General features: G+C 69.5%; 102 protein-coding genes and 10 pseudogenes (2 of these 112 running past the window's edge). 64 read left to right on the top strand and 48 right to left on the bottom strand.

All coding sequences use genetic code 11. The features are described 5' to 3' along the window. From OG609_RS21655 to OG609_RS21640, 4 genes and pseudogenes are all read right to left on the bottom strand, one after another. Nucleotides 1-3,873 carry the 5' portion of an NACHT domain-containing protein gene (locus OG609_RS21655; RefSeq protein WP_327274328.1) on the bottom strand. It extends 39 nt beyond the left edge of the window, so the window shows 3,873 of its 3,912 coding nt (coding positions 1-3,873); its start codon is at nt 3,871-3,873; the stop codon falls past the left edge of the window. A gap of 86 nt (nt 3,874-3,959) precedes the next feature. Beyond that, nucleotides 3,960-4,934 (bottom strand): annotated as a pseudogene (locus OG609_RS21650) (IS701 family transposase); the annotation flags it as partial. Nucleotides 4,935-5,283: 349 nt separating this feature from the next. Further along, nucleotides 5,284-5,703 carry an SRPBCC family protein gene (locus OG609_RS21645; protein ID WP_327274325.1) on the bottom strand — a complete coding sequence of 140 codons (420 nt, stop codon included), beginning with the start codon at nt 5,701-5,703 and terminating at the stop codon, nt 5,284-5,286. A gap of 26 nt (nt 5,704-5,729) precedes the next feature. Continuing rightward, nucleotides 5,730-6,092 (bottom strand): VOC family protein, encoded by a 363-nt coding sequence (locus tag OG609_RS21640; RefSeq protein ID WP_327274324.1) that lies wholly within the window; start codon nt 6,090-6,092, stop codon nt 5,730-5,732. A gap of 127 nt (nt 6,093-6,219) precedes the next feature. Here OG609_RS21640 and OG609_RS21635 point away from each other — a divergent pair, with 127 nt between their 5' ends. After that, nucleotides 6,220-7,059 (top strand): helix-turn-helix domain-containing protein, encoded by an 840-nt coding sequence (locus tag OG609_RS21635; protein ID WP_327274323.1) that lies wholly within the window; start codon nt 6,220-6,222, stop codon nt 7,057-7,059. A gap of 288 nt (nt 7,060-7,347) precedes the next feature. Here OG609_RS21635 and OG609_RS21630 read toward each other — a convergent pair whose 3' ends face one another. The 4 genes from OG609_RS21630 to OG609_RS21615 all read right to left on the bottom strand — a co-directional run bounded on the left by OG609_RS21630 (nt 7,348) and on the right by OG609_RS21615 (nt 11,676). Next, on the bottom strand, nt 7,348-7,923 hold the full coding sequence (locus OG609_RS21630; protein ID WP_327274322.1) for a PIN domain-containing protein: 576 nt from the start codon (nt 7,921-7,923) through the stop codon (nt 7,348-7,350). Nucleotides 7,924-7,968: 45 nt separating this feature from the next. Continuing rightward, the gene (locus OG609_RS21625; protein ID WP_327274321.1) at nt 7,969-8,418 is read right to left on the bottom strand and encodes a helix-turn-helix domain-containing protein; all 450 of its coding nucleotides are present in this window, start codon (nt 8,416-8,418) and stop codon (nt 7,969-7,971) included. A gap of 647 nt (nt 8,419-9,065) precedes the next feature. Further along, entirely contained in the window at nt 9,066-9,287 is a 222-nt protein-coding gene (locus tag OG609_RS21620) for a hypothetical protein (RefSeq protein ID WP_327274320.1), read from the bottom strand. Between the two features lie 73 nt (nt 9,288-9,360). Beyond that, nucleotides 9,361-11,676 carry a type I restriction-modification system subunit M/S gene (locus OG609_RS21615; RefSeq protein ID WP_327274319.1) on the bottom strand — a complete coding sequence of 772 codons (2,316 nt, stop codon included), beginning with the start codon at nt 11,674-11,676 and terminating at the stop codon, nt 9,361-9,363. Nucleotides 11,677-12,379: 703 nt separating this feature from the next. Between OG609_RS21615 and OG609_RS46250 the strand changes: the two are divergent. From OG609_RS46250 to OG609_RS21600, 3 genes and pseudogenes are all read left to right on the top strand, one after another. Then, a pseudogene (locus OG609_RS46250) lies at nt 12,380-12,761 on the top strand (hypothetical protein); the annotation flags it as partial. A gap of 7 nt (nt 12,762-12,768) precedes the next feature. Continuing rightward, nucleotides 12,769-13,116 (top strand): transcriptional regulator, encoded by a 348-nt coding sequence (locus tag OG609_RS21605; protein ID WP_327274318.1) that lies wholly within the window; start codon nt 12,769-12,771, stop codon nt 13,114-13,116. Beyond that, nucleotides 13,113-13,784, top strand: a complete 672-nt coding sequence (locus tag OG609_RS21600) for a nucleotidyl transferase AbiEii/AbiGii toxin family protein (RefSeq protein ID WP_327274317.1) — start codon at nt 13,113-13,115, stop codon at nt 13,782-13,784. The genes OG609_RS21605 and OG609_RS21600 overlap by 4 nt, the downstream gene beginning before the upstream one ends. A 256-nt stretch (nt 13,785-14,040) precedes the next feature. Here the strand turns inward: OG609_RS21600 and OG609_RS21595 are convergent, their stop codons facing one another. Further along, nucleotides 14,041-15,084 (bottom strand): helix-turn-helix transcriptional regulator, encoded by a 1,044-nt coding sequence (locus OG609_RS21595; protein WP_327274316.1) that lies wholly within the window; start codon nt 15,082-15,084, stop codon nt 14,041-14,043. A gap of 126 nt (nt 15,085-15,210) precedes the next feature. Here OG609_RS21595 and OG609_RS21590 point away from each other — a divergent pair, with 126 nt between their 5' ends. Beyond that, nucleotides 15,211-15,948, top strand: coding sequence for an NIPSNAP family protein (locus OG609_RS21590; RefSeq protein ID WP_327274315.1), 738 nt, complete (start codon nt 15,211-15,213; stop codon nt 15,946-15,948). Nucleotides 15,949-16,136: 188 nt separating this feature from the next. Here OG609_RS21590 and OG609_RS21585 read toward each other — a convergent pair whose 3' ends face one another. Next, nucleotides 16,137-16,325 carry a hypothetical protein gene (locus tag OG609_RS21585; RefSeq protein WP_327274314.1) on the bottom strand — a complete coding sequence of 63 codons (189 nt, stop codon included), beginning with the start codon at nt 16,323-16,325 and terminating at the stop codon, nt 16,137-16,139. 55 nt (nt 16,326-16,380) lie between these two features. Continuing rightward, on the bottom strand, nt 16,381-17,157 hold the full coding sequence (locus OG609_RS21580) for a polysaccharide deacetylase family protein (protein WP_327274313.1): 777 nt from the start codon (nt 17,155-17,157) through the stop codon (nt 16,381-16,383). 148 nt (nt 17,158-17,305) lie between these two features. Between OG609_RS21580 and OG609_RS46245 the strand changes: the two are divergent. Next, nucleotides 17,306-17,685, top strand: a pseudogene (locus OG609_RS46245) (transposase); the annotation flags it as partial. A gap of 177 nt (nt 17,686-17,862) precedes the next feature. Here OG609_RS46245 and OG609_RS21565 read toward each other — a convergent pair. After that, the gene (locus OG609_RS21565) at nt 17,863-18,462 is read right to left on the bottom strand and encodes a hypothetical protein (RefSeq protein ID WP_327274311.1); all 600 of its coding nucleotides are present in this window, start codon (nt 18,460-18,462) and stop codon (nt 17,863-17,865) included. A 460-nt stretch (nt 18,463-18,922) separates the two neighbouring features. On the opposite strand from OG609_RS21565, the pseudogene OG609_RS21560 reads away from it, so the two are divergent. Next, nucleotides 18,923-19,084 (top strand): annotated as a pseudogene (locus tag OG609_RS21560) (ATP-binding protein); the annotation flags it as partial. Nucleotides 19,085-19,206: 122 nt separating this feature from the next. Here the strand turns inward: OG609_RS21560 and OG609_RS21555 are convergent. Continuing rightward, nucleotides 19,207-19,842, bottom strand: coding sequence for a TetR/AcrR family transcriptional regulator (locus OG609_RS21555; RefSeq protein ID WP_327274310.1), 636 nt, complete (start codon nt 19,840-19,842; stop codon nt 19,207-19,209). A gap of 115 nt (nt 19,843-19,957) precedes the next feature. On the opposite strand from OG609_RS21555, the gene OG609_RS21550 reads away from it, so the two are divergent. Next, nucleotides 19,958-20,908: an alpha/beta fold hydrolase gene (locus OG609_RS21550; protein ID WP_327274309.1), complete on the top strand. Its 951-nt coding sequence runs from the start codon at nt 19,958-19,960 to the stop codon at nt 20,906-20,908. A 477-nt stretch (nt 20,909-21,385) separates the two neighbouring features. On the opposite strand, the gene OG609_RS21545 is transcribed toward OG609_RS21550, so the two are convergent. Continuing rightward, a complete protein-coding gene (locus OG609_RS21545) occupies nt 21,386-22,516 on the bottom strand; it encodes a site-2 protease family protein (protein WP_327274308.1) in 1,131 nt (376 codons plus the stop codon). 244 nt (nt 22,517-22,760) lie between these two features. Here OG609_RS21545 and OG609_RS21540 point away from each other — a divergent pair, with 244 nt between their 5' ends. Next, the gene (locus OG609_RS21540) at nt 22,761-23,999 is read left to right on the top strand and encodes a hypothetical protein (protein WP_327274307.1); all 1,239 of its coding nucleotides are present in this window, start codon (nt 22,761-22,763) and stop codon (nt 23,997-23,999) included. 161 nt (nt 24,000-24,160) lie between these two features. Here OG609_RS21540 and OG609_RS21535 read toward each other — a convergent pair whose 3' ends face one another. Then, nucleotides 24,161-24,514, bottom strand: a complete 354-nt coding sequence (locus OG609_RS21535) for a beta/gamma crystallin domain-containing protein (RefSeq protein WP_327274306.1) — start codon at nt 24,512-24,514, stop codon at nt 24,161-24,163. A gap of 598 nt (nt 24,515-25,112) precedes the next feature. Here OG609_RS21535 and OG609_RS21530 point away from each other — a divergent pair. The 3 genes from OG609_RS21530 (at nt 25,113) to OG609_RS21520 (ending at nt 31,520) form a co-directional block, all read left to right on the top strand. Then, nucleotides 25,113-27,809, top strand: a complete 2,697-nt coding sequence (locus OG609_RS21530) for a tetratricopeptide repeat protein (protein WP_327274305.1) — start codon at nt 25,113-25,115, stop codon at nt 27,807-27,809. A gap of 434 nt (nt 27,810-28,243) precedes the next feature. After that, nucleotides 28,244-28,555 (top strand): trypco2 family protein, encoded by a 312-nt coding sequence (locus tag OG609_RS21525; protein WP_327274304.1) that lies wholly within the window; start codon nt 28,244-28,246, stop codon nt 28,553-28,555. Next, on the top strand, nt 28,545-31,520 hold the full coding sequence (locus tag OG609_RS21520) for a trypsin-like peptidase domain-containing protein (RefSeq protein ID WP_327274303.1): 2,976 nt from the start codon (nt 28,545-28,547) through the stop codon (nt 31,518-31,520). The genes OG609_RS21525 and OG609_RS21520 overlap by 11 nt, the downstream gene beginning before the upstream one ends. Before the next feature lie 255 nt (nt 31,521-31,775). Here OG609_RS21520 and OG609_RS21515 read toward each other — a convergent pair whose 3' ends face one another. Both OG609_RS21515 and OG609_RS21510 read right to left on the bottom strand, forming a co-directional pair. Further along, the gene (locus tag OG609_RS21515; protein ID WP_327274302.1) at nt 31,776-33,035 is read right to left on the bottom strand and encodes an arginine deiminase; all 1,260 of its coding nucleotides are present in this window, start codon (nt 33,033-33,035) and stop codon (nt 31,776-31,778) included. Between the two features lie 54 nt (nt 33,036-33,089). Continuing rightward, nucleotides 33,090-34,550 (bottom strand): basic amino acid/polyamine antiporter, encoded by a 1,461-nt coding sequence (locus OG609_RS21510; RefSeq protein ID WP_327274301.1) that lies wholly within the window; start codon nt 34,548-34,550, stop codon nt 33,090-33,092. Between the two features lie 636 nt (nt 34,551-35,186). On the opposite strand from OG609_RS21510, the gene OG609_RS21505 reads away from it, so the two are divergent. Beyond that, nucleotides 35,187-35,480 carry a response regulator transcription factor gene (locus OG609_RS21505; protein ID WP_327274300.1) on the top strand — a complete coding sequence of 98 codons (294 nt, stop codon included), beginning with the start codon at nt 35,187-35,189 and terminating at the stop codon, nt 35,478-35,480. Between the two features lie 202 nt (nt 35,481-35,682). Further along, the gene (locus OG609_RS21500) at nt 35,683-35,913 is read left to right on the top strand and encodes a hypothetical protein (RefSeq protein WP_327274299.1); all 231 of its coding nucleotides are present in this window, start codon (nt 35,683-35,685) and stop codon (nt 35,911-35,913) included. A 37-nt stretch (nt 35,914-35,950) separates the two neighbouring features. Here the strand turns inward: OG609_RS21500 and OG609_RS21495 are convergent, their stop codons facing one another. From OG609_RS21495 to OG609_RS21475, 5 genes are all read right to left on the bottom strand, one after another. Then, nucleotides 35,951-36,412 carry a hypothetical protein gene (locus tag OG609_RS21495; RefSeq protein ID WP_327274298.1) on the bottom strand — a complete coding sequence of 154 codons (462 nt, stop codon included), beginning with the start codon at nt 36,410-36,412 and terminating at the stop codon, nt 35,951-35,953. Nucleotides 36,413-36,576: 164 nt separating this feature from the next. Then, entirely contained in the window at nt 36,577-37,638 is a 1,062-nt protein-coding gene (locus OG609_RS21490) for a helix-turn-helix transcriptional regulator (protein WP_327274297.1), read from the bottom strand. Nucleotides 37,639-37,829: 191 nt separating this feature from the next. Further along, a complete protein-coding gene (locus tag OG609_RS21485) occupies nt 37,830-38,708 on the bottom strand; it encodes a JmjC domain-containing protein (RefSeq protein ID WP_327274296.1) in 879 nt (292 codons plus the stop codon). Nucleotides 38,709-38,743: 35 nt separating this feature from the next. Continuing rightward, the gene (locus OG609_RS21480; protein WP_327274295.1) at nt 38,744-39,613 is read right to left on the bottom strand and encodes a JmjC domain-containing protein; all 870 of its coding nucleotides are present in this window, start codon (nt 39,611-39,613) and stop codon (nt 38,744-38,746) included. Nucleotides 39,614-39,888: 275 nt separating this feature from the next. Beyond that, complete coding sequence (locus tag OG609_RS21475) at nt 39,889-40,095, bottom strand: hypothetical protein (protein ID WP_266360070.1); 207 nt, start codon at nt 40,093-40,095, stop codon at nt 39,889-39,891. Nucleotides 40,096-41,121: 1,026 nt separating this feature from the next. Here OG609_RS21475 and OG609_RS21470 point away from each other — a divergent pair. From OG609_RS21470 to OG609_RS21435, 8 genes and pseudogenes are all read left to right on the top strand, one after another. Next, nucleotides 41,122-42,354 carry an ATP-binding protein gene (locus tag OG609_RS21470; RefSeq protein WP_327274294.1) on the top strand — a complete coding sequence of 411 codons (1,233 nt, stop codon included), beginning with the start codon at nt 41,122-41,124 and terminating at the stop codon, nt 42,352-42,354. Continuing rightward, on the top strand, nt 42,351-42,755 hold the full coding sequence (locus tag OG609_RS21465; protein WP_327274293.1) for a roadblock/LC7 domain-containing protein: 405 nt from the start codon (nt 42,351-42,353) through the stop codon (nt 42,753-42,755). Before OG609_RS21470 ends, OG609_RS21465 begins: the two co-directional genes overlap by 4 nt. Continuing rightward, nucleotides 42,752-43,126, top strand: coding sequence for a DUF742 domain-containing protein (locus OG609_RS21460; protein WP_327274292.1), 375 nt, complete (start codon nt 42,752-42,754; stop codon nt 43,124-43,126). Before OG609_RS21465 ends, OG609_RS21460 begins: the two co-directional genes overlap by 4 nt. Next, nucleotides 43,101-43,691: a GTP-binding protein gene (locus OG609_RS21455; protein ID WP_327274291.1), complete on the top strand. Its 591-nt coding sequence runs from the start codon at nt 43,101-43,103 to the stop codon at nt 43,689-43,691. The genes OG609_RS21460 and OG609_RS21455 overlap by 26 nt, the downstream gene beginning before the upstream one ends. Nucleotides 43,692-43,784: 93 nt before the next feature. Then, the gene (locus OG609_RS21450; protein WP_327274290.1) at nt 43,785-45,173 is read left to right on the top strand and encodes a cytochrome P450; all 1,389 of its coding nucleotides are present in this window, start codon (nt 43,785-43,787) and stop codon (nt 45,171-45,173) included. Between the two features lie 330 nt (nt 45,174-45,503). Further along, a complete protein-coding gene (locus OG609_RS21445) occupies nt 45,504-46,634 on the top strand; it encodes a cytochrome P450 (RefSeq protein WP_327274289.1) in 1,131 nt (376 codons plus the stop codon). After that, complete coding sequence (locus OG609_RS21440) at nt 46,631-47,440, top strand: enoyl-CoA hydratase/isomerase family protein (RefSeq protein ID WP_327274288.1); 810 nt, start codon at nt 46,631-46,633, stop codon at nt 47,438-47,440. Before OG609_RS21445 ends, OG609_RS21440 begins: the two co-directional genes overlap by 4 nt. Before the next feature lie 85 nt (nt 47,441-47,525). Beyond that, a pseudogene (locus tag OG609_RS21435) lies at nt 47,526-47,731 on the top strand (RNA polymerase sigma factor); the annotation flags it as partial. On the opposite strand, the gene OG609_RS21430 reads toward OG609_RS21435, so the two are convergent. Beyond that, nucleotides 47,720-47,947 (bottom strand): hypothetical protein, encoded by a 228-nt coding sequence (locus OG609_RS21430; RefSeq protein WP_327274287.1) that lies wholly within the window; start codon nt 47,945-47,947, stop codon nt 47,720-47,722. The pseudogene OG609_RS21435 and the gene OG609_RS21430 sit on opposite strands and share 12 nt — an antisense overlap. A gap of 450 nt (nt 47,948-48,397) precedes the next feature. Here OG609_RS21430 and OG609_RS21425 point away from each other — a divergent pair, with 450 nt between their 5' ends. The 5 genes and pseudogenes from OG609_RS21425 (at nt 48,398) to OG609_RS21405 (ending at nt 52,760) form a co-directional block, all read left to right on the top strand. Continuing rightward, a complete protein-coding gene (locus tag OG609_RS21425; RefSeq protein ID WP_327274286.1) occupies nt 48,398-49,024 on the top strand; it encodes a CAP domain-containing protein in 627 nt (208 codons plus the stop codon). 341 nt (nt 49,025-49,365) lie between these two features. After that, nucleotides 49,366-49,905: a CAP domain-containing protein gene (locus OG609_RS21420; RefSeq protein WP_382899416.1), complete on the top strand. Its 540-nt coding sequence runs from the start codon at nt 49,366-49,368 to the stop codon at nt 49,903-49,905. A gap of 436 nt (nt 49,906-50,341) precedes the next feature. Next, nucleotides 50,342-50,854: pseudogene (locus OG609_RS21415) on the top strand (LuxR C-terminal-related transcriptional regulator); the annotation flags it as partial. Between the two features lie 210 nt (nt 50,855-51,064). Further along, nucleotides 51,065-51,811, top strand: a complete 747-nt coding sequence (locus OG609_RS21410) for a DUF4118 domain-containing protein (RefSeq protein WP_327274285.1) — start codon at nt 51,065-51,067, stop codon at nt 51,809-51,811. A gap of 151 nt (nt 51,812-51,962) precedes the next feature. Continuing rightward, nucleotides 51,963-52,760: a VOC family protein gene (locus OG609_RS21405; RefSeq protein WP_327274284.1), complete on the top strand. Its 798-nt coding sequence runs from the start codon at nt 51,963-51,965 to the stop codon at nt 52,758-52,760. Nucleotides 52,761-52,791: 31 nt separating this feature from the next. Here the strand turns inward: OG609_RS21405 and OG609_RS21400 are convergent, their stop codons facing one another. Together OG609_RS21400 and OG609_RS21395 are read right to left on the bottom strand one after the other, a co-directional pair. Beyond that, nucleotides 52,792-53,478: a response regulator transcription factor gene (locus tag OG609_RS21400; RefSeq protein ID WP_327274283.1), complete on the bottom strand. Its 687-nt coding sequence runs from the start codon at nt 53,476-53,478 to the stop codon at nt 52,792-52,794. Beyond that, nucleotides 53,475-54,656, bottom strand: coding sequence for a sensor histidine kinase (locus OG609_RS21395; RefSeq protein WP_327274282.1), 1,182 nt, complete (start codon nt 54,654-54,656; stop codon nt 53,475-53,477). Before OG609_RS21395 ends, OG609_RS21400 begins: the two co-directional genes overlap by 4 nt. 170 nt (nt 54,657-54,826) lie before the next feature. On the opposite strand from OG609_RS21395, the gene OG609_RS21390 reads away from it, so the two are divergent. Genes OG609_RS21390 through OG609_RS21380 form a run of 3 tightly spaced genes read left to right on the top strand, consistent with a single transcriptional unit; the run spans nt 54,827 to nt 58,136 of the window. Beyond that, the gene (locus OG609_RS21390; protein WP_442817988.1) at nt 54,827-55,798 is read left to right on the top strand and encodes an ABC transporter ATP-binding protein; all 972 of its coding nucleotides are present in this window, start codon (nt 54,827-54,829) and stop codon (nt 55,796-55,798) included. After that, nucleotides 55,795-57,363: an ABC transporter permease gene (locus OG609_RS21385; protein WP_327274280.1), complete on the top strand. Its 1,569-nt coding sequence runs from the start codon at nt 55,795-55,797 to the stop codon at nt 57,361-57,363. The genes OG609_RS21390 and OG609_RS21385 overlap by 4 nt, the downstream gene beginning before the upstream one ends. Next, nucleotides 57,360-58,136, top strand: a complete 777-nt coding sequence (locus tag OG609_RS21380; RefSeq protein ID WP_327274279.1) for an ABC transporter permease — start codon at nt 57,360-57,362, stop codon at nt 58,134-58,136. Before OG609_RS21385 ends, OG609_RS21380 begins: the two co-directional genes overlap by 4 nt. 21 nt (nt 58,137-58,157) lie before the next feature. On the opposite strand, the gene OG609_RS21375 is transcribed toward OG609_RS21380, so the two are convergent. Further along, on the bottom strand, nt 58,158-58,976 hold the full coding sequence (locus tag OG609_RS21375) for an HAD-IIA family hydrolase (RefSeq protein ID WP_327274278.1): 819 nt from the start codon (nt 58,974-58,976) through the stop codon (nt 58,158-58,160). A 119-nt stretch (nt 58,977-59,095) separates the two neighbouring features. Between OG609_RS21375 and OG609_RS21370 the strand changes: the two are divergent. Continuing rightward, nucleotides 59,096-59,722: pseudogene (locus tag OG609_RS21370) on the top strand (phosphoribosyltransferase); the annotation flags it as partial. Between the two features lie 140 nt (nt 59,723-59,862). Here the strand turns inward: OG609_RS21370 and OG609_RS21365 are convergent. Both OG609_RS21365 and OG609_RS21360 read right to left on the bottom strand, forming a co-directional pair. Then, on the bottom strand, nt 59,863-61,395 hold the full coding sequence (locus OG609_RS21365; protein WP_327274277.1) for an alpha/beta hydrolase: 1,533 nt from the start codon (nt 61,393-61,395) through the stop codon (nt 59,863-59,865). A 90-nt stretch (nt 61,396-61,485) separates the two neighbouring features. Further along, the gene (locus OG609_RS21360) at nt 61,486-62,223 is read right to left on the bottom strand and encodes a polyprenol monophosphomannose synthase (protein WP_327274276.1); all 738 of its coding nucleotides are present in this window, start codon (nt 62,221-62,223) and stop codon (nt 61,486-61,488) included. Between the two features lie 171 nt (nt 62,224-62,394). Here OG609_RS21360 and OG609_RS21355 point away from each other — a divergent pair, with 171 nt between their 5' ends. From OG609_RS21355 to OG609_RS21325, 7 genes are all read left to right on the top strand, one after another. After that, complete coding sequence (locus tag OG609_RS21355) at nt 62,395-63,657, top strand: IS701 family transposase (protein WP_442817924.1); 1,263 nt, start codon at nt 62,395-62,397, stop codon at nt 63,655-63,657. 328 nt (nt 63,658-63,985) lie between these two features. Next, nucleotides 63,986-64,441, top strand: coding sequence for a carboxymuconolactone decarboxylase family protein (locus tag OG609_RS21350; protein ID WP_327274275.1), 456 nt, complete (start codon nt 63,986-63,988; stop codon nt 64,439-64,441). Nucleotides 64,442-64,618: 177 nt separating this feature from the next. Continuing rightward, complete coding sequence (gene crcB, locus OG609_RS21345) at nt 64,619-65,029, top strand: fluoride efflux transporter CrcB (RefSeq protein ID WP_327274274.1); 411 nt, start codon at nt 64,619-64,621, stop codon at nt 65,027-65,029. After that, nucleotides 65,026-65,382 (top strand): DUF190 domain-containing protein, encoded by a 357-nt coding sequence (locus OG609_RS21340; protein WP_327274273.1) that lies wholly within the window; start codon nt 65,026-65,028, stop codon nt 65,380-65,382. The genes crcB (OG609_RS21345) and OG609_RS21340 overlap by 4 nt, the downstream gene beginning before the upstream one ends. Beyond that, nucleotides 65,379-65,753 (top strand): fluoride efflux transporter CrcB, encoded by a 375-nt coding sequence (crcB, locus tag OG609_RS21335; protein ID WP_327274272.1) that lies wholly within the window; start codon nt 65,379-65,381, stop codon nt 65,751-65,753. The genes OG609_RS21340 and crcB (OG609_RS21335) overlap by 4 nt, the downstream gene beginning before the upstream one ends. Nucleotides 65,754-66,148: 395 nt before the next feature. After that, the gene (locus OG609_RS21330; protein ID WP_327274271.1) at nt 66,149-66,913 is read left to right on the top strand and encodes an SDR family oxidoreductase; all 765 of its coding nucleotides are present in this window, start codon (nt 66,149-66,151) and stop codon (nt 66,911-66,913) included. Nucleotides 66,914-67,102: 189 nt separating this feature from the next. Continuing rightward, nucleotides 67,103-69,001, top strand: a complete 1,899-nt coding sequence (locus OG609_RS21325; RefSeq protein ID WP_327274270.1) for a LamG-like jellyroll fold domain-containing protein — start codon at nt 67,103-67,105, stop codon at nt 68,999-69,001. Nucleotides 69,002-69,019: 18 nt separating this feature from the next. On the opposite strand, the gene OG609_RS21320 is transcribed toward OG609_RS21325, so the two are convergent. The 3 genes from OG609_RS21320 to OG609_RS21310 all read right to left on the bottom strand — a co-directional run bounded on the left by OG609_RS21320 (nt 69,020) and on the right by OG609_RS21310 (nt 71,735). Continuing rightward, complete coding sequence (locus OG609_RS21320; protein ID WP_327274269.1) at nt 69,020-70,582, bottom strand: DEAD/DEAH box helicase; 1,563 nt, start codon at nt 70,580-70,582, stop codon at nt 69,020-69,022. Between the two features lie 220 nt (nt 70,583-70,802). Continuing rightward, nucleotides 70,803-71,006, bottom strand: coding sequence for a cold-shock protein (locus OG609_RS21315; RefSeq protein WP_073727988.1), 204 nt, complete (start codon nt 71,004-71,006; stop codon nt 70,803-70,805). A 381-nt stretch (nt 71,007-71,387) separates the two neighbouring features. Continuing rightward, the gene (locus OG609_RS21310) at nt 71,388-71,735 is read right to left on the bottom strand and encodes a MerR family transcriptional regulator (RefSeq protein ID WP_327274268.1); all 348 of its coding nucleotides are present in this window, start codon (nt 71,733-71,735) and stop codon (nt 71,388-71,390) included. Nucleotides 71,736-72,337: 602 nt separating this feature from the next. Between OG609_RS21310 and OG609_RS21305 the strand changes: the two genes are divergently transcribed. From OG609_RS21305 to OG609_RS21285, 5 genes are all read left to right on the top strand, one after another. Next, complete coding sequence (locus OG609_RS21305; RefSeq protein ID WP_327274267.1) at nt 72,338-72,790, top strand: hypothetical protein; 453 nt, start codon at nt 72,338-72,340, stop codon at nt 72,788-72,790. Nucleotides 72,791-72,796: 6 nt separating this feature from the next. Further along, entirely contained in the window at nt 72,797-73,420 is a 624-nt protein-coding gene (locus OG609_RS21300; protein ID WP_327274266.1) for a toxin, read from the top strand. Between the two features lie 40 nt (nt 73,421-73,460). Beyond that, nucleotides 73,461-74,759, top strand: coding sequence for an MAB_1171c family putative transporter (locus OG609_RS21295; RefSeq protein WP_327274265.1), 1,299 nt, complete (start codon nt 73,461-73,463; stop codon nt 74,757-74,759). Then, on the top strand, nt 74,756-75,361 hold the full coding sequence (locus OG609_RS21290) for a hypothetical protein (RefSeq protein WP_327274264.1): 606 nt from the start codon (nt 74,756-74,758) through the stop codon (nt 75,359-75,361). Before OG609_RS21295 ends, OG609_RS21290 begins: the two co-directional genes overlap by 4 nt. Nucleotides 75,362-75,475: 114 nt before the next feature. Beyond that, on the top strand, nt 75,476-76,324 hold the full coding sequence (locus OG609_RS21285; protein ID WP_327274263.1) for a GNAT family N-acetyltransferase: 849 nt from the start codon (nt 75,476-75,478) through the stop codon (nt 76,322-76,324). A gap of 29 nt (nt 76,325-76,353) precedes the next feature. Here OG609_RS21285 and OG609_RS21280 read toward each other — a convergent pair whose 3' ends face one another. Further along, nucleotides 76,354-78,060, bottom strand: a complete 1,707-nt coding sequence (locus OG609_RS21280) for a SpoIIE family protein phosphatase (RefSeq protein WP_442817987.1) — start codon at nt 78,058-78,060, stop codon at nt 76,354-76,356. A 99-nt stretch (nt 78,061-78,159) separates the two neighbouring features. Beyond that, on the bottom strand, nt 78,160-78,366 hold the full coding sequence (locus OG609_RS21275) for a hypothetical protein (RefSeq protein WP_327278414.1): 207 nt from the start codon (nt 78,364-78,366) through the stop codon (nt 78,160-78,162). Here OG609_RS21275 and OG609_RS21270 point away from each other — a divergent pair. After that, complete coding sequence (locus tag OG609_RS21270; protein ID WP_327274262.1) at nt 78,284-78,553, top strand: TetR/AcrR family transcriptional regulator C-terminal domain-containing protein; 270 nt, start codon at nt 78,284-78,286, stop codon at nt 78,551-78,553. The genes OG609_RS21275 and OG609_RS21270 overlap by 83 nt on opposite strands. Here the strand turns inward: OG609_RS21270 and OG609_RS21265 are convergent. Then, nucleotides 78,546-78,818, bottom strand: a complete 273-nt coding sequence (locus OG609_RS21265) for a DUF1876 domain-containing protein (RefSeq protein ID WP_327274261.1) — start codon at nt 78,816-78,818, stop codon at nt 78,546-78,548. The two genes, OG609_RS21270 and OG609_RS21265, sit on opposite strands and share 8 nt — an antisense overlap. 86 nt (nt 78,819-78,904) lie before the next feature. On the opposite strand from OG609_RS21265, the gene OG609_RS21260 reads away from it, so the two are divergent. Further along, the gene (locus OG609_RS21260; RefSeq protein WP_327274260.1) at nt 78,905-79,366 is read left to right on the top strand and encodes a GNAT family N-acetyltransferase; all 462 of its coding nucleotides are present in this window, start codon (nt 78,905-78,907) and stop codon (nt 79,364-79,366) included. Here OG609_RS21260 and OG609_RS21255 read toward each other — a convergent pair. After that, a complete protein-coding gene (locus OG609_RS21255; RefSeq protein WP_327274259.1) occupies nt 79,318-80,100 on the bottom strand; it encodes an alpha/beta hydrolase in 783 nt (260 codons plus the stop codon). The genes OG609_RS21260 and OG609_RS21255 overlap by 49 nt on opposite strands. Nucleotides 80,101-80,197: 97 nt before the next feature. Between OG609_RS21255 and OG609_RS21250 the strand changes: the two genes are divergently transcribed. From OG609_RS21250 to OG609_RS21240, 3 genes are all read left to right on the top strand, one after another. Continuing rightward, a complete protein-coding gene (locus tag OG609_RS21250; protein WP_327274258.1) occupies nt 80,198-80,683 on the top strand; it encodes a peroxiredoxin in 486 nt (161 codons plus the stop codon). Between the two features lie 120 nt (nt 80,684-80,803). Continuing rightward, the gene (locus tag OG609_RS21245) at nt 80,804-81,313 is read left to right on the top strand and encodes a hypothetical protein (protein WP_327274257.1); all 510 of its coding nucleotides are present in this window, start codon (nt 80,804-80,806) and stop codon (nt 81,311-81,313) included. Between the two features lie 71 nt (nt 81,314-81,384). Continuing rightward, entirely contained in the window at nt 81,385-82,842 is a 1,458-nt protein-coding gene (locus OG609_RS21240) for a flotillin family protein (RefSeq protein ID WP_327274256.1), read from the top strand. A gap of 78 nt (nt 82,843-82,920) precedes the next feature. Here the strand turns inward: OG609_RS21240 and OG609_RS21235 are convergent, their stop codons facing one another. Next, on the bottom strand, nt 82,921-83,316 hold the full coding sequence (locus tag OG609_RS21235) for a nitroreductase/quinone reductase family protein (protein ID WP_189276765.1): 396 nt from the start codon (nt 83,314-83,316) through the stop codon (nt 82,921-82,923). A 194-nt stretch (nt 83,317-83,510) separates the two neighbouring features. On the opposite strand from OG609_RS21235, the gene OG609_RS21230 reads away from it, so the two are divergent. Together OG609_RS21230 and OG609_RS21225 are read left to right on the top strand one after the other, a co-directional pair. Next, nucleotides 83,511-83,981, top strand: a complete 471-nt coding sequence (locus OG609_RS21230; RefSeq protein WP_073789085.1) for a cation:proton antiporter regulatory subunit — start codon at nt 83,511-83,513, stop codon at nt 83,979-83,981. 2 nt (nt 83,982-83,983) lie between these two features. Beyond that, nucleotides 83,984-85,231 (top strand): cation:proton antiporter, encoded by a 1,248-nt coding sequence (locus OG609_RS21225; RefSeq protein WP_327274255.1) that lies wholly within the window; start codon nt 83,984-83,986, stop codon nt 85,229-85,231. 2 nt (nt 85,232-85,233) lie between these two features. On the opposite strand, the gene OG609_RS21220 is transcribed toward OG609_RS21225, so the two are convergent. The 3 genes from OG609_RS21220 to OG609_RS21210 form a co-directional block, all read right to left on the bottom strand. Continuing rightward, a complete protein-coding gene (locus OG609_RS21220) occupies nt 85,234-85,788 on the bottom strand; it encodes a MarR family winged helix-turn-helix transcriptional regulator (protein WP_327274254.1) in 555 nt (184 codons plus the stop codon). A gap of 96 nt (nt 85,789-85,884) precedes the next feature. Beyond that, on the bottom strand, nt 85,885-86,841 hold the full coding sequence (locus OG609_RS21215) for a M56 family metallopeptidase (protein ID WP_327274253.1): 957 nt from the start codon (nt 86,839-86,841) through the stop codon (nt 85,885-85,887). A 7-nt stretch (nt 86,842-86,848) separates the two neighbouring features. Beyond that, entirely contained in the window at nt 86,849-87,346 is a 498-nt protein-coding gene (locus tag OG609_RS21210; protein WP_327274252.1) for a BlaI/MecI/CopY family transcriptional regulator, read from the bottom strand. 163 nt (nt 87,347-87,509) lie between these two features. Between OG609_RS21210 and OG609_RS21205 the strand changes: the two genes are divergently transcribed. Both OG609_RS21205 and OG609_RS21200 read left to right on the top strand, forming a co-directional pair. After that, on the top strand, nt 87,510-87,965 hold the full coding sequence (locus OG609_RS21205; RefSeq protein WP_093899464.1) for a tellurite resistance TerB family protein: 456 nt from the start codon (nt 87,510-87,512) through the stop codon (nt 87,963-87,965). 298 nt (nt 87,966-88,263) lie between these two features. After that, nucleotides 88,264-88,653 carry an SAV_915 family protein gene (locus OG609_RS21200; RefSeq protein WP_327274251.1) on the top strand — a complete coding sequence of 130 codons (390 nt, stop codon included), beginning with the start codon at nt 88,264-88,266 and terminating at the stop codon, nt 88,651-88,653. Nucleotides 88,654-88,728: 75 nt separating this feature from the next. On the opposite strand, the gene OG609_RS21195 is transcribed toward OG609_RS21200, so the two are convergent. Further along, nucleotides 88,729-89,799: a PucR family transcriptional regulator gene (locus OG609_RS21195; protein WP_327274250.1), complete on the bottom strand. Its 1,071-nt coding sequence runs from the start codon at nt 89,797-89,799 to the stop codon at nt 88,729-88,731. Between the two features lie 260 nt (nt 89,800-90,059). On the opposite strand from OG609_RS21195, the gene OG609_RS21190 reads away from it, so the two are divergent. The 4 genes from OG609_RS21190 (at nt 90,060) to OG609_RS21175 (ending at nt 100,095) form a co-directional block, all read left to right on the top strand. Then, nucleotides 90,060-90,731 (top strand): hypothetical protein, encoded by a 672-nt coding sequence (locus OG609_RS21190; protein ID WP_327274249.1) that lies wholly within the window; start codon nt 90,060-90,062, stop codon nt 90,729-90,731. A gap of 114 nt (nt 90,732-90,845) precedes the next feature. Continuing rightward, nucleotides 90,846-92,960, top strand: coding sequence for a flotillin family protein (locus tag OG609_RS21185; RefSeq protein WP_327274248.1), 2,115 nt, complete (start codon nt 90,846-90,848; stop codon nt 92,958-92,960). A 145-nt stretch (nt 92,961-93,105) separates the two neighbouring features. Continuing rightward, nucleotides 93,106-98,073 (top strand): DNA repair ATPase, encoded by a 4,968-nt coding sequence (locus OG609_RS21180; RefSeq protein WP_327274247.1) that lies wholly within the window; start codon nt 93,106-93,108, stop codon nt 98,071-98,073. 30 nt (nt 98,074-98,103) lie between these two features. Continuing rightward, a complete protein-coding gene (locus OG609_RS21175) occupies nt 98,104-100,095 on the top strand; it encodes an NAD-binding protein (RefSeq protein ID WP_327274246.1) in 1,992 nt (663 codons plus the stop codon). A 136-nt stretch (nt 100,096-100,231) separates the two neighbouring features. Here OG609_RS21175 and OG609_RS46240 read toward each other — a convergent pair. Then, a pseudogene (locus OG609_RS46240) lies at nt 100,232-102,164 on the bottom strand (serine/threonine-protein kinase). A gap of 282 nt (nt 102,165-102,446) precedes the next feature. On the opposite strand from OG609_RS46240, the pseudogene OG609_RS21150 reads away from it, so the two are divergent. Beyond that, a pseudogene (locus tag OG609_RS21150) lies at nt 102,447-102,602 on the top strand (DNA polymerase III); the annotation flags it as partial. 22 nt (nt 102,603-102,624) lie between these two features. Here the strand turns inward: OG609_RS21150 and trpS are convergent. The 3 genes and pseudogenes from trpS to OG609_RS21135 form a co-directional block, all read right to left on the bottom strand. Continuing rightward, nucleotides 102,625-103,683: a tryptophan--tRNA ligase gene (gene trpS / locus OG609_RS21145; protein ID WP_327274245.1), complete on the bottom strand. Its 1,059-nt coding sequence runs from the start codon at nt 103,681-103,683 to the stop codon at nt 102,625-102,627. Between the two features lie 227 nt (nt 103,684-103,910). Beyond that, nucleotides 103,911-104,063: a hypothetical protein gene (locus OG609_RS21140; RefSeq protein WP_327274244.1), complete on the bottom strand. Its 153-nt coding sequence runs from the start codon at nt 104,061-104,063 to the stop codon at nt 103,911-103,913. A 205-nt stretch (nt 104,064-104,268) separates the two neighbouring features. Beyond that, a pseudogene (locus OG609_RS21135) lies at nt 104,269-104,364 on the bottom strand (VOC family protein); the annotation flags it as partial. Between the two features lie 94 nt (nt 104,365-104,458). On the opposite strand from OG609_RS21135, the gene OG609_RS21130 reads away from it, so the two are divergent. Further along, on the top strand, nt 104,459-104,989 hold the full coding sequence (locus OG609_RS21130; protein WP_327274243.1) for a SigE family RNA polymerase sigma factor: 531 nt from the start codon (nt 104,459-104,461) through the stop codon (nt 104,987-104,989). Further along, a complete protein-coding gene (locus OG609_RS21125; RefSeq protein ID WP_327274242.1) occupies nt 104,986-105,813 on the top strand; it encodes a hypothetical protein in 828 nt (275 codons plus the stop codon). The genes OG609_RS21130 and OG609_RS21125 overlap by 4 nt, the downstream gene beginning before the upstream one ends. 536 nt (nt 105,814-106,349) lie before the next feature. Here the strand turns inward: OG609_RS21125 and OG609_RS21120 are convergent. Then, complete coding sequence (locus OG609_RS21120; RefSeq protein ID WP_164495278.1) at nt 106,350-106,487, bottom strand: DUF6126 family protein; 138 nt, start codon at nt 106,485-106,487, stop codon at nt 106,350-106,352. 158 nt (nt 106,488-106,645) lie between these two features. Between OG609_RS21120 and OG609_RS21115 the strand changes: the two genes are divergently transcribed. The 3 genes from OG609_RS21115 (at nt 106,646) to OG609_RS21105 (ending at nt 108,944) form a co-directional block, all read left to right on the top strand. After that, nucleotides 106,646-107,734, top strand: coding sequence for an LLM class flavin-dependent oxidoreductase (locus tag OG609_RS21115; protein WP_327274240.1), 1,089 nt, complete (start codon nt 106,646-106,648; stop codon nt 107,732-107,734). Between the two features lie 14 nt (nt 107,735-107,748). After that, entirely contained in the window at nt 107,749-108,402 is a 654-nt protein-coding gene (locus tag OG609_RS21110; RefSeq protein ID WP_327278127.1) for an FMN reductase, read from the top strand. A gap of 119 nt (nt 108,403-108,521) precedes the next feature. Beyond that, entirely contained in the window at nt 108,522-108,944 is a 423-nt protein-coding gene (locus OG609_RS21105; RefSeq protein WP_327274239.1) for a universal stress protein, read from the top strand. A 251-nt stretch (nt 108,945-109,195) separates the two neighbouring features. Here OG609_RS21105 and OG609_RS21100 read toward each other — a convergent pair whose 3' ends face one another. Beyond that, nucleotides 109,196-109,606: a hypothetical protein gene (locus OG609_RS21100; RefSeq protein WP_327274238.1), complete on the bottom strand. Its 411-nt coding sequence runs from the start codon at nt 109,604-109,606 to the stop codon at nt 109,196-109,198. Between the two features lie 119 nt (nt 109,607-109,725). Between OG609_RS21100 and OG609_RS21095 the strand changes: the two genes are divergently transcribed. Then, nucleotides 109,726-110,613, top strand: coding sequence for a hypothetical protein (locus OG609_RS21095; protein ID WP_327274237.1), 888 nt, complete (start codon nt 109,726-109,728; stop codon nt 110,611-110,613). Between the two features lie 96 nt (nt 110,614-110,709). Continuing rightward, on the top strand, nt 110,710-111,657 hold the full coding sequence (locus OG609_RS21090) for an NADP-dependent oxidoreductase (protein WP_327274235.1): 948 nt from the start codon (nt 110,710-110,712) through the stop codon (nt 111,655-111,657). Nucleotides 111,658-111,854: 197 nt separating this feature from the next. Here OG609_RS21090 and OG609_RS21085 read toward each other — a convergent pair whose 3' ends face one another. Together OG609_RS21085 and OG609_RS21080 are read right to left on the bottom strand one after the other, a co-directional pair. After that, nucleotides 111,855-112,256 (bottom strand): RNA-binding S4 domain-containing protein, encoded by a 402-nt coding sequence (locus OG609_RS21085; protein ID WP_327274234.1) that lies wholly within the window; start codon nt 112,254-112,256, stop codon nt 111,855-111,857. Nucleotides 112,257-112,325: 69 nt separating this feature from the next. Further along, on the bottom strand, nt 112,326-112,737 hold the 3' portion of the coding sequence (locus OG609_RS21080) for a hypothetical protein (protein ID WP_327274233.1). The gene runs 71 nt beyond the window's last position; only the last 412 of its 483 coding nucleotides appear in the window; its start codon lies beyond the right edge, outside the window; it ends in the stop codon at nt 112,326-112,328.

The following is a 112,737-nucleotide window of genomic DNA, read 5'->3' as shown; positions in this document are numbered from 1 at the left end:
AGCGCTAGCCTGCGCCCTAACTAGACGCTCGTAGGTGAGTTGAATCGCGAACGGATCGAGCTCCTTCTTGAAACCCTCCAAAAGGCCCACTGCCACCTTCCGACTGGGAGTTAGATGATCAAGCTGCATGTTTCGCATCACATCATCGTAATCAACCTTTTCCCGCTTGATGATTTCCGAAATTGCCCCCAACAGCAGCTCGGCATCCTCCATGTCTGACGGGGTGCAGGAATACGCATAACCGATGGCAACAAACCCCTTCCGAATGGGTTCCGCAGTCGCATTTCTTTTAATCAATTCCCACTCTCTGTGCAACTTCCTACCACCCTCGCTCCGCAAGTCAAAACGATGACCTTGCAAACAAACAAGGGATCCCAGTCCAGTGAGGGAAAAGTCGTCCAACCACGCATCCACAAGGGCCCCAGGAAGCTCAGGAACCCAGCCTCTGGACCAGCAGGATTTCCCAAGCTCATCCAGGACTTGCAACCATTCATCATCTACTTCGATGCCGGCCAGCCAGGAAAGATTATAGAACGGAAGATTGTCCGGAGAAAAAATGTCCCGGACAAGTGATGGAGTGAGGGCTTCGCGCCTCTGCTCCCTGCTTGCCGAGTGTGCGACAAAATTAGAAAGAGCATAATTAAGGAACCTAACCCTGGGCCCTCGTTCGGGAATCCTCAAGCCAGCCTCAAGAATCTCTCCGTGGGACAACTGGGTCGCCCTCCCTGTCTTGCCTGCCGCACGGCGCCGGGGAAGCATGCGAGGAGTTGATGCTTGGAACGGAAGGAAAGCGGTCCGATCCAGGAGCCAGCCAGAAAAAGTATGGTCCATAATATCAATCGCATTCAATCCAACCCACTTACGCTCAAGATCTTTCCAGTCGTCTAGATTACCCAGCGACCCAGCCTTGATATCGGCAATAGTCTCGTCATCAACGACGGTGTACTTATCGAGGGCATACTGGAGTACCCACGGAAATCCTGACGCGACCACAGAGAAATCTGCACGATGCGGAGCGAGTGCGCGTACTGCGCCAGCGAGCGTTTCCGCGCTAGGGGATTCCTCAAAGAAGCGGACAGCCGTCAACCAGTGCTCTACTGGGAAGCCAACACTCCACGCCTCGGGCAGGATAGTCGTTGCTTTGGGGAAGCTGACTGAAGTGCAAGCCAGTCCCAGGCCGCCCGACCAAACGCCCCCTGAGGCCAGAGGGATATGGATTCCATTGGCGTCGAAACGAGCTCGCGAGGAAAAAATCGAAGCGATGTGACTGGCCCACTGCGGGACCAAAATAGAAGACGTCGAAGTCTCCCGTTCCAGGTGGGCAGAGAGAATGCTACTTTCCAGCGCCATTTGAATTGTCAAATCTGGCTCGATCATCGCTTGACTAGCCAGGGCAAGAAGGGCAGGCAATTCATTTCTCACTCCGATATCAAACATCTCCTCCTTTTCTCCTGACGAAGAGTTGTCATAGATTCTAGTCAATTTCTCTTTGGCCCAAGAGTCCCCGACAGCTGCTCTAGCTGCAAGGAAGCACAACACCCCCTCTGCCGGAACACCAGGCTCCGACAGATCGTCCGACAAGAAATCTCTAGCCACTTCCATCCCTCGTTCACTGATAGCGACAGCTAGGATTTTCAGATGACTACCTCCGGACAGCTTGATAAGTTTTAGCGCTTCCTCCAGGAGAGTCATTTCGTAACGAGGAGCACGTACCATACCGTCACCGATAATTTCAACAGCAAGCCTGGAGCCCGTAAGAATACGGCGCTGTAGAGTTCCGTATTGATCGGAATAGGCGTTCAGCTCCAGCACGAGCGTCGTCACACTGTCGCGCATAGTGCGGCGGTTCGCAAAAATGTTACCCAAAGCAAAAAGCAGGACATTTCGCCAATGGGAACTGATTGACATTGCTCGAAGCCGATCACCGATTTTATCTTCGCCGCAATTCATAAGGGCGTCCGCCGCCCAGAACTCTTGCAAGGACCTGATTTCGAAACTTACTTCGTGTCCTCTACTAGGGACCAGAAAAACAAGCCTGTCAGTAGCGGCTCGACTGATAGCTGAGGTCAAAGATGTAAGGTGCGATCCCTCATGTCCTTCATCGGTCAATCTATGCGTGATAATTGAGTTAAGCTCATCCAGAGTGAGTCGCGACTCGGTTTCTCCAGAGCGCTCGCTTCGTGTCTGAAGCATCAGCCCGACATCAGCATGAATCGAATTGATGTCCTCGTGATGGTCACGCAATAGATTACTGGCCGGCCCCTCTTTTTCCAATTCTCGCTCATAAATTACCCGATAATAATCAGCGAAGAGAGTGTACCTATCTTTTGGAGCCTTACCGACTCGGTCTAGCAAGACGGCCATGATTGTCACTTGCAGGGGCGTCGTCATCAGATGCGCGGTTGAAGACTCTGAGGTAGCTTGGTCCAGTCGAGACATCAGGCGGGTTACTCTGTCGTACGCGGTTCCGTAACGCGCTTCGGCCAACTTTCGCCCATACTTGAGGCCATTTTCTTTACTCAGAGGGGCGAGAGTGAAATGTTGAAAGTGTTGTGGAGAAAACTCGTCCGTGTATCCCTGGGGTCGCGTGGTGGCAACTACCACGAGGTCAGAGTTACCCTCATCTGCCGCAATCTGAAATTCGTTTATTCTTTCCAGAACTTGTGCTCTATTACTCGATCCAGGAACCTCATCCAAACCATCCAGAATGATCAGCCAAGGGAACACTCTCAGCCAATCTCGCATATGCGCGGTGGTCACGACAACTGAACCGGATTCGGTAATGCGTTGAGCAATATAATCCAAGACATTGATGCACTTACCCTGAGCAAGTTCGTCAGCAAAGCTGGTTAGCGAGATCTTTACTGGCCAACGTCGTGCACGGGGTCGCAATTCCTCCTTCTCTGCTTGTTCAAGAATTTGATTCACGGACGAGCGTACATCGATGTTACGCATGGACTTAGTATCTTTGACCAAAAGGGCTCGGTAAAGTTGGCAGACAAATTGGCTGACTGTGCTTTTTCCTTGTCCCGGGCCTCCAACCAGGACAAACCTGTTTTTAGATTGTGCGGCCTCCCCCTCTGCGAGATCGGTATCGCTTTCCGGCGAGTGACGCATGTCGCAAGCTGAGATAAGGGCGTCCAGGCAGCGCGCTTCGTGTTCGCCTGGACTGTCTTTCCCGCTGCCAATCGGTAGATCAATGAATACCTGGGCGAGTGGAATCATTCGATCATCGGCAGAGCCTGCCTGATCAAGGTTTGCGTACCTATCCTTGACGACCTCTCTTGCCAGGTACGACTTAATAGCGGCTGGTACTTCCTCGCGATCGCATGTTACGCTTTCGTAAAGGGCAGAAAGTACATCCCCAGGCAGGATCCACGCAGAATATGAATTTCGAATTCCATGGTGAATTTCAAGAAAACGCCCAATAACATCACTATGCCAGACCAGCCAGTCCTTTACGCCCAGCTTGACACACTCTTCCTTCATGGCTTTAGCGACACGGTCGATCCCGCCCGTTCTCGGCGTAGGCGACAGTGTCACGTTAGTGGCAAAGATGATGTATTCAGGCTTCTCGGTCCGCTTAGTCGAAGTGTGCCATTCTTGGAACTCTTTTCGAATCTCGTTGATCAGCCATGAAGCCTCCTCTCGGGCGCTAGCAGGCTTTTCCTTGTGTTTCGCTTGCAGGACGACGTATCCATCCCAGTTCTTCTCGCCACTCGATAGCTGAATGGCCCCATCAAACGTCGCTTCCCTCCCGCCGTCAGGACCCGAACCAAACACATTGACAAACGGCCCAATCTCGGCAACGGCGATAGATTGCGTGAGATTTTCGAACTCGCGAGGACCGAGTTTATAAAGATCAAAATTCATAACGCCCATGATGCAGGATCACTCTCTTGGACCGCAGGCGAATGAGGGAAGTCGGTCATTAGTACTCCAGCTGTAGATCGCGACCTTCATGCCTGGGCGGCTTGTCGCTGGTAGTGGCTGGTCTGGGATCGGGCCTGGTGGCGGCGTCGCCAGTGGGACCAGCTGAGCTGGTGGGCCGCTTCACGTGTGGGCCGGACGGTGAGCGCGGTGAACAGGTGCTGGATCTCACTGCAGGTCAGCGGTGTCAACCCGTCCGTCTTCGGCTCGCGGGCGTGTTCGTCGGCGCGGACGACGGTGAGGAAGGCATGGGCGAGCATCGCGAGGGTGACCCAGCGGTGCCAGGACGCCCAGCGCCGGACCTGGTGTTCGTCCAGTTCGGCCAGGCCCTTGCCGGACTGGAAGGTTTCCTCGACCGTCCATCTGCGTCCGGCGACCCGCACCAGGGTAAACAGCGGCACCTGGGTGGCTGAGTAGCGGCGGTAAAAGGCGAGTTCACGGGTGCGCCGGTTGCGGCGGACGAGCAGCTGATGATGGCCGGGCCGGTCGTCGGCGCTATCGGCCAGGGCCCGGTCGTAGAAGCGGTGCCCCTTGGCGCCTGCGCCGGCGGAGAGCTTCTGCCAGGCCGGCGCGGGGAGCTTCTTGACCAGGGCGTCGGCACGGAGCTTGCCCGCGGGGGTGGTGACCTGGTGGTCGCAGGCCACGGCGAGCACGTAGCCGATCTCGCGTCTTTCCAGCTCGCTTCGCAGGTGCGGGTTACCTCCGTAGACTTCATCACCGGTCACCCAGAATGCGGCGACGCCGGCATCCAGGGCGCGGCCGACCATGCGGGCGGCGAGGGCGGGTTTCGTGGTGAAGCCGACGGCGTCGGGTATCCCGGCGGCTCGGCAGCGGGCCGTGTCCTCGGTCCAGGAACGCGGAACATACAGCTCCCGGTCGATCGCTGCGTGCCCGAGCGGGGTGGAGTAGTCGAGGTAGACGGCGACCTGGCTGTTCTCGATGCGTCCGACGGTTCCGGCTCCGGATCGATGACGGTCGACCGGATTGCCCTGCGCCAGATCGCCAGGGATGAGATCGCGCGACGGCAAGCGCCTGATCCAGCGCGGTGACACTTCCCCACCCATGGCACGGCGGCATCGATCACCCCCGTGCCCCATCCGTGCCCTTCGGAGCGGATAGCAGCGGACAAATACGGTAGCCAGAGACCACACCAGCCTCGACCGCTCCACCCAAACATGCAGGTCAGCGCCACTGCAGCCGTTCAAGAACCGTTGATTCCCAAGCTCAGAGCGCGAGTTCGATTCTCGTCACCCGCTCCATGACGAAGGCCCAGGTCAGCGACCTGGGCCTTGTTTGTTGTCTAGACCTGTCTAGGCGCCTTGCACCGCCTCTGCACCACCTGTCCCGAGGTTCCTACCTGCCCGCCGGGCCCGGGGTGGCCTTCAGCGTCTCCCGCATGATGCGCGAGCCTTGCTCAGCCATCTCACCGATGGGGACGGCGAGTTCATCCGGCGTCACGTCGATCGCCCAGACGAAACGGCTGCGCCCTTCGGTGTCGGCGAGGACCTGCATCGAGGCGTGATGGTGCTTCGGCGCCATCGAGCCGCCGACCACCGCGTAGGCCACCCGGCGGGACGCCTCGTCGATGTCGACGATCAGCTCGTGCACGACCACACCGTTCGCGAAGGTCACGATCCTGGTGTCCGCCTCCATGCGGGTGTCCGTGACGAAGCCCGGCACCAGGCGCTGGTGCACGGCTCCGACCTCGCGCAGGGCCGCCCAGACGTTTTCCGGGGAGTTGTCGATCAGGAATTCCTTGTTGATGTGAGCCATGTGCCCTTCTCCTGTCGGGGGACGTGTCAGGCGCCGGTGGTGAGGCAGAACGGATGCCCCTCGGGATCGGTGAGGACGACCCACTGGTCCTTGCCGGGCTGGAACTCGGGCCTCAACGCTCCGAGGGCGACGATCCGGCCGGCCGCCTCCTCCAGGTCGGTGACCGTGAAGTCGAGGTGGGCGTGCTTGGCATCGTCGGGCCAGCCCGGGGCCTGGTAGCCCTCGATGCGTACGAACGCCAGGCCGGGCTGCTCCCCGCCGGCCAGGGAGGCGTAGTCCTCGCCGCTGTAGGTGATCTCCCAGCCGGTGACCTCCCTGTAGAACTCGGCGAGCCGAACCGGGTCTCCACAATCGATGACTACGGTGCTGATCTGCGCGAGAACGGACATGACGGTGACTCCTTGAGCGCGGTACGGGATGACGTGCGACGCCGCTCAGCTTGCTCGCCACGCCCCATCCCGGTCTTGAAAATCCTTGCGGGGGGCCGATGTCAGACCCCCGGCGTAGCGTCGAAGAGTGCTCACCGCCACCGTCCTCGCCGCCCGGCCCGACTTCCGTATCACTGCGGTGAGCTGCCGGGACGACCACACCAACTGGTCGCAGACGGAGGTGCGCGAGGACTACCGGGTGGTGCTCGTGCAGCGCGGCCGGTTCCGCAGGCAGGTGGCCGGCGCCCCGGCCGAGGTCGACCCGACGACGGGCTATCTCGGTGTGCCGGGTGAGGAAGAGCGTTTCGCGCACCCGGCCGCCGGGGGCGACGAGTGCACCTCGATCAGCCTGACGCCCACGCTGTGGCGGGCCGTGGCCGGTGAGGACGCCCGCCCGGCTCGGCAGAGCGTGTACGTGGACGCCCGCCTCGACCTGGCCCGCCGCCGCGTCCTCGCGTCCGCCCGCACCGGCGACGTGGACCACGCGGTGACCGAAGAACTCCTCGGGCTGCTCTCCGCCACCGTCGGACAGGCCGTCGACAGAGCCGTCCCGACCGGCACGCGCCCCGGCCGGGACGAGGGGCCGCTCGTCGCCGCGGCCCGGCAGGCGATCGGCGAGGCCCACCCCGCCTCCGAGGGACTGCTGCCGCTCGCGGAGCTCCTCGGCGTCTCGCCCTACCGTCTGAGCCGCGCCTTCACCCGCGTGCTGGGAGTCTCCCTGACCCGCTACCGCAACCGGGTCCGCGTCGGCCGCGCCCTCGACCGTCTGGACGCGGGCGAGGAAAGCCTCGCCACCCTCGCCGCCGACCTGGGCTTCTCCGACCAGGCCCACCTCACCCGGACCATGCGCCACTACCTCGGTCACACACCGACGGCACTGCGGCGGCTCCTCGCCCCGGAGCACCATGAGGGGGACATAGTCGAGTAGAGGGCCCTCGACCAGGGTCCGGCACATGCCACTACGTGCCAGTAGGGACGGTGAACAGCGGTCAAGAAGGGGGTGGCGAACCACCTCGCCGCAAGGCCCACAGCAAACGTTTTACCAGCTCAGACCCTATGTGGCCCCTCAAGGGCCGGGTGATTCCCAAGCTCAGAGCGCGAGTTCGATTCTCGTCACCCGCTCCATGAAAAAGCCCCAGGCCAACGGCCAGGGGCTTCTTTTCCGTCTGGTCCGCATCAGGGGTTCGGCACCACCTTCGCACCACCAGCCCTCGCGTCACCTCATTCGGTGCCCGAGGTGTCCTGTCAGCAGGTCAGCGAAGACGGGTAGGCCGGCCTTCGCGAGACGGGCGACGGCATCAGCGAGGGTGACTGGCGGGTTGCGCTTCTCTCCGACAAGTCTGACTACCGTCTCCGCGACCTCGTGCGGCAACTCCTTGTACAGCCCGCACAGGTACGAATCCGGGTCGATCACTCGCACTCCGCGCTCGGCCAAATCACCGGCAGGGAAGTCGGCAACGTTCCACGTGATCAGGGCGTCGGCACCGGCCGCCACCGCTGCCGCCGAGTGATGCCGGTCGTCGGGGTCATCACCCGGCATTTCATCCACGAGGTGCCCGTATACCGCGGTCTCGATCTCGCAGTCGGGGAAGAAACGCCGGACGGCTTGGGCAACTGCGGCAGCCGACTTCGGCGAACGCTTTCCCTCCCGGACGATGACCCGCTCCCACTCCGCGAGCAGCCGTTCGGACCACACGATCTCGTGGATAGCATCCTCGGTGAGGGCCAGCATCACGTCCATGACCGAGAACGGAAACAGGACGTCGGTGTCCACAAAGACCCGCGCTGCCACGCTCCCCCTCTTTCTTCACTTCGACGGCTACCCGTGACGCCCGGATCAAGAGGCCGGATCGACACCCTCCAAGACATCTGCGATCTGGCGCCGGCCCTCTCGGCGTCGTTCACGCTGCCGCTGGAACACCAGCACGTCCGCAAGGCGGACCACCCGGTGGCTACTGCCCGGCAGGTTCGTCGAAGGGATGTCGCCGGCATCAAGCAAGCGTGCGACGAACGGCCGAGACAGACCCAGAAGCTCAGCAGCCTCAGCGGGCGACAGCTGCGTCTCGGACGCCAGGACCGTCACCGCATGCCCACGGGCAAGCTCACCGGCCGAGGTCAGAAGCAGGCGGACCAGCTCCCCAGGCAGCACGAGCTCGCTGCCATCCCGGGTACGCACCAACACCTCGACCGCCTCCGGCGCCATCCGAGCAGTCGCCGCGAGCGCACCCTGGTGCGAGGGATTCGGCTCCACCTTCTCGGCACGGGCAAGAACGCTGGAACGAGCCATGGTCGCCTCCAATCACTGACCCCGCCTACGTATCATCTGAAATAACTGTAACCTGGGGGTCCGGCGCGGGCACCCCAGGGCAGACGGGATCTGCCGCGTCCCGCCCGAGCGACTTGCCCTGCTCACCGATCTGCGGGCCAACGGCCCGTGGAGGCCCTCCGAACGGATACGTGAACAGCACAGGCAAAGCTGACGCCCACGCCACCGGGCATCCCGGCGAACCACGCCAGCGCGCTGGGCAACGCACACCCCCTGCCAACACCTCCCCCTGTCACCGCGCAAGAGGCCGTGCCACAACGTGCCAGCAGGAACGGTAAACAGCGGTCACCAAAGGAACCGACGTAGCGGTCAGGGCCTGACCATCGGGACGCATTTCAGCAGGTCAGAGCCCATATGTAAGGTCAAGGGCCGGGTGATTCCCAAGCTCAGAGCGCGAGTTCGATTCTCGTCGCCCGCTCCATGCATTCCATGCGAAAGCCCCAGGTCAGCAACCTGAGGCTTTCGTGTTGCCCAGAACCTGCAGGAGCACCTGAGGCGGTACGGGGGCGGCGGCGGAACCGTTGCGGAAGGCTGTCGCCGACTTCGCCGCATCTGTGGCCTGAGGATCCCCGTTGACCGGGCTCAGCCGCGCGGACAGCCGGTCCGGGTCAGCTCTGTCGTTTGAGTTCGCGCACGGCCGCGGGCAGTGCGAGGCACAGGGCGAAGGAGGTCGCGAAGCCGCCTCCCCCTGCCAGAACGACATCAGTGGTGCCAACGCCTGACCGGAGTACCAACAGGCTCACGACGAGGCCGACCACCATGGAGCAGGCAACGTACAGCGCCAGCCACAGCTGCCACGTACGTCCGGAACGGGCTGTCGATTCGGGCATGGACTCGATCCTTTCGAGGGTCACGGGCGAGAAGGAGGAAGGACGGGCAGGGGAGATCAGCGGTGGCAGGCCGTCACAGCGGCTCGACCGAGCCGTGCAGCAGGTGTTCGGCGAGTTCGGCCCGCAGCCGACCAAGTGCCGAGACGTACGAGGCGTACGCATCAGCGCGTCGGCCGAGCTCACCGAGAAGAACCACGCTCCGCCGCTGCTGCCCGATCGGCGGAAAGCGCACGGGAAGGTGGCCCAGAGCCGCAGAGCTCAGCGAGGGGGCTGCAGTGGCCGCGGCGCGGTGGGACATCCACTCGCGCGCGTACCGGAGGCCCAGGTAGGCGTGGAGGTACAGGGGGTCGATCTCGGCATTCGGGCATACGCGCAGACGCATCACGTTCGAGCTGAGCAGCCATCCGGCCTGCGGGCCGGAGACCAGCGCGGGTTGTTGCTGCGCCCCCGTACGCACGCAGACGATGTCGTTCGGGAGTAACTCGAACTTCTTGAACCGCTCGGCCGTCTGCCACGGCACGCGGTTCTTGGGTTCCTCCGCGATCTTCCCTCCGACGAGATCCTGCGGGAAGACAAGAGGAATACCGGCGTCCGCCGTGCGTGCCTCCGCTGGAAGGCGGGTGTATGACGGACCGGGCCGGATCTCGCACAGGTCCTTGAGAACTGCCTCGTTCCAGCCGCCGGATCCCGAGCCCGTGCGGTAGCCGTCGCCCGTTTCCACCCATCGCTGCTCCAGCAGGCGGAGCATGTCCGTATGCCCTGCCGCCTCCTCACCGGCTTCGCGCAGCTGGGCCGCAACGGGAGCAGCGCCGTAATTTCCGCCCCCCAAGTAATCGGCGGGGCGCAGCGAACACTCCTCGTCGGCGATGACCGCGCGGGCCACGACGACAGCCGACAAGCCCCGGTCGGCAGCGTGCGCCGCGTACTCCTCACCGTCCGGGCACTGCTCTCCGTCGAGCCATGGGCGGACCACGGCCGTGATCGCATCTCGATCTGCGTCGCGCAGCACTCGTCGGCGCCGGACCTTTGTCCCCAGCTCCTGGGCATCGACGAACAAGACGTCTTCTCTCACCGGATGCTCCACACGTCGCAGCAACCACAGGGAAACCGGCACGGGCGTCGCGGAGAACAGATGGGACGGCAGCGTGATGACGCACTCCACAGCCCCACTGCGGACAAGGGCGCGGCGAATCTCGCGCTCGGCAACGTTCACCGAGTTGCCTGCCTTCACCGGCATGACCACCACGGCTCGGCCGTCGAGTACCAACGCACCGAGGACGTACTGCACCCAGGCGAAATTGTCATTGCCCTGTGGTGGTGGTCCGTACGGCCAGTTTCCCGTCCGGCGCCCGGGGCCGGGTGCGTCGCTCATGTTGAACGGAGGGTTCGTCAGCACCACGTCGGCGCCGTGTTCGCGGTTCGGTGGCCATCGGTCGGACCGGGTGCTGGTCAGTTTCGGTCGTACGCCGAGGTGGAGAAGGTACAGACTCGCGACCGCTTGCAGCCGGCTGTCGAGGGTCTCGCCATACACGGTCCCCCGCGCGCCTCCGATGTGCCGGTACGCAGCCGCCAGCATCTCTCCGCCCCTCGTGTAGGGGTCCAGCACTGTGGCCTTCTGTCCTGGAGTCAGTACGAGTGCCGCAGACAGCGAGGCCAGGCCCACCGGGCTGCAGAACTCCGAGCTCTGCAGCCCTTCCCGGGCGCTGAACGACTCCCACACGAGCTGGAACGCGCCAACGCCTGTGCCTGCCGCCGTCCGTACTGCCGTAGTGAGGTCGTCCCAGCTCCGCGGTTCCAGTTGCAGCAAGCTGCTGCGCATGTCGGTTCGGTCGCCGTTCCGGCGCAGCGTGTCCTGGGCCATGTCGCCGAGGGAACGGAGCAGCGATTGCACGTCCCTGGCCCCTTGACCTGCCGACATGGCGTCCTCGATCCGGCGCCACTGCTCCGGTTCCGCATGTCGTACGTACATCACGATGAGACAGAGATTCACGAAGTCCGCCATCGCCGCCGGGCCTCGGACCCGGTCCGCGAGTCGGCCCATCAGCTGATCGACGGCCTTCTTGTCCTCGGTCCCGATGCGCTGAGCGCCGCTCCCCACGGCTTTCGGTTCCGCGGACGGTCGATCACCGCTGGTCCGGCGGAATCGGTCGGCGTAGGTGGTTCCCGCCTGCTCCCCGTCGAGCAACTGTGATTGAGGAATGGTGCGGTTCATCAGCCACCGCGTGATCTCGGCCTCGTGGAAGAGCTCCGTATCGCCGGAGCGCACAGGGGTGGGAAAGTCTTTGTGCCGCCGGGCCCAGTTCGACACCGCCGGGCGCCTCACGCCCGCGCGCTCCGCGATCTGGGTTCGGGTGACAAGACCGGTTTGTTCATCGTGTGCCAACTGCATGGTGTCTCCTGGCGGTTGGGCCGGTTGAGTTTCCGATGTGAGGACCGTACGAGGAAGAAGACACACGAGCCAAACGCGCATTCACAGTGCTCACTCTGTTTGCCTTGGCGGAGTGGTAGGCAACCCACCCCGCCACGACCACGGCAGAGACGAAAAAGCACATGGATACGGGCCCAGCAACGTTCCTGCGACCGGACCCTCCATCCAGGTTCATCGATTACATGGGTTAACAGAATTCTCAGGTCGGCCTCCTCGCACGTCAGTTGCGTGCAGGGTTCCGAGGAGGGCTACAGCCACTTCGGCATCGAGCAGGACACCTTCGAGGCCACTTCCGATGGCCGGGTACAGGTGATTCCTCCGTACCGCGCATCGCGGTAGCGAGAGGCGGAGACGGCTGCGCGGCTGGTTCCTTCTTGTTCCGTATACCCCTCGGGGCGGTGGGTGTTGAAGGCATCGGCGGTGACTCAGCACTGTCGGGGGCCGACAGGGAGTCAGGGGAGATTCTTGTGACAACACGCCGCAATCGCGCAGGGGGGCCAGGCGCCCGGATCTCAGCGCGGGCGACGCTCGCAGGTCTGGTCGGTGCGGTGGCCGGTATCGTCGCGCACTCCATCAGCCAGACCGGTGGCCAGGCGCTCTCGATCGTCGTGGGCGGTCTGGTGGGCATCACGCTGGTGCTGGGGGCCGAGTTCTACCGCCGGTCCCCGAGCGCGAAGCGGAACTCCTCCGCGCGCTGCGCGCGGAGGGGAAACGTGTCGCGGTCGTCGGGGGACGGCGTCAACGAAGCGGCGGCGCTCGCCGGGGCCGACCTCGGCACCGCGACAGGCACCAGCACCGTTGTCGCCATCGGCGCCGCCGACGTCACCCTCGTCCGCGACGACATCGAAGCCCTCGCCCGCCGCGCCCTCGCCACCATCCGCGGCAACCTGTTGTGGGCCTTCGGCTACAACGTCGTGATCACCCCACTCGCCGTGGTGGGCCTGCTCAACCCGATGCTCGCCGCCGGCGGGGCAGCGGGCCGGTCTCCTGCTCGCAGGAGTGGTGTCTGCGGCCCGAGCGGCTCGTCGTCGGCTCTTCCTGGATAATCGATGTATGGCATCACAGCCTCGTCTTTCCGATCTCCGTCGTGCCAAGTTCGCCCGGCGCCTGCCCGCAGCGCTCTCCGAGCTTGCCGGTCCCAAGCACGGCCCGGTACGCCTGCCGCTCCACCTTGCGTGGTCAGGGCTGACCACGTTCGACCTCGACCGGCCCCGGCTGCGGATGAGCTACTACCGCATCGTCCTGGCCGAGGGCCAGCACGACGACCTGGTCCAATACCTCAACCGGGACCTTCTCGTCGGCCTTTGGCCCACACTGCGCACACTGGTCAGCCGTGATGTCCGTGAGGTCTGGGAGAGCGCCTTCGGCGAGCTGGCTCACAGCGCCCAGGCCGCTGCGTGAATCTCACGGACCTGCACCGCCGCTTGCTTGCAGACGTGCTCGCTGTGGGCGGCGCTTACCCCCTCGCGCTCACCGGCGGCTATGCGGTCCAGGCGCACGGTTTGGTCGACCGGCTCAGCCAGGACCTCGATGTCGCAACCGAGAACCCAGATCGTATGGAGGACATCGCTACCGTCGTACGTACCGGGCTGGAGCAGCGCGGATGGCGCGTAAGAACCCTGGAAACAGACCCGCTGTCCGCACGTCTGATCGTCACCGATCCTGCCAGCCATGAAGAGTGCGAGGTCGACATCCTCAAGGAGGCACTCTGGCGACCACCCGTACACACCGAGCACGGCTTGGTGCTGTCCCTCGAAGATGTCGTCGGCACCAAGGTCCGGGCCTTGGCCGACCGTGGACTCGCCAGGGACCTGATCGATGTACAGGCCGCCACGGACCGCTGGAACCCCGTCGAACTCGAAGAGCTCGGGCGGCGCCATGCCCGCGACTCCTTCGACCTCAGCGAGCTTCAAGCTCGGCTGAGCGGAGCCGACTGGATCGACGACACGGAATTCGCCGCCTACGGACTCGGCGAGCGGGCAATCGCCGGGCTGCGGCAGTGGGCACAGGCCTGGGCCGACGACATCGGGGAACGGCTCCACGAGCTTGAGGCTCCGCACGAGGACTGATGGCCTCACGGATGCCGACCGCTCGACAGGAATGCGGTTCGCAAGAGAGGCTGCCAGCCCCTCGGTCGCCGTGCCCCATCCATGCCCTTCGGGGCGGACAACAGCGGTCAAGCTCGGCGCCCTGAGACCACGCCGGCCTCGCATCTCAGGGTCAAACATGCAGGCCAGAGGCACTTCGAGTGTACAAGCACCGGTGATTCCCAAGCTCAGAGCGCGAGTTCGATTCTCGCCACCCGCTCTTCCACGAGGCCCCAGGTCAGCGACCTGGGGCCTCGTCGTTGCCCAGACTTCTCCAGGCATCGCGGACCAGCGCACCACCTGGCTCCTTGTTCTCGTAGGCTCGGGCGAGTATCCCTACGGTGGCGGCCATGGCCTGGCGGAGTTCGGCCGGTGCAACGACCTCGACATCCCCACCGAGCCTCAGCAGCTCGCCGCAGGCGTGCTCGGTGCCCTCGACCGGGATGACCGCCTCGACCCATCCGTCGTCGCCGACAGCGGTCGCGGTGGAGTCGACTGCCCGCACCACCTCCGGGGGGACGTTGTCGGGCAGGCGCCGGCGTCCCCGGGGAGACAGGCGGACGGTGGCTGTGCCGGTGTAGCGGCGAGCCTGGAAGTCATCGAGGTAGGAGACCCAGTACGCGCCCAGGTCGAAGTCCTGCGGCCGGTCGAACCGCTCGTCGCCCAGCGCCGCGTCGAGGACTTGGGCGACGCGGTAGGTCGCGGTCCCCTTGTCGGTGGCGGCCACGAGGTACCAGGTACCGGACTTGAGTACCAGGCCGTAGGGGTGGAGGTGGCGATCCACCTCCTGCGGGGCGCGCCAGCGGCGGTAGCGCACATCCACCGCACGCCGGGTGAGAACCGCGTCGACGAACAAGGGGAGATGCGGGGTCTGTTCGGGTTCCCGGTACCAGCCGGGGGCGTCCAGGTGGAACACCGCCGCGGCCCGTGCCGCCTCCTCGCGCAGTCCTGCCGGCAGCGCGGCAAGAAGCTTCAGCCGGGCCGCCGACATCTCGGCCGTGAATCCCAGGTCGGCGGCGGGCCCGGGCAGTCCGGCAAAGAACAGTGTCCGCGCCTCGCCCTCGCTCATCCCGGTGAGGCGGGTGCGGTAGCCGTCGAGCAGCTGGTAGCCGCCCCCGCGGCCCGGCTCCGCGTAGACCGGGACCCCTGCGGACTGCAGACGTGCCACGTCACGGTAGGCGGTGCGCACGGACACGTTCAGCTCGTCGGCGATTCCCCGCGCGGACATACGCCCCCGCGATTGCAGCAACAGCAGCACCGAGAGCAGTCGACTGGCAGACATGCGCGCATTCTCCTCGGAAACCCTGACAGCACCTGTCACACAGCTCCCCTACCGTCGAACCACCTCCCGGCTACGACCGAACAGGCCGGGAGCCCTGCCCGGAGAACATCGAACAGGAGTCTTGCTGTGCCACCCACCGAACTCGTCGGCCCACCGGCCGTGATCGAGCTTCGCCAGTACACGCTGCGTCCCGGTCGGCGCGACGAACTCATCGAGCTGTTCGACCGGGAGTTCGTCGAATCCCAGGAAGACGTGGGGATGAGTGTGCTCGGCCAGTTCCGGGACCTCGACGATCCGGACCGCTTCGTCTGGCTGCGCGGATTCCGGGACATGGAGGCGCGCCATCGCGCGCTCACGAACTTCTACGGCGGACCCGTCTGGGCCGAGCACGGTCCGCAGGCGAACGACACCATGCTCGACTCCGACGATGTCCTCCTCCTGCGCCCCGTGTCGGCCGGGGGCGGCTTCACCGGCTCCCTGTCCGGGCGGCCCCCGGTCAGCGCTACGGCGCCTGACCGGTTCATGTCCGCCACCGTGTGGTCCTTCCCTCCCGGACGGCAGAACGGCATCGCGCTGATCCGGGACGGCCTCCTCCCCGCGCTCCAGGAGACAGGACCCGCACCGCTCGCCTTCCTGACCACCGAGCACGCGCACAACACATTCGCCGGGCTACCGGTCCGCGCCGGCGAGAACGTCGCCGCGATCTTCACCTCGTACCCCGACGAGAGTGCGCACTGTCGGCACCTCGCCGACATGCAAGCCCACTCCCTGGCACGGGACGAGATCCTGCCAGGTGTCGAGCGGGAACAGACAGCAGCACCTCAGGTACTCCGGCTCGGGCCGACCGGTCGCTCGCTGATCTGACTCCGAACCGGCACCTCAGGAGAGGCGGTCGAGGGCGCCTGCGGCAAGGACGTGCCACAAAGTGCCAGTAAGGGCGGTGAACAGCGGACGACACAGGGTTCGCCAGGGCAGCCAGAATAGGGCCAGGAGTCATCATTCCCGCAGGTCAGATAAGACTCACCGGCCGAAGCGCCAGGTGATTCCCAAGCTCAGAGCGCGAGTTCGATTCTCGTCGCCCGCTCCATGAAAAAGCCCCAGGCCAGTGGCCGGGGGCTTCTTTTGTACTCGCCCGAAATGGAGACTTGCTTACCGTCGGCCTGCGGTGTGTAGAACGTGGCCGCCTGGCCACTCTTGATCACCTGAGACTGGTCGGAGGTTGCGACGACCAACTTGTTCATGTCTGTCTGCCGGTGCCGGGGGTCCGGGTCCGATGTCAGTGCGGGCGAGCCTCACTCACCGCACGGGGAAGCCGAAGGAGTACCCCTGCTGCTTCAGCCAGGGCAGCACCTCGCGCAGAGCGGCCAAGGTCTGGGAGCGATCCCCTCCCGCGTCGTGGAAGAGGACGGTCGGCCCGTTGGAGATCTCGCTCTTGACGGTGGCGACCATGGTGTCCACACCGGGACGCTCGAAGTCTTTGGAGTCGACGTTCCAGCCCAGCGGCCGCATCCCCCGGGACGCGGCGAGCTGCCGGCTGTACGGGGTGAAAGCACCGCCCGGGGCCCGGTAATACTGCGGTCGGACGCCCCCGGACGCCTTGGTGATCATGCGTTCGGCATCCAGGATCTGCTGGGACTGGTATGCCTCGGACTTGGTGTCCATGGTGGTGTCGTGCGAGATCGTGTGGTCGCACAGCCGGTGCCCGGCCGCCACGACCTCTTTGACCAGGTCCGGGTGTGCCTGGGCCTGCGTGCCCACCATGCAGAACGTAGCCTTCACACCGCTGTCCTTCAGCAGTTGCAGTACCTGCGGCGTCCAGACCGGGTCCGGTCCGTCATCGATGGTGATGTTGACGCCCCGGGCGCCGCGGTCCGAGGCATGCGCGATGTCCGCCGACACCTTGGCCACCTGGTCCTGGCGCTGGGCGTCCGGCGCAGAGACACGCGCTTGAGGACCCCCTCCGACGGGGCCGGCCTGTGCGGTCCACACCGAGGTGGCAGCGGCCACCGCTGTCACCCCGAGCGCCGCCGCGAGAAGCCGGCCGTGCCATGTCCTTCCCTTATGCCTCGCCATGTCCGCCCGCCCCTTTGTTGTCTCCGCCGATGCCGTGCCCTCATGAAGACATACGAACGCCCGTGCAAGATCCCTCTGTTACCGATCGCTGACGAATTCGCAGGGGGCCGGCAACAAACGCAGGAGCTCCGCGACAGACGAGGCCCGCTTCGCCACCGACACCAAGGACACCCCGATCGCGCAGCCGGCACTGCGGCACCGACAGCGCCGTGCCGAGGACCGCATCAGCAATGCGCGCGCCACCGGCTCACGCAACCTCCCGTGCACGGCACGGCCCAGAACCAGACCTGGCTGGAGATCGTCCAGCTCGCACTGCCGGCCTGAATGCCGATGCTCGCCCCGACCGGCCTGCCCGGCCCGGCCCGGCTCCGGGAACCCCGCCGTCTACGACTCCGCCTCTTCTCAGCCGCCACCCAGCTGATCACCACCGCCCGCCGCCGGCACCTGCGATTCACCCACCACTGGGACTGGACCGACGTCATCACCAGCGCGATCGAGCGACTCGGCGCCCTTCCGAACCCCGGTTGATCAGCAGATCCACCTGTCCCGACGAGCCTGAACCATCCCACCGGAAACATGGACCCCGGCGCCTGCCCAACGCGACAATCGGGCCAGCGGCCTGCCCACACGCCCCAGCAAACGAAGAAGAGCCCGTCAGCAAGCTGACGGGCTCCCGCAAAGTATCGAGGCTAACCTGCCATCAGGTCAGATCGTCGGTGTGTCATCGACGATCTCCTTGTGCGGTTCGACAATGAACCTCCAGCCATCGCTGGGCTCCAGGAACCGCACTCGGGTCGGGTAGATGTCCAGGGCACGGCGGTCGCGGTTCTGGCCGTTCGTGTTCTTCCGCCCCCGGGCCGGCTCCTCGTACAGGTCGACCTTGACGTCCGGCACCGCGACGGTTTCCTCGCTCCAGCGCTGAACGATCCCCGCGCCGAACGCGTCCCGTGCGGCGGAGTAGAGCGACTCCAGGGATTCCTTGCTCCCGTCGGGCACGAAGAGGGCGAGGTTCAGGAGGACGCCGGCACTCCGGAGAACCTCGATTTCTTCCCCTGCCTTGTCGGCAATCCAGATCCCGCGCTCTTCGACATTGTCCGGGAGAACATGAATTTCCTCACCGAAGATCGTCCTCGCGGTGAAGGACCCTCCCTCGAAATTCTTACCCGGCCCCGTAAGGAAAGCCGGGGCATAGCAGTCGAGAGGAAGGCCATCCATCTCCGCCGAGACGAAGATTCCGTCCTGGAGGCCCAATTCCGAAACCTCTGCGGCCGTAAGACGTCGAGCCGTGACCTTCTCGATATTCACGCCATTCCCCTTTTTTCGTGGCGTCCTGTAAATTCATTAGGACTATATCATGAAAATGAACAGCCAGTCCCTTTACGCACACCTTCGCGCTCACGAAAGTACAGTCAACCCTCCGAGTAATTTCTTCCGACAGGACAGCAGACAAAACCTCTCGAATCGCCGACGAAACGCAGCCCCCGTAGAGAAATAGGGTGAGGCCCAAGAGGTGACTCACCGCTTCGGCGGGGTTTTCGGAACTAAGTCAGCCGCCAAGTGAAATGCGAGCGGCCTCGGTCGAATGGAAACCCGGCGACCCAATCGAGCGAACCACGGCGGTCGCCCCTCCGATCGGGCACTTCACGCCTCGCCCCTACGGCCGCCTCCGCGGGGCCGCCGTCTCTTCACCCACGGCCCAGGCGGAGTCGAAGGAGCAGCACCGGTGCTCCCACTCCAATCGATCCGCACCAGTAGGACGTCCTGACGCGGCCGCGCCGTCGAGCCGGTGATCCGCGAGGCTCTGCGGCGCCTGACCGACGACCGACTGCCCGAGGACACCAACGCGATCGGCGGCTACTGGACCCGTGCCAATGCCCCCGAGATCGACCTCGCCGGCGCCGACCGCTCCCCCATCGCCAAGAAGATCACCCCTGCCACGCACCTCGCTTTCGAGAGAAGGCCCAGGTCAGAGACCTGGGCCTTCTTCGCTGTCCAGGCCTCTCGGAGCCCACGCGCCATTCGCGCCACCACGAGCACCCTGATGGCGCGTCAGATCGAGCCCGCCGCATGCACCGACGTCTCGGTGATCGAGAAGATCCGGTCCAGATGGTGACGTAGTACCGCGACGGCCGACTCCGGACTTCGCTGGCCCACGAGGATGCTGGTGCCCATGGTCGCCGTCATGGCGAGCAGGCTGATCGCCTCCGTGCGCGCGGCGATACCGGGATCGGCCAGGCCTGACGCCTGGGCCTGTTCGAGCAGCCCGGTCAGGGCATTCTCCGCGGCGTCGGGGTTGTCGATGAAGGGCTGGGCGGCCAGCGCCTCGTCGGTCACGGACAGGATCGAGTAGGAGGTGTAGAGAAGGTGGAAGGTGCGCCCCTCCTCGTCGGTCGGAAGGGAGGCCAGCAGCAGCGCCTCGATCGTCGCGCGCGGGCCCGGGTTCGTACCGGCGGCGCGGAGACGGGCAGCCACCCGTGCGGTGAAGCGGTCGGTCAGGTGCTGGAGCCCGTAGAAGAGCAGTTTCTCCTTGGTCTCGAAGTAGTACTGCACGAGCCGGAGTGACACGCCGGCCTCAGCAGCCACGTCCCGCATGCCGACAGCGTGCAGTCCGCGCCGTCCGGCGACCCGAATGAGCGCCTCGGCGATCTGGTTGCGCCGTTCCTCGTGGTCCACGCGCTTCGGCATGTTCTCGCGTCTCCGCCCGTCGGTGATGGGTCAGCAGCCTCTTTTCATGGTACCGCCGTATCAACATCATGGTACGGTCGTATCACGAAGAACGGATCTTCCAGGAGGTGCCACCGTGCCCGACAACACGACCCGTGTACGCCGCGACGTCGGCCACTACGTCAACGACACCCTGCGCGACCGGTACTTCGCCGCCTGCGACGCGCTCTACGCGATGGGCGCGCCCGCCCGCTCCGAGACGGACGTGGAGACGAGCTTCGGCACCACGCACGTCTACCGGTACGGCCCTGCGGACCCCGCCGCCGAGTCCCGTACACCGGTGGTACTGATCCACGGTTCGGGCGGCTGCTCGGCCCAGTGGTACCCCAACACCCCCGCGCTCAGCGCCGAACGCCCCGTCTACGCGCTCGACACCCCCGGTGACCCCGGCCGCAGCGTCCAGCGCGAACCCATGTGGCAGCCCGAGCGCGCGGCCCGGTGGATGGACGAGGCCCTCGACGCGCTCGGCCTCGACCGGGTCCACCTCGTCGGCTCCTCCTACGGAGGCTGGCTGGTCATCAACCAGGCGCACCTCCGCCCCGGCCGGCTCGCCTCCGTCACCGCCCTCGACCCCGGCGGCCTGGAGAAGGTGGGCCTGCGCTTCTTCGTGTGGATCTTCGCCAGCCTGTTCGCGACCTTCGCCCCCAAGGCGCTGCGCCCGCGCCTGGCCGCCTGGCTGGAGCAGCCGGTACTCGTCGTTCCCGAACTGCGCAAGTGGATCCAGGCGGGCGTCCGCGCCTTCCGGATACGCCGCCCCGCCCCACTGCCCCTGTCGGACGAAGAGCTGGGCTCCATCCGGACGCCGTTCTACCTCATCATGGGCAAGCGCAGCCTGCTCGTGCACCCGAAGCGGCAGCTGGAGCGCGTACCGCGTGTCATCCCCGGCGCCCGCGCCGAAATCGTCGCGGCAACCGGCCACGGACCGCAGATCGACCACCCCGACCTGGTCAACGCCCGGATGCTGAGCTTCATGGAGGACGTCGACTCCCTCGGCCCGGCCGCCGTTGACGGAGCAGTCGACGCGTAGTACCTGCAGTTGGGAACACTGTTCGTCGGCGTGGCGGCTATGAACCACCGGCCTCGAAGGAACCCCGCACACGCCGGTCGCCCGCCTCAGGACCGGTGAACGACAGCGGAAGCCACCACTGCGCACCGTGCCCCATCCGTTCCCCTCAGAGCGGTGACCAGCGATGAATACCGGACCTTCGCCCACCTCGGGAGTGAGCCATCGAGGCCGCTGTTTCCGCAGGTCAGGGGCAGGTCAGGGGCTACTTCTCACGAAGCACTCGCCGACTCACCGGCGTCCTTCGCGAAAATGCGCCTCGGCGCCTCCTCATCGGAATGATCTCTGGTGTGCAACCGGGGTTCTCGAACTGCTCGTCGAGATGGAAGGCGCCGTCTCCACAGGCCTCCGTCTGAATCCAACGGTTGCCCCGCCTCGGCGAAGACGACGGGTCTCCTGGCCGAGGGGTGAACATCGCCGACGACGCTGCGGAACCCGGGCTCATTCGGGCTCTTGGCCCCCCAGTGTGTGCCGCTGGATCAGCCGTGAAATGTCCTTTGCGGTGACGATCCCCACCAGATGGTTCCCGTCCACGACGAGAATGCGCATGCCGGCACCCGGGCGGAGCCTGTCGAGAGCCTCACTCAGAAGATCACTCGGGGCGGAAACCGCACACTGTGACAGCGGGATCGCCACCTCGCGCACGCGCAGCGCCTCCCGGCGCGCTCCCGGTATCCGGGCAAGCTTGCGTATCTGAACGATCCCGCTGGGACGGCCTTCGAAATCGAGCAGCGGCACGGTGGAATGGCGGGAGTTCACTGCCACCTCATCGATGAAATGCCGGATGGTCAGCCAGTCGGCGCCGGTGGTCACCGGGCTGGACATGGCGTCGGCGACCTTGATGCCCCGCAGTGCTGTGTGGATCACGGCGCGCTGCCGCTCGGCGCCGGCGACGACCGTGATGAAGAGACCGACGACGATGAGCCACAGCCCGCCCGGCGCCCCTCGCAGGAAGGAGATCCAGCCGAAGGCCATCAGCAGCCCGCCCACGACCTGACCGCTTCGGGAGGCCGCCCGATCCGCACGTTCCCGGTCTCCGGTACGCCACCACAACAGCGCCTGCACCACCCTTCCGCCGTCGAGCGGCGCAGCGGGAAGGAGGTTGAATGCGCCCAGGAACAGGTTCGCCCAGCCGAGCCACACCAGAACGGCGGCGGGCACCGCCCAGCCGGACAGCGTGTGCAGCCCGATTCCCGCTCCGAGCGCGACGCTTCCGATGGCCAGGCTGGTGAGCGGCCCGCTGATCGCCACTGCGAAAGCCACCGCGGCCGTCGGCGGTCGCCCCATCCGGGTCATCCCGCCCAGCGCCCACAGCGTCACATCCTGTACCGCGATCTTCTTCCTGCGGGCAGTCGCAGCGTGTGCCGTCTCGTGGAGCAGGAGGCTGCCCATGAGCAGCACGGCTCCCACGGCACTGGCGAAGGTGTACACCGCATTCGAGCGCCCTGGAGTCCATGCGGGGAGGGTCTGGCGGCCAAGACCGTACGCGAGCAGGACCACCAGCAGCGGCACGCTCCAGTGCATCCGCAGTGGTACCCCGACAACTTGTCCGACACGGACCGAGCCGTTCATCGTCGTCTCCCGCCGGCTCGGCACCCGGTCCACCGGGCAGGACCTCGCGACCTGACTCCGTGAACCGACCAGTACCGCACCCACCCACAATTGTCGCTCTCGGAATCTCCCGCAGTCGGCCAGGGCCCAGGACGCGTTCCTTCCTCAGTTCCGTGGACTCCGTTCAGCGCGTCGCTGCGCAGATACGGTCAAAGGGGGCGCCGGGTCCGGGCTGGACCTGCCGACAGCACCGTGGAGGTGCGTCATGGGGCACAGCCATCACCTCCACCTGGATCAGGGTGACCACTCGATCACCGTGAACGTCGGGCCCGGAAGAAACGGAGAGATCGAGCTCCTGGTCCATGGCAAAGTGGTCGCGTGCCAGAAGCAGCACGACCCCGGGACGAGCTTGCTGACCGCCGACCTGCCCGAAGAGCCCGCCCGCCCATTCCGGGTCCGGGTACGCCGGCTGGCACGTGAGGCGTGCGGGGGCAAGCTGCCAGGCAGCGATCTGGAGACGGTACGGACGGACGCGCGGCTCGGGACGGAGCAGGAGTCCTTCGACGAGGACCTCGGCCAATACCACTGCGTGCTGAAGAACGACAAGGACAAGGTCGTGGTCGCCGTAAACGCCTATCTGGACGGGGCGGACCGGGAAGAGGAGATGCGGTACATAGGCAGCTCCTATCCGCCGCACGCCGTGCTGCCGGGCGGGCTGCCCGGCTTCGAGGCCGAGAACAGCCTCGTCTATCTCATGCCCGAGTGCCCGCGCGGCGGCAAGGGCCCCACTGCGGAACACCGCAGGCTGCTGGTGGGCACCTGGACGTACTTCGCCAAGAGCCGCGAGGAGAAGGCGGCCATGCTGCGGCTCGCGGTGCGGATGACGAACGAGGTGACAGAGAAGCTCGGCTGCGGTGGCGAGCCGCTGCCCGCGCCGAAGGACGGGGCGGTACCGGACACGGGCAGGTATGTGCCCCGCGCGGAAGCGAAGGGCACCGCCTGCGACGCTCTCGCCACCACCCGCGTCCCGGCGCAAGGACGCGACGGGGAGGTCCGCATCGCCATCGCTGACGGCGGGGTCGTCGGACGTTGCACCCTGAACGCGCCGAAGACGGCTGGCGACGACGCGTACGGGAGTAACAGCACGAGGCCGGGCAATCCGCTCGTCGAACTCACCAGCTGGCGTGGTGACTGGGGCAGGAAGCTGCGCGAGATGGGCTCGGGCCCCGCCCCGCTGCCGATGGGCGAAGGCGCCGACTGGAAGCCCGCGCTGACCGAGGACAGGGCGTGGGCCGTCGCCAAGTGCGGAGGCGAGAATGCCGGCTTCGCCGCGCACTGGGGCTACGAATCCCTCTACGGGGAGGCAGGCAAGAAGCACGAGCCTCTGACGGCAGCCGAGCGGAATCAGCGGAGCGTGCTGTTGCGCGAGTACGTAGCCGCCTTCGCGAAGGACCAGGTGCGGCGCGGGAACTGCACGGGGCTGCAGCTGCCGGCAAACCCGTGAGGCGTACCGCCCGCCGGCAATGCCCAGGACGTGTGGACCGGCCTGACGGGCCGACGGGGTCCGACCTCCATCAAAGAAACGATCAGTAAGCCATCGCGTCCCGGCCACGCCCGGAAGAGCGTGGCCGAGACAGTCATTCCCCGCAACCGGACGTCAACTCGTCACACAATCTGGATGGCGACGACCCTCGGCGGATGGTTCGGGAAGGTGATGTCGTGCCAGCGCTCGATCTTCACCGAGTCACCGTTGGCGTCGTAGTAGATCAGGTCGTTGTTGCCCGTGGAGATCCGGTCGATCCACCACCCGCCGAAGTCGGTCTTCCCGCCGTTCGCGTAGCAGTCGACGCTCTCACGGCCATCGAGGTGCGACCAGATCTTCAAGAAGTTCTCCCCGCCCACACATTGGACGTGGTCGATGGCGAAGGCGTTACCGCTCGGCATGCCGATGGTGAGCGCGGCAGTTGTGGCGAGCGCCACGGCCACGGAACGCGCAGCCCTCTTACTTTTCGAGATCACAGATTCTCCTTCACGAGAAGGCCGGCGCACGGGCCGACCCTGTCGGCGATGTTGCGTCATGACGGAACGGTGCTTCGTCGAGCCCGAAACCGGATACGACCCGCCAGGCAGCCATGAGACCCCATCGGGCAGCTCGAACGATGCTGCCTCCACGCTACAAACGGAATGAGGCTATACCGGCTGTAGCCAGGGAAAACACATCAAAAAGGTGATAACTCGAGGTAATGCCGTGGCGTACGGTCGAGCAAGCAACAGCCCGAACCCCCGCCGCTCCGGCAGCATGCTGATGGGCGCGGCAGACGGTGGAGCCGACGTGCACGTCCCACTTGAGACGACTCCGAACCTCATTCTGAAACGATCAGTGAGTGGCACTACGCCGGCCGAGGCCGGTCGCGCTGCTGACGTCCGACACCGACGACCCCCATCTCACGCATCTGGTCAAGGCTCCGCCCGTACACCGGGGCGCCGCCCGCGCCGAGTTCAGATGCAGCAGGGCGGCGGTCGGGATGCCGCAGCCGTACGTTTCGCGTCGCTCCACTGGTCGATGCCCTCGCCGTCGTGGCATCATTCGGGCCACGCCGACCTCGGGGGGATGTCCATGGCGGGGGAGATCAGTTCACGTCGCAACACGATTCTCCTGGCCGGGACGGCTTTCAGCGCTACTGCTCTGAGCACGACCGGTGACCTCATTTTCAATGTATTCGGCGGGACGACGGCCAAGGTGGTGTCCGTCGGTGCCACTGTCGTGACAGGCGGAATCGTCGCCTACCAGGCAGTGAAAGCCCGACGGGAGGAGTCCGTACGTACGGCGGTGTCGGACCGGACCCGGCGGCACCAACTCCCCAGGGTGGAGCCCTTGGTGGGGCGCGGGTCCTTGCTGGACGTACTACTGACGTTACTCAGGGATGTGCCCGCTCCGTCCCGTGCGTCTCTGCCGGTGGACGCCACTGAGAGCCAGGCGAGGATCGTCGTGGTGCACGGCGCGGCGGGCGTAGGGAAGACCACTCTCGCCCTCACCGCGGCACACCGGGTCAAGGGTGCCTATCCCGACGGCCAGCTCTACGTCAACCTCCAGGGCGACGGCGACACGCCCAGGACGAGTAGCGAGGCGCTGGAGCACCTCCTGTTCAGCCTCGATGTCGCTCGCGACGATCTCCCGGCCGATGTCGACGGCCGGTCTGCCCTTCTCCGCAGCCTCACCAACGACCAGCGGTTACTGATCGTGCTGGACAACGCCCACCGCACCGAACAGGTGCGTCCGCTCCTGCCGGTGGGCGCGGGATGCTCAGTCCTGGTCACCAGCCGGAAGCCGCTCTCCGGTGTCACCCTGCGTCGGGCCGTGCCCGTCTCACTGCCGGACGAGAGCGAGGCGTTGGACGTGCTGGCCCACTACGCCGGCCGCGACCGCATCACCAGTGACCCTGCAGCCGCCCTGCAGATCACCCGCTTCTGCGGAAAGCTCCCGCTCGCTCTGCGCATCGTCGGTTCGAAGCTGGCGCAACGGCCCGACCTGAGCCTGAGCCGCATGCAGGCGCGGCTGGAGGACGAGAAGCTCCGCCTGAGGGAACTCGTCTTCGAGGACCACAGTCTGAACGCATGCCTGACGCTCACCTACCGGGACCTCGAGGGGGCCACCCGGGCGGCGTTCGGACTGATCGCCTCGCTCCCGGCCGGAAGGTTCACCGACTGGCACTTCGAGTACGTCGGCACCACCCGCGGGTCGGCGTTCGCGACGTGCGACGAGCTGATCGAGGTCAGCCTGATGGAGACACAGGGGGGCGAGGAGGCCAGTACCAGCTATCGCGTCCACGATCTGATCCGTGTCTTCGCAGCCGAGCAGTACGAGCAACTGCCGCCTGAGGAGCGGCGCCGGCACGAGGCCCGATTGGTCCAGGCATACCGTGATGCCGCGGTCGGCCTGGCTGCCCAGCGTGCGCCGGAACTCGGTGCGGACGTGTCCGCCGAAAGGATCTGCGATCTGGGCCGGGAGCCGGCCGCCGGCTGGGTGTCCGCTGAGCAGGAGCGGCTTCACTGGGCCATCGGCCGTGCCAGAAGCCTCGGCATGAACGCCGAGGCGGCCGAGATCGGGGAGGCGCTGTCCTACTTCCTCGATGACATCAACCTTCCTACTGGTTCTGCGGACTGGGTGTTCGATGCGCCACCGTCCGAGACCCGGCCTCGCGTGCTCGCCAGCCTGCGGCGTGCCCGCGCTTCGGCAGCCGTGGCCGAAGGTGTACCGGACACCGCGCTGACGCTTCTTCTCCGTAACGAACCGGACGACAGCACCGACCCGGTCGGGAGGGCCCGGGACGAGATGGTCGTCGCCCGCGCGTACGCGGTGAAGAAGGACTTCAGGGAAGCACTGGACCACATGACCACGGCCGCGGACCGGTTGCGTGCCGCCGACGACGCATGGCACGTCCTCAACTCACTTGAAAAACTCGGCGAGTTCCAGAGGTGGCGGGGCGTTCCCGAGTTGGCGGAGCAGAGCCAGCGGGAGGCGTTGCGCCTTGCCGAACGTGCCGAGGACCTGAGGGCCCAGGCGCGTCTGCGGCGGACCCTTGCGGAAACCCTCGGATATCTGCGCCGCCCGCAAGAGGCGGCGCCCCTCCTGGAGTCCGCCGTCCACGACTTCCGAGTGCTCAACGACCGCAGGTGGGAGGGCGCCAGCCTCTACGCTCTCGGCAAGATCTATCGCCTCCTCGGCCGCCGCCAGGACGCCCGCGAGCGCTACGACCGGGCGGAGGAGATCTTCGGCCCGATGGGCGAGCGGCACTGGGTCGGGCGCGTCACCAACGCCCGGATCCGCGTCCTGGCGGGCATGGGACGCCTCGACGAGGCCGCGGCCACGGCCAGGACCGCGCTGAGCATCTTCGAGCAGGTCGGCGACGAGATCTGGCAGGCCCACACGCAGCGGGACATCGGCTGGCTCCACCTCAAGGCCGGTCAGTCAGAGGCAGCCCTCGAACCGCTCACCCACGCCATCGAAGTGACGGGGCGAGCGGGGGACGCCTATGCCGGCTCCATGGCCCGGCATCTCCGCGGCGTCGCCTATCGGGAACTCGGCCGGTACCCGGAGGCACACGCCGACTTCGAAGCGGCACTCGACATCTACCGGTCCGGCTCCTACGAGTGGAACGAGGCGGCTGTCACCCACGACGTAGTCCGCGCGCTCCGTGCCGAGGGGAGGATGGCGGAGGCCGACAGCCTGGATGAGACCTCCGCTGCCACCAACCCGATCTACGTCCGCATGCGCGGACGCGACGGGGCCGAGGCAGTACCTGACGAGGACTGACGGAAGCAGCCGGGCAGCCGGTCGTCGCAAGCAAAGGCCACCCGGCGCCGTAATCGCTGACCGCACTGACATTTATGCAGGTCAGACACACTTTCGAACTTGTAAGCGCCGTTGATTCCCAAACTCGGAGCGCGAGTACGATTCTCGTCATCCGCTCCACGCCGAAGGCCCAGGTCATAGACCCGGGCCTTTCCTGTTGTCTGCACCAATCAGAGAACTCGCACCACTCGTACACCACATCCGCCGGCCAACTGGCGGCCCCGCGCGCCCCTGTCCGGCCCCGATTCGTCGTGCAGTCCGTCGGGGCACAGGTCTCACGGCCGCGCCCTCGGCGCCGGGGCTGCCGGGGGTGGACGGGCCGGGGGGCTGATGCGTGATGATGTGGCTCTGGTCAGTTGGTAGTTGGTCACAAGAGCCGGTTGGGGGCCCTGCTTGTGAATGATGCGGTGGAGTTGGCGGACATGATCGCGCAGCTGCGCCAGGAGCTGAGCCGGGCGATGTCGGCCGGTGAGGACGCCGACCTGCGGTTCAAGGCTGAGCGGGTGGAGCTCGAGCTGACCGTGGGGGTGGAACGGACCCACGAGCCGGGAGTGAAGGTGAGGTTCTGGGTTTTCGACGCCAGTGCGACGACGAAGCGGTCGGCCACGGTCACTCAGAAGCTCACATTGACCTTGCAGCCGGTGCGGGCGGACGCGCCGGACCAGACGGCGTTGATCGCCGGGGACGAGCTGCTCGGTGAGGACTGACAGGGCGGCTGTGAGCGGCGGTCTGGACCCGCACCGCATCGCGGAGGTCATCGTCACCACCACCGCCGGTGGCGGGCGGCGCGGGTCGGGCTACCGGGTCGGCGACACGGCGGTGCTGACCGCGCTCCATGTGGTGTCCGAGGCCGCGGGCGTGCGGGTGCGATTCGATGCCGACCGGCCGGGGCAGTGGATCGCGGCCGCGGAGGTGGCCTGGTCGGACAGTGACACCGATGTGGCTGTACTGACCTTCGCGCCTCCGCCGGGTACCGCCCCCGTCGTGCCCGCAACGTTCGGGCGTATCGGCGACGACCGTCATGCCGTCATCGACGTGCATGCGGCGGGATTCCCGCTGTGGAAGCGCCGCCGCAGCGCCGATGGGAGGCAGTTCCGGGAACTGCACCAGGCGGACGGGACCGTGGCTGCGCTGTCCAACCTGAGGACCGGCACCCTGGAGATCACCGTTCCGGTGGCGGCGGCCGACCCCGACCCCAAGGTGTCGCCATGGTCGGGGATGTCGGGCTCCGCCGTATGGGCCGGGTCCCACATAGTCGGGGTGGTCGCCGAGCACCACCGATGGGAAGGGCTGGGCCGGCTCACAGCGGCACGCATCGACCACACCCTGAGCCGGGTCGGCGAGCCGCGCCGGGCAGAGCTGGCCGGGCTGTTGGCGATCGCCGACCCCCAGGCGCTGCCCGACGTGGGCCCCGCGCCGGCCCTTGCGGATTCCGCGCCTCCGCAGGCGGGTTCCAAGGTCATCGGGCTGCCGGTCACGCATGGGCTCGAGCTGTTCAAGGACCGTGCTGAAGAACGCGAGATGATCGGCCGTCACCTCGCCGATCCGGCCATTCGCATGGTGACCGTCACCGGTCGACGGGGCATGGGCAAGAGCGCGGTCGCGGCCAAGGTCATGGAGATGCTGGAGCAGGGTGAGTGGCCGGGGCACGCCCGGGCTCCGGTTCCGTCGGGGCTGGTCAATCTGAGCACCCGTACGTCGGGGATCTCCCTGGAACGCCTCTACTTCGACTGTGCCCGCGTGCTCGGCTCCGATCGCGAGACCCGTCTGCTGGACATCTGGGCCACGAACCGCCCCGTGCAGGACAAGCTCGGCGAGCTGTTCGCCGCGATGGGCGACCAGCTCTTCATCATCCTGATGGACAACCTCGAGGACCGGCTCCAGGACGACGGCCGGCTCGACGACGAGGACGAACTGGCGGTCTTCCTCGACTGCCTCTTCCGGGCCAGATCCACGCCACGGCTGCTGGTCACCTCGCAGATACCGTTGCTGCTCGCGCCCGAGTTGCGCCGTTTCGCCGCGGAGGTCGAGCTGTCCGCCGGGCTGCCGCCCACCGAGTCCGTGGCGCTGCTGCGCGAACTCGACCAGGACGGCAGCCTCGGCGTGGCGCAGCTGTCCGACGATCAGCTGCTGCAGGCGTCGGTCCACGTTCACGGGGTTCCGCGCGCACTGGAGCTGTTGGTGGGCGCCATGGCCGACGACATGCTGACTCTGCCGACGCTGCAGGACGTACTGGAGGACTTCACCCTGCGGGGCGACGTGGTCGCCGGGCTCGCCCAGGACCGATACCAGCGGCTCGGCCCCGACGGCCGAACCGTGCTGAACGTCCTCGCGGTGCTGCGCACGCCCGTGCCACGGGAGGCGATCGAGTGGATCGTGGCCGGCCTCGATCCCGGGCTCGCCGTCGCGCCGGTCCTGTCCCGCTTGCTGCAGATGCGCATGCTGTCGGTGGACCGGGCCAGCCGCACCTTCGCGCTGCATCCGATGGACGCCGACCTCGCGTACGGCGCCATGTCACGGGACGGCGCGCTGGGACGGCACTCTGTGGAGCGGCGGGCGGCCGACTGGTACGCGCGTATCGAACCGCCCCGCGCAAACTGGCGCACCCTGGACGACATACAGCCGTACCGGCGTGAATTCGACCACCGGGTGCGCGCCGGGGACATGGACGGCGCCGCACTGGTCCTGGGTGCGATCAGCGAATGGATGGTCTGGCACGGCTCGGTGCTTGCGGCCATCTCGATGCACCTGACACTGGAGGAACAGTTGACCGACGACCGGGCGCGTCTTGTCCATCTCATCAGCTTCGGGTACGCCCGGTTGAGCGCGGGCCCGTTGGCGGAAGCGGCGGACCTGTTCGCCGAGGCGGCCGACATGGCCGAGCGCCTCGATGACCGCCGTGCGCTGCAGAACGCCATGTTCGGCCTGGGCGACGCCTACCGTCAGCTGGGACGCCTCGACGCCGCCATGGGACCGCTCGCCCGGGCCGGTGACCTGGCACATGAGAACGGCGACGCCGAAGCCGAGGTGCATGCCGTCCTGGATCTCAGCCTCGCCCACAGCACTCTGGGCGACGGGGCGGCGGCCCTTGCCGGTGCCGACCGGCTGAGCGAACTCGCCGTTGCGTCGGGGGACCTGTTCACCGAGGCCCGTTCATGGAACGCCCGCTTCACGGCCCTGCTGGCCATGGGCCGCTGGGAGGAGACCATCGCAGCGGGCGACAGGGCCGTGCGTGCCTACCGGGACGCGGGCATCCAGGAAGCAACGGACTACGCGCTCAACGCCAAGGGCGTGGCCATGCTCGCACTGGGGCGGGTCGCGGAAGCTCTGACATCGCTGGAGGCGGCGCTCCGAGCGGCGTCGACGATGGAGAATCCGCGCACCGAGGGAGTCTGCCTCTACAACATGGCGTGGGCGTACTGGACCGACGGCCGGTACGGGCAGGCGGCCGAGACAGCCGAGCGGGCGGCCACCTCGCTGCAGCTCGCCGGGGCGGCGGAAGCCGCGGCGGCACAGGCGCTCGCCGAGGCGGCCCACGCCCGGACGGTGCCCGACCCGCAGGCGGCCGCCGACGCGCTGGACCGGGCCGCCGACGGCGTCGGACGCAATGTCGAAATGGTCCGCCCGGCCTGGCTCACCGAGGAGGCGGAGCGGTTGCGCGGCGAGGTCTGACGCGCGGGGTCGCGCAGACAAGCCCCGGGCCGGTGGCCCAGGGCTTGTCTGTTGTCCGGACCGCGCCGGAAGGCCCCTGAGGCATGCGCGGGCGCGCCCGGCAGGTCCGCGCCGTCCGGCCCGAGCCGCGCCGCTCGGCCGTCGGGCAGCGGCGGTGGCAGCGTCCGCGTCCGGCGCCGCCGGCCGCAGTCCGACTGGGCCATCACCTGGACGCCGGTACCGGAAGGGTGAGGAACGGTCGCGGGCGGTGGGGTGTCAGAAGGCGACTGCGTCCCGGACCAGGGGGCAGGTCATGCAGTGGCCGCCGCCTCGGCCGCGGCCGAGTTCGGCGCCGACGATGGTGATGACCTCGACGCCGGCCTTGCGCAGGAGGGTGTTGGTCTGGGTGTTGCGGTCGTAGGTGAAGACGACGCCCGGTTCCAGGGCCACGGCGTTGTTGCCGCTGTCCCATTGCTGGCGCTCCGAGGCATACACATCACCGCCGGTCTCGATCACCCTGAGCCCGGGCAGGCCGAGCCCCTTGGTGACCACGTCGACGAACGGGGTCGTGCCCTCGTCGGTGATCTCGACTCCCGGGGCCTTGTCGCTGGGCCGCAGGGAGAAGGCATGGACATCATCCATGATCTTCGGATAGAGGGTGACGAGGTCCCGGTCGGCGAAGGTGAAGACGGTGTCGAGGTGCATGGCGGCGCGCAGTTTGGGCATGCCCGCCACGATCACGTGCTCGGCGGCGCCGTTCTTGAACAAGGCGTCCGTGACCTGGGTGATGGCCTGGCGCGAGGTGCGTTCGCTCATGCCCATGAGCACCACGCCCTTGCCGACAGGCATGATGTCGCCGCCTTCGAAGGTGGCCCGGCCCCAGTCCCGTTCCGGATCTCCCCACCACACCGTGGAGCCCTTGAAGTCGGGGTGAAAGGTGTAGATCGCCTTCATCAGCAGGGTTTCGTCGTGGCGGGCGGGCCAGTACAGGGGGTTCATCGTCAGTCCGCCGTAGAGCCAGCAGGTGGTGTCACGGGTGTAGAGGGTGTTGGGCAGCGGGGGCATCAGATACTCGCGGGCGCCGGTGGACTCGCGAGCCAGGGCCACGTGCGGGGAGCGGAAGTCGTCGGGGAGGTCGGCGACGGCCAGGCCACCGATCAGGAACTCGGCGAGCGGGCCGGGCCGGAGCGTCTCCAGGAAGGCTCTCGTGTCGTCCAGGAGCCCGATGCCGACCTCGTTCGCGGTGATCTTGCGGTCGAGGAGCCACGTCCTGGCTTCCGTGACGGCCATCGTCTCGGCGAGCAGGTCGTGCAGTTCGACGACCTCGACACCGCGTCGGCGGAGTTTGTTGACGAAGTCGGCGTGGTCGCGCTGGGCGTTCTCCACCCACATCACGTCGTCGAAGAGCAGGTCGTCGGAGTTGGTGGGGGTGAGCCTGCGATGTGCGAGGCCGGGAGCGCAGACCAGCACCTTGCGCAGCTTTCCGACCTCGGAGTGGACGCCGAGGGCCGGCTCGGTGGTGTCGGTGCTCGTCACGGTGTGCCTTTCGGTCGGATGGGTGTGCGTTTGCGGATGGAGGGTGCGTAGTGGTCAGAGTTCGATCCAGCCGGCCGCCAGGGCGGTCACACCCACGATGGCGCCGACGACCGAGACGGCGCAGATCACGGCTTCCGCGGGCGAGAACAGCCGACGCTTCTGCTCGCGCCGGGCCTTGATGAACAGGAGGGTCGCGGGGGCGTAGAGGATGAAGGAGATCAGGACGAACTTCAGCCCCGCCGCGTAGAGAAGGAACGCGGTGTAGAGCGTGGCGATCGCGGCGGTCACGAGTTCACGCCGGGTGCTGTCGCCCACCGTGCCTTCACGGCCCGGCCGGAACGCGATCTTCACCGCGAACGCGGCGGCGAGGAGGAACAGGATCAGGCTCAGCGCGCTGGTCAGATCGAGCGCGAAGTTGAAGGCGTCGTCGGAGAACATCGTCACGACGAGGACGATCTGACTCAGCAACGTGGTCATCAGCAGTGCCGGGACGGGTACGTCGGCGGTGGTGGAGCGGCCGAGGAACCGGGGCATGTCGTTGTCCTTGGCCGCGACGAAGAGGACCTCGGCGGCCATCAGGGTCCAGGCCAGATAGGCGCCGAGGACGGAGACGATGAGCCCGACGCTGACGAAGACCTTTCCCCAGGTGCCGACCGCGTGCTCCAGGACCCCTGCCATGGAGGGCTGGCGCAGCTCGGCGATCTCGCTCATCGGCATCAGCCCGTACGACACGATGGTGACGGAGGCGAAGATGGCGAAGACGCTCAGGAACCCGAGGATCGTGGCCCGGCCGACGTCCTCGCGGCGCTTGGCGTGCCGGGAGTACACGCTGGCGCCCTCGACTCCGAGGAAGACGAACACGGTGGCGAGCATCGTGCCGCGGACCTGGTTGAACAGCGATCCTGCGTAGTCGGCGCCGCCGAAGTTGTCGGCGAAGACGGACGGTTGGAAGTAGAACAGCGCCAGGATGACGAAGACCAGGATCGGTACGACCTTGGCCACGGTGACGATCTTGTTGATGGCCGTCGCTTCCTTGACGCCGCGCCGGATCAGGAAGAAGAACGCCCACAGGCCCAGCGTCGACAGGACCACTGCGAGAAGGGTGTCCCCGTCTCCGAGGCTCGGCCAGACGGCGCCGATGGTCGACATGATCAGCACCCAGTAGGTGACGTTGCCGACGCAGGCGCTGGCCCAGTATCCGAAGGCGGAGAAGAAGCCGAGGTACTCGCCGAATCCGGCCTTCGCGTACGCGTAGACACCGGCATCCAGGTCCGGCCTGCGGACGGCGAGGGCCTGGAACACGAAGGCGAGCATGAGCATGCCGACGCCCGCGATCGCCCAGGCGATCAGTGCGCCGGCCACGCCGGTCTCCTCGGCGAAACGCCGCGGCAGGGAGAACACTCCGGCGCCCACCATCGAGCCGACGACCATCGCCGTCAGCGTCAGCAGGGTGAGCTTGACGGCCGCCGGCGGTTCGACGGCGGCCGTCTTGGCGTTGCTGCCCGTGTCAGTCATGTCTTCCCTCGTCGACGCGCCCCGGTGTCGTGGACCCGGGGGCTGCTGGTGGGCCGGTGTCCAGGGACCGGCCTCGACCGGGTCCGCTTTCTCGATCTCGAAGCCCGGGACTTCACAGAGGACGCTCAAGGCCGGGCAGGGCTGCCGCATCGCCTGGTTCAGTGAGAGGAAATCTAACGCCATTTGACACGTTTTGCCCGATAAAACACTTCACGGCTCCCCCCCGGAGTGGGGTCCCCGTGGCGGTTCCGGCGTCCCCACGGGCGCGCCGAGGCCGGTGACGGCTGCCGCACAGCACCACTCCCCGGGCCGCAGCGGCGGCCGGGATCCGGCGATGTCAGTGATGGCTGTTAGCTTCCTGTGCGTCACCGAGGAGCTTTACGGCCACCCCCCTTGGGTCCATTTTGACCGGTACCTGCCACGTGACCCATGTGTGACCCATCCCGGCCCACCAGGACGGGAATCGCTGGGCCCGCCCGCGACGCCCCGCGTCGGTCCGGCACCGGCCCTGCGCCCGCCCCCGCAACGACGCAGAGCGCTTCGTCCCTCTTTGTCGCCACCTCGCCTTGCTGTCAGGCAGGTTGATGAGGCGTCCGGCCTCTCGCGGGTGGGTTCGCAGGTGTCGCAGTGTGGTGGATGCCCGGACGGGACCAGCCCCTGCAGGGCGCCCGCCGGTCACCCGTCGACGAGGAGGAGCCCGCCATGCCGGACGCCCTGAACACCGTTGTCTGCGAGCCCACACTGACCCCCCGCGAACGTCAGGTCCTGACGCTGCTCGCAGGAGGCGAGACCTACTGGGGAATCGGCCGTCGGCTGGGCATCAGCCCGCACACGGTCGACACGCATCTGCGCCGACTCCGCGACAAGACGGGCACGAGCAACCGGACCCAGCTCGTGGTGCTGGCCATCCAGCGGGGCTACTTGACCTGAGGGTGCGTGCGCGAACCTGAACTTCGCCGGAATTCCACCGGCTTGAGGGCATTCGAGCCCCCTTCACTTAGCGGTCACGCACCTTGGTGAGGGGCTCGCTCCCGTACATACGCGACGGGCCTGGGCCAGTGTGGTCACACGCCGCACGAACGGAGCGGGCCCGCCGGAAGGGCGGGCCCCACACCATGTCCCTGGGGGAATCATGCCGAAGCGCCTTGCCCTGCTCCTCACCGCCACCGCCGCCCTGTTGGCCCTCCAGTCCGGCTCCCCCGCGTGCGCCGCCGACATCGATTGCGGCGGCATCGAGCTCTCGTCGGTGCACGTCTCCGCCGAGGGGACCACGGGCGACCCCGCCACCGGATGGAACGTCGCGGACGGGGAACTGCAGGGCCAGGGAGTGGTGCACACGTGCGACACCTCATGGGGCGGCTGATCCCACGGGCGCCCGGCGTCCAAGGGGCCGGCAGGGCCTAACTGCCGGGCGGCGTCAGATCTGTGATCACATACTGTGCTCCCGGCGTCAGTTCCACCGTCCAGGACCAGCGTGCCGGAATGTAGAGGACTTCGCCCGACCGCAGCCGGTGCCGGAAGGCCCCCGCGCCGCCATCGGCCCGGTCGCCGCGCAGTCGCCACAACCCCGCACCCTCGGTCTGATGGATCACCAGATGCGCGGCAGGGTTCCGTGCCCCCTCGCATGTGCGGCTTCCCCGGCTGCTCGCGACCAGGCCGGTACGCAGGCCGAGTTCGGCGGCCAGGCCGTCGAGTGCATCCGGCCGTTGCGGGCTACCGAGGGCCGGATGTTCGTACTCGGGCCACATCACGCCGGGCGCCCGGTCCAGGTGCACGGAGAGAAACAGCAGCAACTCCCGCAGATGGAGCGTGCCTTCACTCTCCGCCCGGGGTGCCGGAGGTGCCAGGGGCCGGCCGTCCATGTCCCTCCTCGTACTCGCCGCCGAAGCGCCGCGCGGGAAGCGTCCCGCGCGGTCTCTGCTGACAGCATCCGACACCGGACGGGCCCCGGGCCAGTCGCGTGAGTTCGCTACCGGGAGCACGGTCCGGACACCGACGGATACGGCCGTCCGTCGGCCGGCGGACGTCAGGCGACCGGGCTGTCAGGCGATTCCGCTTCGGGAGCGGTGCTCGCCAGGAGCCCCCGGGCCGCGGCATGGGCGCCTGCCTGGAAGCGGCTCGTGGCGTCCAGCTCCTCCATGATGTCGGCGATGTGCCGACGGGCGGTACGCAGCGACATACCGAGTCTGCGTGCGATGGCCTCGTCCTTCAGACCTGCTGCGAGCAGCCGGACGATCGTCTCGTGGATCTCCCGGGACACCTCTTCCAGACCCTGGCTGACGGCATCGGCGAACGGGGTGGCGCGGTCCCAGGTCTGCTCGAAGATCTCGCAGAGGTACCTGACCGTGGACGGATCCCGTATGACGACAGCGCCCCAGCTGTCGTCCTGCACGGGGATGAAGGCGAGCTCGCGGTCGAAGACGATGAGCCGGCCGAACAGTTCGTGCGCGGTGCGGTACTTGCCGCCCAGCGCCGACGCGGCGGCAACGTAGGCTTGACTGGGGCCGTTGAAACGGGCCGTGTGGTGGTAGAGCGTACGCAGCTGGATGCCGCGCTCCAGCATCGACTGGTCCCGCACCAGCGCCTCCCGCATCGCTTCGGGATCCCGCGCCCCGCCGCCGGGCTGGCTGGTCAGCACCTCTTTGCGACAGCGGTTCGACGCCTGGTTGAGGGTGTTGCGGACGTCCTGCACGTTCTCCAGCAGCTCCAACGACTCGCTGCGGGAATGCCGCTGGTGATAGCACGCGACGAAGGGACCGAGGTCCTGGCGCATACCTGCGAGCCTGTCCTGCTGTTCGCGTATCTTCGCCTCCACGGGCGCGGCCAACTGCGCCAGCGCGGTCTCGGGCGCTACCGCGAACAGCTCCCGGGAGCTCCCGGGAACGTCCTGCTCGTGCAACAACCGGGCCCGCCGCAGCCGTTCCAGGCTCAGTCCGGCCTCCTCGGGGCCGATCCCGGTGGCCTCGGATACGGACTCCGGGTCGCCCGTACGGTGTTCGAGGACCCAGCCGTATACGGCGAGGTCGTTCTCGCCCAGCCCCCGGGCCGCCTCGAACGGCCCGGTGCGTACCTGCTCCTGCCCTTCCACGTACCCCCCTCGTCGCCGTCTGACGGGTGGTGCCGACCGGCGCATCGGATGCCCCGGGCAAGGATAGGCAGAAGGGACAGGCAGAAAAGATCTTGTCGCGTCAGGACTGCGCAAAGGCCCCCGAACGCAGCTTCGGGGGCTGTGCGCTGTGGGCTGCGCGGCGGTTCAGGGACCGGCACCGGCCGGACGGGTCACGCGGCGGCCGGCATCGTCGCGCGCATGGCGGCGCGCGCGTGGGCCACCAGTGCCTCGGGGGTCAGGGTCGCCAGGGTGCGGCGGGTGTGGCCGATCAGGGCCTCGGCGGCATCGGTGAGCGCCTCCTCGTCGAGCGGCCGGCCGGGGATCGCGGCTCCGTCCGCGAGGAGAGCCTGCAGCAGGGCGTACAGGTTCGCGGTGCCCGCCTCGCGTACGGTCAACGAGAGATGCACGGACGGAGCGTCGCCCACGGCGTCCGCATGGTGCGCGAACCCCCTCGGTACGTACAGGACTTCGCCGGGTCGCAGGACGGTCTCCAGCAGCACCTCGCCCGGGTCGCCGTCCTCCCTGGCCGGTTCCCAGTTCCCGTCGGCCGGTCCGGCGTGGACGCGCCAGCGCTTCTCCCCGCTGATCTGGATCGCGAGGACGTCGGCGTCGTCGCGGTGGAGGGGGCGGCCCCGGGTGCCCGCGGGGGTGCGGAAGCAGAACGCCTCGACCTGACGGCCGAGTTGCTCGGCAAGGCCCGTGGTGAGCGCCCGTACGCCCTGGTGCCACTGGTCCACGTACCGCAGCAGTACGGTGGCCCGCTCCTCGTCGACCAGCCGGCGCACGAGTTCCGCGTCCGCGTAGTCCTCGACCACCTCACCGAGCACCACCCGGGGCGTGCAGAACCGCTCGGCGGGTACGTGGCTGTCCTCGTGAACGAGACCGATGTAGGGCACCTTGAGCAGCCCGGCGTCGAGCAGGCCGTCCAGTTCGGCGGTGTCCAGGAGGTCCACCGGGGGGTCGTCGGGGCGCAGCACGGCCGGTGCGCGACGCCAGTGCCTGGCGAAGAACTCCTGCTCGTCCCGGACACATCGCTTCAGCCAGTCCATCGTTGGTCTCACTCTCCGTCGGGTGCTCCGGCCGGTCAGGCCGTGGGGCGGCTGCTGTACGCGTGCAGGCGGGCGCTGTGCACGAGGGACTCGGCGCTCGCGCTGTCGAGCCTGTCGCGGAAGTGGTCGAGGAGGGCGGCGGCCGTCCCGGTCAGATCCGCGTCGTCGAGGGGGCGGGCGGGCAGGGCGAGGCCGGAGGCGAGCAGGGACTGCAGCTCCGCGCGCAGATGACCAGCGCCGGCCTCGCGCAGCGCGATCGTGAGGTGCAGCGAGGGGCCGTCCTCGGTGGCCTGCGCGGTGTGGGCGTAGCCGTTCGGGACGTACAGGACCTCGCCGGCCCGTACGACGGTGTCGAGCAGGACCGGGCCCGGGTCGTCCTCCCGTACGGGCTGCCAGCCCGCGTCGGTGGGGCCGCCGAACACCTGCCAGTGCTTGGCTCCGCTGAGCTGGAGCACGAGGATGTCGCCGTCGTCGCGGTGTACGGCGCCGAAGCGTCCGGGCTGCGAGTAGAAGCAGAACGCCTCGGCCAGCCGCCCGAGTTGCTCGGAGAGACCGGCGGTGAGCTGCCGGACCGGCGGGTACCAGTGGTTGACGTAGCGCAGTTGCAGGGTGGCCCGTTCCTCCCGGATCAGCGTCCGTACGCGCTCCGGGTCGAGCCAGCCTTCGAGATACCGCCCGGCCACCACGCGTGGCGGGCAGAAGGCCGCCTCCGGCACGGCGCCCGCCATCGTGAACAGTCCGGCGTAGGGCACTCTCAGGGCGCCCGAGTCGATGAGGTCGTCGAGGGCGGCGGGGGTGAGGATCTCGGTGGGCGGATCGTCCGGCCGCAGCACGACGGGCCCTTGGCGCCACTGCGTACTGAGGAACCGTTCCGCGTCGGAAACACAGCGTTCGAGCCAGTTCACGGCTCACTCTCCTTGCTCACGCTCCGGCTGCGGGGCCCGCCGGCCGGGTGGCCGGCGGGCCCCGTCAGGGCGCTGTCGGGGGTCGGATCCGAAGAGGACTACGGGAGTCGGACAGCTCCGGGGCCGGCCGGCCGCCCGGTCAGGTCACTGCCGGGGTCGGCCGGCTGCCGGGGTCGGGTGACTTCCGGAGTCGGATCGCTGCCGTTGTCGGACGGCTTCCGGAGTCGGATGACTGCCGTTGTCGGACGACTTCCGGAGTCGGATGACTCCCGGGATCAGATGACATCCGGGTAGCAGTCCCCGCAGCCCGCCTCGACGGAGTGGCTGGGCGCGGAGTCCGACGCGGCGAAGGCGCTCGGGGCGAACATCGAGCCGCCGATGACCGCGGCCGCGGCGACGCCGAGGGCGGCCTTGCGGGACAGGGTCAGGCCGGCCTTGGGCTGGGCGTCGGTCGGCTGCGCGGTGTTCTGCGAGAGGTTCATGAGATCTCCTGTGTCATCGGGCCGGCCCTGTGAGGCCGGCGTTCGTGCCCCGGGGGCGCTTCCCCTTGGCTGAGCTCCATCCTGGTTTCCGCGCGCCGTCGCCGACAGTGACGAGAGCCCGCTCCCGCATGCACGTGACCCGGGGTCCCGGGAGGGGCGGGCGCGCCGTGACACCACTGCCGGGCCCCTCGCCGGGAGCCCCCTCGTCAGGGCTCGACCCCGTCCGCCCCCGCCTGTGGTCCGTCGAGGCGGTCCAGGCCGCCCGGGAGGGGCGGGACAGCCGGATCGACAGCAGCACGAGGTCGCCCAAGCCCACGTCCCGGCGGAGCCGGCCGGCCTCGTGCGCGGCGTCGATCAGGGTTTCGACGGTGCTCGCGGTGCGGATGCGCACGCCGCACGGTGACCGAGGGCCGAGACGGCCAGGGGCGGCCGGCCGGGCCCGCCTCCCGTCCCCCTCCATCACGTACGCGGCCTGCGCACTCTCATCAGCGGCGACGGGGGGTCGGTCCGCGTCGGAGGTCTCGCGGCCGCCGATCCCGGAAGATCTCGTTCTCGTACCGATCGCTCCCCGCCGCAGCAACAGGCTCGTGCCGCTCGCGCCGCACGAGCGGCCCCGGTCTCCGCCCGTACGCGCGCTCGCGGACTCCGCGAACGAGCTCACAGCCCTCTCTCAGCTCCGTAAAGCCCCTGTACGGCCCTGAATATCCGTCATATGAAGTGGTCGGAGACCCTGGTGACGGTGGCGGGTGGGAGTGGCGACTCCGCCCGCGGATGTGAACATTCCGCGTCAAGAGTGCAACTGGCGTGTTGGTCTTGACATTTACCCAAGAGGCCGATGCTAAGATCATCTTACTTCCAGTGGGCTGACGGCATATGGGGGCATTCCGGGAGGGATGAATTCCTCGGCCCCACTTTCGGAGGGACCTTCCCTGCGCGGCGCAACCCGTGGCTCAACGAGTCCGGGCTGTACCGCGCATGAGGGAGCGTCAAGCCGTTTCCATAGCCATGGCACTTGAAGTGAGTCTCATGACATTTGCACAGGGCCCTCTCTTCTGGGCACTGGTTGTCGTAGCACTGGTCGCTGTGGGTGCCGTCCTGCGGGCTCGCAAGACCAACATCGGACTGCGCAGACAGAACGCCGACCTCCGGAGGGAACGCGACACGCTGCAACGGCAGCGGGATGAACTCCACCTCACCCACAGCGGCCTGCTGCACCGTCAGTCCGTCGAGCTGGCCGAGGTCCGCAAGGACGCCGAGGAGGAGACCAAGGCCGTCCTCAAGGCGGCCGTGCGCACCCTTCAGGGGCTCGCGGACGAGCAGCAGGTGGTCATCGAGAACGCCCAGAAGAAGTACGGCGACGACCCCAACATGCTCGCCGACCTGATGGCCATCGACCACGCCAACAGCCAGTTCGGGCGCCGCGCGCAGGGCATCGCGGTGCTGTGCGGCGGCTGGCTCGGGCGCAGGGAGACGGTCGCCTCCGTCTTCGACGTGGCCCGCAGCGCCCAGGGCCGTATCCGGCAGTTCGACCGGGTCCGGGTCAACGGCCAGGTCAACTTCTCCGTCGTCAGCAAGGCCGTGGAACCGGTGGCGGTGGTCCTCGCCGAGCTGCTGGCCAACGCCACCAACTACTCCGCGCCCGGCGCTCCGGTGGAGATCAACATCCAGGCCGTCCCGAAGGGCGTCTGCCTCATCGTCGACGACGCCGGTCTCGGCATGGGCCAGGAGGAGAAGGACCGCGCGGCGGCTCTCCTCGCGCCTCAGGCCGCGATCAGCGTCTCCAGTCTGGGCATTCCCCCACAGTTCGGGTTCGCCGTTTCCGGCGTGCTGGCCGCTCGCTACGGGTTCAAGGTCTCGGTGGACTCCGTATCCCCCTATGGAGGCGTACGCGCGGTGGTTCTCCTGCCCGACGAGCTTCTCACCGGCGATGCGCCAGCCCCCCCGGCGCCCCTTGCGGCCCCCGGTGGCCACGATGCGGATGTGTCGGCGCTCCCCCGCCGCCAGGCACCCACGCCGCCTCCGACTCCCCTGTTCCCCCCGGCCGCACAGCCGGCCCCCGCCCCGCAGCCGACGGGGTCTTTCACCACCGCAGGTGGCCTGCCCAAGCGTCGTCGCAAGAGCCCGGTGTCAGTAGTGCCGTCGGCCGAGCCCGGACCGGCGCGCAGCAACGAGGAGACCGCTTCCCGCCTGGGCGCGTTCCAGCGCGGAACACGGTCCGGGCGTGACACGACGACGATGGAAGGACCCGAGTTCCAGTGAACCCCGATCTGTCCTGGGTACTCAACGATGTGCTCCAGGTACCCGGCGCACGGCACGCGATCCTCGTCTCCGCCGACGGTCTGCTGCTGGCCAACTCCAGTGAGATCGGCCGGGACGACGCGGAGACCGTGGCGGCGGCGATGAGCTCCATGCAGTCGCTGAGCCGGGCCGTCGCCCCCTTCATCGGGGCCCGGACCCCCGGCCGCTGGCACCAGACGCTCCTCGAGTACGACCACGGCTGGATCTTCCTGATCGCTGCCGGTACCGGCGCCTATCTGGCGGCGGCCGCCGCGGCCGACGTGGACATGGAGGCCATGTCCTTCCGTATGCAGCAACAGGTCGCCGCGCTGGGGAAGGCGATGACCACACCTCCCCGCCAGAGCGCCGGAAGCGAAGCATGACGTCGCCGGGCGAGGAGCAGGCAGTCAGCAGCGGGTTCGTCCGGTCCTACGTCATCACCGGCGGGCGCGGCCTGCCCGATGCGCAGGGCCTCTCCCTCGTCACTCTGGTCACCATCGCACCCGAGCGGCAGCAGCCCCCGAACCCGAGCCCCGAGGTCCGGGCGATCTGGGAGCTGTGCTCCGGCGGCTATCTGTCGGTGGCCGAGGTCGCGGGCCATCTGGAGCTGCCCGTCGGAGTGGCACGGCTGCTGCTGAACGACTTAGCTGATCAGGGTCATCTGATGCGCCGCAAGGCGCCACCGCCGGCTCAGCTCGTTGACAGGAAGATCCTCGAAGAGGTGTTGCATGGACTACACGTCCGGTTCGGCTGAGAACATCTATGTGTCGGACGCGGTACAGCGTGCGGCGAAGATCCTCGTCGTCGGACACTTCGCCGTGGGCAAGACGACGCTCATCGGCACCCTCTCCGAGATCACTCCGCTGCGCACCGAGGAGAGGATGACGCAGGCCAGTGCCCACATCGACGATCTGCGGGGCGCGCCCGACAAGGTGACGACAACGGTCGCGCTGGACTTCGGCCGTCTGACGCTCAGCGACGAGCTGGTGCTGTACCTGTTCGGTACGCCGGGCCAGCAGCGCTTCGTCGAGCTGTGGGAGGACATGGCGCGGGGCTCGCTCGGCGCGCTGCTCCTCGTCGACCCGGCCCGTCTCGCCGACACCTTCCCGGTGATCGACCTCGTCGAGACGTACGGGCTGGAGTACGCGGTCGCGGTCAACAGCTTCGACCCGTACTCCCGGCATGCCGAGGAGGAGTTGCGCGAGGCTCTCGATCTGCTGCCGGACACCCCGGTCGTCTACTGCGACGCCCGGGACGAGAAGTCGTCCGCGCAGGCCCTGATCACTCTGGTCCAGCACCTTCTCGTGCGGGTGGCCTGACCTCTGCTCCATACGTCGGCACGGGGCCCGAGCCCCGCTTTCCGTCCACCGTCCGGGCCCTGCGAGGCCCGCGATCACACCGAGGAATCACACATGGACTCTCAGCCGGGAGCCACCCCGTACAGCGCCCCCACCGGGTGCCCGATGCACGGTGAGCGGCAGACATCGCTCTACGGGCCGGAGTTCGCGTCCGATCCGCAGCGTGTGTACGACGAGTTCCGGGCGCACGGGCTCGCTGCTCCGATCGAGCTGGCTCCCGGGGTGGAGGCCACCCTGATCGTGCAGCACGAGGCCGCGCTCCGGGTCCTGCAGAACCCCTCCTTCTTCGCCCGTGACTCACGGCGGTGGGCGGCGCTGCGGGAGGGCCGCGTACCGCTCGACAGTCCGGTGCTGCCCATGATGGCGTACCGGCCCAACTGCCTGTTCACGGACGGCACCGAGCATCTTCGCCTGCGCAAGGCGGTCACCGAGAGCCTCGGCCGCCTCAACACCACCCGGCTCAGCCGGGATGTCGAGCGCATCGCCGACTACCTCATCGACCAGTTCATCGAACGCGGCAGCGCCGACCTGCTGGGCGACTACGCCAAGCTTCTGCCGCTGCTGCTGTTCAACCAGCTCTTCGGCTGCCCCGGTGACATCGGCGACCGGCTGACCCGTGGCATGTCCGCGATCTTCGATGGCGAGGACGTACTGCGGGCCAACGCCGAGCTGACGGAGTGCCTGATGGAGCTCGTCGCCCTCAAGCGGCGGCAGCCCGGCGAGGACATCACGTCCTGGCTCATCCAGCACCCGGCGGGCCTGCGGGACGAGGAGCTCAAGGACCAGCTCGTCATGCTGATGGGCGCGGGCATCGAGCCGGAACGCAATCTCATCGCCAACGCACTGCTCCTCATGCTGTCCGACGACACCGGGGGTCCGCAGCGGCGAGGGACGGGGATGCTGGTCGAGGACGCCCTCGACGACGTGCTGTGGAACAACCCGCCGATCGCCAACTACGCGACGCACTACCCGGTCCAGGACGTCGACCTCGGCGGAGTGACGCTGAAGGCGAACACCCCCGTACTGATCAGTTTCGCCGCCGCGAACAGCGACCCCGCGCTCACCGATGCCCGCCAGACCCTGAGCAAGGGCGCCCATCTGGCCTGGGGGGCGGGCCCCCACGTCTGCCCGGCGAAGTCCCCCGCACAGCTCATCGCCCTCACCGCGATCGAGAAGATCCTCAACACGGTGCCGGACCTCACCCTCGCCGTGCCGGCCTCGGCGGTCGAATGGCGGCCGGGTCCGTTCCACCGGGCGCTGGTCTCCCTGCCGGTCCGGTTCAGCCCGAGTGCCGCGCGCCATGCGGCGACGGCCGCACCGTCGCCCGTTTCGTCCCGGATCGCCGCCTCCGAGGAGGCTCCCGCCGCGCGCTACGACCACGTGGAGCCGCAGAAGAAGACGAAGGGCTGGTGGAGTTCCTTCCTGGACGTCTTCCGCGTGTGACGGAGGGGCGGCACACGCGTTCTGGCGACTTGTACGTGTATCAGAGCGTCATGCGGGTCTGGCTCAGGGACTGTTCAGCATATGGCAAGGGGTCAACAAGGCATTTGCCTGTGACACGGGCAACAGAGAACGACGCATGGCACATATATGCGGAGGGGTAGGTTCTGGCCGTAACCATGGGCCCAGGACAAGGAACTCTGCGTGAGCGCAATATGTGGCACAGACAGGCCTACCACCGTCGACCGCCGTGCCCTCATTTCCCTCCTACGGCGCCTCAAATCGCCGGAGGGGCAGGCTGATCCCTACGCCCTCCTGGGCGAGCTGAGATCCATGGGTGATGTCGTACGCGCTCCCTGGAACGCGTACTTCGTCACCGGCTTCGACACATGCAGCGAGGTGCTGCGCGGCCGCAACTGGCTGGCACCGGACTTCGCCTGGCAGGAACGCCAGGCGGACACCGAGCGCTGGGACGCGGTCGCCACCCAGGAGATGACCAAGACGCTCTCGCGCCTCAACGCGCCGGAGCACACATGCCAGCGGCGGAGCCTCGGCAACCTCTTCGACCGCTCCACCATCCAGCGGCTGACCCCTCAGGTCGAGGAGGACGTCACCCGGCTTCTCGACGAGCTGGACGACAAACTGCGCTGGGGCGAGACCGACTTCGTCAGTACGGTCAGCGAGCAGCTCCCGATCAGCACCATCGGCTCCTGGCTGGGGATCCCGCCCGAGGACTACCCCCACATCCTGGAGATCACCCACAACCAGGTGCACGCCCAGGAGCTGCTGCCCACCAAGAGCGAGCTCGCCGTGTCCGCCGAGGCGACCGTTCATCTGCGCGCGTACTTCACCGACCTGGTGAAACAGCGCCGCGCGAACCCCGGCAACGATGTCCTGACCGGCTGGATACACACCTGGGACGCCATGGAACCCGACCGCGAGGCGGCGGACGAGATCCTCTACCGTCTCACCATGTTCGTCACCATCGCCTCTCTGGAGACCACCGCGACGCTGCTGTCGACCATGGTGGGACTGCTGCTGAGGGAGCCCGGCCGGTGGGCGTGGCTCGCGGAGCACCCCGGATACATCGACGCCGCCGTCGACGAGGCCCTCCGGTACGACCCGCCCATCCACATCAACACCCGGATCGCCGCCGACGACACGATCCTGGCGGGCGTGCCGATCGCGAAGGACAGCATGGTCCACGTCATGTACGGGGCCGCCAACCACGACCCCCGGCGCAACGAGGACCCGGATTCCTTCGACATCGAGCGCACCGGCACCCACCTCACCTTCGGGGGCGGTGTGCACTACTGCCTCGGCGCGGCCCTCGCCCGCCTTGAGGCACGTACGCTCCTGACCCAGCTCCTGAAACGTTTCCCCACCCTGCGCGCCGTCACGGGGCCCAGTTACGCGTCCCGTCTGGTCTTCAGGCGTGTGACCTCGCTGGGCGTGGCGATATGAAGCTCTCTCTCCCCGACTACCTGTCCCCGTACCGGCGGCCGAGCACGGTGCGCACCGTGCGCGAGGGCCCCGTCCTGCGCGTGGAGCTGAACCGCCCCGACACCGGCAACGCGGTCACCGAGGCGATGCTGGACGATCTGCTGACGGTCCTGGCCGTACCGGACCCCGACGTCCGGGTGCTGGTGCTCAGCGGTGCCGGGGACGACTTCTGCCTGGGCGGGGATCGGAACGAGTTCGCCGACTGGCTGGACCAGGATCCCACCGGGCGGGGCATCCGGATCGCGGGCGACAAGGCCCGCCGCGTCTGCGAGGCGATCTCCACCAGCCAGGCGGTCACCATCGCCAGGATCCAGGGCAAGGCGATCGGCGCGGGACTGGCGCTGGCCCTCGCCTGCGATCTGCGCGTCGGCGCCGACACCGCCGGTTTCCGGCTGCCGGAGCTGGCGCTCGGGCTGCCCACCGCCTGGGGCGGCGTGCTGCCCCGACTGATCCATGAGGTCGGCGCCGCTCGTGCGCGCGAACTCATCCTGACCGGACGCGCCTTCGACGCCGCCGAGGCGTACGAACTGTCGGTCCTCCAGCGCATCGTGCCCGCGGACGCCCTCGACGAGGCGGTCACCGCGTGGACCAAGCCCATCGTGCGCCGCCCCGAGGCCGCCCTGCGCGTCACGAAGGCACTGCTCAACTCGTACGCCGCCCCGACGCGGCTGGCCGATCCGTCCGTCCTGGACGCGGAGCTGATGGCCACCGTCGCGGCCGCGACCCGCCGGACCCGCGACGCCGGGGGGACCGGAGCGATGCGCTAGGCCCGGTACTCACGAGCCCCGACCGCACCCCTTCCATGACGCGGGTCACAGGAACCCTCCCCGGGGTGCCGGACAGCTGAGGGGGTTGAGCACAGATACGCGTACCCGGGACGGGCCGGGGAGCCGAGCGCGTTCGCGGAGCTTTTCGACAGCTACGCCCGCACGGTCTACAACCATGCGTTCCGGCTGACCGCCGACCGGGCGACGGCGCAGGACGTGATGGCCGCGACGTTCATGGAGGCCTGGCGGCTGCGCGCCAGGGTCGACCCCGCGGGCGGTTCACTGCGGCTCTGACTGCTGGGCATCGCCACCAACACCGCGCGCGGTGTGGTTGCCGAGGTCCGACGCGGGAGCCGGCAACGCCATACGGGGTGCGAGTGCGACTCCCGCACGCCGGGCGCCCAGGGCGCACAGCACGGCGAAGTCGCTCGCCACAGCCACCGGCCGGGGCACGGAGCCGCGGCCCCGGCCCGTGCCGCCACCGACGCCACCGCCCGCCACGGTCACGCGCCGTCATTCACGACCGCGGGAGTGGACCGGTGCGGATGGTTGCACAGCCTGCCAGTGACATCGGACACAGGGCTTTTCGTGGCTCAGGGCACTGGTTAGTAGATGCCGCCTCGCTGGCATGGTGCCGTTTGTCCGTCTTGGCGCAGATATGCGCGCGCGAGCTCCGTCAGCATGCGGCCCGCTCCTCGTTCTCGCCCGTTCGACGGGCGAGGGAGGGCTTCTGACGGCACAACAGCGCCTTTCCGAAGCGCGACGGCCGTCGCCAGCACGCTCATGCGCCCGTTTCAAGCGCCGTCCGGATCTACGGGCGGCGGTAGTACTTCCGCTTGTTGCCCCGCCCCGAATGCCGTTCCAAGAATGACGACCGCAAGGCGCCTGCGAGCCAGGGCGCGGGAGCGCGCGGAGCCGGCCGGAGCTGCTCCGCGACTATCGAGCGAGGTCACACGCATGAGGAAGCACCGCAGGAAGACGTCCTACCGGAAGATCACCGTTGCTGTCGTCGCCGTGGGAGCCGTGGGTGTGCCCTCCGCCGCCATGGCCTGTTTCGCCCCCCACGAGAAGCCGGCTGCGGAGGCGTGGCGGACCCACACCGCACACCGCACCGCACAGGGGGGCGCGCCGAAGCCCGCCGCACCCGCGAACGCACCGAAGCCCGCCGCATCCACAAGCACACCGAAACCCGCCGCTCCGGCGGCGTCCGGTGCCGCCGCCCGCATATTGACGCTCGTCAACGGCGAGCGCTCCAAGGCCGGTTGCTCGCCGCTGACCATGAACACGAAGCTGACGAAGGCCGCCCAGGACCACAGCGCGGACATGGCGTCCCACCGGAACATGTCCCACACCGGCTCCGACGGCTCGGCCCCGGGCGACCGGATCACGCGCGCCGGTTACCAGTGGAGTGCGTACGGCGAGAACGTCGCCTACGGCTACACCACCCCCGAGAGCGTCATGGCGGGCTGGATGGACAGTCCCGGCCACAAGCGCAACATCCTCGACTGCTCGTTCAAGGAGATCGGCGTGGGCCTCGCGCAGCCCGGCAACTACTGGACGCAGGACTTCGGAACGGCCCGATAGAGCTCCGGAAACGGTCCGATAATCAGCCCACTTCACCGCGACCGCGGTGAAGTGGGCCCAGACGCGTACGGAATTCTCGACCTCACTCCTGCGAGTCTGCAATGCACCAAGCGATCAAAAGTCTTCACTTATAGGGAAATGTCTGACACCCGTCATTGACAACAGGGAACGTTCCGATGCGGGTTTGCTCGTCGAAGCGTGGACCAGGTGCGGACCGCCGGAGGCGGCAAGAACATCGGAGGCCGGGCTACGTGCAGGTCGTTCACGAGTCAGACGCTTCCCGCAGCACCCTCTTGAAGCCGTTGGCACGCGAACATCGAGTATCGAGTGAGGTCACACACATGAGGAAGCACCACGCGAAGAGGTCCCGCCGACGGACGGCCATTGCTGTCGTCGCCTTGGGAGCCGTGGGAACCCTGGGCTTCGGGGAAACCGCAGAAGCCGCGGGTGCGCCCTCCACCGCCGCCTCGGCCGTCTTCGGCGCTCATGCGAAGGAATCCGCCCGCCTGCTGAAGCTCGTCAACAGCGCGCGCAGCGCGGTCGGTTGCTCGCCGCTGACGTTGAACGCGAAACTCACGAAGGCCGCCCGGAAGCACAGCGCGGACATGGCATCCCACCGGAACATGTCCCACACCGGCTCCGACGGCTCGGACCCGGGCGACCGGATCACGCACGCCGGATACGACCGGAGCGCGTACGGCGAGAACGTCGCCTACGGCTACACCACCCCCGAGAGCGTCATGGCGGGCTGGATGAACAGCCCCGGCCACAAGCGCAACATCCTCGACTGCTCGTTCAAGGAGATCGGCGTGGGCCTCGCGCAGCCCGGCAACTACTGGACGCAGGACTTCGGACAGCCCGACAGGCAATCGGCCGGGTAGGCGCCCCGCTCGGCAACCACCCCTCTCAGTCGCAGCCGGCCGACGCGATGGTCCCGGCCGGACAACCCGTACGCCGTCGTCGCGGGAGGCTGCATCGGCTCCGACCGGGCGGCGAACTCCTCGCTGCGTGTGCAGGCAACGGCCATGGCACGGCGTGCCCATGGCCGTGGTCTGCATCAGGCACTCGTACGCTACGGGGCGATCATGCCCGCACTTCCCGCGAGCGCCGGGGTCCGACCACGGCAAAGGGGGTGGGCCCCCGGGGTGGTGCGACACACCCGGAACATCCTGTTCAAGAGGTACGGCGCACACCCCGCGTACTGCATCGACAGTACGTACGACTGCATGCAGGCGGACGACGACGATGACGCCCCTGTTCACGAAGGATTGAGGCATTCCTCCGGCCCCGCCGTGCCCCGGCGCGGCCCAGGCACGGCCGGGCCTCGACGGGCTGGCGGCGACCGAGGAGATCTGCCGCGACGAGGCACTGCGGGAGACCCGCGTCCTCATCCTCACCACGTTCGAGATCGACGAGTACGTGGCCCGGGCCCTGCGCGCGGGCGCCAGCGGCTTCCTCGGCAAGGGCGTCGGCCCCGAGGAACTCCTGGAAGCGATTCGCGCGGTGGCCGCGGGCGACACCCTCCTGTCTCCCACCGCGACCCGGGCCCTCGTCACCCGCTACCTCGCCCGTCCGGAGGGCAGGATCTCCGCGCCGGCGTCCCTGGACGTCCTGACCGCCCGCGAGCGCGAGGTCATGGCGCAGGCCGCCGAAGGCCTGTCGAACGACGAGATCGCCGAGCGGATGCACGTCAGCCCGCTGACCGTGCGCACCCATGTCGGGCGGGCGATGACCAAGCTGGGAGCCAGGCACCGGGCCCAACTGGTCGCCATGGCCTACCAGTCGGGCCTGGTGCGCGTGGACCCGCCGCAGCCGGGGGACGGGCGCTGAGGGGGCGGGGGTCGGTTCAAGGGCATCGTCCCGCCCGGATCCCGCCCCCGCCCTCCGTCAAGCCCGCGTCAATACCTGTCCGGTCCACGCCAGGAACGCGTCAAGACATCCGGCACGGACGGCCGGGCGGGGCGGGCCGGACACATGCTGGAGTGGCCGGCCGGAGTGGCCGGCGTACCGGAGAAGCTATGAACCACAGCGAGGTGGATCATGGGATTCCCGCTTCGTGACCGCTTCGCACTGGCCGCGGCCCTGATCGGGCCCTTCCTGGCCGCACTGATGCTGTCGCTCTTCCGTACGAGTGTGTCGGGCACCGATCCGGCCCTGATCCTGGTCGTCGTCGTGGTGGCGGTCTCAGCCATCGGGAACCGCTGGGCCGGGGCCGTCGCGGCGCTGTCGTCCGCCGCATGGTTCGACTTCTTCCTCACCCCGCCGTACCAGCGGTTCAGCATCGCGAGCACCGACAACGTGGAGACGGCGGTCCTGCTCCTGGCCGTGGGCCTCGTGGTGTCGCAGCTGGCTGCCCGCGCCCGTCGCCTGCGGGTGATCACCGTGACCGATGCGGGCCACCTCGCCCGGATCCACGACACCGCCCTGCTCGTCCAGTCCGCGACCTCCCCCGACCTGGTGGTGGAGCAGGTCCGCCGGCAGCTCGTGGACGTACTGCGATTGCAGGGATGCCGTTTCGAGTACGGAAGCCTGCTGGGGCAGCCGCCGCGACTGGAGCAGGACGGCAGTGTCGTCGTGGGGCACCGTCGCTGGGACGTCGACCGCGACGGCTGGCCGGAGGGCGAGATGGAGCTCCGCGCCTCGGCGAGCGGCCACTACTCCGGCCGGTTCATGCTCCGGCCCCTTCCCGGAACCGTCCCGTCGTTGCAGGCGCGTCTCGTGGCGGTGACCCTCGCCGATCACGCCGGTGCGGCGCTCGACACCGCGGGTCCGGTCCTGGACCGCTGACATCACGGTCATGGCCCCGACCGGCATGCGCACACGTACGTACCGTGTACGCCACCGGGGTCGGCGGCCCCGATTCCAGCGCGCGGGCAGGCGGTCGGCTGGCTAGCGTGAAAAGCCGGACAACCCCACCGAGCACGAAGGAGTCGAAGTCATGGCTGTACACCCGGAGGGCACGCCGTGCTGGGCCGACGCGATGTTCCCCGACCTCGACAGAGCGAAGACCTTCTACGGTGATGTGCTCGGCTGGACGTTCGGCGAGTCCTCGTCCGAGTTCGGCGACTACACACAGGCGTACGCCGACGGCAAGGCGGTCGCCGCCGTCGTGCCCCCGATGCCCGGCCAGGAGGGACAGTCGGCCTGGTGTCTGTACCTCGCCTCGCCGGACGCCGCCGCCACCGCCGCGAAGATCCGCGAGAACGGCGGCGAGACGCTGATGGACCCCATGGAGGTGGGCGGGTTCGGCACGATGCTGCTGGCCCGCGACCCCAGCGGTGTCGTCTTCGGCGTGTGGCAGGCGGGCAGCCATGAGGGCTTCGAGTCCCAGGGCGTGCCCGGTGCGTTCTGCTGGGCCGAGGTCTTCACCCGGGAGCCCGAGAAGTCGGACGCCTTCTTCTCCGCCGTCTTCCCGTACAGCATGGTGAAGATGGAGGACGACGCCGTCGACTTCAGGATGTTCAACCTCGGCGACAGGACGGTCATGGGGCGGATGAAGATGGGCGACGAATTCCCGCCCGAGGTGCCGCCGCACATGAATGTGTACTTCACCGTCGCGGACTGCGACACGGCCGTGGCGAAGGCGACCGAGCGCGGTGCGATCCTGCGGTTCGGCCCGATGACCATGCCCTTCGGCCGCTTCGCCGCGCTGACGGACCCGCAGGGTGCGGCGTTCTCCGTGATCGACGTCAACACGACCGAGGGCGAGGTGCCCAAGACGTCCCCGGTGTCCTGACCGTTCCGGGACCATGCGTCCGTGCCCCGGCTCACCCCCCGGCGCGCGGCACCACCAGACCGGATTCGTACGCCGCGACCACCGCCTGGGTGCGGTCGCGCAGACCGAGTTTGTTCAGGATGCGGCTGACGTGGGTCTTGACCGTCTCCTCGCTGACGCTCAGCCGGGCGGCGATCTCCGGGTTGGACAGTCCCTCGGCGATCAGGCGCAGTACCTCCGTCTCACGCGGGGTGAGCGCGGTGACCGGGGCGGTGGGTACGGCAGGGGGCCTGCGACGCAGGCGGGCGAATTCGCCGATGAGGCGGCGGGTGACGGTGGGCGCGAGCAGGGCCTCGCCCGCGGCGACCACGCGTACCGCGTCGAACAGGCGCTCCGCGGTGACGTCCTTCAGCAGGAAGCCGCCCGCCCCGGCGGCCAGCGCGTCGTAGACGTGCTCGTCGAGGTCGAACGTGGTGAGGATGAGGATGCGCGGGCCGCCGCCGTCCGGGGCCGCGGCCCGGATCTGCGCGGTGGCATCGATGCCGTCCGTGCCCGGCATCCGGACGTCCATCAGCACGACGTCGGGGCGCTGTTCGGCGCAGACGCGTACGGCCTCCGCGCCGTCGGAGGCGGTACCGACCACCGTGAAGTCCGCCTGGGTGTCCAGGAGTCCGGCGAAACCGGCCCGTACCACCTCGTGGTCGTCCACGACGACGATCCGTGTGGTCGTCGCGGTCATCGCAGAGCCTCCTTCGTATCGGCGGGGAGTCGCACTTCGACGAGGAAGCCGCCGCCCGGCGCCGGGCCCGCACGCAGTTCGCCGCCCACCGCCGCGACGCGCTCGCGCATGCCGAGCAGGCCGTGACCGGAGGCCCGGGTGCCGGACCGGTCCGGTCCCGGGCCGTTGTCCCTGATGCGCAGGTCGAGGGTCTGCGGGGCGTAGCGCAGCTCGACGTCCACGGCCGCGCCGGGAGCGTGTCTGCGGGCGTTGGTGAGAGCTTCCTGGACGATCCGGTACGAGGTGAGTTCGATGCCCGGGTCGAGCGGGGCCACGGGGCCGCTGACGATCAGCCGGGTACTCGCGCCGCCGGCCGCGCGGGCCTCGTCCAGCAGCTCGTTGAGCTGGGTGAGGCCTGGCTGGGGCTTGCGGGTGACCGGTGGTGCGCCCGCGTCCTCGCGCAGTACGCCGAGCAGCCGGCGCATCTCCGTCAGCGCGGCGCGTGCCGTGTCGCCGATGTCCAGCAGCCGTTTCGCCCCGGTCTCCGGCATGCCCGGGGTGGTGAGGCGGGCGGTCTCCGCCTGGACGGAGATCATCGAGATGTGGTGGGCGACGACGTCGTGGAGCTCGCGGGCGATGCGGGCCCGTTCGCCGCGCGCCGCGTGTTCGAGGAGCGTGTTCGCGATGGCCCGTTCGGTGGCGTCGCGGGCCACCGCCTCGGCACGGGTGCGACGGCCGTTGCCGTCCGCGACCGCCGCCGCCGCGAGTACGGCGGCCGACACGGCGTACACGCGCAGTCCCCTGTCGTCGGGGTCGGCGAGTGCCACCGCGACGTACGGCAGCACGAGCAGCACGGCCAGGCGGCGGGAGCCGCGGCTGCCGAGGTGGTGCAGTACCAGCAGCTGGGCGACGAGCCCGGCGAGGGTCAGGTCCCGGTAGCCCGCAAGTGCCAGGAGACTGGCCGCGGTGACGGCGGTGGCCGCGGCGGCCGGGTGGACGCGCAGGAGCGCCAGCGGCACCGTGGTGCACAGGCCGAGCAGTATGGCGAGCGGCAGCGTGAGCGGAAGGTCCGACGGCCCGGCCGCGGCGCGGACGGCGCTCTCCACGGCCGCGAGCAGCCCGAGCGCCGCCGCGGCCACCGCCGGGCCGTCGGGCGAGGCGGCGATCCTCCGCGTCCTCCGCATGATTCCTTCGCTCATGCACGCCATTGTCACGGCGTCGGCGCCCATTGGCGTCCCCCTGCCCAGCCGTCCTCGCCATCCCCCACGCGGGGGATGCCGACAAGCCGCCGTCCCCCGCGCAAGGGGCGTTGAAGAGCGCTCCGTCGCGTGACGACCGCGGGCCTGCCGTCTCCCTAGCCTTCTGCACCATGGAAGCAACCGTGGCAGCAACCATCCAAGTCCGGGGACTGCGCAAACAATTCGGACAGACCGTCGCCGTCGACGACCTGTCCTTCACCGTGCACCCCGGCCAGGTCACCGGCTTCGTCGGACCCAACGGCGCGGGCAAGTCCACCACCATGCGCATGCTCCTCGGTCTGGACGCGCCCGACGCGGGCAGCGCCCTGATCGGCGGGCGGCCCTACGCGTCGCTGCGCCGACCGCTGACCGAGGTCGGGGCCCTGCTGGACGCGGCGGCCGTGCACCCGAGCCGGCGCGGCCGCGACCATCTGCTGTGGCTGGCGCACACGCACGGGCTGCCGGGCCGACGGGTGGACGAGGTGCTGGAGCAGGTCGGCCTCGCGACGGCCGCGCGGCGGCGGGCGGGCGCCTACTCGCTGGGCATGCGGCAGCGGCTGGGGATCGCGGCGGCGCTGCTCGGCGACCCGCCGGTGCTGCTGCTCGACGAACCGGTCAACGGGCTCGACCCGGAAGGCATCCGGTGGATCCGCGGCTTTCTGCGGGCGCTGGCCCGCGAGGGCCGCGCGGTGCTGGTCTCCAGTCATCTGATGAGCGAACTCCAGGACTCCGCCGACCATCTGGTGGTCATCGGCCGCGGCCGGCTCATCGCCGACACCCCCGTGGCCGAACTCCTGGCCGCCGCCTCCGGCGACCGGGTCGCGCTGCGCACCTCCGCACGTACGGACGCCATGTCGTTGCTGGCCCGGGAGGGCGGGACCGTCGCCGCCAACGGGCCGGACTCGCTGACCGTCACCGGCCTGCCCGCGGAACGGATCACCGCGCTGCTCGGCGCGGCCGGGGTGCCGTTCTCCGAAGTCGGCTCGGACCGGGCGACGCTGGAGGAGGCATACATGGAACTGACCCGGAACGCGGCGGAGTTCCGGGCCACGGAGGAGTTCCCGGCCGCCACCGCCCGCGACGGCGAGGAGTTGACCTCATGACCGCACCCACCGTCACCCCCTACCGATCCCCACTGCCGCCCGCCCGCGACGGATTCCCGCAGTTGCTGCACTCCGAGTGGACCAAGGCCCGCAGCGTGCGCCGGTGGAGCGTCACCCTGCTCGCCGCCGTCGTGATCACCGTCTTCGTCTCACTGCTCTCCGCCCTCAGCGGCAGCTTCGACGTCAACGGCAGTCCGCCGCCACCGCCGAAGGGCCCTGACGGCACCCCCGTCACCGACAGCTTCCCCTTCGTCCACCAGCAGCTGACCGGCGACGGCAGCATCACGGCCCGGGTGTCACCGCTCACCGGTCGCGAAGGGCTCATCGCACCCTGGGCCAAGGCCGGGGTCATCATCAAGGCGAGCACCGACGCGGGAGCGCCGTACGCGGCCGTCATGCTCACACCGGCCCACGGGGTCCGGCTCCAGTCGGACTTCACCCACGACACGCCAGGCAGCAGCGCCTCCGGCACCGAGCCGCGCTGGCTGCGGCTCACTCGCTCCGGCAGCGTACTCACCGCGTCCGAGTCGGCCGACGGCAAGAAGTGGACCGAGGTCGGCAGGGCCACCCCTGCCGGACTGCCAAAAACCGTCCAGGCGGGCCTTTTCACAGCCACGCCCGAACTCGTCACGGTGCAGAGGCACTTCGGCTCCGCATCCGTCGGCGGCGGTCCGTCCGAGGTCACCGCCTCCTTCGACCGGATCACGGTCGAGGGCGACCGGGGCACGGCCGACGACGGCAACCAGGGCGCGGTGGTCGACGGCGACCAGGGCACCGGCACCTGGCGCCAGGACCGGGTCGGTGCCGATCCCACCAGGGCCGCCGGGAGCCCGGACCGCTCGACGCAGACGTCCGGCGCCTGGACCCTGACCGGCTCCGGCGACATCGGCCCCCTGACCCCGGACGTCGATCTCACCCAACGGTCCCTCAGCGGGGCCCAGATCGGGCTGATCCCGCTTGCTGCGCTGGGGGTGCTGTTCATCACCACCGAATACCGGCGGGGCCTGATCCGCACGACGCTGACGGCGGGCCCGCGCCGGGGCCGGATGCTCGCCGCCAAGGCCCTCGTACTCGCGGGAATCGCCTTCCTGACCGGGCTGCTCGCCGCCGTGCTCTCCTTCCTGCTCGCCGAACCGGCACTGCGGAACAACAGACCCAACCCCGGGTCGTACCCCGAAGCGGCGCTCACCGACGGCCCGGTGCTGCGTGCCGTCCTCGGCACCGCCCTGCTGCTGGCCGCCGTCGCCGTGCTGGCCCTGGCCGTGGGCGCACTGCTGCGGAACACGGCCGCCGCGGTGACACTGATCGTGGTGGTGTTCGTACTGCCGATGGTCCTGCTCGCCGGGCTGCCCGTCGGCACGGCGCACTGGGTGATGAAGGTGACGCCGCTCGCCGGGTTCGCCGTGCAGCAGACGACACCGCGATACGACTTCGTGAGCACCGTCTGCCTGCCCGAGAACAGCTGCTACCCGCAGGGCCCATGGACCGGACTCGCGGTGCCGTGCGCGTACGCGGCTGTCGCCCTGGGCCTCGCCATGTGGCGGCTGCGCAGGCGGGACGTATGAGGGGCGCCCTGCACGCGGAGTGGACGAAGCTCCGTACTCTGCCCAGCACGTGGTGGCTGCTGCTCGCCGTCGCCGCACTCACGGTGGCGCTCGGCGCGGCGGCCACCGGCTCCGTCTCGACCGACCAGTGCCCGTCCCCGGCCGAGTGCCACGAGGACACGGTCAAGCTCTGCCTGACCGGTGTCTGGCTCGGCCAGGCGGCGGTCGCCGTTCTCGCGGTGCTGGCGATGAGCAGCGAGTACGGCACGGGCACCATACGCGTCACGCTGACGGCGGTGCCCGGCCGCGCCCGGGTCCTCGCCTCGAAGGCGACGGTCGTCACCGGGGCCGCCGTGGCGGCGGGCACACTCGCGGTCCTCGGCTCACTGCTGGCCGGCCGTCTCCTCCTCCCCGGCAACGGCTTCGGCACGGCCGCACTCTCCTTCACCGAGCCCCCGACCCTGCGTGCCGCCGCGGGCTCGGTGCTCTACCTGGCCCTGATCGCCCTGCTCTCCCTGGGGACGGCGACAGTTGTACGGGACACGGCCGGCGCGATCACGGCCGTGCTGGGCCTGCTGTACGCCTTTCCCGTGGTGGCGCTGATGGTCGCCGACGAGACCTGGCGGGAGCGCCTGCAGGAGTTCGCCCCCTCGTCGGCGGGCCTGGCGGTCCAGGCCACCCAGAACCTGGACGCCCTGCCGATCGCCCCCTGGCCGGGCCTCGGCGTTCTTGCGGCCTGGGCGGGAGCGGCGCTGCTGGCGGGGGCGGCGATGTTCCGGCTGCGGGACGGGTGAGGGGCGGGTGCCCCGGCTTCCTCACACCCCCAGCCGCTCCAGCAGAGCGGGAAGACCGGCGAAGGAGTCGATCACATGGTCCGGGGCGCCGTCGGCCGCCCGGTGTGTCTCGGGGAGGTACTTGCCGGTCCTGACGAGTACGCCGGTGAGCCCGGCGCGCTGGGCGGCCAGGACGTCGGACTCGATGTCGTCGCCGACCATCAGGGCGTGGGGCGCGGTGGCGCCGAGGTGTGCCAGGGCCGTGGCGAAGAACGACCCGGCGGGTTTGCCGGTGATCTCCGCCTCGACGCGGGCGGCTCGCTCCAGTCCCAGGAGGAAGGCGCCGGTGTCGAGGTCGAGCCCGGCGGCCGTGCGCCAGTACATGTTCCGGTGCATGGCGACGAGCCGGGCGCCGCGCTGCACATGGCGGAAGGCGCGGTTGAGCGCCGCGTAGGTGAAGGCGTCCCCGGCCCCGCCGAGGACGACGACATCCGGCGCCCCGCCATGAGCCGAACCGGACTCCTCCTCCTTGTCCTCGTCGACGAGTGTCACGCCCGTCAGATCGTCCCGGACGTCGCCGGTATTGATCAGCAGGCAGCGGGCTCCGGGATGGTGTTCCCGCAGATGAGCGGCGGTGACGGCGGGGGCGGTGAGAATGTCGTCGGCGGAGACGGGGAAGCCCTGGCCCACCAGTTTCTCGGCGATCGAAGCGCGGGTGCGGGAGGTGGTGTTGGTGACCAGCGCCAGCGGGAGACCCGCCTCGCGCAGCCGCTCCATGGCCGCCACGGTGCCGGGCAGCGCCTTCCAGGACACCGTGAGCACACCGTCGATGTCGATCAGGACCGCTCCGATTCGTCCCATGCAACCGACCCTGCCCGAGTTGCGCGGCCGCCGCACATGGAGTTGTTTCGAAGTAGGGAGCCAGGTGGGCTACGTGCCCACGTGGTCCCTCACTCTCCCCTGGTTGGGGGTGGACAACCGTGCTGTTCGCCGATCGCGAGGATGCGGGACAGCAGCTGGCCGAGGCGCTCCGGCATCTGGAGCGGGAGAACCCCGTCGTGCTGGGTCTGCCCCGCGGCGGAGTCCCGGTGGCCTTCCAGGTGGCGCAGATGCTCGGCGCCCAGCTCGATGTGATCGTGGTCCGCAAACTCGGCGTGCCGCACCACGAGGAAGTGGCGTTCGGCGCTATCGGCGAGGGCGGGGTGCGGGTCATCAACGAGGACGTCGTCAGCCACCTCTGGGCCGGGAAGCAGGATCTCGCGGCGGTCGAGCGGGTCGAGGCGGCGGAGCTCGTACGCCGGGCGCAGACCTACCGCGCGGGCAGGCCGCGGACGCCGCTCGAAGGCCGGACCGTCATCGTCGTGGACGACGGCGTCGCGACCGGCGCCACGGCCGAGGCCGCCTGCCAGGTGGTACGGGCGCAGAACCCGGCACGACTGCTGGCGGCCGTACCGGTGGCGCCGCCGGACGCGGTCGCCCGACTGCGGCAGTGCGCGGACGAGGTGGTGTGTCTGTCCACGCCGCGCCTGTTCTACGCCGTCGGCGAGTGGTACCGGGACTTCTCGCAGACCTCCGACGAGGAGGTCATCTCCCTGCTGACACAGGCCCGGTACACCGGACAGGTGCCGCCCGGCAGCGACTGAGCGGCCGACGGCCGGGCCGCCCCCGTCCGTGAAGCGGGCGGAGCGAAGGACGTCCGCGACTGCGCGGAGCCGCCCCGCACCGGGCGCCGCCCCGCGCAGTCCATTCAGTCCGCGCAGTACGTGTCCTGCTCCGGCCGCGTCCCCGTCGTCAGGAACGTGGTGACCGCGCGGTCGCCGCAGGCATTGCCGTTGCCCAGGTAGAGGCCGTGCCCGCCGTGGCCGACCGCGACCAGGCGGGCCCGGTCGCCGAGGGCCTCGCGCATCTTCAGGGCGCCGGAGTACGGGGTCGCCGGGTCACGGAGGCCCTGGATCATCAGGATGTTGGACGGTCCCTCGTCCGTGATCCTGGTCGGCCGCTCCACGGGGGCGTCCTTCCAGAAGGCGCACGGTGTGATGTTCGCCGGCATTCCGGCGGTGAGCGGGTGCTTCACGCGGTCGGCGGCGACGGCGCGCCGGTACGACGGGATGCTGCCCGGCCAGCGCACGTCGTTGCAGATCACACCGATCACGACCGCCGCGTCCTGGTCCGGCATCGGCCCGGCCAGTTCGGCGGGCAGGACGGGCTTCACCGACGCGTCCCGGGCCTCCTGAACGAGCCCAGCCAACCGGGCGAAGGCACTGTCCCTGTACAGGGCGAGCTGGATCGCCTGCCGCAGCCGGTTGCCGGTCAGCGGGACGCCCGCCGTGGTGGACTCCTTCGGCTCACGGTCCAGTCGCGCCGCCAGCTCCAGGACCAACGGCCTTACGTCCTCGGCGCGTTCGGCCAGCCGCAGCCCCTCCGCCTCCCGGGCCGGATCCGCGGCCCATCGTGCGAAGTCGGGGAAGCGGTCGTCCGCGCCCACCGCCATGTTCGCCAGCCAGCCCTGCTCGACGCGCGACGGGTCGGGGTCGCCGCTGCTGTCCAGCACCAGGCGGTCCGTGTGCTGCGGGTACTTCTGGGCGTACACGGCGCCCACATAGGTGCCGTACGAGCTCCCCCAGACCGACAGTTTCTTCTCGCCCAGCGCCTGCCGGAAGCGGTCGATGTCCCGTACCTCGTTGGCCGTGGTAAAGCTCCGCAGCAGCGCTCCCCCGTTGCGGGCACACGCTTCGGCGATCCGCCGCGACCGCTCCACGTTCTCGGTGATCGAACCGTCGGCGGCGGGCCAGGACCGCAGATTCACCAGCTCCCGGTCCTCCGGGGCGAGCCCGCAGCTCGCCTTCGTGCTTCCGCCGATGCCACGCGGGTCGAGGCTGACGATGTCGTACTGCCCCGCCGTCTCCCGCTGCAGCTGCGCCCCCTTCTGTGTCACCCGCTGCACCCCTGACGAGCCGGGGCCACCGGGGATCACCAGCAGCGTCCCGCGACGGGCCGAGGGGCGGTCGCTGCGCACCCGGGTCACCGCGAGGCCGAGCTGCGGACCGTCCGGTCTCCGGTAGTCGAGCGGTACGGGCAGCTCGGCGCACTCCTGCGCGGCGGGGCCGCCGTCCTCGGCACACGGCTGCCAGTCGAGCGCGGGGACGGAGGCGGTGGCGGGAGCGGCGGTCCCCGCGGCACCGTCGGCGTGGGCCGACGGGGTGACGGCTCCGGTCAGAGCGGTGGCGGCGGCTGTGACGGACACGGCGATGAACGCGGCGGATCTGCGGTAAGTCGTCATGCTGCAAGCCTTGTTGAGCCGAGGCTCCCGGCCCATCCGGGAGGCATGACGACATCGGGTGGGGTTAGCCCCCGAACTCCCCACCCGAAATCAGTGGGTGTCCCTGCCGAACAGCAGCTTCCAGGGTGCGAGGGCGGACTCGATCTGCACGCTCAGGCCGAGCTTCGATTCGCCCTCGACCCGCTCCTCGAACCGGATCGGTACCTCGACGATCCTCAAATGGCGTTTGACCGTGCGGTAGTTCATCTCCACCTGGAACGAATAGCCGTTGCTGCGGACCGAGGACACATCGATCGCCTTCAGTGCCGATGCCCGCCAGGCCTTGAAACCGGCGGTGGCGTCCTTCACCCGCAGCCGCAGGATCGCGTTCACATAGAAATTCGCCCATACGGAGAGCGCCTTGCGGTGCCAGGGCCACTCCGTGGCGAGCGAACCGCCCGCCACATAGCGGGAGCCGATCACCACGGCGGCATCCTCGGCGAGCAGTGTCTCGATCATGACCGGGAGTCTCGACGCCGGGTGGGAGAGGTCGGCGTCCATCTGGACCACCACGTCCGCGCCCTCGGCGAGTGCGCGGGTCATGCCGGCCACGTAGGCGCGTCCCAGCCCGTCCTTCTCCTTGCGGTGCAGCACGCCGACCGTCTTGGCGGTGTCGGCCGAGAGTTTGTCCGCGACCTCGCCCGTGCCGTCCGGCGAATTGTCGTCCACCACAAGAATATGCAGGTCGGGCAGGCCCAGATCCATCAGGAGATTCACGAGGACGGGCAGGTTCGTCCGCTCGTTGTAGGTGGGCACGACCACCACAATCTTCGGCGAGGTCTTCTCCATGGCCATTTCCTCGTGCCCCCTTGAGGTGCTCTTGCATCCCCCTGCGTCATCCCCGGATGTTCTCCGGTTCGTTTCCCGGTTCGTCCCCGCGCAGGATCGCGCGAGCCTAGTAGGGCTTTGTTAGGTACCCCAAGTGATCCTCGTTGGATAGATTGTGATCTTCTTTCAGTTGTGACTCCTGAGGAGATGGAAGAGGTCCGTCCGCGTCTGGAGGCGTTCGCGGCCGAGATGCTGGGCTCGTTGGCGCGTCGGGACCAGCGGGCCAAGGGTGAGTTGTACCTGCGCGGGCTGATGCTGGACGGCAAGCGCAAGTCGATGCAGCCGATGGCCGAGCGCCTGGGCGTGGACCACCAGCAGCTCCAGCAGTTCGTGTCCTCCTCCACCTGGGACTACGCCAAGGTCCGTGAGCGGCTGGCCCGTTGGGCCGCGGCGCACATCTCGCCCGAGGCGTACGCGATTGACGATGTCGGCTTCCCCAAGGACGGCTACGACTCGCCAGGGGTGGCGCGGATGTACTGCGGCGCGCTGGGCAAGCGGGGCAACTGCCAGATCGGGGTCAGTGTGAACCTGGTCAGCGACCGCGCCTCCTCGGCCGTCGACTGGCGTCTGTTCCTGCCCGAGGGCTGGGACGACACCAAACATACCGAGGACGCGCTGCTGGCTTCGGCGATCCGCCGGCGCCGCGCCAAGGCCGGCATCCCCGAGACTGCTCGCCACCGGGAGAAGTGGCGCCTGGCCCTGGACATGCTCGACGAGGTTCGCGGGGACTGGGAGTTGCCGGGCCTGCCGGTCGTCGCCGATGCCGGATACGGCGACGCCACGGGCTTTCGAGAGGGTCTGACCGAACGAGGCCTGACCTACGCGGTCGCGGTCAAGGCCACCACGACCGCGCACCCGGGCGACGCCACGCCCGAGCGTCCGCCGTACTCCGGGCAGGGCCGCCCTCCCGTGTCCGCCTACCCCCAGCCGCACACCACCCTGCGCGTGCTGGCCCTGGCCGCCGGGCAAGCGGCCACCCGCACCGTTACCTGGCGTCAGGGCAGCAAGGCCACCAAGCACAACCCACGGGCCGAGATGCGCTCGCAATTCCTGGCCCTACGGGTCCGCCCGGCCAACCGGTCCATCCGCCGCGCCGCCGACGGCTCCCTGCCCGAATGCTGGCTGCTCGTCGAGTGGCCTCCCGACTCTGCCGAGCCCACCGACTACTGGCTCTCGACGCTGCCCGCCGACATTCCACTGCGCGAGCTGGTGCGAATCGCCAAGATCCGCTGGAGAGTTGAACACGACTACCGCGAGCTCAAGGACGGCCTCGGCCTGGACCACTTCGAGGGCCGCAACTACCTCGGCTGGCACCGCCACGTCACCCTCGCCTCCCTCGCCCAGGCCTTCTGCACCCTGCTCAGACTCGACCCAAAAGCCCCTGCGCCGGCCTGACCCTCTACGCGGTCCTCCGCGAACTCCAGGCCCTCCTGGCCACCTGGACCGGCGCCTGCTCGATATGCGGCCAACCCGCACCAACCCCCGAACCCCACCACAGGACCTAACAAAGCCCTACTAGCATCCGGGCATCCTGACCCGACGGAAAGCGGAATGCTTCATTCTGCTCTGCGTCCGCCGAACAAAGCACCTCGAATTCACCACGAGAACTGCAGGTGGCGCCGGATTCCCCGGCCGCTCGTCACACTTTCTCTCCGGCATCCGTCAGTGCAATGAAGACGCGGCGGGAACGCGGCCGCGACGGATATCGAAGGAGAGTCATCACATGCAGGCACGTATACAGAACCCGGCCGAGATCATTCCCGAGGCGTTGCCGCCCCTGCTGGGCCTCGTCAAGGCCATCAACAAGGGCGGCCTGGCGGAGACGACACTCGAACTCGTCGGTCTGCGGGTGAGCCAGATCAACGGCTGCACCTTCTGCGTCGAAGGACACGTACGCAACGCCAGGAAGGCAGGTGAGAGCGACGAGCGGCTCTTCGCGGTGTCGGCCTGGCGGGAGGCGCCCTACTTCACGGACGCGGAGCGGGCCGCGCTCGCGCTCGCGGAGGCCTCCACCCGGCTCAGCGACCGCTCCGACCCGGTGCCGGACGACATCTGGAACGCGGCCGCCGATCACTTCACCGAGAAGGAGCTCTCGGCCCTGGTCCTCTCCATCGGTCTGACGAACCTCTTCAACCGCATCAACGTCACCACCAAGCAGCCCCCGGGCAAGACCTGGTAGGCCTTCGTCCGGGCCCTCGGGTCCCGGACCGGGAAGCCGCGCCGCCCGGCGCCGTCAGCCCGACGGCTTCCGGGCGGTCTCCCTTTTCGGTACTGAGTGGCGGGTGACGGGCCCGACACGCTCCTTCGGGGCGGCGGCGATAGCCTGGTGCGTGTAGCAGGCAGGAGACACGTGCGCATGGGAGCCCGGAATCCCCAAGGTTCCGTCGTCGCGGTGGTCGCGCTCGGCGGTGCACTCGGAGCGTGCGCCCGCTACGGGGCCGCGCTGATCTGGCCGACCGCCCCCGGCGGCTTCCCCTGGACGACGCTGGTCGTGAATGTCGTCGGCTGCGCGGTGATCGGTGTGTTCATGGTGGTGATCAGCGAGGTGTGGGCGGCGCACCGGCTGGTGCGGCCGTTCTTCGGTACGGGGGTGCTGGGCGGGTTCACCACGTTCTCCACATACGCGGTGGACATCGAGCGCCTCGTCGACGCCGACCGGGCCCGTACCGGCCTGGCGTATCTGGGACTGACACTGTGCGCGGCCCTCGCGGCGGTGTGGAGTGCGGTGTGGGCGACCCGCCGCGTGCTGGCGTGGAGGCAGTCATGACGACGCCGAACACGGAACGGGCATTGCGCCTGACGGTCTTCGTCGGCGAGTCCGACGGGTGGCACCACAGGCCGGTGTACACGGAGATCGTGCACCGGGCGCACAAGGCGGGGCTGTCGGGCGCGAGTGTGTTCCGCGGGATCGAGGGGTTCGGCGCCTCGTCGATGATCCACACCCAGCGGCTGCTCTCACTGAGCGAGGACCTGCCGGTGGCGGTCGTGATCGTGGACGCGGAAGAGCGGATCCGTGCGTTCCTGCCGCTCATCGAAGAGCTGGTCATGGACGGCGGTCTGGTCGTCCTGGACAGCTGCGAGGTCGTCCACTACGGCGACGACCGGGAGCGGAACCGGTGAACTGGCTGTTGGTGATCGTCGGTGCGGCGGTCGGGGCACCCCTGCGGTATCTGACCGACCGGGCGGTGCAGTCCCGGCACGACACCGTCTTCCCGTGGGGCACCTTCGCGGTGAACGTGACCGGATCGCTGATCCTCGGCCTGCTGACCGGTGCGGTCGCGGCAGGCGCCGCCTCCTCCCACCTGCAACTGCTGCTCGGTACGGGACTGTGCGGGGCGCTCACCACGTACTCGACCTTCAGTTACGAGACGCTGCGGCTGGCCGAGGACGGGGCGAAGTTCTACGCGGCGGCCAATGTGGTGGCGAGCGTGGTGGCGGGGCTGGGCGCGGCGTTCGCCGGTGTCTCGGCCGCCGAGGCGCTGTGGTCGTAGGTATCGGCGAAGGTCGCGAGGCAGCCGTTTTGCGCAGATCGTCGTAGAGACGGTCGGCGTCCCCTGCCACCGCAATGCGAGGCGATGGCAGGGGAACGCCGTTGAGGAGGAGCCGTCACCGACGCCGGGCGATTCAACCCGATCCACGCCGACAGCGGTCCGTCAGCCGCCGACCCTAGGCACCCGGCCCCTCCCGGACCGCACACCACGCCAACGGACAGCCCGGCGCCACTCCAACAGCAGGCGCCCGGGATGATCGCGGGGGCCCGGACGTCACCCGACCGGGGGCCTCGATCCACCCGTGGCCTTGATCCAAAGGGCGACCGGGGGAGGTGGTCTCCGTACAATCCGAGAACGACGTGACCGGCACGGCCAGAGAGCGCGGGGTTCCTCCAGTGGCAATCAGCAGCACCACTTTGTCGTCGCGCCCCGTCACCGTCGTCACCGGCGGCAGTCGCGGGATCGGTGCCGCGACCTGTGTCCGTCTGGCATCCGAAGGGCATGACCTCGCCCTGGGCTTCGTGAGCAACGCCGAGGCCGCCGAGCGGACCGCGGCGGCTGTGCGGGCCGCGGGAGCACGCTGTGTCACGGTGCGGGTGGACACCGCCGTGGAGGCCGATGTGGAACGGCTCTTCGACACGGCTGCCGCGCAGCTCGGTCCCGTCACCGGACTGGTCAACAACGCGGGAGTGACAGGCCCTCTCGGCCGTCTCGTGGACACCTCCACCGAGACGCTGCGCCGGGTCCTGGACGTGAATCTCCTCGGCTGTCTGCTGTGCTGCCGCCGGGCCGCGAAGGACATGGCGGCCAGTGGGTCCGGCGCGATCGTCAATGTCTCCTCGGCCGCTGCCACCCTCGGCAGCCCCGGGGACTTCGTCCACTACGCCGCCACGAAGGCAGCGACGGACGCCCTGACGATCGGGCTGTCCAAGGAACTGGGGCCCGACGGAATCCGGGTCAACGCGGTCGCCCCCGGCATGATCGACACCGAGATGCACGCCACCGCGGGTGACCCCGACCGCGCGGCCGCGGCCGCGGCCGGCATCCCGCTCGGCCGCCCGGGAGCTGCCCCGGAGATCGCGTCCGCCATCGCGTGGCTGCTGTCGGGCGAGGCGTCGTATGTGACCGGGGCGGTGCTACGGGTCGCGGGCGGACGATAGGCCGGGGCGCGACGGGGCAGGACCGTGGACCGGTGGGGGCCATGGACCGCCCCCACCGTCCCGCGCGCCCGGCGCTGTGCAATTCATGGAGTCTTCTCCCGGCTGTCGCCCTTACGGACCGGTTCCTCCCCCGCCCCGCGGCTAGCTTGCAGACGATCACCCCGACGTTCGTCCCCCGCGGAGACATCCATGTGCAGCCCCCTCCACCAGCCCGACGGACCACTCCTGCCCGGCGCGAGCCGTCGTACGTTCCTGCGGGCAACCGCGCTCACCGGTGCCGCCACCGCAGCCACGGGGCTCGCGTCAGCCACGCCCGCCGCGGCTCTTCCCCAGCAGAACACCGGTGCCGTCACGGCCGGTTGGCGGCCCGACCCCGAGAACCCGAGGTTCACGCTCGTCGTCATGCCGGACACCCAGTACCTCTTCGACGGGGCGAGCATCGACAAGGCGCCCGTCGAGGCGTCGTTGCGTTACGTACTCGATCACGGGCGCGACGAGAACATCGTCTTCCTGTCCCATCTGGGCGACCTCACCGAGAGCGGCCGGACAGGCGAATTCGCGGCGATCGGAGAGGCGTTCGGGCTGCTCGACCGGCGGCGGGTCGGCTACAGCGTCGTCGCGGGCAACCATGACATCAAGTCGTCCACCGACGACCAGCGCGGCCGCACGCCGTACCTGGACACCTTCGGCCCGCAGCGGATGCGGCGCCTGCCGACGTTCGGCGGGGCGACCCCGGACGGCTACAACACGTACCACCTGTTCCGCGCCGCCGGCCGTGAATGGCTGGTACTGGCGCTCGACTGGCGGCCGTCGGCGGCCGGGCTCGCCTGGGCGAAGGACGTCATCGCCCAGCACCCGGACACGCCGGTCATCCTCACCACCCACGAGCTGGTGTACGCGGACGCGGACGGCGACGAGGCCGAACTCTCCGACCACGGAAAGCATCTGTGGGACGAGCTGATAGCCGGGCACGACCAGATTTTCCTCACCCTCAACGGCCACTACTGGCCCGCCGGGCGCACCACCCGTAAGAACTCCGCGGGCAACGATGTCCATCTGCACATCACCAACTACCAGAACCGCTACTACGGCGGCAGCGCCATGATCCGCCTCTACCGCTTCGACCTGGCCAGGAACACCATCGACGTGGAGACGATCTCCCCGTGGATCCTCGGCCGCGCGGGCGAGAGGCTCAACGAGCTGGAGCGCGGCGAGATCGAACTGACCGGTCCGCAGGACTGCTTCGCCGTCCCCATCGACTTCGAGAAGCGCTTCTCGGGATTCGCGCCCGTGCCCGTGCGCGGCCCCCGCCCGGCGAAGCAGCTGCTGATACCGGGCACCGTCGCCTACTGGCGCTTCGACTCCCCTTCGCACCAGGACGGTTCCGCCGCCGACGCCGGCCTGCGCGTCCCCGACCTGTCCGGGCACCGCAACGACCTGGTGCGCGAAGCCGTCCCCGGCAGTGCGCCCGACGCCCTGCGCTGGTCCACCGACCACCACCCCGACCAGCCCGGTCACGGCAGCCTCTACTTCGACGGCTCGAAGCCGCCGCTGCGGGGCGCGTATCTGCGTACGGAGAACAACGCACCGCTCAACACCACGACGTTCAGGTCCGGTTACACCATCGAGGCCTTCCTCCGCCTCCCCGCCGACTGGGACGCCGGACGCAACGCCTGGGGCGCCGTGCTCGGCCGCCGCGGCACGCTCGGGGCGGCCGGCAAGACCTCCGGCGACCCGGAGGAGCCCGTCGCCACCCTCTCCGTGTCGGACGGCCCCGGGCTCCAGTGGGCGGCGGCGCCGCTGAACCAGCCGGGGGCCGTCACCAACTGGAGCCATGAGCTGCTGCGTGAGCGGTGGTGGCATGTCGCGGTCGTCAACGACGGGAAGCACACGACGATGTACGTCGACGGCTGCGTAGTCGCCCGCAACCCCGCTACCCGCACCACCGGTCTCGCCACCTTGGGCCTGCCCTGGCTGCTGGGTGCCTACGAGTACGGAGGCAGGCTCGACCAGTTGATGCACGGCTGGCTCGGCGACATCAGGATCGTCGAACGCGCCCTGCCCGTACGGGACTTCATGATCGCCTGAGGGTCGCAGCCCCCGGGGTCACGCCGCCCGGTTGGTACGGCGCTGCTTGGCGGCGGCGCGCGCCTCCGACGTGGGCAGGTCCGAGCGGCGCGACTGCCCGGACCGGACGGGACGGCTGCGCCGGCCCCGGGACGACGCGCCGGCGCTCCTGGGCCGCTCGGTCAGCGGTGCGGTGATGGTGACGGGCACCCCCGAGGGCGTCTGCGCGCCGGTGATCCGGCTCAGCTCGGCCTCGCCGGAGCGGACCTGGGCGATCTTCGGGATGATCCCGGCGTCGGCCATCAGACGGGTCATCTCACGGCGCTGGCCCGGCAGCACCAGCGTGACGACGCTGCCGGACTCACCGGCGCGGGCGGTGCGTCCGCCGCGGTGCAGGTAGTCCTTGTGGTCGCTCGGCGGGTCGACGTTGACGACCAGGTCGAGGTTGTCGATGTGGATGCCGCGCGCCGCGACGTTCGTGGCGACCAGCACCGTGACGTGCCCGGTCTTGAACCGGGCCAGGGTGCGGGTGCGCTGCGGCTGGGACTTGCCGCCGTGCAGCGCGGCGGCCCGCACCCCGCTGTTGAGCAGATGGTCGGTGAGCTTGTCCACGGCGTGCTTGGTGTCCAGGAACATGATCACCCGGCCGTCGCGGGCCGCGATCTCGGTCGTGGTGGCGTACTTGTCGGCACCCTGCACGTAGAGCACGTGGTGCTCCATCGTCGTCACGGCGCCGGCCGCCGGGTCGACCGAGTGGACCACCGGGTCGTGCAGATAGCGGCGGACCAGCAGGTCGACATTGCGGTCCAGGGTCGCCGAGAACAGCATCCGCTGGCCCTCCGGCAGCACCTGGTCGAGCAGTTCGGTGACCTGCGGCATGAAGCCCATGTCGGCCATCTGGTCGGCCTCGTCGAGGACGGTGATGGCGACCCGGTCCAGTCGGCAGTCGCCGCGCTCGATGAGGTCCTTGAGCCGGCCGGGCGTGGCGACGACGACCTCGGCCCCGCCGCGCAGTGCACTGGCCTGCCGGCCGATCGACATGCCGCCGACGACGGTGGCCATGCGCAGCTTGAGCGAGCGGGCGTACGGGGTGAGCGCGTCGGTGACCTGCTGGGCCAGCTCCCGGGTGGGGACGAGAACAAGGGCCAGCGGGCGTCGGGCGTCAGCCCGGTTACCCGCGGTACGGGCCAGCAGGGCCAGGCCGAAGGCGAGTGTCTTGCCGGAACCCGTCCGGCCGCGGCCCAGCACATCGCGCCCCGCGAGGGAGTTCGGCAGGGTGGCCCCCTGGATCGGGAACGGCGTGGTGACGCCCTCGGCGGCGAGCGCCGCCAGCAGGGGTGCGGGCATGTCCAGGTCCGCGAAGGCCTCCGCGGCGGGCAGCGCCGGGGTGATGGTCTTCGGCAGCGCGAACTCGCCCTGCTTGGCCGCGGGCCTGCGGCCGAAGCCGCCGGAGCGCCGGTCGGGCGCGCCGTAACGGCCGCCGCCCTGTCCGCCCTGGCGGCCCGGGGACTGCGAACGGAACCCGCCGCCGGAAGCGGTGGAGCCACCGGAGCGGGTGCGGGAGTATCGGTCGTTCGTGCGAGCTGTGCGATCGCGGTTCATACAGAACCCTTCCTCGATATGGCGCGTATCGAGGAATTCACTGGGCGACGAGCGGCGCAGGAATCGCAAGAACGGGCCGTTGACATACGTGTACCGAGCCCGGCTGCGAAGAATGAGCCGTACCGGACGTGGGAAAAACAACGAGCTGGGGCCCGCACCCGAAGGTGCGGGCCCCAGCTGCGCAAATGCGTCACAGCGCGTCAGCGCCGGAGCAGCGGGATCAGGCGGGGGTGATGTTCTCCGCCTGCGGGCCCTTCTGGCCCTGCGTGACGTCGAAGTTCACCTTCTGGCCTTCCTGCAGCTCGCGGAAGCCGCTGGAGGCGATGTTCGAGTAGTGGGCGAAGACGTCAGCGCCGCCGCCGTCCTGCTCGATGAAGCCAAAGCCCTTTTCCGCGTTGAACCACTTGACGGTGCCAGTAGCCATTTTTTATCTCCTTCTGGGGCAGTGCCCGGGGATTCGCACTGTGCGGATCCCGCGTCGCCGCGATGATTACCCCATCCGGAACAAAGCGCCGGAAAATACAAAAGCACGCTCATCGACACATTAAGTCGAAGAGAGCACTTGGAGTCTTTGGGAACCACAACTGCAACTGCTCCCACAGTAGCACGATGGAAGCGTCCGGGCGCGGCGAGTAATTACACTCCACCGGATACGCCATAAACCCTTGTCGCACATTGCATGGAATTCTGTGCCGACGGCAATAGATATTGGCCCGTCCCCGGCGCCACGTTCCCCTGCCCCCGGCACCACGTCCGCTCGCCCCAGGCGCCATGGAAGCCGGGGCGCACGCCCGGGTCCGCCTCCTCAGGCGCCCGCCGCCCCGCCGGATTCCGTCGCGGGCCGGCGCAGTTCCGCGTTGAGCCGCAGGGCCTCTTCGAGCTGGTCCTCCAGGATCACGATGCGGCAGGCCGCCTCGATCGGCGTGCCGCCGTCGACGAGTTCACGGGCCCTGGCCGCGATTCGCAGCTGGTAGCGGGAGTAGCGACGGTGGCCGCCCTCGGACCGCAGAGGGGTGATCAGACGGGCCTCACCGATCGCCCGGAGGAAGGCGGGCGTTGCACCGATCATCTCCGCGGCGCGGCCCATGGTGTAGGCGGGGTAGTCGTCGTCATCGAGCCGGTCGGTGGCGTGCGGAGGGGGTCCTGTGGGCATTTGCACCTGCCGCGTATCGCTGACTTCGTTGACCGAAAGAGAAAATCTCATTGTGCGAGCCATCGCTTCTATCATAGCCGCGACAGATTTCCCTGGTCAGGGCGGGGAAATTAGCTGCCCCGAAGCCGTGCGACCGGCCGGCTCCCCGCCGCCGCACCCCGCAGACGCGCCCCTCCGGCGCCCCCACCGCCGGATTGATCGGTACGACGCGACTCCGGCGCGGAGCAGGTCCGGCGCCGCGGCGCCGCACCCCCAACGCCCACTGACCGGTCGGTCAGTTGATGGCGACCTGACCAGCAGTCATAATGTACGTGTAGCCCTTCACGCATCCCCCGTCGTGGAGGGCTACACCCATATGCGGACCATGCCCCTTTTGCCCGCCGACGACTTCACGGGCAGGAGACTCCCCTCGTGGTCCCCTACCCGTGTTTTTTCGAGTTAACAGTGACGTAGAGTGTTTGCGCAAGCCCGCTCTCGTACAGCGTCCCTGACCGCCTCCCACACCGAGGACGCCACGTCAGGGTTGGTTACAGTACGAGCCCGTTGACCGAAATCGAAGACCGTGCGGCACCGGTCGGACGGGGCGGATACGTGGGGGCCGGATGGACAGCGGCGAGGAACGCGCGCCGGAGCTGCGGACGTTGCAGCAGAAGGTCGAGTACATGGTCGAGAAGACGTTCCCCGGTCAGAAGATCTCGGGGCGGGTCTTCGCCGACCTGGTCAAGGAGCGCGGCGGGTCCCTCTCGCACAGCTACTTCTCCAACATCCTTGCCGGAAAGGTCACCCAGCCGTCCGAGGACATCCTCAAGGCGCTCGGTCTGGGCTTCGGCGTGGACTGGCGGTTCTTCAAGGAGGAGTCCGAGGTCGTCGACGATGTCGTCGCCGGTCTGCAGTTTCTCGCGAAGCGGCGTACGGGGGAGATAAGCGGACTGGCCGGGCGCGGCCTCGACGAGGACGGTCTCCCGCCGGAGCTGCTGCAGTTCGCGCTCTCCCTGCTGGAGGACGCCAGGGGCCGGCGGAGCGCCGACGGCGCCCACGGCGAGCCGGAGAAGTAGGTCTCCATGTCCCTGCGCGAACTACGGAAGGAGTGCGAGGCCGGGCTGGCCGACCTGCCCATCCCCGCCCCCTTCTCCATCGACGCACTGGTGGCGAACATGGAGGCCGCCCGTGGCCGCACCATCGTGCTGCACGAGATGCCCGACCGGCTGGCCCGCGTCAACGCCGCCTGCGGTCTGCGGCTGAAGACCGGCGGGACCAGCTTTGTGCTCTACCGGCGCCGCCCGACCGCGTACCAGACCCAGCACGTCATCCTGCACGAACTGTGCCACGAGTGGTTCGACCACGGCACCTCCCTCGACCCGGAGCAGCTCAGGCGACTGCTGCCGGTCTTCGACACCTCGCTGATCACCCGGGTCCTCGGAGCCGAACCCCCGCCACAACCGCCCGCCGCCGCCGTTCCCCCACCGGTGGCCGCCACGATCGACGACGCGCTCCGCTCGGGGGACGGCACCGTGCAGGCCCGGGCGCAGTACGACACCCACGCCGAACGCATGGCCGAGTTCGGCGCGTCACTCATTCCCCGCATGGCCCGGGATGTGACGAGCGACGACATGGTGGGGCGCCTGGCGAACTCCCTCTCCCGCCCCGTCGCCACCCGCCGCCGCGGCCCGTTCCGCCGTACCTGACACCGGACCGTCCCCCCGCCCCCTCCCCGAGGATTCCGCCGTGAACCCGCTCGACCTCGCCGGTTATCTCATAGCGGCCCTGATGACGGCCGTCGCTCTCTGGCGCATGCCGGCCGCCCTGTGGGGCGACGAAGAAGACAAGCGTCGCCGGGCCCTGTGGGGCTGCTACGCAGGCTTCGCCGCCGCCCTGTGGACCAAGACCCGGGCCGTGCGCATCGCGCTCAACGACAGCGCCGTCACCGACCTCGCCGTCCTGATCAAGCACTACACGGCGACGATCGCGATCCTGGCGATCCTCAGCTACATCGTCGCGATCTACGGCCAGTACCCCGATGCCGGAACCGTCCCGCGCCACGTACGGTTCGCCCGCGCCATCCAGCAGGTGGCGGCCAAGGCGTCGATCGCCACACTGGTCCTGCTGACGGTGCTGTTCTTCACCGTCGTCGACCGTTCCGTGCCCTCGGACCGCTTCGTCGCCGACCACGCGGGACAGTGGGGCGCCACGCTGTACATGAGCGTGTTCTACCTCTACCTGGGTGCCGCGTCCGCCGTCTGCGCGTACCAGTGGGCGCTGGCCACCGCCGGTGCCGGGCTCCGCCATCTGCGCGTGGGCCTCGGAATGATGACCATCGCCATGTTCATCGGGGTCGGATACACCGTCAGCCGGACCCTGTTCCTGTGGGTCAGCGTCGCAGACCGGCCGAGTGCGGCCTTCGCCCTGCGGTTCGACGAGGTCACCGAGGCCGCCCAGGTGGTGCTGTTCGCCTTCTTCGCGGTGGGTGCCTCCATCCCCGCACTCAGCAAGGGGCGGCGACGCGCGAAACTCTGGCGGGCCCAGGTCAAACTGCATGGCCTCTGGTACGAGTTGATGACGGCCTTCCCCGACCAGCCCTTCGACCCCCCGGCCTCACTGGCCCGCGAGCTGACCCGCTTCGACACCCCCGCGGACCTGCGCATCGACCGCTGGGCCGCCGATATCGCGGACGCCGTCGAGAAGCTGCGCCACTACGTCCCCGACACCCTGCTGCAGGCCGCCAAAGCCGCCGCCGCGGACGGCACCCCGGACCGGGAGGAGGCCGGGCCACTCGCCGACGCGTACTGGATCAAGGCGGCACTGCGGGCCAGGAGCACCGGAGCGCCCGCCTCGACCGCCGCGACGGTCGAGTCCCAGCACGCCACCGACCAGGACGGCGAGGTGGCATGGCTGGTCCGGGTGGCCGCCGCGTACCGGACGGTCACGGAGGACCGGGCGGAACGGGTACTGGGCCACGCCATGTCCGCAGCATCCGGCGACGCCACCGAGCCGGCCCGCACAGCCTCCCTGGAGGAGACAGCATGACCCCCACCGACACCACCGACGCCCCCGCATCGCCGAGCACCGGCGTCGCGCGCACCGTCACCGATGTCTTCCAGCCCCGCAACGTCCTGCTGGTCGGCATGCTCGGCATCGGCCTGGCCGCCGCCGGTCACTGGACCGGTCTGCTCTGGGGGTTCCTCGGTGCCCTGTGTGCCGGGATCGTTCCTGCCGGGTACATCGAATGGGAGCGCGGGCGCGGCACCTGGGGCGACCGTCATGTCGTCGACCGCACCAAGCGGGCCCCGATCTTCTTCGTCATCCTCGGTTCCGTAGGCGCCGGTTCGGTGATGATGGTCCTCGGCCACGCCCCCACCGGCATCCTCGTGGCGATGCTCGCCCTCTGGGCGATGACCGTGGTCCTCCTGGCCGTGAACACGGTCTGGAAGATCTCGGTGGACGCCGCGGTCGCCTCGGCCGTCGTCGCACTGCTCGCCCCGGTCCACTCGTCGTGGTGGCTGCTCGCGTACGCGATGACGGTCGCCGTGTGCTGGTCGCGTGTCGCGCTCGGGTACCACTCGGTGGCGCAGACCGTCGCCGGGGCGTCGCTGGGGGCCACGACGGCGGGCGCGTTCCTGTTCGTCTGACCCGCGCCGGTCCGCCGGGCGGGCCCCGTCCGGCGCTTGAGGACAAAACCCTCACCCCGGGTGGTGACGGGAAAACCACAGTTGAACCGATCGCCCGCGGGGTACAGGTGCCCCGTGCCGAACTTCGAGATCACCACCGCAAGCGCCGACGACCTCACGATGCTGACCGAATGGGCCCACGCTGAGGGCTGGAATCCCGGCCTGACCGACCGCCACGCCTTCTTCGCCGCCGACCCGCGCGGCTTCCTGATCGGCCGGCTCGACGGCGAACCGGTCTCCTGCGTCTCCGTGGTGCGCTACGGCTCCGGCTTCGGGTTCCTCGGCTTCTACCTCACCCGTCCCGAGCTGCGCGGCCGGGGCTACGGCATCCAGCTGTGGCGGGCTGGCATGGCACGGCTGGACGGGCGCAACGTCGGGCTGGACGGCGTGGTGGACCAGCAGCCCAACTACCGTAGATCCGGCTTCCGTTCCGTATGGACGAACATGCGTTACGAGGGCCTGCCCCCCGCCGCCCCGACCGCCCCGGCCGGCACCGCTCTCGTCGATGCCCGCACCCTCCCCTTCGGTCAACTGGCCTCCTACGACCGCCGCTTCTTCCCCGCCGACCGCGACAGCTTCCTCGCACCGTGGATCGCCGGGCCCGCACGCACCTCGCTCGCCGCCGTCCGCGACGGGGAGCTGCGGGGTCTCGCCGTGATGCGGCCCTGCCGCACGTCGTCCCGCATCGGTCCCGTGTACGCGGAGTCGCCCGAGGTGGCGGGCGCCCTGGTCGGCGCGCTCGCGGCCACCGACCCCGGTACCCCGGTGGCGATCGACGTACCCGACATCAACCCGGCCGCCGTGCACCTCGCGGAACAGCTGGGCCTCACCCCGTCGTTCGAGACCGCCCGGATGTACACGGGCCCCACACCGGACGTCGACCACGCCGGGCTGTTCGGCATCACCAGCCTGGAGCTGGGCTGACCTGTTGTCCCTTCCGGCGGCGGCCCGGATCAGGGGGTGGCGCGGTGGCGGGTGCGCGAGGCCAGTACCGCTATGTCGTCCTCCGCACCCGGTCCGAACCGTTCGAGGACGTCGTCCAGCAGGTCCTCCAGGCTCCCGCCCGCGGGCAGGGTCAGTTCCCTGAGGCGGCCGATCGAGATGTCTATGTCCTCGCCTCGCCGCTCCACCAGGCCGTCGGTGTACATGAACAGCACCGTGCCCGGCCCGATCTCCACCGACGTCGTCCGGTACCCGCCGAAGCCGGTGCCCAGCGGCGGGCCCACCGGTACCTCGTCGCACACCCTGGTTCCCGCCTTCCCCGGGTCGATGAGCACCGGCGGCAGATGCCCGGCGCTCGCCACGTCGCACGCCCCGCCGAACCGGTCGACGACGGCCAGCAGACAGGTCGCCGCCCGGTCCAGCCCGGACCGTTCGACCATCCGGTCCAGCTGTTCCAGGATGCGGTGCGGCGGCAGATCGTCGTCGGCGAGCATCCGCAGCAGCGAGCGGTAGTGGCTCATGGCGACCGCCGCCTCCACCCCGTGGCCCATCACATCGCCCATCGCCTTCAGATGCCGCCCGTCCCGCAGCGGGATGACGTCGAACCAGTCGCCGCCGACCATCACGCTCCGGTCGGCCGGCAGATAGCGGGTGGCGATCTCGATGTGCGGGTGCGGCGGGCGCGGCTCGGACAGCAGGGAGCGCTGCAGCTCCAGGGCGATGGTGTGCTCGTGGGCATACCGGCGGGCGTGGTCGAGATCGACGGCGGCCCGGGCGGCGAGTTCCCGGGCGACCACCACGTCCTCGTCCGTGAAGGCCGGTGAGTCCCCCGCCCTGATCAGGCCGAGGACGCCGAGCGGACGGCCGCGTACGGCGACGGGCACGATGACCGCCGAATGCATCCCCAGGGCGCGGTAGGCGGCGACCCGTTCGGGGGCGGGGGCGGAGCGGGCGAGCTCTTCGTCGGTCGTGTGGTTCTCCACGACCGGTTGGTTGGCCGCCAGACAGCGCTGTACGGCCGCACCCTCCTGGTAGTCGACGTACTCACCGGTCAGTCCGAATCCCGGCAGCTCGTCGCGCAGCCCGGCCACCGCCGTCAGCGCCGCCCTGCGCAGTCGCAGCACACCGGCGGGCGCGGGGCGTACCGGGGCGGCGACGTCGGGCGGGAACACCTCGACCGTGGCAAGGTCCGCCAGCCCCGGCACGACGAGGTCGACGAGCTCCGCACAGGTGGTGTCCATGTCGAGCGTGGTGCCGATCCGGGCGGCCGCTGTGTCGAGCATGGTCAGATGCCGCCGGGCCTGTTCCAGCTCGCGCCGCCCCTTGTCCGAGGCCATGACCTCCAGCACGATCCCGGCCACGCCCACGATCCGCCCGCCGACCTCCAGCCGGTGGTACGCCCCGTGCCAGTACCGCCGCACCGAGCCCGCCGCGGCGGCGGTGACTCCGCTGGACGTGATCTCGCGGGGCTTCCCGTCGGCGAGCACGGCCCGCAACATGTCCTCGCCCGCGTCGACTCCCGGGAGGACCTCGGAAACGGTGCGCCCGAGGTGTTCGGCGGCCGGAATGCCGTTGAGCCGTTCGAGGGCCGGGTTGACGTAGAGATAGCGCAGCCCCGTGTCGAGCACGCCCACACCGGCCATGGTGCCGTCGACCAGGGCCGCCAGGGTCGTGGGATCGAACGGCACCACGCTGTCGGCGTACGCATCGGCCTGCACGTCAACCTCCTGGGACGGACACGGACGTCCCGCTGCCCGGCAATCAATCGTCGACCGCCCGCCGCTGCCACGCATCCGCAGCCGGGCCCCCTCACGTCCTCATTCGCCGGACGGGCCCGGGCTTCCCCGCAGCCCCGCGCCCGGGTGTCCGCCGTACGCGGCAACGCCGACGTCATCGCCCTGCGCAACCTCGTGGCCGCCGAACTCCACCGCTTCCCGGAACTTGCCGGGGCATGGCTGCGCCACGGCCCCGCGGGTCACCGCCCGGCCGTGGCGCAGCCTCGCGGAACGGGGCCGGCTGGACATCTCCGACCTCGAAACGGCGATCACTCGGCTGTACGCGCTACTGGTCTTACCTCACATGGTCTTCAGCTCGTACGGAACAGCCATCGACGATGCCACCACGGACCGTCCGGTCACGAGCGGCGTCGACATGTTCCTGGGCCACTACGCCCCCGGGGGCCGGCGGCTCGCAGGCGGGGGCCTCAGGTGAGCGGGTGCGATGTCCGGCCGGACGCCTCGTCGATCTCGTCGTGCGCCTTCGTCAGCATCTTCATCGCCAGCTCATTGAGTGCTCTGGCTCCCGCGATCTCCTCGCCGACCCTCGGCTGTTCCTTGTCGGAGGGGTGACGGCTCGCATATCCATGGGCCCGCACCTCGTTCCCGTCCGGAAGCCGCACCAGGGCGGCCGCACGGGTGCGGTGGGAGTCCTCCTCGAATTCCATGTCCACATGCCACCCGACAGTCGTCTTCGTCATGACGATCACCTCCCTACCAGGGTGCGCCCGTTCCCCCGCCCCTGCACCACGACACCTCCCCCACCGCCCGCTATAGGCTCCGCGTCATGAGCGTCGACGTAGAGATCGTCCACGAAGCGACTGGGGAGATCGTGGCCGCCTTCGCCCGGCTGTTGCCCCAGCTGTCCTCGACCGCCCGTCCACTGGATCAGGAGGCGGTCGACCGGCTGGTGCGGTGCGAGACGAACACGGTGCTCGTCGCTCGTGCCGCGGGCAGCGTCGTCGGAACACTGACGCTGCTTCTGCTTCCCGTCCCGACCGGGCTGCGGGCCCGTATCGAAGACGTCGTGGTCGACACCGAAGCCCGCGGGCAGGGGATCGCGGCCCTGCTGACACAGGAGGCGCTGACGCTGGCCCGGGAGGCGGGTGCGCGGACCGTCGACCTCACCTCCCGGCCGGACCGCGCCGCCGCGAACCGGCTGTACGAGCGTCTGGGCTTCCGGGCGAGGGAGTCGACGGTCTACCGATTCCCGATGGCCGGCCCGGAGCTGCGCCCGGTCCAGGCGTAGTCCGGCCGGTCGAGGTCCAGCCGGTCGAGGTCGAGCCGGTCGAGGTCGAGGGTTCCGTGCGTCGCCGGAGCGTCCGACGGGAGCCGGAGTGCGGTCGCGACCGACTCGGGGAGCGGGGCCAGACCCAGCAGGCCGGTGGCGATCCGTGTCGTCAGCGCGTGCCAGGTCCGGGCGCGCCGGAGCATCGCGTGGTCGCTGCGCCGGATCGCGACCAGACAGGTGTGGGCACCGGCGCGGCGGGCGCGGCCGGTGAAGGACTGGGATGTCCGGGGGCTCGTGATGCGGTCGCGGGTGCTGTGCAGCAGGACGACATCGCGGCCGCCGAGCTGGGTGACCGGATCGTCGGCCGGACACCACGGGGCGAGGCCGACCACCCCGCGTACCAGCGGATGACCGGCGGCGCGGAGGGCGGCGCGGGCGCCCATCGAGTGGCCGACCAGGACCACCGGGATCTCGCCGACGTCGCGGCGCAGGGTGTCGAGGGCGGCCAGGACGTCGTGGAAGGGGTCCTCGCGGGGGCCGTTCCAGCCGCGGTGGGTGTAGCGGGCGGTGTGTACGAGAACGCCCGTTGCGCCGTCGCCCGTCGCCGCGGCGATGGCCCGCGCGAACGGGCGCAACCGCACGGCGGGCAGGTTCAGCGGGCCGGGCGGGGGCGGGCCCAGGCCCGTCTCCGCGCCGCCGTGCAGCAGGAACACGGCCGCGGACGGGCGGACGGCGGACGACGGTTCTGTCATACGTGCCTCCTGGTGCGGGAGCCGGACCCGTGACGAGCATGCTGTACGGAACACGAACCGGAAGACTTCCGCAGCACCGGACCACGGAGGAAACGACATGGGATCGTCACCACAACTCGGCAGTACCGTCCAGGACTTCACACTGCCGGGCGGTGCGCTGACCGGCGAGACGTTCGAGCGCCGCGACTACACCCTCTCCGCCGCACGCGGCCGTGCCGTGGTCCTCGCGTTCTACCCGGGCGACAACACGACCGTGTGCACCAAACAGCTCTGCTCGTACTCCTCGGGCATGGAGACCTTCGGCGAGCTCGACGCGGAGGTCTGGGGAATCAGTCCACAGGGTGTGGACAGCCATGAGTCGTTCGCCCGCGCCCACGGGCTGCGGATGCCGCTGCTCGCGGACGCCGGACGGGAGATCGCCCGGGCGTACGGCGTCGCGGCGCCCGGGATCGGGGTGCGTCGCGCGGTCTTCCTCATCGGGCCGGACGGTGTACTGCGCTGGAAGCATGTCGCCCTGCTCGGAGCCACGTTCCAGTCACTGGACACACTGACCGAACACCTGTCCGGCATCAAAGACGCGTAAAAGATTGCCGGAACCCGGCAGTATCCGTTGCCGGGTGTGTATGGGATCATCCAGCCAGTTCGACGGAAATGTTCGGGGAGTCGTGTTCGGGGGATTTCGGAGATCGGGGAGGGTGATCACGTGACCTTGTTTCTCGGTCTCGGCATTGCGGGAATCGTTCTGCTCGCCCTGTCCCTGATCTTCGACGGCATCCTCGAAGGTCTCTTCGGAGGCGTACTGGACGGCCTCTTCGACGGCCTCCTGTCCCTCCCCGTCATCGCCGGATTCCTCTCGATGCTCGGCTTCGGCGGCGCGATCGTGCTCGGCACCACCGGCGTCGGCACGGTCGCCGCAACCGCCGCCGGAGTGCTGGCCGGGATCGTCGCGGCCTGGCTGACCTGGAAGTTCAGCCGGGCCCTGATGCGGGACCAGACCAGCGTCACACCCCGCGGCGACGATCTCGTCGGTACGTCCGGGTCGGTCGTCACGGCCATCCCGGCCGACGGATACGGCGAGGTCCTGCTGCAACTTGCCGGTCAGACCGTGAAGTTGGCGGCGAAGAGCCCGGTGCCGGTCGAACGCGGCACCGAGATCTGGGTGGAGGCCGCGCTGTCGACCACCTCGGTCGCGGTCCGCCCCGTCGAGCGCTGACCACCGCCCGAGCCGATAGACCGCCCGAAATCAAGCTGCCGTCCCCGCAGGGAGGCAGGGGGGACACCCTTATGAGCCCAGTCGTGACCGCAGTCATAGGAGTCGTCGTACTCCTGGTACTGCTCGCCCTCGTCGTCATCACCCGCTACAAGGTCGCCGGGCCCAGCGAGGCGTTCATCATCACGGGACGCCGCGGCAAGAAGTCGACCGACCCGGTGACCGGCCGCACCAGCATCGACAACAGCGGCCAGAAGGTCGTCGTCGGTGGCGGAGTCTTCGTCGTCCCGTTCGTCCAGCAGAAGTTCACCCTGGACCTGTCCAGCCGGCACATCCCGGTGGCCGTGCGCGGAGCCGTCACCCTGCGCGGTGTGAAGTCCCACCTCGAAGGCGTCGCGATCGTCAAGGTCGGTGGCAGCGAGGAAGCGATCCGGGCCGCGGCACAGCGATTCCTGCAGCAGCAGGACGGCATCGTCGGCTTCACCCAGGAGGTGCTCTCCGGCGCACTGCGCGCCATCGTGGGCCGGATGTCGGTCGAGGACATCATCCGCGACCGTGCCGCGTTCGCCGGCCAGGTCGCGGAGGAGGCCGAGGCCAGCCTCTCCGGTCAGGGCCTGATCCTGGACGCCTTCCAGATCCAGGACATCACCACCGAGGGCTCCTACCTCGAAGACCTCGGCCGCCCCGAGGCCGCCCGCGCCAAGCAGGAGGCGGACATCGCCGAGGCGATCGCCAAGCGCGCCTCCGAGCAGGCCCGGCTCAAGGCCGCCGAGGAGATCGCGATCGCCGAGCGGACCTTCTACCTCAAGCAGGCCGAGATCAAGGCCGAGACGGAAGCCGCCGCGGCCAAGGCCAATGCGGCGGGCCCGCTCGCCGAGGCAGCCCGCCAGCAGGAAGTTCTGGAGGAGCAGGAGAAGGTCGCCCAGCGCCAGGCCGCACTGACCGACCGCGAACTCGACACCAAGGTCCGCAAGCCCGCCGACGCCGCCCGCTACCAGGCCGAGCAGGAGGCCGAGGCCCGCCGGATCGCCCAGGTCAAGGAGGCCGAGGCGGACGCGGAGCGCTCCCGGCTGACCGGTCAGGGCGAGAAGCTGCACCGCTCTGCCCTCGCCGACGCCGTGCGCATCGAGGGCGAGGCGGAAGCCGCGGCCATCGCGGCCAAGGGTGCGGCCGAGGCCGAGGCCATGCAGAAGAAGGCGGACGCGTTCGCGCAGTACGGCGACGCGGCCGTGCTCCAGATGCTGGTCGAGGTGCTGCCGCAGGTCGTCGCCAAGGCGGCCGAGCCGCTGAGCGCCATCGACAAGATGACCGTGATCTCGACGGACGGCGCGAGCCAACTGTCGCGCACGGTCACGGACAACGTCGCCCAGGGCATGGAACTCCTGAGCTCCACCACGGGAGTCGACCTGGCAGCCCTGCTGAAGAACCTCAAGGGCGGTGCGGCTGCCGCGGCTTCGGCCGATCTGCCCGACCGGGCACCCGACGCCGCCCCCGCCGCATCCGCCAACGGGAAGATCGAGATCACCGACTGACCCGGCCGCACCCCGCCCGTGCCCGGCCGGCACCGCACCGGCCGGGCACGCGCACGTCCGGACCGGTGGAGCCCGGCGTCAGTCCGCCAGATCCACCCGCACCGTCAGCAGGTTCGTACCCAGGGCCCGCACCACGGCGCTGTTGTAGCGCGGCAGCCTCTTGAGCCGGGCGCGGGCGTCGTCCTCGGGAAGGGGGTGGGCGGTGCCGGTGTGCCACTGGCCCTTGATGCGGACCCGGACCCGGGGGTCGGCCTGGATGTTGCGTACGTACTGCGACTTCTCGCCGTACTCCGAGACCAGCCAGAACTCCTGGCCGACGCGGCTGCCGCCGACCGGGGTGCGGCGCGGGAGGCCGGAGGTGCGGCCCGTCGTCTCCAGGAGGGTCTGCGACCGCGACTGTCTGGCGAGCGGGTTGACGACATGCCGCTGGAACGACGTGACCGCCCGGAACTTGAGCTCTCGGCTGCGCGACATTCTCGGCCCTTCCGCCGGTTGCTGCGGTCGCCCGGAAGGCGGCCTCGGCCACCCACCGGTCCGGTTGAGTCTAGTCGTGGGCCCCGCCCCGCGCCCGTACGCCGGAGGCGGCGGGAGCCTCCGGATAAGGTAATACGCAGCTAAAGAGATCACCAAGTACGTCAATGAACCACCGTGCCTCTCGGGAGGAAGCCATGGGAACCCACCGCACCACGCTGCCCGGAGTCGGTGTGCAGTACGACTACACGACCGAGTCGGGACAGCACATTTCCGTCGTCGTCCACCACGACGGGCGGCGGTTCATCGGCTTCTACGACCAGGACGATCCTGATTCGTGCCGGCTCTCGGTACCCCTGACTCCGCAGGAGGCCACCGGTCTCGCGCACCTCATCGACGCCGCGCCGATCGACGCGGTACGGACCGAGGGCATCGATCTCGTCACCGAGCACATACCGCTCGGGACGCGCTCTCCGTACGGCGGGCGGCTGCTCGGGGACACCCGGGCGCGGACGCGGACGGGGGCCTCGATCGTGGCCGTGCTGCGGACGCACAGTGCGCATCCGTCGCCCGGGCCGGATTTCCGGCTGGCCATCGGGGACACCCTCGTTGTCGTGGGTACGCGTGAGGGCGTCGACGCGCTCTCCGAGATCATTGCGGAGGGCTGACCGTGCACGACACGACCGCGCTGCTGGTGGAGCTCGGCTCCGTCATCCTGGGCCTCGGAATCATCGGACGGTTCGCCGGGCGGATAGGGCTCTCGCCGATCCCGCTCTATCTGCTGGCGGGGCTCGCCTTCGGGGAGGGCGGGCTGCTGCCGCTCGGAGCCAGTGAGGAATTCACCGCCGTCGGCGCCGAGATCGGCGTCATTCTGCTGCTGCTCCTGCTCGGTCTCGAGTACAGCGCCTCGGAGCTGGTGACGAGTCTCAAGACGCAGTATCCGTCCGGCGCCGTGGACTTCGTGCTCAACGCGACCCCGGGGGCGGTGGCGGCGCTGCTGCTCGGGTGGGGGCCCGTGGGGGCCGTCGCACTGGCCGGTGTCACCTGGATCTCGTCGTCCGGGGTCATCGCGAAGGTGCTCACCGATCTGGGGCGGCTGGGGAACCGGGAGACGCCCGTCATCCTCGGTGTTCTGGTCATCGAGGACCTGTCGATGGCCGTCTATCTGCCGCTGCTCACCGCGATGCTCGCGGGCGTGGGCTTCGCCGGGGGCAGCATCGCGCTGCTCATCGCGCTCGGCACCGTCGGGTTCGTGCTCTATCTGGCGCTGCGGCACGGGCGGCTGATCAGCCGGGCCGTGTCCTCCGACAATCCGGAGATGCTGCTCCTGGTCGTGCTCGGACTGACCGTCCTGGTGGCCGGAGTGGCACAGGAGTTGCAGGTCTCCGCGGCCGTCGGGGCGTTCCTGGTCGGTATCGCGCTCTCGGGCGAGGTCGCCGAGGGAGCGCGCAAGCTGCTGACACCGCTGCGGGATCTGTTCGCCGCCGTCTTCTTCGTGTTCTTCGGACTCTCCACCAATCCGGCCGAGATTCCGCCGGTACTGCTTCCGGCGGCGCTGCTGGCCGTCGTCACCGTCCTCACCAAGATCGGCACTGGGTGGTACGCGGCCCGGCGGGCCGGGATCGGTTCGCGCGGGCGGTGGCGAGCCGGCGGAACGCTCGTCGCACGCGGCGAGTTCTCCATCGTCATCGCAGGCCTGGCCGTGGCGACCGAGCCCCGTATCGGGCCCATCGCCACCGCGTACGTCCTCATCCTCGTCATCGTCGGACCGCTCACCGCCCGCTGGACCCAGCCGGCCGTGGCCCGGATCCAGGCGTGGCGGGACCGGAACGGCAAGGACGGGACACGGGCCGGTGAAGTTCCCGCGGTCCGTCCGGCGCCCGCCCCCCAGGAGGAGTTCGTCTCCTCCGCCGACTGAGGTCAGACGTCGTGGTGGACGGGGAGGTCGGACGTCCAGCCCAGCGGGTACCCGTCCGAGCCGTCCCCCGGCACGGACGGTTCGCCGCCCGCCACGGCGAACGCGCTCAGCGCGTCGATCAGGGCGGTGCGCTGCTCCGGGGCGAGGCGTTCGACGATCGCGGCGATCTCCCGGCGGCGGCCCGCCGTGACGTCCTCGACCAGGCGGCGGCCCTCGGAGGTCACCCGCAGCACCGTCTCGCGGCGGTTGGCGGGGTTCACCTCCCGTTCCGCGAGACCGGCGGCGATCAACCGGTCCAGCATGCGCATCGCGGTCGACGGGTTCACCCCGAGCCGTTCGGCAAGCGTCACCAGCTTGGCGTTCCTGTTCGTGGACAGCACGACAAGGAGCCGGAACTGGGGCAGCGTCACCCTGTCCTCCACCGCCGCGAGTGAACGCGCGGAGACGGCGACGAGCAGCCTGGAAGCCGTCAGTACGGCGCGCGTCACCTCGTCGACGTCATCGTCCCCGCCCCGGTCCGGGGGTCGGTCCTCACGTGTCTGTTCGTGCGCGGCCATGCCTCTTTGTACCGTGCCGGCCGGCGGTACTCGAATCGGTACCCGTCCCACGCGCCGGGCGCCGGCGCGCCGGTGAGCCGGTCCCCTTCGTACGGCTCATAGCGGGGTCGCCGCGTGCAGGATCCGCACCAGCGTCACCGCCGCGTTGAGCGACGAAAGCGCCGAGACCACCGTGCCCGTCGTCGCGACGAGTGCCACCAGGGCGGCATGGGCGGACGACGGGGGCCACAGCCGGGCCTGCGGAACCGGGGCGAGCAGCGCCGCCACCCGGCGCGGTACGGGGCCCGCCGCCGAAGCGGAGCTCGCGAAGGCGGCGAAGCCTACCGAGGCGTCCGGGGCCCGGTGTGAGAAGAGCGCCGCCTTGCCGACCGCGACCGCCACCACCCGCCGGTCGCCGACCGCACGTGCGGCCTCCTCGTCCGCCCATCGTTCGGTGCTGAACGCCACCGCCGTGCGCAAGGGCAGCAGGAACGGGTTGGCGCGCGCCGCGAGTTGGGCGGCCAGCAGATAGCGGTGGTGCCGGGCGGCCAGATGGGCCCGCTCATGGGCGATCAGGGCCCGGCGTTCACGGGCGTCCAGACACCGGGTCATCGCGGTCGAGACGACGACCCGGCCCGGATTGCCGGGCAGCGCATAGGCGTACGGCTCCGGGTCCGGGAGCACGGCGACATCGTCCGAGATGACGGAAGGCGCGGCGGACAGGGCGCGGCCGGCACGGATACGCAGCCGCACATGGCGGTACACCGTCCACCCGCACGCCCCGATCAGCGCCGCCAGCACGCCGATCGCGACGATGCCCGCGTTCACCTCGTACGGCACCGCGTCCCGCACCTGGGGGTCCGACCAGCTGTCCGGCAGTGGATTGCCCGGGAGCTGGGCCGTACCGACCACCACCAGCAGGCCCAGGCACAGCGTGCTGCACAGAGCGAGCAACGTGCCGACGACGGCGAGCAGCCTGGTCGCGCTGCGGGGGTGCAGATGCTGTTCGGCGAGGCGCGCGATCGGCAGTGCGGTCAGCGGCAGCACGAGCGGCAGATAGACGAAGACACCCATCGGACCGTTATCGGCCTTCCGTGCCAAGGGGGGCATCCGGGTCGTCCGGGGCAGCCGCGCGGGCCAGGAGCGCGCGCAGCCGTTCCTCGTCACCGGGGGACAGGGCCGAGATGAAGTGGGCGAGCACGGCGTCCCGGTCCCGCTCGCCGTCAAGTACACGGCGCATCCGCAGGGCCGCGAGACCGGCCTCGTCGGAGGCGGACGTCCAGGTGTAGGAGCGGCCCTCGCGGGACCTGGTCACGGCGTTCTTCGCGTAGAGGCGGGAGAGGATCGTGATGACGGTGGTGTACGCGAGGTCGCCGTCGAGATGTTCCTGCACCCAGCCGGCCGTCGCCGGGCCGTTCGCCGAGTGCAGTACGGCGAGGACCTGGGCCTCCAGTTCGCCCTGCCCGCGCCTGCGGAGCCGCCGGCTGTCGGGGCGTACAGGATCGGGGCTCACGGCGTCGGGCACTTCCTCGTGGGGCGGCTCGTTGTCCGGGTGGTGGCCGGGCCTGGCCGAGTCCATCTGGGGTCCGCCCTTCTGCGATACCGCGTCAGCCGCGGCGTCGCAGCATCCTACTTACTGACGTTTCCGGGACACAGCGGGCGCCCGTCCTGCTAACTTCTACACGTCTGTAGAGTTGGAATTCATTCCGGCAACACAACGCAACGCAACGTATGGAGACGTCATGGCACTGTGGGATCGGATCAAGGAATCCGCTTCGTCGATGCAGTCGCAGCTGGAAGCGAAGAAGAACGACCTGAAGAGCGGCGCGTTCCGTGACGCGAGCATGGCCATGTGCGCCCTGGTCGCGGCGGCCGACGGTTCCATCGACCCGTCCGAGCGCCAGCGTGTCGCCTCGCTGATCGCCTCCAACGAGGTTCTGCAGAACTTCCCGGCGGACGATCTGCAGCGCCGCTTCAACGACTACGTGAACAAGCTCACCGCCGACTTCGCCTTTGGCAAGGTCAGCGTGCTCCAGGAGATCGGCAAGGCGAAGAAGAAGCCTGCCGAGGCGCGCGCCGTCATCCAGATCGGCATCGTCATCGGCGGCGCCGACGGCGACTTCGACAAGTCGGAGCAGGCCGTCGTCCGGGAGGCGTGCTTCGCGCTCGACCTCCCGCCGCACGAGTTCGACCTCTGAGCCTCCCCCTGCTCGACGGACCGGATCCACCCGGTCCCACCCCCATAGCGCCGGATCAACCGCGGACCGACTGACCACCGGCCCGCGCCCGGCAGGCCGGAGGCGTGCTACTCCCCCGATGCACACCTCCGGCCACTCCCTTCCGAGACCCCGCTCCCCGCAGCACGCATCAGCATCGCGTCACGGGTGCGGGGTCTCGCGTCAAGTGCGCGTCAGGGCCGTACCGGCCCCCCTCACATACGGGCATAACGTGATGGGTGCAGCACCCATGCACCCGGGCCCGTCGAGGAGGCACACCATGTCCGACCGCAGCGGAACGGACGACCCCGAACCTCTTGAACCCGGCCCGGCCGGACCGCTCTTCGTCCCCGTCCGGCCGGGACCCGCCGGTTGCCCCACCGGATGGACGGCACGGTTCTTCTGTACGCCGCTGGGCGACCGCACAGCCGTCGGTTTCACCTCCTCGCACCGGCTCGCCGCCACCCTGGGCGACGGTCAGCCCTGGATCAGGCTCTCCGAACCGGCTCTGCGCGCGCTCGGCGTGCCGCTCGGTGTCACCGCCCTCACCATCGATCCCCAACTGACCGCGCAGGCCCCCGGACGGGCCGACACCCCTGTGGCCGGGGCCCGTCGGCGCAGCCCGTATCCGAGGTCCGGGCCCACCCCCGCAACCCGGTGCGGGCGTTGACGACGAGGCGGGAAGGCCACGGGCCCCGCGGATGAGGACACGGACCCCGCAGGTGGGGCATCGGTGCGGGCCGGGTCACACCTCCTTGGCCGGCCAGTCCAGCAGCCGGGCGCCGATGACTGCCGTCTGCAGGGTGTAGCGGTGCATCGGGTCGGACGGATCGGAACCGGTCAGCTGATGGATCCGCTCCAGCCGGTACGTGAGCGCCCGCACGCTCAGCGACAGCCGACGGGCCGTCTCGGCGGACACACAGCCCGCGTCGAAGTAGACGGTGAGCGTCTTCAGGAGGGGTTCGGCGCCGCCGCGCGCCTGCTGAAGGGGGCCCAGCTGACTGCGCACCAGATCGGCCATCGCCTGCCGGTCCCGGGTCAGCACCGGATAGACCAGCAGGTCGGCGGCGTACAGCACCGGATCGTCCAGATTCATCCGTTCCGCGAGATCGAGTGCGTCGAGCGCCTCGTCGTACGACTGGACGACGCCCCCGGGGCCCCGGTGCGGGCGGCCGACGGCGACCCGGCCGCCGTCCGTCGCCGCGTGCGACTGCTTGGCGAAATACCGCAGGACATCGGGCTGGCTGCCGGGGGCGATACAGACCAGCCGACCGTCCTTCGTCGTGATCAGGATCTTCCGGCCGCTGAAGCGCGTGAGCAGCGCCGCCTCGACCGTGCGCGGCACGGAGTCGGTCTCCGTGTACGCCTCCGGGCCCGTCGCCACCGCGACCGCGTGGGCGCGCGAGAGGCGCAGCCCGAACCGGGTGGCCCGCTCGGCGAGCCTGCCCAGATCGCTGCGCCCGTACAGCAGATCGTCGATGAACTCGCGGCGCGCCGCCTCCTCGCGCCGGACGGTGAGCCGCTGGGCCCGCTCGAAGCCCTCGGCGAAGGCGTCGACGGCCTGCTCGATCGCGGCCAGGACGGAGTCGGTGGACGCTTCATCGGCAAAGGCGGCTCGCGGCCAGGCGGTGCGGGTCGCCGCGAGATGGAGGCCGACCAGGGCGCGCAGCTGGAATCCGGCCTCGGCCGCCTCCCGGCCCAGGAGCCGGCGGGTGTCCAGCTCGTCCCGGGTCAGCCGGCGGCCGGTGGCGGCCACATCGGCCAGAATGCGGGCGTAGTCCCCCAGATACTCGTCGGGAATCTCCGGCTCCGGCACGCGCACTCCTCAATTCCTGACGCGACGTTGACACTCACCCAACGCATACCGGCCGGTGCCGGTGCCCGGCATCGAGAACGTACAAAGATTGCCGGACTCCGGCAGTGCGTTGCACGGCCCCGAGTGACACGATCGATCAGCACCAACCGGGGGAACACGGGGGATACGGGGGAAGACCCGGCTGCTGCGGCACCGCTCTGTGCGGTACCGCAGCACCGGGATCACCACCGGACCGCCCGCAAGGAACAGGGGGCGGACCGATGCAGGAGTTCCTGAGTGCGGCGACCGCCTTTCCAGCCGTCCTGTTCGGCGCCGCCCTGGTCGTCGTCGTCTTCTTCTGGCTCCTCGTGCTGGCCGGTGCGGCCGACCACCACTCCTTCGACGGGGACCTCGACACCGGCATGGCCGGGATCGGCGGGGTGCCGGTCACCGTCTCGGTGTCCCTGATGGTCGTCGTCGGCTGGTTCACGAGCCTGGCGGGTACGGTCCTGCTGCACCGCAGCGGTGTCACCGGCATCACCCGCGCGTGGCTCGCCTGTGCGGTGTTCGCCGTGGCGCTGCTGATCGCCTGGGCCGTGATGCGGGTGCTGGTGCGTCTGGTGCGCCGGCGTTTCCCGGACGAGCCCCCTCCGTCGCGGCAGGACTTCCTCGGCCGGGTCTGCACGATCCGTACCGGTTCCGTCAGCTCCGACTTCGGCCAGGCCGAGGTCGCGGCGGCCGACGGTTCCACCGCGATCGTCCAGGTCAGGCTGCTCGGCCCGGCGGACGACGCGGTTCTCACCTCGGGCAGTGCGGGGCTTCTGTACGCGTACGACGACGAGGGCGAGTTCTTCTGGGTCTCGCCGTACGACAAGGCGCTGGACCCGGGACCACCGAAGCCGCGCCCGGGTACCCGCCCGGATGCGCGCCGGTCTCCGCGTCGCTCCGGCTGACCGTCCCGCCCGTCGCAGCCGCATCGCCGAAACCACCCGGCCGCCCTGCCGTCCGGCCATCCGGACAAAAACCTCTGACCTCTCCACCTTCCTCACCAGCCGCCAAGGACTGTCATGGATGCCATCACCCTGGGCTTCGGTGTGCTCGTAGCCGTTGTCCTGCTCATCGCCGTCGCCCTGCTTCTCGTCATCAGCCGGCTCTTCCGCAAGGTGGAACAGGGCAAGGCCCTGATCATCTCCAAGACCAAGAAGGTCGATGTCACCTTCACCGGGGCCGTCGTCCTGCCGGTGCTGCACAAGGCCGAGTACATGGACATCTCGGTGAAGACCATCGAGATCCGGCGCACCGGGCGCGAGGGCCTGATCTGCCAGGACAACATCCGCGCCGACATCCACATCAATTTCTTCGTACGTGTCAACAAGACCGTCGAGGACGTCATCAAGGTCGCCCAGTCCATCGGTACGGAGCGGGCCAGCGACAAGGTCGCGATCCAGGAGTTCTTCGCCGCGAAGTTCGCCGAGGCGCTCAAGACCGTGGGCAAGCAGCTGGACTTCGTCGATCTGTACACCAAGCGCGAGGAGTTCCGGGACCGGATCATCCGGGTCATCGGTACGGACCTGAACGGCTACCACCTCGACGACGCCGCGATCGACTTCCTTGAGCAGACGCCCATGACGCAGCTCGACGGCGCCAACATCCTCGACGCACAGGGCATCCGCAAGATCACCGAGCTGACGGCGATCGAGCACGTACGCACCAACGAGTACCAGCGCACCGAGCAGAAGGAGATCACCCGGCAGAACGTCGACGCCCGCGAGACCATTCTGGAGCTGGAGCGCCGGCAGGCCGAGGCCGAGATCAAGCAGCGCCGCGAGGTCGAGACGCTGCGGGCCCGCGAGGAGGCCGCGACCGCCCGGGTCCAGGAGGAGGAACGGCTCGGCGCCCAGACCGCGTTCATCCGTACCGAGGAGCAGCTCGGCATCCAGCGCGAGAACCAGGCCCGGGAGATCGCCGTCGCGCAGAAGAACCGTGAGCGTGTCATCGCCGTGGAGAACGAGCGCATCGAGAAGGACCGGCTGATCGAGGTCATCGGGCGCGAGCGGCAGACCGAACTCAACCGGATCGCCGCGACGAAGGAGGTCGAGGCCGAGCGCCGCGAGGTCGCCGATGTGATCCGGGAGCGGATCGCCGTGGACCGTACGGTCGCCGAGCAGGAGGAGTCCATCAAGACGCTGCGGGCCGTCGAGGAGTCGGAGCGCACCCGGAGGTCGGTCATCATCGCCGCCGAGGCGGAGGCCCAGGAGAAGCTGGTCAAGGACATCAAGGCCGCGGAGGCCGCAGAGGCGGCGGCCACCCACCTGGCCGCCGAGCAGCTGACGCTCGCCGAGGCCCGGCTGAAGACCGCGGACCTGGACGCCCAGGCGAAGCTGCGGCTGGCCGAGGGCATCCAGGCGGAGTCCGCGGCGCCCGGACTCGCCGAGATTCAGGTACGCGAAGCGGAGGCCGACGTCATCGAGAAGGCCGGTCTCGCCGAGGCCGAGGCAACGTCCGCCCGCCTCAAGGCCGAGGCGGAGGGGTCCAGGCTCAAGGCGCTCGCGGCAGCGGAGGGTACGCAGGCCCAGGCGACGGCCGACGCGGCGATGATCGGCGAGAAGCTGAAGGCCGAGGCGGCGGGGCTCACCGAGAAGGCGGCCGCGATGGCGGCGCTGGACGACGCGTCGCGCGGGCACGAGGAGTACCGGCTGCGGCTCGCCGCGGAGAAGGAGATCCGGCTGGCCGGGCTCGATGTGCAGCGGCAGGTCGCCGAGGCGCAGGCGACGGTACTGGCGACGGGTCTGGAGAACGCCGACATCGACATCGTCGGCGGGGATTCGGTCTTCTTCGACCGGCTCGTCTCGTCCATCTCGATGGGCAAGAGCTTCGACGGATTCATCGAGAACTCGGACACGGCGAAGGCGCTTGCGGGGCCGTGGCTGAACGGCACGTCGTCGTTCACGGACGATCTGACGCGGGTGCTGGGGTCGGTGTCGACGGGGGATGTGCAGAACCTGACGGTATCGGCGCTGCTGATGCGGATGATGCGCGCGCCGGGGGCGGGGGTTGCGCCGGGGCAGGTGCAGCAGCTGCTGGCTGCGGCAAAGGAGTTGGGTCTCGCGGATGTGCCGGTGTCGGCGGTGGCGGGGGCGTCCGACGTACCCGCATCGCGGAACGGGTCGCCGGTCGCATAGCGCGGACCTCGATCGCCGGACGGGCAGGACGGACCAAGCCCGTCGAGGGGGTCCCCCCATGCCCTCAAGGCATGGGGGAGATCGAGGACACGCCCCGGCAGCGGGACGCACCCGCACCACACACCTCGTAGGGAGAGCCGTACGTATGGAAACCGACACCACGACCGCACCGCCCAACGGCGGCCCCGTGGACGCGGGGACGTACGACGTGCTGCGCCGCAGGCTGACCGCCCGGGCCGCCGATCTCGCGAGCCGCGCCGAGGCGCTCAACGCACGGCGCACAGCGGAGTTCGGGTCGACCGAGCTCCGGCTCACCGGCACCGAGCAGATCCGTACCGAGCAGCCATCCGTACCCCGTGACCTGGTGGCCGTCGGCGGCCGGCTGCTCTTCGGGTTCGAACGGGGACCGGGGGCAGCGGAACAAGCCGACGTCGGCGACGTACTCGCCCTGTACGGCCCCGAATTGGAGGAGGCACTCCACGGCGGAGGCGGTCTGCTCGAAGACGAAGCCTTCGTGCGCGAATTCGCCGCCCTGCACCGTTACTACCGCGACGCCCGCCTCCTGCGGCTGCGCCGCGTGGACGGCAGGCTGCTGGCAGTCTTCCGTACCGGCGAGAGTGCCGACGGCATCCGCGTGCTGCGCTGGGCGCTCGCCCCGGACGGTTCGCCCGGCGCGTTCCTCGACGCGCGCGGCGACCGCGATCACGTCTTCCCGCCGTCGCACGACTTCACCTGGACCGTCGCGGGCCGCGAGGCCCACGTCCTCGGCCGGCACCCGCACATCGCCGTGGGCGGGGAGGGAGACGGCACGGACGCCGTCCTCTTCGTCGACACACTCGGCGGCACCCTCACCGTCAAGACGGTCAACGACACCGACACCCCCGACGGGATCTACGAGGAGCCGGTCGCCGAGCCCCTCCAGTCACTCGCCGACGCGGATGTCGAGCATGCCGAGATCGGCCCGCTGGTCCTGCTCCGCGTCCGCCCGTACAACGAGGAGGCCTGGCGGTATCTGGTCTTCAACACACTCCTCGGCACGGTCCTGCGTCTGGACCTCATCGGGCCCGCCTGCCACCGGCTCCCGGAGGACCAGGGGATCATCTTCCCCGGCGGCTACTACCTCACCACCGGCACCGCCAAGACCTTCGACATCGCCGAGCCGCTCACCGACCCGGTGTTCGAGGGCGCGGTCCGCTCGCCGAACGGCGAGGACGTCCTGTATGTCTTCCGCTCCCCCGACGACGGCCGCAGCCTGCTCCTGCCCTACAACCTGATCCGGCAGGAGGTCGCCACTCCTCTCCAGGGCCGCGGCCACGCCCTGCTCGACGACGGCACGCTCGTCCTCCTGCGAGCTACCGCCACGGGCGACGAACCGGCCCGGGTCCACCCGCTGCAGCGCTGGCAGACCCCGTACGTCTCCGACACCTACGCCGCCTCCCGGCCCGCCCAGGCCGGTCCGCTCGCCCGGATCGGCAACGCCGATCTGGTGCGCGGCATCTCCGACTGCCTCGCGCTCGCGCACAGCGCCGCCGAGACGACACCGACCGCCGCCGTGTATGCACAGCTGGTAGCGGACTGCACCCGTGCCACCGACCGCTACCACTGGCTGACCGACTCCGAACTCGGCGAACTGGCCGCCCCGTTGGCGGAGCTTCGGGCCACCGCCCAGCAGGTCCTCACCGAGTTCGACACGGTGCAGGAGCTGACCCGGCAGGCCGCCGAGGCGCTCACCGAGACGGCCGACCGGCTCACCGCACTCGTCCGCCGCATCCGTGGCGAGGCCCCGCGCTCCGCCGCCGCCTGGGTCACCCAGCTCACCGAACTCCGACGTGTCCAGGGCCATTTGGCGATGCTCGCCGAGATGCGGTACGCCGACACCGAGCGGATCGCCGCGCTGACCGCCGACACGGCCGCCGACATCGACTCGGCCGACCGGCGCGCCGTCGCGTTCCTCGGCCGGGACGACGCGTTCACCGGCTACCACGAGGACATCGCGCGCCTGGCCGCCGAGGCGTCCGCGCTCACCACCGTCGTGGACGCCTCGGCGCTCGGCGACCGGCTGACGGAGATGACGGACGGCCTGAGCACCGTCACGGATGTCGTCGCCGGGCTCGACATCGGTGACGCGACGGTCCGTACGTCGATCCTGGAGCGGATCGCGGAGGTCCTCGGCGGGGTGAACCGGGCCCGCGCCACCCTCGACGCGCGCCGTCGCGAGCTCCTGGACCACGAGGGCCGCGCGGAGTTCGCCGCCGAGTTCGCACTGCTCGGGCAGGCCGTCACGGGGGCGCTGGCCGCCGCGGACACCCCGGACGCCTGTGACGAGCAACTGGCCAGGCTGCTGCTCCAGCTGGAGAACCTGGAGTCGCGGTTCGCGGAGTTCGACGACTTCCTTGCCGAGCTGGCCGGGCGGCGGACGGAAGTGTACGAGGCGTTCTCGGCCCGTAAGCAGACGTTGCAGGACGCCCGCGCCCGGCGGGCGGAGCGGCTGGCGGATTCGGCGGCCCGGGTCCTCGATACGGTGTCCCGTCGGCTGGCCGCCCTGCCCGACCTGGACTCCGTCCACACCTACTTCGCCTCCGACCCGATGGTCGCCAAGGTCCGCCGCACCGCGGACGAGTTGCGGGAACTCGGCGACCCGGTGCGCGCCGAGGAGCTGGACGGGCAGCTGCTGGCCGCCCGCCAGGAGGCCGGGCGGGCCCTGCGCGACCGCAGTGAGCTGTACGCGGACGGCGGCGCGACGATCCGTCTCGGCCGGCACCGGTTCGCCGTGAACACCCAGCCCTTCGACCTGACGCTCGTCCCGCACGGGGACCGGCTCGCGTTCGCCCTCACCGGCACGGACTACCGGGCGCCGGTCACCGACCCGGCCTTCGAGACGGCCCGCGCATACTGGGACCAGACGCTGCCCTCGGAGTCCCCGCACGTCTACCGCGCCGAGCATCTGGCCGCCCGGCTCCTGGACGAGCAGGGCGCCGACACCCTCGGCGCCCTGAACACTGCCGAACTGACGGCGCTGGTACGGGAGTCGGCGGCGTCCGCGTACGACGAGGGCTACCAGCGCGGTGTCCACGACGAGGACGCCACCGCCATCCTCACCACCCTGCTGAGGCTGCACGCCGGGGCCGGACTGCTGCGCTGCCCGCCCGCCGCACGAGCGGCGGCGCAGCTGTTCTGGGCGTACGGGACGGACGAGGCCCGGCGCACCTCCTGGACCCGGCGGGCCCTCTCGCTGGCCCGCGCCCGTGACACGTTCGGCCTCGCCCCGGCCATCGCCGGTCTTCAGGAGGAGTGGGCGCAAGTCATCCGGGGCGACGACCCCCGGGCCGTCGCCGCGTACCTCTTCGAGGAGCTGACGAGCGGCCCGGCCGGATTCGTCACGAGCGCCACCGCCCGCACGTTCCTGGACAAGTTCCGTCGCACGACGGGATCTTCGGCGTACGACGAGGACCTCGCCGCACTCCACGACGACTTCTCCGCCCGGCGCCAGCTGGTCGAGGGCTGGCTCGCCTCGTACGCCGCCGCGAGCGGTACGGAGATCGACGCGGGCGATCTGGCGGAGGCCGTCGCAGTGGAACTCTGCCCGGAGCCGGTGCTCGCCCGGTACGAGTGCGAGGCGCCGCTCACCGCGACCGTGGACGGCCTGCTCGGCACCCACCCGCGCATCGACCGCGGCCGGCTGACCGTCCGCCTCGATGAACTCCTTGCCCGCACCGACCGGTTCCGCACCACCGCCGTCCCCGGGTTCCGCGCCTACCAGCGCCTGCGCACCGAACTCGTCGCCGCCGAGCGTGCCCGGCTGCGGCTGGAGGACCACCGGCCGCGCGTCATGTCGGCGTTCGTCCGCAACCGGCTCCTGGACGAGGTGTATCTGCCGTTGATCGGCGACAGCCTCGCCAAGCAGCTCGGCACCGCCGACGCCGACCGGCGCACCGACTCGCAGGGCCTGCTGCTGCTCGTGTCACCGCCCGGCTACGGCAAGACGACGCTCATGGAGTACGTCGCCGACCGGCTCGGCCTGGTCCTCGTCAGGATCAGCGGGCCGAACCTCGGCCACGACGTGACCTCCCTCGACCCGGCGCAGGCGCGCACCGCGACCGCCCGCCAGGAGATCGAGAAGATCAACTTCGCTCTGGAGACGGGCAACAACACGCTCCTCTACCTCGACGACATTCAGCACACCTCGCCCGAACTGCTCCAGAAATTCATTCCGCTCTGCGACGCCACCCGCCGTATCGAGGGCGTACGGGACGGCGAGCCGCGCAGCTACGACCTGCGGGGCAAGCGGTTCGCGGTGTGCATGGCGGGCAATCCGTACACCGAGTCGGGGGCGCGGTTCCGTATCCCCGACATGCTTGCCAACCGGGCCGACGTGTGGAATCTCGGCGAGGTGCTGAGCGGCCGGGAGGACGTCTTCGCGCTGAGCTTCGTCGAGAACGCGCTGACCGCCAACCCGGTGCTGGCCCCGCTCGCCGGGCGTTCTGGCGAGGATCTCGCCCTGTTCGTGCGGCTCGCCTCCGGCGCGGACCGCGCAATCCGCACGGACCGGCTCGACCACCCGTACACGCCTGCCGAGGTGGACCGGATCGTCGCGGTACTGCGTCATCTGCTGACCGCCCGGGACACGGTCCTGGCCGTGAACGCCGCGTACATCGCCTCGGCCGCGCAGACGGACGCGACGCGCACCGAGCCGCCGTTCCGGCTGCAGGGCTCGTACCGCAACATGAACAAGATCGCCGAGCGGATCGTGCCGGTGATGAACGACGCGGAACTCCTCGCCGTCATCGACGACCACTACGCGGGCGAGGCCCAGACGCTGACCACGGGCGCGGAGTCCAACCTGCTGAAACTCGCCGCGCTGCGCGGCCGCCTCACCGCCGAGCAGTCCGCGCGCTGGTCCGCGATCACCGCCTCCTATGTCCGTACGCAGTCGCTCGGCGCCCCGGACGGCGACCCCGTCGCCAGAGCGGTCGCCGCACTGGGGCTGCTCGCGGACCGGATCGCGGCGGTCGAGTCGGCGATCGTCCGGGCCGCGGACCCGCGCCATCTGCTCACCAACTCGCAGGCGCGGCACGCGGCGCCGCCATCGGCCGTTCCGCAGGAAGATCACTGACCGGGCGGGTACGACGGAGAGGCGCAAGGCATGCTGGGTCCCGTGTCTACACTTCCCCAACAGCCCCAACGCTCCCCGTTCAGCGGGCACATGGTCGTCTGCGGTGACGACGCACTGGCCCAGCGGCTCGCCGTGGAGCTGCGCTATGTGTACGGGGAGCGGGTCACCCTCGTTCTGCCGCCGGGGCGCGACGCACGTCGGCCGGAGCTGCCGCTGACCGGGCGGGGCCGGGCGGCGGCGCTGTTCGGCCGGATGTCGCAGGCGATGAACCGTAATGGCGGGAACGGTTCCGCAGGTGCTCCCGGAAACGGCGACACCAACGCCGGGGTCGAGGCGGTACGCATCCTGGAGGCGCCCGAGCCGTCCGACGAGGCCTTCGAGGAGGCGGGCGTCGAATCGGCCGCCGCGCTGGCCCTGGTCTATGACGACGACGAGCGCAATATCCGCGCCGCGCTGACCGCCCGCCGTCTCAACCCCCGCCTCCGGCTGGTCATCCGGCTCTACAACCGCAAGCTGGGCCAGTATCTGGAGACCCTGCTCGACCAGGCCGCCGCCGTTGCCGCACCCGGCCTGGACCCGAGGGCGCTGGACGCATCGACCACCGTCCTCTCCGACGCCGACACCGCCGCACCCGCCCTCGCGGCGACCGCCCTCACCGGCTCCAGCAAGGTCATCCAGGCGGAGGGCCTGCTGCTGCGCGCCGCCGAACGCACCCCGCCCGAGGACGGCCGGATCGCCGACCCCGGCCTGTGCACCCTCGCGCTGCTCTCCTCCACCACCCATGACCCGGCGGGCACCGAGGGCTCCGACAGCAGCGGCGAGGAGGGCCCTCAACTCCTGCCCGACGAACGGCAGGTAGCCGCCGCGACCGGGCGTGGCACGGTCGTCCTGGAGGCGGTCAGCCAGGCGGGACCGGCCGGTCCGCCGCCCCGGATGGGCGGCAGGGGCGCACCGCTCAGCCAGTTCTTCTCACGGCGGCTGCGCTGGTCGGCGCTGGGTGTCGGCCTGGCCGTGCTGGGCCTCGCCGTCGCCTCCACGCTCACCACCGGCGACGATCCGTTGCACGCCGCGTATCTGACGCTGCTGGACCTGTTCGCGATGGGTGACCCGGCGATCGGCGACTCCATGGCCCGTCAGGTGATCCAACTTCTCTCGGGTGTGGCCGGGTTGATGCTGCTGCCGCTGCTCGTGGCGGGTGTGCTGGAGGCCTTCGGGTCGCTCCGTACGGCCTCGTCCCTGCGCCGGCCGCCACGGGGCCTGTCCGGACATGTGGTGCTGCTCGGCCTCGGCAAGATCGGTACGCGGGTCCTCGTCCGGCTGCGTGAGCTCGGCATTCCCGTGGTGTGCGTGGAGAACGACCCGGACGCACGCGGAATCCCCGTGGCCCGGCGGCTGCACGTACCGGTGGTCCTCGGTGACGTCACGCAGGAGGGCGTGCTGGAGGCGGCGAAGATCCAGCGCTCCCGCGCACTTCTCGCCCTGACCAGCATCGACACCACCAACCTGGAGGCCGCGCTGTACGCCCGCTCGGTCAAGCCGGACCTGCGTGTCGCCCTGCGCCTGTTCGACGACGAGTTCGCCACCGCCGTCTACCGCACCCTGCGCACCGCCCACCCGCAGGCCCTGACCCGCTCCCGATCCGTCTCCCACCTCGCCGCTCCGTCCTTCGCGGTCGCCATGATGGGCCGTCAGATCCTGGGCGCGATCCCGGTCGAGCGGAAGGTGATGCTGTTCGCGGCGGTCGAGGTCGCGGGCCACCCGCAGTTGGAGGGCCGCACGGTGGAGCAGGCGTTCCGGGCGGGCGCCTGGCGGGTCCTCGCCCTGGACGCCACCCCGCCGGAGCACCGCCGCCCGGACCTGGCCACACCCGCCCCCGCCTCCCCGGACCGTCCGTCGGGCCTGGTCTGGGACCTGCACCCCGGGTACGTACTGCGCCCCGAGGACCGGGTGGTGATCGCGGCGACGCGGCGGGGCCTGGCCGAACTGCTGCGCAGGCGACGCCCCGTGGCGCCGCGGTCATAGCCGGGCGGATGGGCGCCGGGCCCAGCGGATGCGCGATGCGGGCCGTCGGCCCGGGCGGCCCCGGCGGCCCGCAGAGGGACCTTGATGACGCATCGCCCGGTCCGGTTCGGTGTCCGCCCCGGGGTGCATCGCTCTTCTAGGTCTGCCTCGTCCAGCGCTGCGACGCCTCCCCGGCGCACATGGTCGTCACCAGACCGCTGCTCATGCCCAGGTCGAGGCAGCCGCCGCCGTAGTCGCTCCGGAGGCTGCCGCCCGCACCCGTACGCCACAGTCGGCCGACGTCCTGGGCGCAGTCGCCCACGAACACGGCCTGCCCGAGCCCGTTGGAGTACAGGCACCCACCGGTCTGCTGGTTGACGAGCTTGAAGCTGCCGTCCGACTTGCTCTTGACGGTCCACCGGGCGGTCGAGTCCGAGCAGTTCCCGGAGTCGGATGCGCCGTAGATCTGGGTGACGCACTTGTTGTTGTCGCCGTTGCGGTAGCGGAAGGTGCCGGAGGCGGGAGGTGGGGGGGGCCGTGGATTTCCCGCCGCCGGAGGTGCCGGGGGTGCCGGAGCCTCCCGAACTGCTGGAGCCTCCCGAACTGCTGGAGGTGCCCGAACTGCTGGAGGTGCCTGAGCCGCCGGAGGTGCCCGAGCCTCCGGACCGGCCGCTTCCGCCCGCACCGTCCTGTGTGCCGGTCCCGGTGCCCCCGGCGACTTGGGCCCCACCTGCGCCGTCCTCGTCGCCCTTCTCATGCCTGTCCTTGGCCGACGACTTCGCCGGTGACGCCTTGCCCGACGGCTTCTCGTCCGCCGTTGGCGACGTCGGGTCAGCGGGCGCCGAGGCCGAGTCCGACGGGGTGACGTGCGCCTCGGCCTTCGGCGAGGACGTATACGGCAGGTTCTGAATGGCGAGGGTCGCCCCACCCACGGCCACGACAAGGGGGACGACGAGGACGAGAGGGCGGGCGCGGCGGCGGCGTTCAGGCGGCGCGGCTCGTTCCGGGCGGGGCTCGGGCTTCGGCTCCGGCGCGGAGCCCCCCTCCGGCTCGGACTTCGGCTTCGGCCCAGAGCCCTCCTCGGGCACCGGCGCGGAGCCCTCCTTCGGCTCCGGCTTCTGGTCCGGCACCGGCTTTCCGCCGACGAGCGGGACAGTCGGTACGTCGATCTCCTGCACGTCCACGGCGAAGGCGGCCCGCTCGGACAGGCGCTCGGTGATGGCCGCCGGCCACAGCGGGGCGTCGAACGGGCCGTGCTGCGAGGCACGTTCGAGGAGTTCGGTGGCGGTGGGGCGACCGTCGGGGTCCTTGGCAAGGCAGGCCTCGACGACCTCGGCAAGTTCCGGATCCAGCTCTCGCAACGGCGCCAGGTCGGGCTCTTCGTGAACGATGCGGTACAGCACACCGTGGCCCGACTCGTTGCCGAAGGGCGGCTCCCCGCAGGCCGCGTACGCGAGTACCGAGCCCAGCGCGAAGACATCGGTGAAGCCGCTCAACCGCCGGGAGGCGGAAGCCTGTTCCGGCGCCATGTAGGCGGGCGTGCCCACGACCATGCCAGTTCTGGTCAACTGACTCTGTTCGGCGGCCCGGGCGACGCCGAAGTCGATGAGGGTGAGCCCGTCGACGGTCAGCATGACGTTGGACGGTTTGAGGTCCCGGTGCACCATGCCCAGCGCGTGCACCGACTCCAGGCCTGCCGCCGCCTCGCGCAGCAGCAGCCACAGCGCTCGCGCGGGCAGCGGGCTGCCGTGCAGCTCAAGGGCCTCCCTCAGGGTGAGCCCGGGAACGTACGCGGTGGCGAACCACGGGGGCCGTGCGGTGCGGTCGCTGGCGAGCAGCGGTGCGGTGGCCTCGGCGGGCAGCCGGGAGAGGTTGTCGAGCTCGTGCCCGAATCGGCGCAGGAAGTCCTCGTCCTCGCCGACGACGGAGGACAGGAGTTGCTTGACGGCGACGTACCGGCCTTCATGGATCCCTAAGTACACCCGTCCCATGCCGCCGGCCCCGAGTCGGCCCGCCAGCGGAATCGGCCCGATCCGGCGTGGATCCCCCGCCTCCAGCGGCTCGGCCCCGCTTCCCCTCAGTTCCACCACGTCAGCCCCGTTGGATTCGGAATCTTTTTCTAGAAATCTACTCCAGGAACCAGAACGGAAGCCGATCAGCCCGAAACAGCAACGCAGCTCGGTGCACGCCGAGTTGCTCCTCGACGCCGCGCTGCGCGTCTGCGCCGCCGAGGGCGAGCGGGGCATCACCGTCGGCGCGGTGACCCGGGCCGACGGGGGTCGGTCAAGGCAGCCTCCACCACCGCTTCGGCAGCATCGACGGCCTCTTCGCCGCACTGACGCACGCTTGCTGAGCAGGCTGCTGGTCGAGTCACCGCCGCCCACGGCCTGTGCGAACGCCCCGGCATGGCCCAGGCCTTGCGAATCGCGGCACTTCCCCTGGAGGGCCGCCACCACAGCGGCGCGGACGACGCCTGGAACATCGCGGCACTGATCCTGGACGTGGCGGCACGGAGCGCCCGGCCGACCGCGGACCGACCGGCAGCCCGGCCTACAGCACGCCTCCCATCACCCCCCGTACCTCGCCCAGCGTCGCCTCGGCGATCTCGTTGGCCCGCTCGTTCCCGGCCCGGAGCACCGACCGCACGTACGCCATGTCCTGCGCGTACTCGGTGCGCCGGGCCCGGATCGGTGCCATCCGGCTGTTGACGGCATCGGTCACCGTCCGTTTGAGGGCGGCCGCGCCCCCGCCGCCGATCTCGTCGGCCACGGCGTGCGGATCGCGGTCCAGACAGAGCGCGGCGAGCAGCACGAGCGAGGACACCCCGGGGCGGGACTCCGGTTCGTACGTGATGTGCCGCTCGGCGTCCGTCTTCGCCCCACGGATCAGGCGCGCCGTCTCGTCGGCGGTGGCGCCGAGCGCGATGGAATTGCCCCGGCTCTTGCTCATCTTGGTGCCGTCGGTACCGAGCAGGAGCGGCGCGGCGGAGAGCAGCGCGTCCGGCTCCGGGAAGACCACCCCGTACCGCTCGTTGAAGCGTCGGGCGACGGTCCGCGTCACTTCGAGGTGCGGCAGCTGGTCCTGCCCGACCGGCACCAGATTGCCCTTGCAGAACAGGATGTCGGCCGCCTGGTGCACGGGATAGGTGAACATCAGCCCGCTGACGGCGGACTGCCGGGAGTGCGCGATCTCGTCCTTGACGGTGGGGTTGCGGTTCAGCTCGGCGACGGAGACGAGGCTGAGGAAGGGCAGCATCAGCTGGTTGAGCGCGGGCACGGCGCTGTGGTTGAAGACCGTCGAGCGTGCCGGGTCGATCCCGACGGCCAGGTAGTCCAGCAGCATCCCTTCCATGTGCTCGGAGAGCCGGTCGGCGAGATCCCGGTCGGTGAGCACCTGGTAGTCCGCGATGATCACGAAGACGTCCACACCGAGGTCCTGGAGCCGGACGCGGTTGTGGAGAGTGCCGAAGTAGTGCCCGAGGTGCAGCGGCCCGGTGGGCCGGTCCCCGGTCATCACCCGGAACCGGCCGGGGGTCTGCCGGATCCGCCCCTCCAGTTCGGCACTTCGGCACTGGGCAGGGTCGGTAGCGGTAGCGGTGACTGTGTTCATGGGGCTCTCTCCTCGCGAGTGCTGGTTGCGTGGAGGACGGCCCGCCGGGATCGGCATCCGTACCCGTGCGAGGGCAGAGAAAAGGGCCGTCCATATCGAACGGCCCTGGTCCCGCGCTGATGAGGTGGCCGCTCCTAGAAGGAGCGCCACCAGTTTCGGCACGGTACGGAGGTCATGGGCCGATGGTAGCGCGACCCGGTCCTGCGGTCACGGCCCATTTCCGGGGCTCATCGGCCGGGCGTCAGCTCCGCCCACACCACCTTCCCGGGTCCGCACCGCGCCCCGTGCCCCCACCGGTCCGCCAGGGCGGCGACAAGGATCAGCCCGCGCCCGCCGCACTCGTCGGACTCCGGCCTGCGCTCCTCCGGCTGTACACCCAAGGCTCGTGCACCTCGATCCGCACCCCGTCGGCCATCGGCCGGAACCGGGTCTCGATCTACCGCCCCGGTGAGAGACGGGCGTGCTGCCCGGCGTTGGTCAGCAGCTCGGAGAGCACGAGCACCGCCGAAACAGCGTGGCCGGCTCGGGCCGGCTCTGGAAGGTGCGCAAGGGCTGAGCCCCCTGCCCCCTGGCTCCCCTGCCCCCTCAGGAGCTGGACCAGTCGCGCGCGCAGAGGACAAGACAGTAGCCGTCCGGGTCCTCGATGGTGACGCCCCACTCGTTCCCGTACGGGGTCGGCGACCCGGAACAGATCCGATGGAACCTGACGGGAGGGCCAGGTTGTCGAGTGGGTGTCAGGGTCTTCGGGCCGTAAGAACACTCGGGGGGAATGCCGATGCGCCAGGGCAGCTCGGCTCATGATGCGGAGTTCGCGGGTTTCGTGGCGGCGTCGCACGGGTCGCTCCTGCGAACGGCCCGTCTGCTGACGGGTGATCCGCACACGGCTGAGGATCTGGTGCAGGCCGCCCTGATCCGCGTCTATACGCGGTGGGGCCGGGCGGCCGTGTGGGAGTCGCCTCAGGCGTACGCCCGCAAGGTCGTCGTGAACCTGTACGCGACCTGGCGACGGCGGCGCTGGCATGCGGAGGTCGTCCGGGCCGAGACGGAGAGTTCGACCAGCGGCCACGACATGGCGGGCAGCGCCGAGGCGCGCCTGGAGCTGGAGCGCGCGCTGGCGGATCTGCCCCGCGCCCAGCGTGCCGTAGTGGTGCTGCGTTTCTACGAGGACCTGTCGGTGGACCAGACGGCCGAGCTGCTCGGCTGTTCGCCCGGGACGGTCAAGAGCCGGACCAACAGGGCCTTGGAACGGCTGCGCGCCGCCGGCGCGCTGAGCGGCTATGCGGGAACGGAGAGGAGTACGCGATGACCGAGGACGAGGACCAGCTGCGACGGGGCCTGCGGGACCTGGCACAAGGGGACGTTTCGGCGGGGAGCGCGACGGGTGTGGAGACGCTCCTGGCCAAGGGGCGCCGCGTCAGGGCCCGCCGCCGGGGGGCGGCGGTGGCCTGCGCAGTCGTGCTGACCGCAGGTGGTGCGGGGCTCGGCCTGCGCGCCACCGAGCCGGGGCCGGGGACCCCGGACTCGGTCGCGTCGGTCGCGGCCGCTCCGGCGGACCGACCGTTGAAGTTGGGGCCGGCTGTGGCGCGGATCGGGGTGAGTTACCCGTATGACCTGGTGCGGAGCTGCGGTCTCCAGTTCGCGGTGTTCGACGGCAGCAAGTGGGCCACCGACGCGGAACTGGCGAGGACCATCCTCCTGTACGGCGACCGGGTGTCCGGAGTGATGACCCTGGTGTCGAAGGACGTCGCCCGGTTCGAGATGGGGTCCGGTTCGATGAGGGAGACGGCGGACTTCCACCGTGTCTCAGGAGGCGGACACTGTCCTCTCCTGCCTCCTCCGAATCCGGCCAAGCCGCCGGTCCTGGAGCAGTCGCCCGCGAACGCCGTGGAGGGATCCTGGTATCCGCACGATCTGATCGTTCACTGCGGTCTCCGCTTCACCGGATTCGACGGGCGGTGGTGGGTGACCGTCCGTGACTACTCGAAGGAGACCGGCATCGACGGAAGCGCGCGGCACACGATCGTGACCGGCTTCATCCGGCTCACGGGCGACAGGTTGCGGTTCGATTCCCCGGGGCTGAAACCGATCGAGTTCCGCCCCGCAAAGGAGAAACCACCCCTGTGTTCATGACCGTCAGCCACGGATGCCTTCCGGATCTCGCCGGGCCGGGTCCGGAAGACGCCCGGGGGCTCTGACCCGGCTGCTGTCCCGCACTCGTGATCGACGAGAGCGTCCGCCAATGGGCGCCGAACTCGGCGTCGGTAGCGGCGCAGGCACAGGTGGGCGCGGGAGTGGCCGGTCGGGAGCTCCTCGATGAGGGGAGCGGCGCGTCTAGGACGCCGGCTCCCAGGCCGTCGATGTCGGCCAGTGCGGTGCGCAGGCGGTTCGCATCCTTCCGGGCCGCCCGGGGCGGCCGGCCGAGGAGGGACATCGTCGTCTCGCAGGCCCCAGCGCCAGGGCCGCGCGCCCGCCGAGGGTCTTGTGGTTCAGCAGAGCTCCGAGGAACGGTGCGAATCCGGGTCGTGCGACAGGCCCATCGCGTGGCCGACGCCTCCTTGGCCAGCGCAAAGAGAGCGCTCCAGATCTCCAGATGCCGTCCGCCGCGAGCGCTGCGTCCAGGCGCGCCCGTGTGGTGCCGTCCATGCCCCCACCCCGCCCCGCTCACTTCACTTCTTGGCGTGCTCGCCCACGTAGAAGAGGATCCAGATGAAACCCGCGAAGAGGTGCGTGGCGAAGACGTACACGAAGACGCGCAGGGCCACGCCGCGCTCCTTCCAGCGCTCGCTCTCGCTGCCCTCGCTCACGGTCCTGCCTCCGTCCGACAAAGGCGCGCCCGGGCCTCCGCAACCTCTCCAGGGTACGCACGGCCCCAGCCCCTCCCCGGCGGAATAGGTCAGGGGGGTGCTCCGTTGTAGGGTGTGTTCACATAGTTCAATGTTCAACAAATCTGGAGGCGGGCGCCATGGAGTTCGGGATCTTCACCGTCGGAGACGTCACCACCGACCCGACGACCGGCAGGACACCGAGCGAGCACGAGCGGATCAAGGCCACCATCGCCATCGCCCAGAAGGCCGAGGAGGTCGGGCTGGACGTCTTCGCGACCGGTGAGCACCACAACCCGCCGTTCGTCCCGTCCTCGCCGACGACCACGCTCGGCTACATCGCCGCCCGCACCGACCACATCATCCTGTCCACGTCCACGACGCTGATCACCACCAACGACCCGGTGAAGATTGCCGAGGACTACGCGACGCTCCAGCACCTCGCGGACGGCCGCGTCGACCTGATGATGGGCCGCGGCAACACCGGACCGGTCTACCCCTGGTTCGGCAAGGACATCCGCCAGGGCATCCCGCTCGCCATCGAGAACTACGCCCTGCTGCACAAGCTGTGGCGCGAGGACGTCGTCGACTGGGAGGGCAAGTTCCGTACGCCGCTGCAGTCCTTCACCGCGACCCCGCGCCCGCTGGACGGCGTCCCGCCGTTCGTCTGGCACGGGTCCATCCGCTCCCCGGAGATCGCGGAGCAGGCCGCGTACTACGGGGACGGCTTCTTCCACAACAACATCTTCTGGCCCATCGAGCACACCAAGAAGATGGTGAACCTCTACCGGCAGCGGTACGCGCACTACGGACACGGCACCGCCGAGCAGGCCATCGTCGGCCTCGGCGGCCAGGTGTTCATGCGGAAGAACTCGCAGGACGCGGTACGGGAGTTCCGCCCATACTTCGACAACGCACCGGTCTACGGGCACGGCCCCTCCCTGGAGGACTTCTCCCGGCAGACGCCGCTGACCGTCGGCTCCCCGCAGGAGGTCATCGAGCGGACCCTGTCCTTCCGGGATGCTGTCGGCGACTACCAGCGCCAGCTGTTCCTGATGGACCACGCGGGGCTGCCGCTGAAGACGGTCCTGGAGCAGCTCGACATCCTCGGCGAGGAGGTCGTCCCGGTGCTGCGCAAGGAGTTCGCCAACCTGCGGCCTGCCGGAGTCCCGGACTCCGCCCCCGTACACCCGGCCGTCGCCGCCCGCGCGGCCACGAAGGAGGCCTGACCACCGTGTCCACCGTGTTCGCCACCGAGCCGCTGAGGATCGTCGCCGTGTCGGCCGGGCTCAGCAGCCCCTCGTCGACCCGGCTGCTGGCCGAGCGGCTGGCCGGCGCCGCCCGCGAGCGCCTGATGGCCGAGCAGGACCGCACGGTCGAGGTCCGGGTGATCGACCTGCGCGACCTGGCCGTCGACATCGCCAACCACCTGGTCACCGGGTTCCCGCCCAGCACCCTGGACGCGGCGATCAAGGAGGTGACGGAGGCGGACGGATTGATCGCCGTCTCGCCTGTCTTCACCGCCTCGTACAGCGGGCTGTTCAAGTCGTTCTTCGACCTGATCGACAACACGGCGCTGACCGGCAAGCCCGTCGTCATCGCGGCGACGGGCGGCACCGCCCGCCACTCCCTCGTCCTGGAACACGCGATGCGTCCGCTCTTCGCCTACCTGCGGGCCACCGTCGTACCGACCTCCGTGTACGCGGCATCGGAGGACTGGGGCTCGTCCGGCGACGAGTACACGGACGGCCTGCCGTCCCGCATCCGGCGTGCGGGCGGCGAGCTCGCGACCATGATCACGGGTGGCCGGGCGGCCTCCGGGGCGTCGAGGGTGCTCGGGCTCGACGACGAGGTCGTGCCGTTCGAGCAGCAACTCGCCGACCTCCGGCTGGACTGAGGGGACCCGCCGCCCGAAGTCCTGTCCGGTTTGATTAGAGTTGATCCGAAAGATGCGTCGTGCGGGGTTTTCTCGCACGACGCCTCTGCGCACTGAGCCGAACCGAGCTGGAGGCAGAGATGGGCAGGATCGTGGTGGGCGTTGACGGCTCCGAGTCGTCGATCAAGGCACTGCACTGGGCCGTACGCCAGGCGGAACTGACCGGTGACACGGTGGAGGCCGTCAACAGCTGGGAGTACCCCGCGACCAGCTGGGCGTCCATGATGCCGGGCATGCCGGAGGACTTCGACCCGCAGGCGGTGGCGACCGTGTCCCTCACCGAGGCACTGGAGGAGGCCCTGGGCGCCGAGGGCGCGGCCGCGGTCAGCAAGGTCGTGGTGATCGGCAACCCGGCCCAGTCCCTGCTGGAACGCGCCAAGGGCGCGAACCTGCTGGTCGTCGGGGCTCGTGGCTACAGCGGATTCAAGGCGACCCTGCTCGGCTCGGTCAGCCTCCATGTCACCCAGCACGCACCGTGCCCGGTGACGGTCGTGCGCGACTGAAGACCGCAACCGCGTGGCAGACGAGGACGGGCCCGCGCCCTGTGCGGGCCCGTCCTCATGTCGGCGCGGCCCGCCCGGCGCGGGACACCGTCAGCGAGGCACTCTCCTCGCACTCCGCCCGTGCCACCTCGCGCTCCACCCCGTACCTCCTCGCACCCCCGTACCTGCTCATGCCGAGGGGGAAGCCCCGGCACCGATGATGCTGGGACTTCCCCCTACGGAGAAGGTCAAGGATGCGACGGGAGACGCGCTCACGTCTTCTCTCGCGTGTAGAAGATGTAGAAGGTGGTGATGAACATCCCGAGGCCGACCGCAAGTCCCAGCGCGGAGGACCGCAGCACGCTCGAATCGGTCAGCCCGACCAGCAGGCCGATCGCCGCGGCTGTCAGCGCGCCGTACGCCACCGCCCGCACCAGGGGAATCATGGTGTGCTGGATCCGGCCCAGCACGAAACAGAGGACGGCGAGCACCACCGCGCAGATCAGGCCGTACCAGAACTGCCGGCCGCCGCTCGCGCCGTTGTTGCGGAGGATGAACGAGGCGTAGAGGCCGTACGCCGCGCCCAGCGTGACGGGTATGGCCCAGGCGCGGGCGCTGTGCCGACGTTCACGTGTCCCGGCCCCGGCCCGTCCACGGGTCGGCATCGCTGCATGAGTGGCCATGGCGGAGAACTCCTTCCGTCGCCCCTTTTCCCTCCAGAGCACACCCGGCCGCGCCGCCCGGCAACTCGGATGGCGTAGGGCCCGGGGCGCGCCGCCCCCGTACGGGATTCCCTGGAGAGGTGCGGACGTATCTCTCGGCGGCTCCGGCGGTGGTGGTGCTGGCGCTGCTCGCTGTGCTCGTCCCGCTGAGCGCACTGTCCGCCTGGGTGGATCTGGAGATCGACAACACGGACCGTTACGTCGCCGCGGTGGCCCCGCTCGCCTCCGACCCCGAGGTGCGGAGCACTGTCGGCGACCTCATCACCGACGCGACGATGACGCAGATCGACGCCGGGCCGCTCCAGAGCACCGTGCGGGACTTCCTGCACGAGGCGGTGATGTCCTTCACCACCACCGACGCCTTCCAGGCCGTGTGGAACGCCGCCAACCGCACCGCCCACAAGGCCGTCACCGCCGCGCTGAACGGCAACACCGGCGAGGCCGTGACCATCGATCTGGCGCCCGTGACCAAGCAGGTCAAACAGAACCTGGAAGCGAACGGGGTGCCGTTCGCCGACCGGATCCCGGTCCAGCACACCGACATCACGATCGTCTCCGCCGACCGCGCCGACCAGCTGCGCCAGACCTTCCGGTGGCTGCGGGCCGGCAGTATCTGGCCCGCCGTGGGCACGGTCGTGTTCGCCGTCGTGACCGTGGTCGCGGCCTGGGTGCGCGGCGGACCGGGGCGCGGGCGCTCCGCGCTCGCCGCGCTCTCGGCCGTGGCGGTGGCCGGGTTCGGTTTCGCGCTGGGGGCACTCGTGCTGCGCGCGGTGATCGCGGTCGCCCGCGACCGGGTGCTGTCCGGGGTTCCGGACGGCGAGACGGGCAGTGTGGCGGCGGTGTACGACGCGCTGACGAGCTCGCTGCGCACGACGGTGTGGATCGTGTTCGCCACGGGGCTGGCGGTGGCGCTGTGCGCGGTGCTCGGACGGCTGTGGGCGGCGCGCAAAATACACGCCGGCGGGTAGCCCGTAGCGGACCTGGTTCGACGTGCGGCGGCGGGCGGGCCGGGGAAGAGTGGTTCCCGTGACTGCCGGATCGGGGACGACTGAGAGGTCTTCCACATGCGAGCCATAGCCGTCAGCGCATTCCGGGCCGACCCCGCACTGGTCGAGATGCCCAAGCCCGAGCCGGAAGCCGGTGAGGTACGGGTCAGGATCGAGTACGCCGCACTCAACCCGTGCGACTGGCAGGCCGCACAGGGCTCCCTGGACGACGGACTCGCCCCGCGTGTGTTCCCGCTGGTCGTCGGCGTGGACTTCGCGGGCCGGGTGGACATGATCGGCAGCGGCGGGAACCGTTTCCGGGTCGGCGACCAGGTCTTCGGCCGGGTGACCGGGCCTGCGTCCGGAGCCGGTACGTACTGCGACTACGTGTCCGTACCGCAGGACTCCGCCATCACCCTCGTCCCGGACGGCCTCCCCCTCCGGACCGCGGCGGCGCTGCCGTCCGCCGGGATGACAGCCGCCGAGATCCTGGAGATCGCCGTGCTCCGCGGCCACGAGAGCCTGCTGATCATCGGGGCGGCGGGCGGCGTCGGCAGCTATCTGACCCAGCTCGCGTCGGCCCGCGACGTACGCGTGCTCGCGGCCGTGCGCGGCGACGAACGCAAGCGGATGGCGGCCCTGGGCGCCACCGTCACGATCGACACCACGGACCGCCCCCTCGAGGCGGCGGTACGGGAGACCTGCCCGGGCGGCGTCGACGCACTCGTCGACCTGGTCTCCACCACCCCGGACGCCTTCGCCGCCCGTGCCGCGCTGGTACGTGGCGGCGGGATCGCTCTCACCACGCGGGGCGTCGCCGCCGGAGCCGCCCTCCCCGCGGACGTGACCGGCATCGACTTCCGGCTCGAACCCACCCCGGTCCTGCTCGACGTCCTGGCCGAGGGAGCCGCCGAGGGCGTACTGCGCGTGCCCATCGACATCGAACTCCCGCTGGAGAAGGCCCCGCAGGCCCTCGACCGGAACCGGACGGGCGGCGCACGCGGCAAGACGGTCATCGTGCTCTGATCCCACGCCCCGCGCGCGAGACCCGAAGGCGGCGTCCTGGACGACCAGGAACGCGACATCATCGGGCGGCGGTACGTGAACCGGCCGCCGCCGTCGAGGCGAGCCGCACCGGCGGCGCCGAACCCGGTCTGCCCGCCCCGGACTCACCCGCCACCCGGGCGGTGGACAGCGCGCTGCGGCACGCGGCGGCCGTCGCGTCACCCCATGGGCCCGGCCCCCCGCAACCGTTCCATCTCCCGCCGGTCCCGCTTCGTCGGCCGCCCCGCGCCCCGGTCCCGTACCGGAACCTGGATCGCCACCTCGCGCGGCGGCGGAGGCGGGCTGTTGTCGATGAAGCACTCCGCCGCCACCGGAGGGCCGACCCTCTTCTTCACGATCTTCGACACGACGACGATCCGGTCCCGGCCCGCGTGCCGGAGCCGTACCTCGTCGCCGACGTGCAACGCCTGGGCGGGCTTTGCGCGCTCGCCGGCGACCTTCACATGTCCCGCGCGACAGGCGGCAGCGGCCTGCGAACGGGTCTTCGTCAGCCGGACCGACCAGATCCAGACGTCTACCCGGACGCTTCCCTCCGCCTGCGGCGCCTCACCGGAAACCATGCAACCGACTCTAGTGCGGCACGCGCGTCGGGTCAGGTCATGCGGATCAGGTCATGAGGGCCATGCGGATCAGCCGAAGTCGCTGATCACCTCCGCCATGTTGTAGCCGTACACCTCGCGCTTGCACGCCCCGCACTTGCTCGGCGCATGCTCGCTCAGCGACCGGAGCTGCGGCGGGAACCCGTCACCGCGCCCGTGCGCGAGGTAGAGCTCCTCGGGCCCGAACGCCGACTCCAGGGTCTTCGCGTTGCCGACGAGCCGGCTGGTTCCGTCGACCGTCCCCGGCGTGGCCTGGAGCAGCCGGCCGTTGTCGTAGCCGTTGCTGCGGTGGAAGTACGACTTGCCCTCGAACCGCGTGACGCCCTGGATCTCGTGCCACAGATCCTCACTGTTGAAGGTGGCTCCGGTCGGCAGACCGTAGGCGAGGTCGGCGTTGGCGACCGTCCCGGTCGCGCCCTCGACCGCGGCCCGGCATGCCTTC

The organism is Streptomyces sp. NBC_01224 (assembly GCF_036002945.1).
GTDB lineage: Bacteria > Actinomycetota > Actinomycetes > Streptomycetales > Streptomycetaceae > Streptomyces.
The sequence above is the reverse complement of the archived record's forward strand: the minus strand, read 5'-3'. Positions and strand labels throughout refer to the sequence as shown.

Bases quoted from the DNA above. Each gene is read 5' to 3' on its own strand.
- OG609_RS21250 (WP_327274258.1), top strand. From the start codon at position 80,198: ATGGGATCGTCACCACAACTCGGCAGTACCGTCCAGGACTTCACACTG.
- OG609_RS21260 (WP_327274260.1), top strand. From the start codon at position 78,905: ATGAGCGTCGACGTAGAGATCGTCCACGAAGCGACTGGGGAGATCGTG.
- OG609_RS21580 (WP_327274313.1), bottom strand. From the start codon at position 17,157: ATGGCGAGGCATAAGGGAAGGACATGGCACGGCCGGCTTCTCGCGGCG.
- OG609_RS21300 (WP_327274266.1), top strand. From the start codon at position 72,797: ATGTCCCTGCGCGAACTACGGAAGGAGTGCGAGGCCGGGCTGGCCGAC.
- OG609_RS21275 (WP_327278414.1), bottom strand. From the start codon at position 78,366: ATGTCCAGCCGGCCCCGTTCCGCGAGGCTGCGCCACGGCCGGGCGGTG.
- OG609_RS21105 (WP_327274239.1), top strand. From the start codon at position 108,522: ATGGGCAGGATCGTGGTGGGCGTTGACGGCTCCGAGTCGTCGATCAAG.
- OG609_RS21360 (WP_327274276.1), bottom strand. From the start codon at position 62,223: ATGGAGAAGACCTCGCCGAAGATTGTGGTGGTCGTGCCCACCTACAAC.
- OG609_RS21540 (WP_327274307.1), top strand. From the start codon at position 22,761: ATGGGGCACAGCCATCACCTCCACCTGGATCAGGGTGACCACTCGATC.
- OG609_RS21585 (WP_327274314.1), bottom strand. From the start codon at position 16,325: ATGAACAAGTTGGTCGTCGCAACCTCCGACCAGTCTCAGGTGATCAAG.
- OG609_RS21400 (WP_327274283.1), bottom strand. From the start codon at position 53,478: ATGACCGCGACGACCACACGGATCGTCGTCGTGGACGACCACGAGGTG.
- OG609_RS21350 (WP_327274275.1), top strand. From the start codon at position 63,986: ATGCAGGCACGTATACAGAACCCGGCCGAGATCATTCCCGAGGCGTTG.
- OG609_RS21510 (WP_327274301.1), bottom strand. From the start codon at position 34,550: ATGACTGACACGGGCAGCAACGCCAAGACGGCCGCCGTCGAACCGCCG.
- OG609_RS21175 (WP_327274246.1), top strand. From the start codon at position 98,104: ATGCTGGGTCCCGTGTCTACACTTCCCCAACAGCCCCAACGCTCCCCG.
- OG609_RS21125 (WP_327274242.1), top strand. From the start codon at position 104,986: ATGACCGAGGACGAGGACCAGCTGCGACGGGGCCTGCGGGACCTGGCA.
- OG609_RS21180 (WP_327274247.1), top strand. From the start codon at position 93,106: ATGGAAACCGACACCACGACCGCACCGCCCAACGGCGGCCCCGTGGAC.
- OG609_RS21440 (WP_327274288.1), top strand. From the start codon at position 46,631: ATGAAGCTCTCTCTCCCCGACTACCTGTCCCCGTACCGGCGGCCGAGC.
- OG609_RS21455 (WP_327274291.1), top strand. From the start codon at position 43,101: ATGGACTACACGTCCGGTTCGGCTGAGAACATCTATGTGTCGGACGCG.
- OG609_RS21505 (WP_327274300.1), top strand. From the start codon at position 35,187: ATGCCCGGACGGGACCAGCCCCTGCAGGGCGCCCGCCGGTCACCCGTC.
- OG609_RS21395 (WP_327274282.1), bottom strand. From the start codon at position 54,656: ATGAGCGAAGGAATCATGCGGAGGACGCGGAGGATCGCCGCCTCGCCC.
- OG609_RS21545 (WP_327274308.1), bottom strand. From the start codon at position 22,516: ATGAACGGCTCGGTCCGTGTCGGACAAGTTGTCGGGGTACCACTGCGG.
- OG609_RS21500 (WP_327274299.1), top strand. From the start codon at position 35,683: ATGCCGAAGCGCCTTGCCCTGCTCCTCACCGCCACCGCCGCCCTGTTG.
- OG609_RS21495 (WP_327274298.1), bottom strand. From the start codon at position 36,412: ATGGACGGCCGGCCCCTGGCACCTCCGGCACCCCGGGCGGAGAGTGAA.
- OG609_RS21380 (WP_327274279.1), top strand. From the start codon at position 57,360: ATGAGGGGCGCCCTGCACGCGGAGTGGACGAAGCTCCGTACTCTGCCC.
- OG609_RS21595 (WP_327274316.1), bottom strand. From the start codon at position 15,084: ATGTCTGCCAGTCGACTGCTCTCGGTGCTGCTGTTGCTGCAATCGCGG.
- OG609_RS21185 (WP_327274248.1), top strand. From the start codon at position 90,846: ATGGATGCCATCACCCTGGGCTTCGGTGTGCTCGTAGCCGTTGTCCTG.
- OG609_RS21290 (WP_327274264.1), top strand. From the start codon at position 74,756: ATGACCCCCACCGACACCACCGACGCCCCCGCATCGCCGAGCACCGGC.
- OG609_RS21420 (WP_382899416.1), top strand. From the start codon at position 49,366: ATGAGGAAGCACCACGCGAAGAGGTCCCGCCGACGGACGGCCATTGCT.
- crcB (WP_327274274.1), top strand. From the start codon at position 64,619: ATGGGAGCCCGGAATCCCCAAGGTTCCGTCGTCGCGGTGGTCGCGCTC.
- OG609_RS21375 (WP_327274278.1), bottom strand. From the start codon at position 58,976: ATGGGACGAATCGGAGCGGTCCTGATCGACATCGACGGTGTGCTCACG.
- OG609_RS21130 (WP_327274243.1), top strand. From the start codon at position 104,459: ATGCGCCAGGGCAGCTCGGCTCATGATGCGGAGTTCGCGGGTTTCGTG.
- OG609_RS21460 (WP_327274292.1), top strand. From the start codon at position 42,752: ATGACGTCGCCGGGCGAGGAGCAGGCAGTCAGCAGCGGGTTCGTCCGG.
- OG609_RS21530 (WP_327274305.1), top strand. From the start codon at position 25,113: ATGGCGGGGGAGATCAGTTCACGTCGCAACACGATTCTCCTGGCCGGG.
- OG609_RS21240 (WP_327274256.1), top strand. From the start codon at position 81,385: ATGAGCCCAGTCGTGACCGCAGTCATAGGAGTCGTCGTACTCCTGGTA.
- OG609_RS21425 (WP_327274286.1), top strand. From the start codon at position 48,398: ATGAGGAAGCACCGCAGGAAGACGTCCTACCGGAAGATCACCGTTGCT.
- OG609_RS21255 (WP_327274259.1), bottom strand. From the start codon at position 80,100: ATGACAGAACCGTCGTCCGCCGTCCGCCCGTCCGCGGCCGTGTTCCTG.
- OG609_RS21320 (WP_327274269.1), bottom strand. From the start codon at position 70,582: ATGAACCGCGATCGCACAGCTCGCACGAACGACCGATACTCCCGCACC.
- OG609_RS21340 (WP_327274273.1), top strand. From the start codon at position 65,026: ATGACGACGCCGAACACGGAACGGGCATTGCGCCTGACGGTCTTCGTC.
- OG609_RS21220 (WP_327274254.1), bottom strand. From the start codon at position 85,788: ATGGCCGCGCACGAACAGACACGTGAGGACCGACCCCCGGACCGGGGC.
- OG609_RS21620 (WP_327274320.1), bottom strand. From the start codon at position 9,287: ATGCCCGAATCGACAGCCCGTTCCGGACGTACGTGGCAGCTGTGGCTG.
- OG609_RS21645 (WP_327274325.1), bottom strand. From the start codon at position 5,703: ATGGCTCACATCAACAAGGAATTCCTGATCGACAACTCCCCGGAAAAC.
- OG609_RS21385 (WP_327274280.1), top strand. From the start codon at position 55,795: ATGACCGCACCCACCGTCACCCCCTACCGATCCCCACTGCCGCCCGCC.
- OG609_RS21090 (WP_327274235.1), top strand. From the start codon at position 110,710: ATGCGAGCCATAGCCGTCAGCGCATTCCGGGCCGACCCCGCACTGGTC.
- OG609_RS21555 (WP_327274310.1), bottom strand. From the start codon at position 19,842: ATGCCGAAGCGCGTGGACCACGAGGAACGGCGCAACCAGATCGCCGAG.
- OG609_RS21475 (WP_266360070.1), bottom strand. From the start codon at position 40,095: ATGAACCTCTCGCAGAACACCGCGCAGCCGACCGACGCCCAGCCCAAG.
- OG609_RS21210 (WP_327274252.1), bottom strand. From the start codon at position 87,346: ATGGACTCGGCCAGGCCCGGCCACCACCCGGACAACGAGCCGCCCCAC.
- OG609_RS21405 (WP_327274284.1), top strand. From the start codon at position 51,963: ATGGCTGTACACCCGGAGGGCACGCCGTGCTGGGCCGACGCGATGTTC.
- OG609_RS21445 (WP_327274289.1), top strand. From the start codon at position 45,504: ATGGGTGATGTCGTACGCGCTCCCTGGAACGCGTACTTCGTCACCGGC.
- OG609_RS21205 (WP_093899464.1), top strand. From the start codon at position 87,510: ATGGCACTGTGGGATCGGATCAAGGAATCCGCTTCGTCGATGCAGTCG.
- OG609_RS21085 (WP_327274234.1), bottom strand. From the start codon at position 112,256: ATGGTTTCCGGTGAGGCGCCGCAGGCGGAGGGAAGCGTCCGGGTAGAC.
- OG609_RS21470 (WP_327274294.1), top strand. From the start codon at position 41,122: ATGACATTTGCACAGGGCCCTCTCTTCTGGGCACTGGTTGTCGTAGCA.
- OG609_RS21365 (WP_327274277.1), bottom strand. From the start codon at position 61,395: ATGACGACTTACCGCAGATCCGCCGCGTTCATCGCCGTGTCCGTCACA.
- OG609_RS21190 (WP_327274249.1), top strand. From the start codon at position 90,060: ATGCAGGAGTTCCTGAGTGCGGCGACCGCCTTTCCAGCCGTCCTGTTC.
- OG609_RS21305 (WP_327274267.1), top strand. From the start codon at position 72,338: ATGGACAGCGGCGAGGAACGCGCGCCGGAGCTGCGGACGTTGCAGCAG.
- OG609_RS21410 (WP_327274285.1), top strand. From the start codon at position 51,065: ATGGGATTCCCGCTTCGTGACCGCTTCGCACTGGCCGCGGCCCTGATC.
- OG609_RS21100 (WP_327274238.1), bottom strand. From the start codon at position 109,606: ATGGCCACTCATGCAGCGATGCCGACCCGTGGACGGGCCGGGGCCGGG.
- OG609_RS21325 (WP_327274270.1), top strand. From the start codon at position 67,103: ATGTGCAGCCCCCTCCACCAGCCCGACGGACCACTCCTGCCCGGCGCG.
- OG609_RS21265 (WP_327274261.1), bottom strand. From the start codon at position 78,818: ATGACGAAGACGACTGTCGGGTGGCATGTGGACATGGAATTCGAGGAG.
- trpS (WP_327274245.1), bottom strand. From the start codon at position 103,683: ATGAACACAGTCACCGCTACCGCTACCGACCCTGCCCAGTGCCGAAGT.
- OG609_RS21200 (WP_327274251.1), top strand. From the start codon at position 88,264: ATGTCCGACCGCAGCGGAACGGACGACCCCGAACCTCTTGAACCCGGC.
- OG609_RS21485 (WP_327274296.1), bottom strand. From the start codon at position 38,708: ATGGACTGGCTGAAGCGATGTGTCCGGGACGAGCAGGAGTTCTTCGCC.
- OG609_RS21115 (WP_327274240.1), top strand. From the start codon at position 106,646: ATGGAGTTCGGGATCTTCACCGTCGGAGACGTCACCACCGACCCGACG.
- OG609_RS21315 (WP_073727988.1), bottom strand. From the start codon at position 71,006: ATGGCTACTGGCACCGTCAAGTGGTTCAACGCGGAAAAGGGCTTTGGC.
- OG609_RS21230 (WP_073789085.1), top strand. From the start codon at position 83,511: ATGGGAACCCACCGCACCACGCTGCCCGGAGTCGGTGTGCAGTACGAC.
- OG609_RS21235 (WP_189276765.1), bottom strand. From the start codon at position 83,316: ATGTCGCGCAGCCGAGAGCTCAAGTTCCGGGCGGTCACGTCGTTCCAG.
- OG609_RS21640 (WP_327274324.1), bottom strand. From the start codon at position 6,092: ATGTCCGTTCTCGCGCAGATCAGCACCGTAGTCATCGATTGTGGAGAC.
- OG609_RS21450 (WP_327274290.1), top strand. From the start codon at position 43,785: ATGGACTCTCAGCCGGGAGCCACCCCGTACAGCGCCCCCACCGGGTGC.
- OG609_RS21310 (WP_327274268.1), bottom strand. From the start codon at position 71,735: ATGCCCACAGGACCCCCTCCGCACGCCACCGACCGGCTCGATGACGAC.
- OG609_RS21390 (WP_442817988.1), top strand. From the start codon at position 54,827: ATGGAAGCAACCGTGGCAGCAACCATCCAAGTCCGGGGACTGCGCAAA.
- OG609_RS21215 (WP_327274253.1), bottom strand. From the start codon at position 86,841: ATGGGTGTCTTCGTCTATCTGCCGCTCGTGCTGCCGCTGACCGCACTG.
- OG609_RS21625 (WP_327274321.1), bottom strand. From the start codon at position 8,418: ATGGCTCGTTCCAGCGTTCTTGCCCGTGCCGAGAAGGTGGAGCCGAAT.
- OG609_RS21605 (WP_327274318.1), top strand. From the start codon at position 12,769: ATGGCATCACAGCCTCGTCTTTCCGATCTCCGTCGTGCCAAGTTCGCC.
- OG609_RS21615 (WP_327274319.1), bottom strand. From the start codon at position 11,676: ATGCAGTTGGCACACGATGAACAAACCGGTCTTGTCACCCGAACCCAG.